The following is a 113207-nucleotide window of genomic DNA, read 5'->3' as shown; positions in this document are numbered from 1 at the left end:
CGGATGGCGGGCGATTTCCTGCTGTCTGATTTCAGCGCGGCGGATATCTGCGTGGGGCAGGCGATCTACATGGCGCAGCGCTTTGTTGGGCTCGACCCGTTCCCGCGTGTGGCCGCATGGATGGTGCGGATGACTGAACGCCCCGCGTTCCGCGCTTCGCTCCCGTTGGATGGCGAGCCGCGTCTCTATAACCAGTCGTTCTTTGAACCGATCCCGTCGGAGGGTTCATGAGCCACGTCCGCATATATGAGGTCGGCCCGCGTGATGGTTTGCAGAACGAAAAGGCCGTCATCGCGGTCGACGATAAGGTCGCGCTGATCAAAGCCTTGGTCGATGCGGGCCTAAAGGACATCGAGGTCGGGTCGTTCGTATCGCCCAAATGGGTGCCACAGATGGCAGATACCGACCGCGTGATGGCCGCTCTCGATTATGCGAACGATGTGAACTACGCGACCTTGGTCCCGAATGTTAAGGGATGGGAGGGGTTCGTTCAGGCCTCTGCCAATCTGCCACGCAACGCGGGCGAGATTGCTGTTTTCATCGCGGCCTCCGAAGGGTTCTCTAAGGCCAACCTCAACTGCACGGTCGAGGATAGCTTGTCGCGCCTCGCCCCCGTGGTAGAGGCTGCGCAAAACGCGGGCGTTCCCGTGCGGGGCTATGTGTCCTGCATGACCGACTGTCCGTTCGACGGACCGACCCCGCCAGAAGCCGTTGTTCGCGCGGTCGAAGGTTTACGCCGTCTTGCGCCGATGCCTGTTTCTTTGGGCGATACGATCGGGGCAGGGACGCCAGAGACCGTGACCCGCGTGATTAAAGCAGTGGCGGAGGTGATGCCGATTGCGGATGTCGCAGGTCACTTCCATGACACGGGCGGACGGGCTTTGGACAATGTGCAGGCGTCGCTCGAACTCGGCGTTCGGGTGTTTGATGCGGCTGTCGGTGGTTTGGGTGGCTGCCCCTATGCGCCCGGTGCGCCAGGGAATGTCGCGACCGAAGCGGTGGTCGAACGGGTTGAGGCGCTCGGTTATTCGACTGGGTTGGATCATGCGGCCTTGGCGCGGGCTGGGCTAATGGCGCGAAAATTAAGAGGCTAGGGCGATGGAAACGATCCGCATTGATATTGATGACCGTGGGGTCGCGACGCTGACCTTAGCGCGGTCTGAAAAACATAACGCTCTATCCGCACAAATGATGGATGAATTGACCGAGGCCGCGCGGACCTTGGGCGCGGATCCTGCCGTGCGAGTTGTGATCCTCGCCGCTGAGGGGGCGAGTTTCTGTGCGGGCGGTGACCTCGGTTGGATGCGGGCGCAGTTTGATACCGATGCGGCAGGGCGCGAGGTTGAGGCACGCCGCCTTGCTAATATGCTCAGGGCGTTGAACGAAATGTCAAAGCCAGTGATTGGGCGCGTTCATGGGAATGCCTTTGGTGGCGGGGTCGGCATGGCCTGTGTTTGCGATATCGCGATTGCGGCAGATACAGCATTGTTTGGTTTGACGGAAACGCGGCTCGGTCTGATCCCTGCGACCATCGGGCCTTATGTCCTCGCTCGGATGGGGGAGGCTATGGCACGCCGCGTGTTCATGTCGTCGCGTCGGTTTGGCGCGGATGAGGCTGTCACGCTCGGGATCGTTGCAAAGTCGGTTGCGGCAGATGATCTGGATGCGGCGGTTGAGGCCGAGGTCGCGCCCTATCTATCCTGCGCCCCTGGTGCGGTGGCCGAGGCCAAGGCGCTCGCCCGTCGTTTGGGACCGCCGATCAATGATCAAGTCATCGACGACACCATTGCGGCCCTCGCGCAGCGTTGGGAAAGCCCAGAGGCGGTCGAAGGCATCGGCGCCTTTTTCGATAAACGTAAACCGCAGTGGCAGAGCTAGGCCGCGATTTCTATTCGCGCACGGCCAGCCGTTTTCGCCCGATAGAGGGCGATGTCTGCGTCACGCAGTGCCTCGTCCAGTGTCATATGCGGACCAACGGTCGCCGCCCCGACTGAAACGGTGACCTGCAATGACGCACCCGTGCCTGTTTCGACCGACAGGCCCATGCTGATCCGCTGCCCGATTAGGCGTGCGGTTTCCATTGTGACATCGGGGAGGAAGATCGCGAACTCCTCGCCTCCGACGCGGCCAATCACATCATTCGACCGCAGTAGCCCTTGTAGATGATCGGCCATAACCTGCAGGCAATGATCGCCTGTTGCATGGCCATAGTTGTCGTTGATGTCCTTAAAGTGATCCGCGTCGAGCAACAGCATCACCCCCTTATGGCGTGACAGTGCTGACCGCGCCCGCTCCATAAAGGCGCGACGATTGGGGAGGCGGGTGAGCATATCGGTGGTCGCCATTTCGACCAATCGATCCTTGGTCGCAACCTGTCGAGCGCCAATGAACTGCCCGCCAAGCATGAACGGCGTCCCGACGATTGACGTCAAAAGAACGATATCCGCCAACGGAATCGCATCGGACCCAAGAACAAAGAACTGAACCACAATCGCCAACAGATTCAGCGGAACGAGTAAAACAACCAAGTTGAAAATTGCACGGCGAACAGACCGTGGGGACATAAAGAAAATGAGAAGCCTTAACACAATATACCTATAATAAAGGGCGATTGGGCGACCCTAGTTCGAAAGTGTTAAGAGTTCGTTGTCATTTGGCCCTGAATTTTGCGTGATAAAAACAGCGTCAACTATAGCGGCGCTTGGTTGACCCTCTGACGCGGCAGGGGTAAAGCCATGTCGAACGAACGGACCGTGATAGGTCCGTCCTGCAGGAAAGGACCTGTCGTGGAAGAGATGCTTCGCGAATACCTCCCCATTATCGTGTTCCTTGGCCTTGCCATCGCTATCGGCCTGATTCTGGTTCTGGCCGCTGTGGTGGTTGCCGTGCGGAACCCTGACCCAGAAAAAGTGTCGGCCTACGAATGTGGCTTTAACGCCTTTGACGATGCGCGGATGAAATTTGATGTTCGGTTCTACCTTGTGTCGATCCTCTTCATCATCTTCGACCTCGAAGTCGCGTTCCTCTTCCCATGGGCCGTCGCATTCAAGGATCTGAGCATGGTTGGCTTCTGGTCGATGATGGTATTCCTCGCCGTTCTGACGATCGGCTTTGCCTATGAGTGGAAAAAGGGAGCTCTGGAATGGGAGTGATGACTGGCGTCAACACCGCCGGCGTAGACAAAGAAGTTGTCACGCAGGAGATCAACCGCGAGCTTCAGGACAAGGGTTTCCTTGTCACGTCCACTGCTGACATCATCAACTGGGCGCGTACGGGTTCGCTGCACTGGATGACCTTTGGTCTGGCCTGTTGTGCGGTTGAAATGATGCACACCTCTATGCCGCGTTACGACCTCGAACGTTTCGGTACCGCACCGCGCGCTTCTCCGCGCCAGTCGGATCTGATGATCGTTGCGGGCACGCTGACCAACAAAATGGCGCCTGCGCTTCGTAAGGTTTACGACCAGATGCCAGAGCCGCGCTATGTGATCTCGATGGGGTCTTGTGCGAACGGCGGTGGTTACTACCACTATTCCTATTCGGTCGTTCGTGGCTGTGACCGCATTGTTCCGGTCGACGTTTACGTTCCGGGCTGCCCTCCGACAGCAGAAGCTCTGCTCTACGGTATCCTGCAGCTTCAGCGCAAAATCCGCCGCACCGGCACTATCGTTCGCTAAGAGGGGGTTGTCATGTCCGAAGCACTTAAGGAACTTGGCGCTCTTCTCGAGCTGAAGAAATCCGATGCCGTTCTCGGTTGGGATGTCACGTATGGTGAGCTGAACGTCGATGTTGCGCCGTCGCAACTGGTGGCTTTTGTCGAGTTTCTGAAAACCGACCAGTCCTGCCAGTTCTCGTCGCTCGTCGATATCACCGCCGTTGACTATCCGGGCCGCGCAAAACGGTTCGACGTCGTTTACCACTTCCTGTCGATGTATCAGAACCACCGCATTCGTCTGCGCGTGTCGATCCGCGAAGAAGAAATGGTTCCGTCGATCATCGAAGTTCACCCCTCGGCCAACTGGTTCGAGCGTGAAGTCTTTGACATGTTTGGTATCCTCTTCTCGGGTCACCCAGACCTGCGCCGCATTCTGACCGACTACGGTTTCCGTGGTTACCCGCTGCGCAAGGACTTCCCGACCACTGGTTACACTGAGGTTCGCTATGACGAAGCGCAAAAACGCGTTGTCTACGAGCCCGTGAAACTGGTTCAGGAATACCGTCAGTTCGACTTTATGTCGCCGTGGGAAGGTGCTGAATACATCCTTCCGGGTGACGACAAAGCAGCGGCGAAGTAATCGAATGACCGATCAGACCCTCCTTTACTGTGTAGGTGCGACGAAGGCAGGCACGTCCTGGCTTTATCGCATGCTGCATGGTCATCCGGAGTGTCTGGTGCGCGACGTGAAGGAAGCCCACTACTGGGATACCTTTGACGCGAAACGCTGTGCGGGCCAATTGTCGGCCTTTGCAGCTAATCATTCGAAGATGCTCGAAACCCGCGAAATGGTACGCCGCAATGGTAATAAGCACCGTGAGGCGAACCTGACCCGTCAAGTCGACGATATGGTTGGCTTGGTCGACGTGCTGGAAAGCCCGCGTGAGGATGATGCTCGGTATTGGGCATGGTTGTCGAACGGGGGCGAGGGCAAACGCGTGGTGGCAGAAATGACCCCTGCGTATGGTCTCTTGGATGAGGCGATGCTGACCCGTATGTCGGCGCTGCGTCCGATGACAAAGTTTGTCTATCTGATCCGCGACCCGCTTGACCGTCTGTGGAGCCATATTCGCATGGTGGTCTCGCGCCAGCATGGTGACGCTGACCTAGAGGCGCGCGCCAATGATGCGATGGCGAAAGTGATCGCGGGGCAAAAGCACGCGGATGTCGCTGAACGCGGTGACTATCGTTCGACCATCGAAAAACTGCGCCGCGTTGTTCCGGCATCGCGGCTACTGGTAGAATTTTCCGAACGCCTGATGACGGCGGAGGGCTGGGCGCGTGTTTGCGCGTTTCTGGGCCTGACCCACATCGCGGCGGACAAAGAACGCAAAGTCCATGAAGGCGCCAAAGCCCGCATGGACGCAGGGCTGGCAGCGGATGCTGTTCGGTTCCTCAAAGATCAATACGACTGGGTCGCCGATAACGTCGGCCCGCTGCCAATGAACTGGCAGAATAACCTTGCGAGGGCATACGCATGATGGATGGTGGCAAAGGCTTCGAGGACGCTCAGACGGGCGAACAGAAGATCCGTAACTTCAACATCAACTTTGGCCCGCAGCACCCTGCGGCTCACGGCGTGTTGCGTCTGGTTCTGGAACTGGACGGCGAGATTGTTGAACGCTGCGACCCGCATATCGGTCTGCTGCACCGTGGCACCGAAAAGCTGATGGAAAGCCGCACCTATCTGCAGAACCTTCCGTATTTCGACCGTCTCGACTACGTGGCGCCGATGAACCAAGAGCACGCTTGGTGCTTGGCCATCGAACGTCTGACGGGCACCGAAGTTCCGCGTCGTGCATCGCTGATCCGCGTTCTTTATTCCGAAATCGGCCGCGTTCTGAACCACCTTCTGAACGTCACCACTCAGGCTATGGACGTTGGTGCGCTGACACCGCCGCTCTGGGGCTTTGAAGAGCGTGAAAAGCTGATGATTTTCTACGAACGTGCCTGTGGCGCACGTTTGCACGCGGCATATTTCCGTCCCGGTGGTGTCCACCAAGACCTGCCTGATGCGCTTCTTGACGATATCGAAGAGTGGGCGAACCACTTCCCGAACGTTCTGGACGACATCGACGGTCTGCTGACCGAAAACCGTATTTTCAAACAGCGTAACGTTGATATCGGCGTCGTCACCGAAGAAGACATCCAGAAATGGGGCTTCTCGGGCGTGATGGTGCGTGGCTCTGGCCTCGCTTGGGACCTGCGTCGTGCGCAGCCCTACGAATGCTACGACGAGTTCGAGTTCCAGATCCCCGTTGGCAAAAACGGCGATTGTTTCGACCGCTACCTCGTCCGTATGGAAGAGATGCGTCAGTCGACTTCGATCATCAAACAAGCGATTGCGAAATTGCGTGTTGAAGGTGGCGACGTTCTGGCCCGTGGTAAGATCACACCGCCGAAGCGTGGCGACATGAAAACCAACATGGAATCGCTGATCCACCATTTCAAACTCTACACCGAAGGCTTCCACGTGCCTGAGGGCGAGGTTTACGCAGCGGTTGAAGCACCGAAAGGTGAATTCGGCGTCTACCTGAAGGCAGACGGTTCGAACAAACCATACCGTGCAAAACTGCGCGCACCGGGCTATCTGCACCTGCAGGCGATGGACCACATCGCGTCTGGTCACCAGCTCGCTGACGTGGCTGCCATCATCGGCACCATGGACGTTGTGTTCGGGGAGATTGACCGCTGATGAAGCGATTTGGGTTGGTTGTGTTAGCCTGTATGCCCGGTAGTGTGTTTGCCGATGTTGCGGCTGATAAAGCCGCGCTGTCCAAAGCCATTGAGGCTGCAGGCTGTGTGGTTACCGCCGAGAATGGCGACGAGATTTTTCAGGCCTCTGGTCTGACCGAAGAGCAAGTATTTGCTGCCGTGGCCGCGCTCTATGAGTCGGGGCAGGCGGTTCTTCAACCCGACGGGAGCATGTCGCTCCAGACTGAGGCGTGCAAGTGAGCCGCCGCGCAGAAATTGAAACCAAGGTTGGTGCATATCGCGCCGCCGAAAAGACCGGAGCCTGACGCCGATGCTTCGCCGTTTGCACCACGAACAGCCCTCGTCCTTTGCTTTTACCCCTGCGAACCTTGCATGGGCTGAAGGTCAAATTCAAAAGTATCCCGAAGGCCGTCAGGCATCGGCAATCATCCCGCTTCTTTGGCGCGCCCAAGAGCAAGAAGGTTGGCTGACCCGTCCAGCAATCGAAACGGTCGCTGACATGCTCGGCATGGCCTATATTCGTGCGCTCGAAGTGGCTTCGTTCTACTTTATGTTCCAGCTGCAGCCGACTGGATCGGTCGCGCACATCCAGATTTGCGGTACCTTGTCCTGCATGATCTGTGGTGCCGAAGACCTGATCGGCGTCTGCAAAGAAAAGATCAACGAAGCACCGTACACTCTGTCTGCGGATGGCAAATTCACTTGGGAAGAAGTGGAATGTCTGGGTGCTTGCACAAACGCGCCTATGGCTCAGATCGGTAAAGACTACTACGAAGACCTCACCGCTGATGGTCTGCGCAAACTGCTCGACGATCTTGCTGCTGGCAAGGTTCCGACACCGGGCCCTCAGAACGGTCGTTACGCTGCAGAGCCCCTGTCGGGTCTGACATCGCTGACGGATCACGAAAGCGGCAAACACCAGTATAACGCGTCGGCTCAGCTGGCTGTTGATATCGGTGATACCGTAAAGCGCATCGACGGCACCGAAGTCCCGCTTTTGACACCGTGGATCAAATCGGGTGCAACCGCTGCAAAAGCCCCTGCCAAGAAAGCCGCTGCGAAGCCTGCCGCAAAGAAAGCTCCGGTAGAGAAGGCTGCAGCACCAGCGAAAGCGGCAGAGGTTGCTGCGGTTGACGAAAAGCAGCCGGAAGTTCTGACCGCACCGCGCGCATCGGGCAAAGACGACCTCAAGAAGATCTCTGGCGTTGGTCCGAAGCTCGAAGCTCTGCTCAACGAGCTTGGTTTCTATCACTACGACCAGATCGCGAAATGGACTGCCCAAGAGGTTGCTTGGGTCGATGCCCGTCTCAAGTTCAAAGGTCGTATTGAGCGTGACGATTGGATGGCTCAGGCCGCGAAACTCGCCTCTGAATCGTAAGAATATCGCCTTAGGTCGCGCCTAGACTGTGTAAATATTGCACTTTAGGCGCGATCTGAGGTGGATTTGCTATCAAATTTTACAAATTTGAGTAGTCTTCCTTTAGAAGGGCACAGAAGCCTCCAGCAAATGAGAGGCTCATGGGACGTTGAAGGAGTTTAGACTATGACTAATTCGAATACTGGTTGGGGCTGCCGGCAGATTAGCTGGCTCGCGGCCGCGATTATTGGTGTTGTTGCAGCCATCATTCTTGGCGTTGCTGCACACTGGGGATGGTTCCTCGCTATTTTGGCGGGGATCGTTGTGGCCGTTATTGCGGGCCTCATTCTGACATATTTCTTCTGCGGCGAGGCGGCAGCGCCTGCCGGCAGCGCATCTACATCATCGACACCTGCGGCCGCAGAGGCTCCCGCTACGGTTGCTGCGGCACCTGCTGAAGCCGCACCGACTGCGGCACCTGCGGCTGCGACATCCGCTGCGCCAGCGGCTCCCGCTGCAGTGATCAAACCGTCCAAGGCTCTCGCCGGCGAAGAAGAACTCGCCTCGCAGAAGGGCGATTGGAAATATGAAGCGCCTGCTGCGGAACCTGCAAAGCCAGCTAAGAAAGCAGCGGCAAAACCAGCTGCCAAAGCTGCGCCGAAAGCTGAAAAAGCTGCAAAGCCTGCTGCAAAAACGACCAAGGCGAAGGCCGCTGCCACTAAGGCACCTGCACCTGCTGCCGAGGGCGGAAAACCTGCGGCGCTGAGCGCACCGCGCGGTGGCAAAGCGGACGACCTCAAGGTTATCGAAGGCATCGGCCCGAAACTGGAAGAATTGGTAAACAGCTACGGCGTGTATCACTACGACCAGATCGCGGCTTGGGGCGCGGACGAGGTTGCTTGGATGGACGGCAACATGCCGCGCTTTAAAGGGCGTGTGACCCGTGACAAATGGGTGGCACAGGCTAAAATTATTGTTGAAGAAGGCATCGAAGCGTTCCTTGAACGTGCCAAGACCAACGATTACTAACTGACGCACCATGACCCACGATCCGAAACAACCGACACCTCAAAATGGCCAACGTTCTGCGTTGTTCCTCGCTGGTGTTGGTGTGTTTTGGATCGTGGCGACATGGGCCGGAGGTCAATTTGGGCTATCCAATCGGACCCGTGCCCTTTTTGATATTATCGCCCTCGTCGGATTCGGCTGGGCTTTATGGATGACTTATGGCATCTGGCGGTCACGCCAGAAGTGATGAAAGGTGAGCCATGCTCAAGGATCAGGACCGGATTTTCACCAACCTCTACGGCATGCACGACCGCACCCTCGCTGGTGCGAAGGCGCGCGGGCATTGGGATGGTACTGCGGATATTATTAAAAAAGGCCGCGACTGGATCATTGATGAAATGAAAGCCTCCGGTCTGCGTGGCCGTGGTGGTGCGGGCTTCCCGACCGGTTTGAAGTGGTCCTTCATGCCGAAAGAATCAGATGGTCGCCCCAGCTACCTGGTGGTGAACGCTGACGAATCAGAGCCGGGCACCTGTAAAGACCGCGAAATCATGCGCCACGATCCGCACACGCTGATCGAAGGCTGCCTGATCGCGTCTTTCGCAATGAATGCACATGCCTGCTATATCTACATCCGTGGCGAATATATCCGCGAACGCGAAGCACTGCAGGCTGCGATCGACGAAGCTTATGACGCTGGCCTTCTGGGTAAGAATGCTGCTGGCTCTGGCTGGGACTTCGATCTTTACCTGCACCACGGTGCAGGCGCTTATATCTGCGGTGAAGAAACCGCGCTGCTCGAAAGCCTCGAAGGCAAAAAAGGCATGCCGCGTATGAAGCCGCCGTTCCCTGCTGGTGCGGGTCTCTACGGTTGCCCGACCACCGTGAACAACGTCGAATCGATTGCTGTTTGCCCGACCATCCTGCGTCGTGGTGCGTCGTGGTTCTCTGGCATGGGTCGCCCGAACAACGTCGGCACCAAACTGTTCGCGATCTCTGGTCACGTAAACAACCCATGTGTTGTTGAAGAAGAGATGGGCATCACGTTCGAAGAACTGATCGAAAAGCACTGCGGTGGCATCCGTGGCGGCTGGGATAACCTGCTTGCCGTGATTCCAGGTGGTTCGTCTGTTCCCTGCGTTCGCGGCGAAAAGATGAAAGACGCGATCATGGACTTCGATTACCTGCGCGGTGAACTGGGCTCTGGCCTCGGTACTGCGGCAGTGATCGTCATGGATAAGTCGGTCGACATCGTGAAAGCGATCTGGCGTCTGTCCAAGTTCTACAAGCACGAATCCTGCGGTCAGTGCACCCCGTGCCGTGAAGGCACCGGCTGGATGATGCGCGTGATGGAACGTCTGGTTCAGGGCAATGCATCGGTTGAAGAGATCGACATGCTTTGGGACGTGACCAAACAGGTTGAAGGTCACACCATCTGTGCGCTCGGCGACGCGGCGGCTTGGCCGATCCAAGGTCTGATCCGCAACTTCCGCCCAGAGATCGAAGAGCGTCTCAAGGGCCGTGCGATCGCTGCAGAATAATCGAGACTGACAGAGTTTTATGAGGCCACCCTTCGGGGTGGCCTTTTTCGTTCCGAAGAAGAGATTTCATACTTGCTGTGGGTGAAATAAAATTCGATTAAACCTCCATAGATTTAGTTGGAGAATGTTATGAGAGTTTTGATTGCGGCAGGATCGTTAACAGTTTTGATCTTGGCGGGGTGTGTAGAAACCCGTGCTCCAATTTCGACGGTCGCAGCTCCTCCACCTGTTGAAGGTGGGATTTAATCAGCGACTGAATTTCCTTCACGCTCGTGGTTAACGGCGAAAACTGACCGAAAAACCCGATAACGCGCCGTTGCTATTGAATAGCAGCGGCGTAAGTCTTTTGTATCCGACCATGATCCCGACTGATCTGCACCGGAAGACTGGATATTAGATGCGTTACCTCTTGCCGTTCACCTTTATGCTAATGGCGACCCAAGCCTCGGCTTTGCCGCCGCTCAAGGATGTGCCTGAAATCCGCGATGGGATTATCGCGGCGGGCATGGCGATTGAGATCGGGGATAAATGCGACAGCATCTCGGTTCGGTTGCTGCGCGGGGCGCTCTATCTCAACAGCCTAAAGTCGCGAGCCGAGGACCTTGGTTATTCGCGGGCCGAAATTGACGCCTATGTCGATGATAAGGTCGAGAAGGCGCGGCTTGAAGGGATCGCACGGGCGCAACTGGCGGATCTGGGTGCAGTGACAGGGCAGGGAGACACGTACTGCACCGTTGGACGGTCCGAAATGGAAGCGCAGACCGCCGTTGGTCGACTGTTGCGTTGATTCTATGTTCAAATCAGAGTGCTGCGGGGACTGCGGCGTACCCCTCTATAAAACCGACGTGGATTGCCCCGTTTGTGCGGTAAGAAGCACCGCACAGGCCCCAGCCCCCTTTTTCATAGCGGTTTTCGTTGTTTTGATCGCGATTTTTGCCGCCGTGCCGATCTTTGCCGCGATGCTGCTGATCTAAAAGAAATCGGCAAAACCTGAAATTTACCTCAGTTTTGGTGACGTTCGCGCTGGCATAGCGCGGCAAGCCGCGTTAGAACCGCCGCGACTGTATGCATCTGCGTGCGTGCCATGCGGAGCTTTGGGTCGTAGCGACAAGAACCAAAAGGCTGGCCATGTCCGATCTTAAGAAAATCATCATCGACGGGATTGAGGTAGAAGTGCCCGGTGCCATGACCCTGATTCAAGCCTGTGAAGAGGCTGGGGTTGAAGTTCCGCGTTTCTGCTATCACGAGCGTTTGTCCATCGCGGGCAACTGCCGCATGTGCCTCGTTGAGGTGGTCGGCGGCCCGCCGAAACCTGCGGCCTCCTGTGCGATGCAGGTCAAAGACTTGCGCCCTGGCCCTGAGGGTCAGCCGCCTGTTGTGAAAACCAACAGCCCAATGGTTAAAAAGGCGCGTGAAGGCGTGATGGAGTTTCTCCTGATCAACCACCCGCTGGATTGCCCGATCTGTGACCAAGGTGGCGAATGCGACCTTCAGGATCAGGCGATGGCTTACGGCGTCGACTTCTCGCGCTACCGCGAGCCGAAACGTGCGTCGGACGACCTGAACCTCGGCCCGCTCGTTGAAACCCACATGACCCGTTGTATTTCGTGCACCCGCTGTGTGCGCTTTACCACTGAGGTCGCTGGTATCACCCAGATGGGTCAAACCGGCCGTGGCGAAGATGCAGAGATTACATCGTACCTGAACCAGACACTCGATTCGAACATGCAGGGCAACATCGTTGACCTCTGCCCTGTTGGTGCTCTGGTTTCCAAACCTTATTCGTTTACCGCTCGTCCGTGGGAACTGACCAAAACCGAAACCATCGACGTGATGGATGCGCTTGGTTCGAACATTCGCGTTGATACCAAAGGCCGCAAGGTCATGCGTATTCTGCCGCGCAACCATGACGGCGTGAACGAAGAGTGGATTTCGGACAAGTCGCGTTACGTGTGGGACGGCCTGAGCCGCCAGCGTCTCGACACACCTTACATCCGTGAGAACGGCAAGTTGCGCAAAGCGGGCTGGGACGAAGCTCTGACCGCTGTTGCTGCAGCGATGAAGGGCAAGAAAGTCGCTGGTCTGATTGGTGATCTGGCGAACGTCGAATCCGCATTCAGCCTCAAAACTCTGATCGAAGGTCTGGGTGGCAAGGTTGAGGCGCGTACCGACAAGGCGCGTCTGCCTGCTGGTAACCGTTCCGCTTATGTCGGCACCGCGCTGATCGAAGACATCGATCACGCTGACAACATTTTCATGATCGGCACCAACCCACGTGTTGAAGCGCCAGTTCTGAACTCTCGTATCCGCAAAGCGTGGCTGCGTGGTGCAACTGTTGGTCTGGTCGGTGAAGCTGTCGATCTGACCTACGATTACACCCACGTTGGCACAGATCGCGCTGCGCTTGAGCAGCTGTTGGCGATGGATCACTCTGACAAACAAGGCACCAATGGTGTCATCATCGTTGGTCAGGGCGCATTGAACGAAGCTGACGGTGAGGCCGTTCTGGCTGCCGCACAATCGCTTGCTGAAAAGGGCGGTGCTAAACTTCTCGTTCTGCACACTGCAGCAGGTCGTGTTGGTGCGCTGGACGTAAACGCTGTGACCGAAGGTGGCCTTGAGGCTGCTCTTGATGGTGCTGAAGTTGTTTACAACCTTGGCGCCGACGAAGTTGAGATCGGTGACGGCGCATTCGTGATCTACCAAGGTTCGCATGGCGACCGTGGTGCACACCGCGCTGACATCATCCTGCCGGGTGCAGCTTACACCGAAGAAAACGGTCTCTTTGTGAACACCGAAGGTCGTCCTCAGCTCGCAATGCGCGCAGCGTTTGCTCCTGGTGAAGCAAAAGAGAACTGGGCGATCCTACGTGCACTGTCCGCAGAGCTGGGCGCAACCCTTCCGTGGGATTCGCTGGCTCAGCTGCGTCAGGCGCTGGTCGCTGCGGTTCCGCATCTGGCTGACATCGACGTTGTTGCTGAGAACAATTGGACTGCGCTGCCTGTAGCTAAGCTGGGCAAAGCAACCTTCCGTAACGTGGTCAAAGATTTCTACCTGACCAACCCGATTGCTCGGTCGTCTGCATTGATGGCTGAACTCTCGGCAGCGGCCAAGGCACGCGCCGAATCGACCAAGGTCGCGGCGGAGTAAAAAAACATGAGAGCCATCGTCATATCGGCGTTGGCTCTTATGGGGTGCACCGCATCCCACGACACTGGAGCAGGGCAGGGACCATCGGTCCCAACTTACAAAGGTGTCGAAACACGGCTCTTAGATGGCGACCTTGTTGGTTTTAAGGTTGCAATGACAGGGGCAAGGGGGCCAGAGGACGTAGAACGCTACGCTCGATGCGCCGCCGCACAATACACGCTGATCCGTGGATACGGGTTTGCACGACACGTTCGCACTCTAGTCGATGAAGAGGCTGGAACTTGGGTCGCGGATGCTGTTTACACCATCTCGCCGGCGCTACCGCGCGGGTTAAGAACAATAGACGCCGAAGTTACGGTGGCCGATTGCGGCGCATCGGGCATACCGACGGTGTAAGGGGACGAATATGGTTGAATTTTTCACCACGACCAACCTTGGGATCCTTCTGCTGACAGTGGGTCAGTGCCTTTTGGTACTGGTACCGCTTCTGGTGGCTTTGGCCTTCCTGATGTATGCCGACCGCAAGGTCTGGGCTGCGGTGCAGATGCGTAAGGGCCCGAACATCGTAGGTGTGTTTGGTCTGCTGCAATCCTTTGCGGACTTTATCAAATATATCGTGAAGGAAATTGTCGTGCCTGCTGGCGCTGACAAATTCGTCTTCTTCCTCGCACCACTGATCTCGTTCGTGATGGCTGTGATCGCATGGGCGGTTATCCCGTTCAACGACGGTTGGGTCCTCGCTGACATCAACGTCGCGATCCTCTACGTCTTTGCGATCTCGTCGCTCGAAGTTTACGGCGTGATCATGGGCGGTTGGGCATCGAACTCCAAATATCCGTTCCTCGGCTCGCTTCGCTCTGCCGCGCAGATGATCTCTTATGAGGTGTCGATCGGCCTGATCATCATCGGTGTGATCATCTCGACCGGTTCGATGAACTTTGGCGACATCGTTCGTGCCCAAGACGGCTACGGCATCCTGTCGTGGTACTTCATCCCGCACTTCCCGATGCTGTTCCTCTTCTTCATCTCGGCCTTGGCTGAAACCAACCGTCCTCCGTTCGACCTTCCTGAGGCTGAATCGGAACTGGTTGCGGGTTATCAGGTTGAATACTCTTCGACCCCGTTCCTTCTGTTCATGATCGGCGAATTGACCGCTGTCGTGCTGATGTGTGCGCTGGTGTCGCTGCTGTTCCTTGGCGGCTGGTTGTCGCCGGTAGAATTCCTGCCCGATGGCATCCTCTGGATGGTCGCGAAAATGGTGTTCTGCTTCTTCATCTTCGCGATGGTTAAGGCCATCACCCCTCGTTACCGTTACGACCAACTGATGCGTTTGGGTTGGAAAGTATTCCTGCCGATGTCTCTGGCTTGGGTCGTTCTGGTGTCGTTCCTCGCTAAATTCGAAGTCCTCGGTGGGTTCTGGGCCCGCTGGGTGATTGGAGGCTAATCCATGACGCAGATCGATTACGGCCGCGCGGCCAAATATTTCCTGCTCGCTGACTTCATCAAAGGCTTCCGTCTCGGGTTCAAATACTTCTTCGCGCCCAAGGCGACGTTGAACTACCCGCACGAAAAAGGCCCGCTGTCCCCGCGTTTCCGTGGTGAACACGCGCTGCGTCGTTATCCCAACGGCGAAGAGCGTTGCATCGCATGTAAACTCTGCGAAGCGATTTGCCCGGCTCAGGCGATCACCATTGATGCGGAACCCCGCGAAGATGGCTCGCGCCGCACAACGCGCTACGACATCGACATGACCAAATGCATCTACTGCGGCTTCTGCCAAGAGGCCTGCCCAGTTGACGCAATCGTCGAAGGTCCGAACTTTGAATTCTCGACTGAAACCCGCGAAGAGCTGTTCTACGACAAGGCAAAACTCCTGTCGAACGGCGACCGTTGGGAAGCCGAGATTGCGCGTAACCTCGAAATGGATGCGCCGTACCGATGACCTCTGGATCTAACCCTTTTGAAGCCATGATGAAGGCTGGGCAGGATTGGGCAAAATCGCTCAATCCCGCGCTGGAATCGTTCATGCCCAAAGGGTTTGAAACCATGTGGCCCACCATGTCCGCAGACATGATGGAAGCAACTATGGGCAAGACCTTTAATCCTGAAGGTCTGGATGCCAAAACCCGTCTGCTTTTGACCCTGACCGGATTGACGATCATGGGTGCCCAAGCCGACGCACAGATCCGCCTGACTGTCCGCCACGCGCGCGAGGCAGGGGCCACCAAACAGGAGATCGCTGAGACCATTGCACAATCCGCAATGTTCGGAGGCGTTCCCGCAATGACCAAAGCCATGACACTCGCGAATGAGGTCATGGAAGAGGACGCTAAAAAGGACCGGGACGAATGAGTGTAGCCGCTATCGCCTTTTATTGTTTTGCGCTGACCACCGTTGCGGGCGGCCTGTTCACAGTCGTGAGCCGGAACCCTGTCCATTCGGTTCTCTGGCTGATCTTGTCGTTCCTCTCTTCGGCGGGGCTCTTTGTTCTGCTGGGCGCGGAATTCATCGCGATGCTCTTGATGATCGTTTACGTCGGTGCGGTCGCGGTTCTGTTCCTCTTTGTGGTCATGATGCTCGACATCGACTTTGCCGAGTTGAAGGCTGAGATGGCGAAATACATGCCGCTCGCGCTTCTCATCGGTGTGATCATCCTCCTGCAGCTTGCGATGGCTTACGGGTCGTGGGCGTATTCGGACGGTTTCGAAACCCGTCTGGCCGCACCGCAGGGCGATATGCAAAACACTGCCGCGCTGGGTCTGTTGGTTTACGACAAATATATCATGCTTTTCCAACTGGCAGGTCTGATCCTGCTGGTCGCGATGATCGGGGCCATCGTGCTGACCCTGCGCCACCGCCAAAACATCAAACGTCAAGACGTTCTTGCCCAGCTTTACCGTGATCCGGCCAAAGCGATGGAGCTGAAAGACATCAAACCGGGGCAGGGGCTGTAATGCCAAAATTCGCGAAAAACAAAAGCGAGGGACGGAAGAAATGATCGGAATTGAACACTATCTCACAGTCGCTGCGGCACTGTTCGTCATCGGGATTTTCGGGCTGTTCTTGAACCGCAAGAACATCATCATCCTGCTGATGTCGATCGAATTGATCCTTCTGTCGGTCAATATCAACTTCGTCGCTTTCTCGTCCTTCCTGAACGATCTGGTTGGCCAGGTGTTCACCCTCTTCGTGCTGACGGTTGCTGCTGCTGAAGCGGCGATTGGCCTCGCGATCCTCGTCTGTTTCTTCCGCAACCGCGGGACCATCGACGTTGAAGACGTCAACGTGATGAAAGGCTGATCCGACATGGAAAAGTTTATCCTTCTTGCCCCATTTGTCGGGTCGCTTATCGCGGGTTTCGGCTGGCGCTATATCGGTGAAAAGGGCGCGCAGTGGCTGACCACTGGCATCCTGTTCCTCTGTGCTGCGCTGAGCTGGGTTCTGTTCCTGAATTTTGACGGCCAAGCTTACACGATCCACCTGCTGGACTGGATCAACTCTGGCACGCTGAGCACCGATTGGGCGATCCGTATCGACCGTCTGACCGTGATCATGCTGATCGTTGTGAACACGGTGTCGTCGCTCGTGCACCTCTATTCCATGGGCTACATGGCGCATGACGAAAACTGGGGTCATCACGAACACTACAAGGCACGTTTCTTTGCCTATCTGTCGTTCTTTACCTTCGCCATGCTTATGCTGGTTACCTCTGATAACCTCATACAGATGTTCTTTGGCTGGGAAGGCGTGGGCGTCGCATCCTACTTGCTGATCGGTTTCTACTACAAAAAACCGTCGGCAAACGCTGCTGCGATGAAAGCTTTCGTTGTGAACCGCGTTGGTGACTTTGGTTTCGCACTGGGTATCTTCGGTCTCTACATGCTGACCGACAGCATCCAGTTCGACGTTATCTTTGATAATGCGCCGCATCTGGCTGAAACCCAACTTCACTTCCTGTGGAGCGATTGGAACGCCGCAAACCTGCTGGCCTTCCTGCTCTTTGTTGGTGCGATGGGTAAATCGGCTCAGCTGATCCTGCACACATGGCTGCCTGACGCGATGGAAGGCCCGACACCTGTTTCGGCTCTGATCCACGCAGCAACCATGGTAACCGCAGGTGTGTTCCTCGTCTGCCGCATGTCGCCGCTGTTCGAATACGCACCGGAAACCAAATCGTTCATCATGTACTTGGGCGCTGCGACTGCATTCTTTGCGGCAACTGTCGGCCTCGTTCAGAACGACATCAAACGCGTGATCGCATACTCGACCTGTTCGCAGCTGGGCTACATGTTCGTTGCGGCTGGCGCAGGTATCTACGGCGCTGCGATGTTCCACCTGTTCACACACGCATTCTTTAAGGCGATGTTGTTCCTTGGCGCCGGTTCGGTCATCCACGCGATGCACCACGAACAGGACATGCGGAACTACGGTAACCTGCGTAAGAAAATCCCGTTCACATTCTGGGCGATGATGATTGGTACGCTGGCTATTACCGGTGTTGGTATCCCGCTGACCTACTACGGTTTCGCTGGCTTCCTGTCCAAAGATGCGATCATCGAGAGTGCTTACGCTTCGGGTAACGGTTTTGCCTTCTGGGCACTGGTTATCGCGGCTCTGTTCACCTCGTTCTACTCGTGGCGCCTCATGTTCATGACCTTCTACGGCAAAGAACGTGGCGATCATCACGCACATGAACACGCACACGAAAGCCCGCTGGTTATGCTGGTGCCGCTTGGTGTTCTTGCTATGGGCGCGATCTTTGCGGGTATGATCTGGCTGAAGCCGTTCTTCGGCGATCATGACAAAATGACCGAATTCTTCGGCATGCCGCACCACGTTGCTGCAACCGAAGAGGGCGCTGCTACCGATCACGCTGCACCCGCTGAGGAACATGCCGCGACTGACGCGGCCCACGGTGAAGTCGCTGCAGATGCGTCTCACGCTGCAATGGCGGCAGAGCATCACGGTGCAGAGCGTGGCGCGATCTACATGTCGGACGCTTCGAACGAAGTTCTCGACGCTGCGCACCACTCGCCAGTGTGGGTCAAGGTTAGCCCGTTTATCGCGATGCTGATCGGTTTCTTCACCGCTTGGGTGATGTATATCCGCAAGCCGCACCTGCCCGCACAGCTGGCAGCGAACCAGGCTCCGCTCTACAACTTCTTGCTCAACAAATGGTACTTCGACGAGCTGTATGACTTCGTCTTTGTCCAGCCTGCTAAGGCCATCGGTCGCTTCTTCTGGAAACGCGGTGACGAGCAAACAATCGACGGCGGGATCAACGGTCTGGCGATGGGTATCGTGCCCTTCCTGACCAAACTCGCAGGCCGCGCCCAGTCCGGTTACGTCTTTACTTACGCCTTCGCGATGGTTCTGGGCATCGCGGTCATTCTGACCTGGGTGACGCTCACCGGGGGATCGCACTAATGGAAAATCTTCTTTCGATCGTAACCTTCATCCCGCTCTTGGCCGCGGCCATTCTGGCCCTGTTCCTGCGTGGTGACGATGAAGGCGCCCGTAAGAACGCCAAATGGGTGGCAATGATTGCGACCGTTGCGACCTTCCTCGTGTCGCTGTTCATTCTGGCTGGTTTCGATCCGTCGAACACTGGAATGCAGTTCGTCGAAGACCGCGAGTGGCTCTTTGGTCTTCACTATAAAATGGGCGTAGACGGCATTTCGCTTCTGTTCGTGATGCTCTCGACCTTCCTCATGCCGCTGGTGATCTGGTCGGCTTGGGACGTGACGCACCGCACCAAAGAATACATGATTGCGTTCCTGATGCTGGAAACGCTGATGCTCGGCGTGTTCATGGCGCTGGATCTGGTCCTGTTCTACGTCTTCTTCGAAGCAGGCCTGATCCCGATGTTCCTCATCATCGGTATCTGGGGTGGTAAGAACCGCATCTACGCGTCGTTCAAATTCTTCCTCTACACCTTCCTCGGCTCCGTGCTGATGCTGGTGGCGATGGTTGCGATGTATGCAGACGCGGGCACGATGGATATCCCGACCCTGATGACCCACGAATTCTCGACCGCTGGCTTCTCGGTGCTCGGTATTCAGGTGGTTGGCGGTCTTCAGACCATGCTGTTCCTCGCGTTCTTTGCATCTTTCGCGGTGAAAATGCCAATGTGGCCTGTTCACACTTGGTTGCCTGACGCACACGTTCAAGCACCGACCGCTGGTTCGGTTGTTCTGGCTGCGATCCTGTTGAAGATGGGTGGCTACGGCTTCCTGCGCATCTCGCTCCCGATGTTCCCAGTTGGCTCTGCTGTGATGGGTGATCTGGTACTTTGGATGTCGGCTATTGCGATCGTTTACACCTCGCTCGTCGCACTGGTCCAAGAGGACATGAAAAAGCTGATCGCTTATTCGTCGGTTGCACACATGGGCTACGTGACCATGGGTATCTTCGCGATGAACCAGCAGGGTATTGACGGTGCGATCTTCCAGATGATCAGCCACGGCTTTATCTCTGGCGCACTGTTCCTCTGTGTTGGCGTGATCTACGACCGCATGCACACTCGTGACATCGACGCATACGGTGGCCTCGTAAATCGTATGCCGGCTTACGCGCTGTTGTTTATGTTCTTCACGATGGCGAACGTTGGTCTGCCGGGTACCTCGGGCTTTGTCGGTGAATTCCTGACGCTCATGGGTGTCTTCCAAGTGAACACTTGGGTGGCTGCTGTTGCGGCACTCGGCGTGATCTTCTCGGCAGCTTATGCGCTGTGGCTCTACCGCCGCGTCGTCATGGGCGAGTTGATCAAAGAGAGCCTCAAATCCATCACCGACATGACTGGCCGTGAAAAGATGATCTTTGCACCGCTCGTCATCATGACCTTGCTCTTGGGTATCTACCCGAGCCTCGTGACCGACCTCATCGGGCCGAGCGTTGAAGCACTGGTTCACCACGTCCACACCGCCATCGAGGCGAGCGACCTGACCGTCGCCGCTGTGGCCGAAGTCGCTGCACACTAAGGAGCCGGACAAATGATCTCGAGCGATATCCAAATCGTCCTTCCGGAAATCATCCTCGCGCTCTTTGCGATGGGTGCGCTGCTCGGTGCAGTCTACACTGGCAAAGACAAAACCGCGTCTTTCCTGACATGGCTCACCGCTGGTGTGTTCCTTGTGCTCGGCGCATGGATCGGCCTGAACGGGCAGGGCACACAAGAAGCGTTTGGTGGCATGTTCATCGACGATAGCTTCTCGCGCTTTGCCAAGGTTGTGATCCTGTTCTCGGCGGCTGCGGTTCTGATCGTCAGCATCGACTACATGGCGAAACGCGATCTTCTGCGTTTTGAATATCCGATCCTCGTTGCTCTCGCGACTGTGGGTATGATGGTCATGGTTTCGGCTGGCGACCTGATGGCTCTCTATATGGGCCTCGAACTGCAATCCCTCGCTCTCTACGTCGTGGCTTCGCTGCGTCGTGACAGCGCGAAATCGACCGAAGCTGGTCTGAAATACTTCGTTCTCGGCGCTCTGTCCTCTGGTCTGCTGCTCTACGGTGCATCGCTGACCTACGGCTTTGCTGGCACCACACTGTTCTCGGGCATCCTGACCGCTGTTGGTCACGACGTCTCCATCGGCTTGCTATTCGGCATGGTCTTCATGATGTCGGGCTTCGCGTTCAAGGTTTCGGCAGCACCGTTCCACATGTGGACCCCTGACGTTTACGAAGGTTCGCCGACCCCAGTGACCGCGTTCTTTGCGACCGCACCCAAAGTCGCTGCGATGGGCCTCTTCGCTCGTGTTGTCTATGACGCCTTCGGTGGTGTTGTTGGCGACTGGCAGCAGATCGTCATGATGCTCTCGATCCTGTCGATGTTCGTTGGCGCAATCGCCGCAATCGGTCAGACCAACATCAAACGTCTGATGGCGTATTCGTCGATCGCTCACATGGGCTTTGCCCTGATGGGTCTGGCTGCTGGCACCGCAATGGGTGTTGAAGCCATGCTGGTCTATATGTCGATCTACGTGACCATGAACATCGGTTCATTCGCCTTCATTCTGTCGATGGAAAAAGACGGTAAACCAGTCACCGAGATCAAAGCTCTGTCGATGTATTCGAAAAAAGAGCCACTCAAGGCGGTGGCACTGCTGGTCTTGATGTTCTCGCTGGCTGGCGTTCCGCCGATGCTCGGCTTCATGGGTAAGCTGGCTGTGTTCCGTGCAGCGCTTGAGGCTGACCTCGTATGGCTCGCTGTGGCCGCTGGTATCGCGTCAGTGATCGGTGCGTTCTACTACTTGCGCGTCGTTTACTACATGTACTTCGGCGAAGACTCTGATGCTCTCGATGGCACTATGTCGCCTGTCGCATGGGGCATGCTGGTGGCGTCCGCTGTGATCATGCTGGTTGGTATCGTGAACCTCTTTGGTATCGTGCCGATGGCAGCTGAGGCGGCGCAGGCGCTTGTCAACTGATCTAAACGCAGGGCCACGTTGGCCCACGGGCGTTGACCTTGTCGTCTTGGACGAGGTTGATAGCACAATGACCGAGGCTGCCTTAAGGGTGGCCTCGATCCGTGTTCCGACATGGATTATGGCCAAACGCCAAACCGCAGGGCGGGGACGGCGTGGGAAGCAATGGGTGGATCCACGCGGGAACCTCGCTGCGACGCTGGTTTATAAACCCAAAGCCACACCACAGGATGCAGCGCTTCGGTCGTTCCTCGCCGCTGTTGCTTTGTTTGAAACGCTGGCCTTCTGGGTGCCCCGCGAACGGCTCTCTTTGAAATGGCCGAACGATGTTTTGCTCGACGGGGGCAAGGTGGCGGGCATTTTGCTGGAAAGCAGTGGCACGGCGGAAAGTGTGAATTGGTTGTCGATTGGCGTAGGGGTGAACCTCGCTACGGTCCCTCAAGGGGTTGAAGGAGCAGCATTCCCACCTGTGAGCGTGTCTTCCGTGGCAGGCCATGTGATCAGGCCAAAGGATTTCCTGAGCCTTCTTGCGACGAATTTCATTACCCAAGAAAACAAACTGACTTATTTCGGGTTCGAACGTATTCGTGCGGATTGGCTCCGCAATGCGGCGCGGTTGGGGGAAACGATCACAGCCCGCACCGCCCAAGAGACTTTGACAGGTATCTTTGATACCATCGACCGCGACGGCAATTTGGTTCTGATCACAGGGCGCGGCCCTGTTACGATCAGCGCCGCCGACGTGCATTTCTAAAGGGGGCAGGCCATGCTTTTGTGCATCGACTGTGGCAACACAAACACCGTGTTTTCTGTCTGGGATGGGCAGGACTTTATCGCGACGTGGCGGACCTCAACCGAACACCAGCGCACGGCGGACCAGTATTTCGTCTGGCTCTCGACGCTGATGGCGCACCAGAAGATCAACGTTGAAATCGACGAAGTGATCATCTCGTCCACGGTGCCCCGTGTGGTATTTAACCTGCGCGTTCTGGCGGATCGTTATTTCAACTGTCGCCCGCTCGTTGTTGGCAAACCTGAGTGCGCTCTCCCGCAGCAACCGCGTGTGGATGCGGGAACGACTGTTGGCCCCGACCGTCTGGTAAACTCTGCTGGCGCTTATTCGCGGCACGGCGGCAACCTGATCGTCGTCGATTTCGGCACCGCGACCACCTTTGATGTTGTGGCAGATGATGGTGCCTATGTTGGTGGCGTGATCGCCCCCGGTGTGAACCTCAGCCTAGAGGCGCTGCACCGTGCGGCGGCTGCCCTGCCTCACGTCGATATCAGCCGTCCTCAAACGGTGATCGGCACCAATACCGTTGCTTGTATGCAATCGGGCGTGTTCTGGGGCTATGTTGGCCTCATCAAAGAAATCTGCGCGCGCATCCGCGATGAATATGATGCGCCGATGAAAATCATCGGGACAGGCGGGCTCGCTCGTCTTTTTGAACAGGTCGATAACCTCTTCGATGTGATCGAGGATGACCTGACCATGCACGGTCTGACCGTGATCAATGATTACAATAAGGAAACTACATGAGCAGTGAACGACTGATTTACCTGCCGCTCGGTGGCGCGGGCGAGATCGGCATGAACGCCTATGTCTACGGATATGGCGCACCAGATAAGGAACGTCTGATCGTTGTCGATCTCGGTGTGACCTTCCCCGATATGGATGGGAGCCCCGGTGTCGACCTGATTTTCCCTGATATCACGTGGCTCGAAGAGCGTAAGGATCAGATCGAAGGGATTTTTATCACCCACGCGCACGAGGACCACGTGGGGGCCGTTGGCCTCTTGTGGGAACGCCTCGGAGCGCCGATCTATGCGCGGACCTTCACCGCGAATATCGCGACCCGCAAGCTGTCCGAAAAACACCTGCCCGAAGGCATCGTGCGCACCGTAGGTGCCTATCCTGCGGTCACGAAATGCGGCCCGTTTACCGTTTCGGTCGTGCCGATGAGCCACTCCATCCCAGAGAGCGGCGGTCTGTTGATCGAAACGCCTAACGACCGTGTGTTCCACTCTGGCGACTTCAAGATCGACAAAACGCCTGTCGTTGGTGAACCCTTTGACGAGGATATGCTGTCTGAAATCGCAAAGGGCGGCATCAAGGCGCTTGTGTGCGATTCCACCAACGTGTTTTCCGAACACGCAGGGCGGAGCGAGGCTGAGCTCGCCAAACCGCTCCAGGCGCTGATCGAAGAGCAAAAAGGCATGGTCGTTGCGACCACCTTTGCGTCGAACATCGCGCGTTTGAAAACGCTGGCTGTTGCCGCGCAAAACGCGGGTCGGTCGATCTGTCTCTTGGGTCGTGCAATGCGTCGGATGGTCGAGGCAGGGATTGAGACAGGTATCCTGTCGGACTTCCCATCGGTCATTTCGCCCGAAGATGCGGCGAGCATCCCGCGCGAAAACGTCATGCTGCTGGTCACTGGCTCCCAAGGTGAACGCCGCGCGGCCTCTGCCCAACTGTCTCAAGGTAAATACCTCGGCCTGTCGCTCAAAGAGGGCGATACGTTCATCTTTTCGTCCAAGACCATCCCAGGCAACGAACGTGGTGTGATCCGCATCATGAACGCGCTGTCGGAAAAGGGGGTTGAGGTGATTGATGACCGTGGTGGCCTCTACCACGTATCGGGTCACGCGAACCGTCCTGATCTGAAGAAACTGCACCAGATCATGCAGCCACAAATGCTGATCCCAATGCACGGTGAACACCGCCACCTGCGCGAACATGTAAAGCTGGGCGCGGAAAGCGGGATCACAGGCGTGATTGCGGTAAACGGCACAATGGTGAACTTGTCAGGCAATCGCCCTGAGGTTTGCGGCTATGTCGAAACGGGCCGCACCTATTTGGACGGTTCGGTGCAGATTGGTGCGCTGGATGGCATCGTGCGCGACCGTATCCGCATGGCGCTGAACGGTCATGTGACCGCGACGTTGATCATCGATGAACATGATGAGCCGCTGGGCGATCCGTGGTGCGAACTGATGGGGCTTCCTGAAATGGGTCGCAACAACGCGCCGCTCGTTGATGTTCTCGAAGAGGACCTGAGCCAGTTCATTAACCGCGCCGATGACAAGACGCTCTTGGATGATGATGAATTGGAAACTCAGCTGCGCCGTATCATTCGGAATTCGTGCCAGAATGAGATTGGTAAAAAGCCGGAAGTGACGATCATCATCAGCCGATTGAACTGATCGGCGAGAGATTAAAAATCCCGCGAAGAGTGATCTTCGCGGGCTTTTTTGTTTAGGCTTTGCGGCGCTCGTCAAAACTGAGCCGGATAAAGGCGGGGGCATCGTCGCCCATCCCGATCACCTGATCGTCGCGGTCACGGCGGCGGTCACGACGTTGGCCACGATCACGATTGTTGTCGCGGTTGTTGTCGCGCTGCGGACGCTGTTCGCGCTCCATTGGCTTTTCAACGGCAGCGACTTCTTCGACGACCTCAGGGGTAGGGGCCTCAACCACCTGTTCCTGCGGTTTCGCGGCTTCGTCTTTCTTGCGCGATCCACCACGGCGGCTACGGCTGCGCTTTGGCTTGTCGTCTGACGCCTCGGGTTTGTCCTCGGTGGCTTCGATCTGGCCGAGCGGGTTTTCTAGAACAGGAATGTCCTTGCCCAACAGCTTTTGAACGGCGTCGAAGTTCTTTTCGTCGCGCGGTTCGCAGATCATGATGGCTTTACCATCGCGGCCAGCGCGACCTGTGCGGCCAATGCGGTGCACGTAGTCTTCTGGGTGGCCTGGCACGTCAAAGTTAAAGACGTGGGTCACAGAAGGCACGTCCAGACCACGGGCAGCCACATCAGAGGCCACCAAGATCTTGATCTTGCCTTCGCGGAAGGATTCGAGCGTAGAGTTCCGCTGGCTCTGGTCCAGATCGCCATGGATCGGGGCCGAGTCATAGCCGTATTTGCTCAGCGATTTGTGGCAGATATCAACGTCCGACTTGCGGTTACAAAATATCACTCCGTTCTGCAGCTTATCGCCTTCGGCATCGATCAGCGCGCGAAGAAGCTGACGCTTCTCGCTCGCTGCGCGGTCACGACGGGAGCCTTTGAAATGCACAACGTGCTGTTCAATACGCTCGGACGCGGTCGCCTGACGGGCCACCTCGACCTTGGCGGGGGTGTGCAGGAAGGTGTTTGTGATGCGCTCAATCTCGGGCGCCATAGTGGCCGAGAAGAACAGCGTCTGACGGGTGAACGGCGTCAGGTTAAAGATGCGTTCAATGTCAGGGATAAAGCCCATGTCGAGCATACGGTCAGCTTCGTCGACGACCATGATCTGCACGCCAGTGAGCAGCAGTTTACCACGCTCAAAATGGTCAAGCAGACGGCCGGGGGTGGCGATCAGAACGTCAACACCACGGTCGATTGCCGCGTCTTGGTCTTTGAACGACACGCCGCCGATCAACAGGGCCTTTGTCAGTTTTGTATGCTTTGCGTAAACGTCAAAGTTCTCAGCCACCTGAGCCGCCAATTCGCGGGTCGGGCAAAGAACGAGCGACCGCGGCATCCGTGCACGTGCGCGACCACGGCCCAAAAGGGTGATCATTGGCAGCGTAAAAGATGCGGTTTTCCCTGTGCCCGTCTGCGCAATGCCTAGAACATCGCGGCCTTCGAGGGCAGCGGGAATAGCGCCAGCCTGAATAGGGGTTGGGGTTTCGTAGCCGGCTTCGGCAATCGCCTTGAGAACCTTTGCATCAAGGTTCAGATCAGAGAATTTTGTCATTTACGTCCATAGTCGCGGCCCGTCGGGGGCCGAAGGTTATGGGACGCAACATGCCAACGCGCCCCGCGTCAATAGTTCCCGCAAGCGGGCTGTGGCCTTCTATACCGAAAACCGTCTTCAGGTCAATCGGAGCGGCATTTGCCCCTTAAACCATCATTTCCTTGGTCGCGGTCAGTTTGACATCGGGGTAATCGCGCTCCACGCGGTCGATGTCCCACTGCAAGCGGGTCAGGAACACAACATCGCCGTCGTTGTCGTGGCTGATGTGCTGTTTGTTGGCTGTGATGAATTTATCGACCGCGGCTTTATCCCCTTGAACCCAACGGGCAGAGGTGAACTGCGACGGTTCAAAGCGCACGGGCAGGCCGTATTCCAGTTCGATCCGGCTAGCGAGCACTTCGAACTGAAGTTGGCCAACGACACCGACGATAAAGCCAGAGCCGAATGCGGGTTTGAACACCTTTGCAGCGCCTTCTTCGGCGAACTGCATGAGAGCTTTCTCGAGGTGCTTGGCCTTCATCGGGTCGCCCGCGCGGCAGTTCTGCAAAAGCTCTGGCGCGAAGGATGGGATGCCCGTGACCTTGAGGTTTTCGCCTTCGGTCAGGGTGTCGCCGATGCGCAATTGCCCGTGGTTCGGAATACCGATGATATCGCCAGCCCAAGCCTCTTCGGCCAATTCGCGGTCCGAGGCGAGGAACAGAACAGGGTTCGAAATCGCCATAGGCTTTTTAGAACGAACGTGTGTCAGCTTCATGCCGCGATGGAAGTGGCCCGAGGCCAAACGGACAAAGGCCACGCGGTCACGGTGTTTCGGGTCCATGTTCGCCTGAACCTTGAACACAAAGCCAGCGACCTTGTTTTCCTCGGGCATAACCTGACGCGGGTCAGCGGATTGCGGCTGCGGTTCGGGGCCGTATTTGCCGATGCCGTCCATCAGTTCTTTGACGCCGAAAGAGTTGATCGCAGAGCCGAACCAGATCGGGGTCATGTGGCCCTCAAGGACCGCCTGATGGTTCAACTCGGGCAGCAATTCGCGCGCCATTTCGATCTCTTCGAGGAATTTCTCCAGAAGATGCGCGGGGATGTGTTCCTTCAGCGCGGGATCGGTGAGGCCTTTAATCTCGATGCTCTCTGCGACGCGGTTGCGGTCCGCACGATCCATCAGTTCAAGACGGTCGTTCAAGAGGTCGTAGCAGCCCATGAATTCTTTACCCATCCCAATGGGCCAAGACGCAGGCGTCACGTCGATCGCAAGGTTTTCCTGAATTTCGTCGATGATGTCGAACACATCACGGCTTTCGCGGTCCATCTTGTTACAGAAGGTGAGGATCGGAAGGTCACGCAGACGGCAGACTTCGAACAGCTTTTGGGTCTGGCTTTCCACACCCTTTGCGCCGTCGATCACCATCACGGCGGCATCAACAGCCGTCAGCGTGCGGTAGGTATCCTCAGAAAAGTCCGAGTGGCCGGGGGTGTCAACGAGGTTGAACCGAAAGTTCTTAAAGTCGAACGACATTGCCGATGCGGATACGGAAATCCCGCGATCCTTTTCCATCTGCATAAAGTCCGACCGTGTGCGCCGCGCTTCGCCCTTAGCGCGGACCTGACCAGCCATCTGGATCGCACCACCGAACAACAGGAACTTTTCGGTAAGAGTGGTCTTACCGGCGTCAGGGTGCGAAATGATCGCGAACGTGCGGCGACGTGCGATTTCAGCGGGCAGGGCGGGGCGATTTGAAGCGGTATCGAGCATGCTCGTGCCTATACGGTGACGGGCATGCCCTGACAAGTTAATCTGCGTCAGTTGGTGTCGAGACTTTCCATGCGGCGCAGGTAATCGTCGGCAGTGGTGCGCAATGTGTGCGCCTGTTCCGCCACGTGTTCGGACCCGATACGCGACTGATCGACGGTCGACATGATGACGTTGCCCAGAACTTCACCCTGAACGCGCAGAGCATCCTGAACCGACACCGAGGCTGTGTTCACCTGCGAGACCTGTTCAGAGATCGCGCCAACGCTTTTCACCGCGGAGTTCGTTTCGACCCGCACGGCTTCGATCAGGTTATTAATGTCTTCGGTTACTTTGGTGGTCTGAGCCGCAAGGTTCTTCACCTCGCCCGCAACTACGTTAAACCCGCGGCCAACAGCGCCAGCGCGCGCGGCTTCGATAGAGGCGTTCAAAGCCAAGAGGTTGGTCTGGTTCGCGATGTCATTGATCATCTGAACCGCCTTGGAGATGTTTTCGACCTTCTGGGATAAACGTTCCACCTGATCGGTCGCTGTCTGGGCGTATTGCGCAGCCGTGGTCGACAACATCGTTGCCTTTTCCATCTCACCACGAATGTCGCTCGCGGAATTGGACAGATCTGCTGCCGACATCGATGCTTGTTTCACATTGGCAGAGGTTTGCTCTGCTGCGCCCGCAAGTGTTTCAACAATCTTGCCCAACGAGTCCGAGAAATCGCGGCTCATCTCGTGTTTGAGAGAGGCTGAACGTTCCGCCGACGTCGTCAGGTAGCTGCTCAGTGACAAATCCATGTCAAACGTCACAGCACGGCTGATCGCATCGACCAAGGCGTTGTTGCGCTTGCGGAAAAATCCACGGTGCCCAGCGTGTTCAATCAGGCCAACCCGCATGTGTGTGTAGCCCGCAATTTGAAGTGAGGGCGCAAGATTGATGCGAGTATGAATCGCCGCGATTTGCTTTACAGATGCGAGGTATTCTTCGCCAAAATCCGCGTTCGCGATAAACGTCCAGTGTTTGATGAAGTTTGCACCAACACGTTCAAGACGCTTTTTTTCGCTGAGCATCGCGCCGAATGGCTGCAGATCATCAATGAATTTCAAGAGGCTATCCAGGGCAAGCGGAATGGCCTTTTGAATGTTGTGGCGGTTTTGACGAATGAGGCCCAAACGAGCGTCATTCAAGCCATGGTTCAAAAGCCGTTTGCGCATTTCGGCGATGTCGAGCGAGCTCGTTTCCAACGGTGACGTCCTCGGTGCAATATACATACTTGACCGTGGGAACGGCGTTTGTCCGAGAAAATGTAGGATTTCATTCAAATAAATTGAATTTTTATCAGCTACTCGACGCCTTGCGCAAAACCTCCGCCGCATTTTGAGATGGCAGCAAGGTTTCAGTCACTTCGAAATCATGGTGGTGGCGATAGGTGTGACGCTGCGCGTCGACCGTTGCCGGAATGGCGGATCGGGTGCGCGGGTCGATGAGAAGGGATTCCGCAGCGATCCCTTCGGCATAGATGATTTGGTGTTCGTCAAAGAGAACTTGGAAGTAATCTACATAACCACCGTCCTGTTGGTACACGGTGTCGCCGTTGATCAGGTGGCGAACCCGCACCAAGACCTCGGCACGGCCAGCGCCGAGATGATCCTCGCGCTGGTAGATGAAGACGCGGTGATCGGGCGACAACATCAGATCATTTTCGTTGTGCAGCGTGCCCTTGCGGATGACGACAGGTGCAAATTCGCCCACAGCGCGGAGCGTCGTTTGACCAATCCAGCGCACAGATTGCGCACCATCATCGCGGGTTAGGACGCGGTCGCCGACCCTCAGGTCTTCGATCTTGCGCTGCTCGCCAGAGGCCAGCGTAATATGGGTGCCGCGGGCGAACGACACGCAGGCCATTTCTGCAAAACGGCTCAGCGCTGCGTCTCGATCAATGCCAACGAGACGGAAATCTTTGCGAGCGGGCATGGGGGCGAGAGGGAGGATGTAGACCTCTTCGACGCCGCCATCTTCGACTTCGACCAGAACGATGACCTCGCAAGTGGTGCTGTCGGACATCATAAACGTCAGGCAGGAATCGAGGTAGATCGCATTGCCCGCCGTTCCGATTGCGGATTGCATCGCGACAGTCAGCGCGCCCGTGTCAGGGTCCATCGCCACCGACAATGGTAAACGCTGCGCTGTTTCAGTGATCTGATAGATGTCATCCATCAGCAGTTCGTCGGCAAAACTGATCGGGTCCCCTTCGGCAACGCCATTGGTCACGACAAAATCACGGCTCCGATGAACGGGCAAGGTTTGGGACGTGTGCGCGTTTTTCAAATGAGACATAAACCAACCTTAAAACTCGTGATGCTATTGAAACGGGTAACTAGTGAATAATCTATATATTCGTCAACGGATGGGAAACATAAAGCAACCCACCATGCGTATCAGGGAGATTGAAACGTGGATCTAGGGATATCTGGTAAACGAGCATTGGTCTGTGGCGCGTCCAAAGGTTTGGGGCGCGGCTGTGCAGAGGCCTTGGCCGAAGCAGGGGTGAATCTGCTGATCAACGCGCGGAACGCTGAGACGCTCGAGCAGACGGCTGCCGAAATTCGTGCGAAATATGGCGTGTCGGTAGACACAGTTGCTTGCGACGTGACCACGCCTGAGGGCCAAAAACAGGTGATTGATGCGGCGCAAGGTGTTGATATCCTTGTCACCAATGCAGGTGGCCCGCCTCCGGGGATGTGGACGGATTGGAACCGCGACGATTTCATCAAGGCGCTGGATGCGAACATGCTGACGCCCGTTGCACTGATGACCGCACTGATGCCTGCGATGATCGCAAAGGGTTGGGGCCGCGTGGTGAACATCACCTCTCAGTCGGTTAAGGCGCCGATCCCGCAATTGGGATTGTCGAACTCTGCACGAGCAGGGCTGACGGGGTTTGTGGCTGGGACATCGCGACAGGTCGCGCCTTATGGGGTGACGATTAACAATATGCTGCCTGGTTTGCATGACACGGATCGCGCGCTTTCGCTCGATACTGGGGTGTCCAATGCCGAAGGGATCAGCATTGCCGATGCACGGGCAAAACGCGAGGCCACGATACCAGCGCAGCGCTATGGCACGACGACCGAATTCGGGGCGATGTGTGCGTTCCTTTGTTCGGACAAGGCGGGCTTTATCGTGGGGCAGAATATCATGCTCGACGGCGGTGCGGCGAATATGACCATGTGATCCATGGACTTGCCCAAGGCGGGCGAGGTTGATAGGACGGGCCTATACCCGATTGAAGCTGTCGGAAATAGGAACCATCGTGCCGAACCCACCCCGCCTTGAAATCCGCAACATACGTCGTTCGTTCGACGGACTGCCGGTTGTGGATGACGTATCGCTCTCGGTGATGCCGGGGCAGGTGACGTGCCTTTTGGGGCCGTCGGGCTGCGGGAAATCGACGACGCTGCGGATCATCGCGGGCGTAGATATGCAGGACAGCGGTGAAATATATGTCGACGGCCAATTGGTTTGTGACACCGTCTACCGCGTCCCACCCGAAGGCCGTTCCATCGGTTTGATGTTTCAGGACTTCGCTCTGTTCCCTCACCTCAGCGTCGCGGGCAACGTCGCCTTTGGCCTCATTGGGGACAAACAGGACCAACGCCGTCGGGTTGAGGAACTGCTCGATAAGGTCGACATGCTTCGCCATATCGACAGCTACCCGCACGAACTTTCGGGTGGGGAACAGCAACGTGTCGCACTGGCGCGGGCCTTAGCGCCGCGGCCGCGGATCATGTTGATGGACGAACCGTTTTCGGGCCTCGATAACCGTCTGCGCGACGGCATCCGCGATCAGACGCTTGAGGTGCTCAAGGACGAAGGCGCGGCAGTTTTGCTAGTGACGCACGAGCCGGCCGAAGCCATGCGCATGGCGGATGAGATCGCGCTCATGCGCCGTGGTAAGATCGTTCAGCAGGGTGCGCCCTATAACGTTTATAACGCCCCCGTTGATAAATCTGCCGCCGCATTTTTCAGTGATATCAATGTGATCCACGGCAAAGTTCAAGGGGCGCTGGTTGAAACAGCCTTTGGTCAATTCTTTGCTCCGGGGCAGCCTGATGGCACCGATGTGGACATCGTTATTCGACCCCAGCACCTTCGGATCGACTTTGATCGGCATGGGCGCGGCCCAAACCCGACCGTCGGCGACGGCGCACCTGCGCGGGGTATCGTGACCCGTTCACGGTTCATGGGAGCGGAGAGCCTCGTTGAGTTCAAAATGGATTTCGATGGGTCCGTGCTGAAGGCGCAGGTGCCGAATGTGTTCCTGCCGAAACCCGGAACCGCGCTCTGGCTGATGATGCGGCGTGATCGCTGTTTCGTTTACCCCGTTAAGAAATAGTTCGCGCCGCCCTATAATCGTCCAGCGTTTTGCCAGCTTCGTTGACAAAGAGGGACGGGAGTTTGCGTAGCGCGGTGATCTCCTCTATCGGCAGATCATCAAAGCCACGGATCGTTTCGCACCACACCGTGCAGGTCCAAACCCGCCCCCAGTAATCGAGCCGCAGAGGCCGCACCGTGCGATCCTGACCGTTGAGCGTTACTAGTAGTTTCTGCCGCGCACGGATCGCTTGCCGAAGGGCGGGCAGGTGAACGACGCCATGCGTGCGCCCTGTGAAGGGATAAATGGCAAGCCCATCCGTTGTCGTATGATCCACGTCCTCGGGCAGGGCCGCGTCGAGTTTGTCAGCCAGTGTCTGCGCAGCCTCGGTCAGATCAGGCTCACCAGATTGGGCGACTGCCATAAGACCGAGGTGCAGCGCCTCAAGCTCTGCCATTGAGAGGTTCATGGCGGGCAGAGTGATCGGGGCGGTGATCCGATAGCCCGTTCCGCGAGACCCAACCATCGGCACGCCAGAGGCCATCAACGTCTCCATGTCGCGGTAAACCGTGCGCACTGTGACGCCCGTTTTCTCAGCAATATCAACGGCACGGTGCACATCACCGTCCCGCAAAATCCGTATCAACTGCCGCAATCGATCCGTTCGTTTCATACGTCTTTGTCGCAGCAGAATTCGCTACTGACAAGTTTTTGTCACAAACTTCGATAAACTTTTGAGAAACCTCGCGCCAAAAGCGATTTCGCGCTTTTCACCGCTTGGGAAACTGGCAACAGTCGGGATCACAGAATTTTCGGGCGGCAGAGGCCGTCCCGCACATAGGGAGACTATCATGCTCAACAATATCGGCCCGATGGGCCTCATCCTGATTGCAGTTGTTGTTCTGGTCATGTTTGGCCGCGGCAAAATCTCGGGCATCATGGGCGAAGTGGGCAAAGGCATCACCTCGTTCAAAAAGGGCATCAGCGAAGGCGAAAAAGAGCTGGAAGCTGCAAAAGCTGAAGCTGCAAAAGACGTCACCCCCGAGTCTGACAAAGACAAAGCCTAATCAACGCGAAGGAACGCCGTTATGTTTGGCATGGGCTGGAGCGAGATGGTCCTCATCGGCATCGTCGCGCTGATTGTGGTTGGACCGCAGGAATTACCGGGATTGTTCCGCAGCGTCGGGCAATACGTAGGTAAGGCCAAAGGGATGGCCCGCGAATTCAGCCGCGCGATGGATCAGGCGGCGGATCAGTCGGGCATGAAGGACATCAACAAGACCCTGAAGGCCGCGTCGAACCCGACGCAGTTCGGCAAGGATGCGATCAAATCGACCTTGGATACCTCTTCGCTCACACCTGAGCGGGCAGAGACCAAGGAAAAGATGGATGCAGCCATGGCGAAGGCCGCCGAAGAGCGCAAAGCCCGCGAGGCAGCTGCCGCAGAGGCCGCTCTCGACGAGGCCGAAGCAGACTTGGCCGCGCTGCGTGACCCAAGCCCCAAGACCGAGGCAAAAGAATGAGCAACGCAGACGAAATCGAAGATACCTCTGCCCCGTTGATCGAACACCTGACAGAACTGCGGTCGCGACTGATCAAATCGCTCGGCGCTTTCGTTGTGGCGATGGTGATCTGCTTTACCGTTTGGAACCCGATTTTCGATTTCCTGACGCAGCCGCTCTGTGATGCGTTGGCGGAAAACGGTCAGCAGGATTGTGGTCTGGTGATGATCGCCCTCCAAGAGGGCTTCTTTGTCGCGGTCTCGATCTCTATGCTCGGCGGTTTGGTCCTGTCGTTCCCCGTGATCAGCTACCAGCTGTGGCGGTTCGTGGCACCTGGTCTCTATAAATCGGAAAAGAACGCGTTCCTGCCGTTCCTTTTGGCCTCGCCGATCATGTTCATCCTCGGTGCTGCCTTTGCGTTCTACGTTATCACGCCGATGGCCTTCACGTTCTTCTTGAACTTCCAACAGGCAGGGGCGACCGCTGGGACTGAGGCAACATCGGCTGGTATCAACTACCTCGGTTCGGCGCAGTCCTATCTGTCGCTGACGATGAAGTTCATCATCGCCTTTGGCCTCTGTTTCCAGTTGCCCGTTTTGCTGACCCTTATGGGCAAGGCGGGGTTGGTCTCGGCTGACGGTCTGCGATCGGTTCGCAAATATGCGGTGGTCGGCATTCTCATCCTCGCTGCGATCGCGACACCGCCCGACGTGGTAAGCCAGATCATCCTCTTCTCGGTCGTCTATGGCCTGTATGAAGTGTCGATCCAATTGGTTGCCCGCGTTGAAAAGGCCCGTATCGAACGTCTCAAGGCCGAAGGTCTGTATTTCGAGGACGATGAGGACGAGGCCGACGACGAGGCTAAGGCATGAATGACGCGACCTTAACGCGTATTGCAGAGGCGCTAGAGCGGATCGCTCCGGCGCCTTTAGCCGCTCCGGACTTTGCCGCTGCACAAGGGTTCGTTTGGCACACCAGTCCCGACCGGCTCGAACCAGTGACCAAGGTGTCGCGGGTTGATGTCTCGCTCCTCGTCGGGGTGAACAGATCGCGTGACACGTTGATGGCCAACACCGAACAGTTTGCCCGTGGGATGCCCGCAAACAACGCCCTTTTGTGGGGTGCGCGGGGCATGGGGAAATCCAGTCTGGTTAAGGCCGTACATGGCAAGCTGGGGGAAACCTATCCCGACCTCAAACTGATCGAGATCCAGCGCGAAGACCTTCCGTCGATCACGCGGTGCCTGAACTTGCTACGTGGTCGTCCTGAGCGCTTTGTTCTGTTCTGTGATGACCTGTCGTTCAGCAATGATGACGCGCATTACAAATCGCTTAAGGCGGTGTTGGATGGCGGGATTGAGGGGCGTCCCGACAATGTGGTGCTCTATGCTACGTCGAACCGTCGCCACCTTATGCCGCGCGATATGATCGAAAACGAACGCTCTACGGCTATCAACCCTGCGGAAGCGGTCGAAGAGAAAGTATCGCTCTCGGATCGGTTTGGTCTGTGGCTCGGGTTCCATCCGTGTTCGCAGGACGACTACCTAAATATGATCCGCGGGTATTGCGCGTCTTATGGCGTTGAGATCGACGAAGAAACGCTTTGGGCCGAAGCCATCGAATGGCAAGCGACCCGAGGGAGCCGTTCTGGCCGCGTGGCGTGGCAGTATTTTACGGACCTCGCAGGGCGCAAGGGCGTGACACTTTGACGAAAACGGGCGGGGAATTCCCCGCCCGTTTTGTATTCTGATGCTGCTACCTGATTAGGGCAGGTAATCTTCGGGGTTGGCCGATTTCATCCCCGACAGGCGCACTTCAAAGTGGACGACCGCAGGGTTCGTAGCTTTTACCACACCGATTTTCTGGCCCTGACGGACGCTTGCGCCCTCAGCCACAGTCAAACCGTCGAGGTTGGTATAAACGGTCAACAGATCGGTCGCGTGACGGATCACCACAATCGCAACACCGTTAGTATCACGGGTGATGGCGGCCACGGTGCCAGCGGCAGCAGCGACCACTTCGTCGCCCGCGCTCGCTGCGATGTCGATGCCTTCATTGCTGCCAGCAGAATAGGCACGCACGATGTTACCGCGCACTGGGTAGATCAGCGGAGCATTCGGGTTCGCTGCTGGCGCCGGTGTGCCGAGGTCTGGCGCAGCCACAGGGGCCACGGTGGCCGTCGCTGCAGGTGTTGTGGTTTCGGTCGGGAGCGGCGTTGCAGCCGACGGCGGAACTGGCGTCTGGGTGCCTTCGCCTGGTGCGCTTTCTGGCTCGGTGATGAGGGTCACGCCGCTTTGTGGGATCAAGAGCGACTGACCTTCACGAACCGAGAGATCAGAGCCTAGACCGTTCCATTCCGCCAAGGTCCGCACGGGCAGGTTATAGAGACGTGCGATAGAGTAGGCGGTCTCGTTCGGGCGCACGGTGTGGCGCAGCGGTTCAATGCCGTCCATGACGGTTGCGGTTTGAGGCGCGGCAGCGACAGGCGCGGTCGAGGTGGCTTGCGGACCAGCACGGTCAATTGCGGCGGCGGCAAGAGTTGTCACATCAACCTCGGTCGGCTGGATTGGACCAGAGATGACGGCGCCAGTGGCAGCCGACGGTTCAGCCACGCGGTTCGGCAAGAGCAGCACAGCACCTTGGTTCAACGAGGTATCAACGCTGAGCGCGTTGGCGCGTGCCAGCTCTGCCGCGTTGATGTCCAGACGTTGGGCAACGGTTGTGACAGTATCGCCGCGAATTGCCACGACCACCTGATAGTTCGGGTACGAAATCACACCGCGATTATCGGGCTCTGGACGCGGCGGCAGGTTGCGTGCGGCATTCGTGGTATCGAGCGTGTTGCCGCCCAAGTCCCGCAAGTCCAAATCGAAATTCTCAAAGGTGTCTGCACAGCCTGCCAATAGCGTCAGCGCGGCACCTGTGAACAGCGCAGCGCGCAGGGAATTTGCCTTGATCATCACTCGATCCTCGTCTCTCTCGCTCTGTTGATCAGAGCTGTTTAGGTCAGTCGCCCAACCCCTCTACCAGAGGGACAAAGCGGACAGGGCGTAATTCGTCGTAGTCAAATCCGTCCTCAGTGCGGGTGACACGGATCAGGCTCTGAACCGCATCTGATTGCCCCACTGGCAATACCATAATACCGCCAACACGCAATTGCGCCAAGAGCGGACCGGGCGGGTCTTCGGCGGCTGCGGTCACGAGAATGCGATCAAACGGGGCCTGATCGGGCAAACCAAAGCTACCGTCACCTACAAAAGGGATCACATTCGTCAGGTCGAGCCGTTCAAAAATCGCCTTCGCGTCCGTCACAAGCCGACGATAACGGTCGATGGTATAGACGCGGCGGGCGAGGTGGCTGAGGATCGCGGCTTGATACCCAGAGCCTGTGCCGACCTCTAAAACCTTATCGCGGTTGGTGACATTGAGCGCCTGCGTCATGATGCCAACGACCGACGGTTGGCTGATCGTTTGACCCGACGCAATCGGCAGGGGCATGTCCTCGTAGGCGCGGTCAGCAAAGATGCCTTTGACGAACATTGCGCGGTCGACCCGTTCCATCGCCGTGAGCACACGTGCATCCGTCACGCCCTTTGATCGTAGGGCGTAGAGGAACTGCATCTTGGCTTCGGCGTCAAAGGTCACTCTAGCGCATCCCGCAGCTGGGCGAGGGTCGCGTGATCGGTGAGGTCTGCGCGCATCGGCGTCACGCTGATGTAGCCATCAAGGTTCAGGGTCACGTCCGTGTTGGGCAGGGTGCGAACCCGTTGATCGCCCCCTTTGACCCAAAGAAACTTGCGGCCCGAAGGCGATTGATGCGGCTCGACGGTAAAGGTGGTGCCACGGCGGAAGCCCTGTGCGCCAACCTTGATCCCTTGAACGTCGGCAGCGGCGACGGGAGGGAAGTTCACGTTGTAGAACAGGCGATAATCCTCATCACCCCAGAGACCGTTTTTCAGCAAGCGCCGCACAACGTCAGCACCGTGCTGGGCAGCGGCCTCGAACGGTTGGTCGAGGTCGGCATTGGCTGGGCCAAAGAACTGCGACATTGCGATGGCAGGGACACTCTGAAGCGAGGCCTCAATCGTGGCGCCGATGGTGCCCGAATACATGACGTTTTCGCCCGCGTTGTTGCCACGGTTCACACCAGAGAGCACGAGATCAGGTTTATTGACTGCCATAACGTCGTAGAGCCCCGCCAGAACACAGTCCGCAGGCGATCCTTCGGCGGCGAAACGGCGGTCACCGAGTTGGGCAATCATCGTCGGGTGCGTGTAGCTAATACAGTGACCCACGCCTGACTGTTCAAAGGCGGGCGCGACGGTCCAGACCTCACCATCGGGGCCAGCAACCTCTTGCGCGATTGCGTGGAGCACCTTTAGGCCCGGTGCGTTGATCCCATCGTCGTTGGTAATAAGAATGCGCATGCTCACCTCTTTTGCTGACCTTCCTAAGCAGTTGAAGGCAAAGCGGCAAGCATTGTCAGACCTGTTTTACGATAGGATTTCTGGCAGGAGACGTGCGGCCTCTTCGCGGATGTTGGTCAGGGGCGCGCGGTCTTCTCCAGGGAAGAAGCGTGCGCGCACGGCTGTCGGCATCGGCCGCGGGGTCAAAATCTTGACCATCGGGCCGATTTTCGCGGTTTCAGTTTGCCAGCTGCGCGCCATTGCGATCTGTGCGGCCTTGGACGCGCCATAGGCGCCAAAGAATGCCTCGCCAGCGCGTGGGTCATCAAAGAACACTGCGCGGCCCGTCGTGCCCAAAAGAGGCGCCACATAGCTGATCAAACGCTGGGTTGCTTTGACGTTTGTCAGGAATGCCTTGTCGTAGTCTTTTTCCGGCATGTCCGGAGCAGGCGACAAAGGCGGGGAGAAGATCGCGGAATGGATCCAAAGATCCAGTTTGCCCCAGCGATCATAGACCGAACGACAGAGCTGCTGCATCGCGGCCTCAACCGTGATGTCCATCGGCGCAAGCGACGCTTCACCACCTTTGGCCTGAATGCGATCATCCAGTTCCTCAAGTGCGCCCGTGGTCTTACCCACGGCGATAATGTGGTGCGTTTCGGCAAGCTGTTCGGCCAAGGCAGAGCCAAGTCCGCGCGAAGCGCCGGTGATCAGAGCGGTGGGGCGTGTATCTTGCGTCATAGGCTCCATTTCGCACCTTGTTGCGTTTGGTGCAAGTGGGCTGTGATGCGGCGATTTGGTCGAGTCAGTTCATCATCTGCAAGACAAGCTGCCCGTCCATTCCGGTGAGGATAACGGACTTTTCATCAATCGCAGTAATGCGGCCCGACAGCGTCGTGTCGCCCACCGAAACAAGGCGGACATAGCCGATCCCGTTGCGCAGGATCGCTTGGGTGCCGTCTGGTTTCACAATTGTGCCGATGAGTGCCATTTGATCGAGTGGCAGCACATCGACGACCGTTGCCGCCTGCGCGACAACGTTGTTGGTCATGCTCGTCATTTTCGGTCCATTGCCCGTGAGTGGTAGGACCGAGGTGGCATGTGGAAATCAGTAAAAAAACCCCTCCTTGCACGGAAGGATAGGAGGCATAAGCGGGGAACTGCCAGTTCCCCGATTTCGATATATGCAAAAGAAATAAGGGCCGCCACATTGGGCGACCCTAATCTTGCACGACCGTGCAAGGTGATTTCCGAACGGTGATGTCGCGTTAGGACTTCAGTTCGAATCCCTTGGCGATCATATCGGTCGGTTTGATCGGATATTCGCCCGAGAAACATGCATCGCAGAACTGCGGACAGGCGTTGTTGCGACCCTCTGCATGACCTGCTGCGCGGTAAAGACCGTCGAGCGAAATAAACCGCAGACTGTCGACACCGAGGTGGTCACGCATTTCGTCTTCGGTCATGGTCGCCGCGATCAGTTTTTCACGCTGCGGGGTGTCCACACCGTAGAAGCACGGCCAGGCGGTGGGCGGGGAAGCGATGCGGAAGTGCACCTCTGCCGCGCCAGCATCGAGGAGCATATCCTTGATCTTGCGGGTCGTGGTGCCTCGAACAACAGAGTCGTCCACAAGGATGATCCGTTTGCCAGCGATCAGCGCGCGGTTCACGTTTAGTTTGAGACGCACACCCATGTTACGGATCGCATCGGTGGGCTCAATAAAGGTGCGGCCCATGTATTGGTTGCGGATGATGCCCATGCCGTAGGGAATGCCGCTTTCGTGGCTGAAACCAATCGCGGCAGGGGTGCCCGAATCTGGCACTGGGCAAACGAGGTCGGCCTCAACAGGTGCTTCGCGAGCGAGTTCGACGCCGATCTGGCGGCGGGTCTCATAGACCGAACGACCAGAGAGGATCGAGTCAGGACGTGAGAAGTACACCTGTTCAAAGATACAGAAGCGCGGTTCTTGACGACGGAAGGGAAAGTGGCTCTGCACGCCGTCTTTGGCCGAAATCACAACCATCTCACCCGGTTCGATTTCACGGACGAATTCGGCGCCGATGATGTCGAGCGCACAGGTTTCAGACGACAGCGCCCAGCCATCGCCGATTTTGCCCAAGACCAGCGGACGCACGCCCAGCGGGTCACGAACGCCCATCAGTTTGGTGCGGGTCATTGCGACGACCGAAAACGCGCCTTCAGCTTTGCGAAGTGCTTCTTCCATGCGGTCAGGGATGTTGCGGCCCATCGAACGCGCCATCAGGTGGATGATGCATTCTGAGTCCGACGACGATTGGAAGATCGCACCGCGATCAATCAGGTCACGGCGAAGTGCTGCCGCGTTGGTCAGGTTGCCGTTGTGCGCAATCGCAGCACCGCCCATCGAGAATTCGCCAAAGAACGGCTGAACGTCTCGGATCGCGGTCTGACCTTTGTTGCCAGCGGTCGAATAGCGGACGTGACCGATACCGATGTTGCCTGGCAGCGTCTGAAGCAGTTCTGCGCTGGTAAAGTTATCGCGGACATAGCCCATACGACGTGCAGAGTTAAAACCGTGCTCTGCATCGTGCACCACGATCCCGCCAGCCTCTTGGCCGCGGTGTTGTAGGGCGTGGAGGCCAAGGGCGACAAAGTTGGCCGCATCGGCAACGCCGACAACGCCGAAAATCCCGCACTCCTCCTTTAGCTTGTCATCGTCAAAGGGGTGGGCGAGGGGCATCGTTCTGGACACGAGTGTTTGCTCCGAATCCGATATGGGAAGGGTTCGCCCCCTGATAAGCGTTCAGGGGGCCAGTGTCACGAAACTATCATACACTTTATGCGACGATAATTTATTCGCAGGTTCCGAGAAGGTCGTTGTAGTGGCTGGTCAGCCAACCCAAGGCTGCTTCGGGGTCTTGATCTTCGATCTGACCCGTCAGGTTGTTAAAGATTTTGGCCGAACGGCTGTCATCCACAATCGCCATGCCCTGCGAGGCAAGGATCGTGTTGTACAAAAAGAACGCGACAGCAATCAGGATGATCCCGCGGACCACGCCAAAGAGGAACCCGCCCGCCTGATCAAACGCGTCCAAAGCGGTGTTCCGCACCAGCGACGACAAGAGCGGCGTGAAGATCGAGAAAACCGCCAGAGCGATCGCAAAAACGGCGGCAAAACCGACGATGAGTTGCAGTTCGCAGCTGCTATCGATCAGGCCACCGATCACCGGAAGGTTGCCGACAAAGACACCAGCGGGCGAGGCAAAGTTGAAGGCGACAATCGCAGCGGCAATCCAGCCGAGGATCGACAGCGCTTCGCGGACGATGCCACGGCTATAGGCCAAAAGGGCCGAAACTACGATGACGATGGCAACAACGCCGTCGATAATGGTGAAACCGTCCATTTTGTCCCCTATACCGTCCCGTCTCGCGGGCCGAAAATGTCGTTCACGAAGCCAGCGAGGTCCTGCATCTGTTTCAGGTCCATCGCTGGTGCCGCTGCTCTTTTGGATAGGTGCGGCAGAATTGCCGACGTGAAACCAAGTTTTTGCGCTTCTTTCAACCGATTTTCGGCCTGAACCACCTGTCTGATGCTACCAGAGAGGCTAATCTCGCCAAAGATGACACAGTCAGACGGCAGTGCGGCATCTTCTCGGGCTGAAATGAGGGCCGCAGCGACGGCTAGATCGGCGGCTGGTTCCGTGATCCGCATCCCGCCCGCGACATTCAGATAGACATCGAGCCCCGCAAAAGCGATCCCGCACCGCGATTCCAAAACCGCGAGGATCATGCCCAAACGTCCCCCATCCCAGCCGACGACCGACCGACGGGGTTGCGGTGTGGGCGAGGGCGCAACGAGCGCTTGGATCTCGCAGAGCATTGGGCGCGACCCCTCAACGCCTGCGAAGACAACCGACCCAGGGGTAGGTTTGCCACGCTCGGACAGGAACAAGGCGCTGGGGTTCTTCACCTCAACCAGTCCTTTTCCCGTCATTTCAAACACGCCAATCTCGGACGCGGGACCAAACCGGTTTTTGACCGCCCGCAAAATACGGAACTGATGGCCGCGCTCGCCTTCGAAATAGAGCACTGTATCGACCATATGTTCGACAACTCGTGGACCGGCGAGAGCGCCTTCTTTTGTGACGTGACCCACGAGGATCGTCGCGATCCCGCTCTTTTTCGAGAAGGTCACAATTTCATGCGCCGAGGCCCGCACCTGACTGACCGACCCCGGTGCGCTGTCGACGGTATCGGCCCACATGGTTTGGATCGAGTCGATGATCACCAGATCGGGCTGTTCGACCTCAAGTGTGGTGAGGATGTCGCGCAGGTTTGTCTCTGACGCGAGTTTGACGGGGCTTTTCTCTAGCCCCAATCGCCGTGCGCGCATCTGGACCTGAGCGGCAGATTCCTCGCCCGAGATGTAGACGACCTTTAGGCCATTACGGGCAAAACGTGCTGCGGCTTGAAGGAGCAGAGTGGATTTGCCGATCCCCGGATCACCGCCAACCAAAATCGCCGATGCCTTAACCAAGCCACCGCCGAGCACGCGGTCTAGCTCTGCCACGCCTGCCTCAGTGCGGGGCGGTTCGGCTTCTTGAGCGGCCAGATCGGTGAGGGCAATGGTTTGACCACGACGACCAGAGAGGCTCTTGCTCCCGTGGCTGGTGGCGAGTGGTTTTTGTTCGCTGATCGTGTTCCACGCACCGCAGGCGTCACAACGGCCAGACCATTTTGTGGAACTCGCGCCGCAGTCGGAACAGATGAAATTAGGTTCTTTTGCCATGCTCGCCTTGTCCCTTATTCGACCCGCCACAGCAACGGAAAAGTCAGTCTTTGTGCGGGGCGAGCGCGATCAAAACCGATGCGATCACACAGCCCGAAAACAGATAGAGCCCCCAAGCGGTTTCCAATCGCCCGACGCCCACGCCTTTGACGATCACCACGTAAAGCGCCAGCAGAAAAACGTCGGCCATGGCCAGTTTTCCGAGCCACATCAGGACAGGTTTGACGCGGGTGTCGAGCAAACCGAAGTGCACCAACGCCATTCCAATGGTTTTTAGATATGGGGCGAAAATGGCGAGGACGGTCACTAACAGCGCCAGATAGACATCTGTTTCCCAGAGGCTTTGCAGGCCGGACACGACCGAGATTTCATGCGTTCCAAACAGCGGCAAAAGGCCTGCCCGCATCAAAGGCGCAAACCACGCCAGTGGGAAGAGAACCAACAGGCACAGGTTGGCGAATTTTATGAGATAACTGGAGCGAAAAACTGTCATATCCGATGAAGTGGCCAGAGCGCCCCAATTTGGCAAGAGTTATTCTGCTGCAGGTTTGGCCGTTATTGGGACGACATTGGTTTCTGGTTCGTCAACTTCTTCCTGCTCGAACCCATAACCGAGGGTCGGCAGCACGGCCTGAAGTTTATCGTCGAGACGGGCCAACTGGTTGGCAATCACGCTCTCTTCGGTATCGAGTTGCTGTGCCCATTTTTCGATTTCCTGACAGGTGTGCAGGGCCTCGATGATCTGGCGTTGCTGTCGTTCAACTTCTTCCTGACGCTGGCGCAGGAAGGTCCGTGCATGGGCGACTTTTTCGTCGGAATAGATATCGGCCAGACCTCTGGACCTCTCGCTCATTTGTGCGGCGACCGTCAAAATATCGCTCTCCAGATCAGAAAGGTCAGGGTGGTCGCGCATGAATTGGATACGTTCGCGCACGGCATCAAATTCTGACGACAGGGTAAATACGCCCTCACGGTCGGCGGCATGGCAGCGGTGATAGGCGCGTGCAACGTCGTCCATATTGATCCGAAAATTCCGATGAGACTTTTCCAGAGCCATGATGCGGCCATTTGCGGGGGCAAAGAACATCATCGAAAAAAAGAACATCGTGACGGCCAGCTGGATATACATGCCAGCGTTTTCGACCTGAATATCGCCGAACGCCAAGGACGCGGTGAGCCAAGGCGCAAGGTCGAAAGCGCACATCACTGTGTAGCCGACCACGAAAGCGGACATCAGAACCAAAAACAGAAATGAAAACGCATGAAATGTGCGGACAAATAAGCCCGACGCAGCCGTAAAATTCATAACTCGGCTTCCCCAAAAACCTCGTTGCTCTATACCTTAAAGGATAGGTTAATTCACCTATGTGGGCGAAGGATTTTGTCGAGAAATGGGCAAAATTGATTGGATTGCTGGATAATCACGTTATGGTTGCGTGATTGTTTCCGTTTCCCGCACAGTTTGCAGCGTCGCCGCGAAACACTGCTCAATTAAGCGAGAAGCTGTTTCCAAACAGACCGCGAAGCTAGCGTCCGATTCGATCAGCGCAGGGTTTCGATGGGACCTGTCGCGCGCCCGTGGATGAACTGATCGACATAAGGATCGTTGCTGTGATCGAGATCGGCAATCGGACCTTCCCAGCGGATTTTACCCCGATGTAGCATCGCGACCCGATCCGAGATCGCGCGAACGCTGGTCATGTCGTGGGTGATGGTGATCGCTGTCGCGCCCATCTCGACGACAATTTCGCGGATCAAATCATTGATCACGCCCGACATAATCGGATCGAGGCCAGTGGTCGGTTCGTCGAAAAAGATGATCTCTGGCGAGGCGGCAATCGCCCGCGCAAGGCTGACCCGTTTTTGCATCCCGCCCGATAGTTCCGCAGGCAAGCGATCCGCAACATCAGGGCCGAGCCCCACGCGGCGAAGTTTTTCGATAGCAATCTCGCGGGCCTCGGACTTGGGACGTTTCAACGCGCCGCGCATCAGACGAAAGGCGACGTTTTGCCAGACAGGGAGGCTGTCGAACAACGCGCCGCCCTGAAACAACATCCCAAACCGTGCGAGAAATGCATCACGCGGTTGGCGGGTGACGTCGACGCCGTCGACTTCGATCATGCCGCTGTCTGGTGTCACAAGGCCAAGAACGGATTTGATCAAGACAGACTTCCCCGTGCCCGATCCGCCGATGACGACCATCGATTGACCCTTGGGCACGTGCAGATCAACGCCACGCAGGACGTCGTTGCTGCCAAAGGATTTATGAACGTCAGTGAGCCGGATCATGCGGAAAAGAAGGCCTGTGTGAGAAGGAAGTTCGCAGCGAGGATCAAAATCGCCGCCGCAACAACAGAGGTTTTCGTGGCGCTGCCGACGCCTTGGGCGCCGCGACCAGAGTTCATGCCGTAGTAGCAGCCCATCAAAGCGGCAATGAAACCGAACACGCCACCTTTGATCAGGGATGAGAAAATATCCATAAATTCAAGGAAGTCGGCGGTGTTCTTGATATATGTCGAGGCGTTGAACCCCAGCGTTTCGGTGGCGACCAGATAGCCGCCCAGAATGCCGATGGTATCACCGATCCCCACGAGAACAGGCATGACGAGCGTTGCGGCCAAAACACGCGGCAGGGTCAGATACTTCATCGGGTTCGTCGAGAGCGTAACTAGCGCGTCGATCTGTTCGGTCACCCGCATTGTCGCGATTTCAGCGGCAACGGACGATGTGACCCGCGCGGCGATCATCAGACCGACCAACACCGGACCCAATTCGCGGACCATCCCGATAGCAACGATCTGGGGCACGACGGCTTCGGCGCTGAAACGTGCACCACCCGCGTAAATCTGGAGCGCGAGGGCGCCGCCTGTGAACAGGGCGGTCAGGCCCACAACGGGAAGCGAATAGAACCCGATCTGCATCAGGGCCGTGCCCAATTCACGCGGATAGAACGGTGGCCGTACGAGGTGGCTGATCGTTTCCCCCGCGAACAAAGCCAGCCGACCGACAAAGGCCAAGGCCCCTAGAACAGCACGACCGAGGGCGGCAATCGGATTTTTCACGGCAGATAGGTCCGTTTGTAACGGCCCCCCAGCGAGGTCAAGATTTCATACCCGATGGTGCCCGCAATATCGGCAAGGTCATCGACGGTCTGTTGCGGGCACAGAAGGCTCAGCGCCTCTGGTGCCTCATCAAGGTCAGTCACATCAACGGTGATCAGGTCCATCGACACGCGCCCGACGATGGGACACGGGATCGAACCCGCCCATAGCTTTGTGTTTTTATTCGACAGAGACCTAAGGATACCATCGGCATAACCACCTGACACGGTTGCGATTTTACTGTCACGGGCGGCTTGCCAAGAATTGCCGTAACCGACGACTTCGCCTTCGGTCAGGTCGCGGATCTGGATAACAGGCAGGTCGAGTTTGACCACGGGGGACGCATCGGTGAACGGTAGGCCACCATACATCCCGATCCCGGGGCGCGTGACGTCAAAATGATAGTCCTTGCCCAGCAGAATACCGCCCGTAGCCGAGAGCGAGCGTGGCACATTCACGCCGTCCGTCATCTTACGGAAGGTTTCTAACTGGTAGGCGTTCATCGGGTGATCAGGCTCATCGGCACAGGCCAGATGGCTCATAATCAGGGCAGGGGATTGTGCCATCACGATAGACGCGACCGCCGACCATTCCGACCACTCCATCCCCAGACGGTTCATGCCCGTGTCGAGCTGGACGCCAAAGGCCTTACCTGGGAGAGATTCAAACTGGCGCGTCAATTGATCGAGCGAGTTGATCATCGGGATCAGGTCAAGCTGAAGGATCGCGTCGGTGTCGCCCGCCATATGCCCGCCGAACACGTGGATCAGCGCATCGGGGCCAACGGCCTGACGGACCTTTGCACCTTCTTCGACAGAGGCGACAAAGAACCGATTTGCACCTGCAGCCTTGAGCGCGGCGGCAACGCGGTCGGACGAAAGCCCGTAGCCGTCTGCTTTGACAACTGCGCCCGTTTCGGCGTCAGACATCGCAGCCAAGGCACGCCAGTTCGAAACCAGCGCAATCAGATCAATATGTAGAAAACCAGTAGCCATGGGCGTCTTGTGCTGCGCCGTTGCCCGCAGGGCAAGGGAAAAATCAGTAACCGTCTTCTGCGCCTTGCTGCCAAGGTTTGACGAGGTTGCCAAAGCGGGTGAAGCGACCTTCGAACGACAGGTCAACGGTGCCAATCGGACCGTGACGCTGTTTGCCGATGATGACCTCGGCTTTGCCGTGCAGACGGTTCATCCGATCCTGCCATTCAGCAAAGTTCGGGCTATCCTCGGACGGTTTTTCACGTTCGACGTAATATTCTTCGCGGAATACGAACATAACAACGTCGGCGTCCTGCTCGATCGACCCCGATTCACGAAGGTCGGACAGCTGTGGGCGTTTATCGTCGCGGCTCTCAACGGTACGGCTGAGCTGGGACAGGGCGACCACGGGGATTTGCAGTTCTTTCGCAATCGCCTTGAGGCCCATCGAAATCTCACCGATTTCTTGAACGCGGTTGTCGCCACGACCCGTGCCGCGCAGAAGCTGAAGGTAGTCGACGATCAGAACGTCGAGGCCATGCTGGCGTTTCAGGCGACGCGCCCGCGCTGCCACCTGTGAAATCGGCAGAGCAGGGGTGTCGTCGATGAACAGCGGGCAGCTTTCCAATGCCTTGGCGGCCTCAACAAAACGACGGAATTCCTGTTCGGTCATGTCACCGCGACGGATTTGTTCGGATGGAACCTCGGACGCCTCAGACAGAATACGCGCAGCGAGCTGTTCGGCGCTCATCTCGAGACTAAAGAAGCCAACAACGCCGCCTTCAATGGCACCCTCGGACCCATCAGGCTTGCGGCCTTTTTTGTAGGCCTTTGCGATGTTGAACGCCACGTTGGTCGCGAGCGAGGTCTTACCCATCGACGGACGACCCGCGAGGATCAAAAGGTCGGATGGGTGCAGACCGCCGAGTTTTTTGTCCAGATCGATCAGACCTGTCGAAATGCCCGACAGACCACCATCACGCTGATAAGCTGCGTTCGCGGTGTTCAGGGCTTCGGTCACGGCTTTCACGAAGGAGGTAAAGCCGCCCTCGGAGTTGCCCTTTTCCGCCAAGGAATAGAGGGCCTGTTCCGCCATCACGATTTGTTCGTTGGCTTCTGTACCGACTTCAACCTTTGTGGCGCGGTCTGCGATGTCTTTGCCGACCTTGATCAATTCGCGGCGCACGGCGAGGTCATGGATCAACTGCGCATAGTCCCGTGCCGCAAAGGCCGAGATTGCAGAACCTGCAAGTTTGACGAGGTAAGCAGGGCCGCCCAGTTCCTGCAGACCAGCATCATCCTTGAGGTAGGTTTTCAGCGTAACAGGCGAGGCGAGAGCGTTCATTGAAATCCGCGCTTTTGCGGTTTCAAAAATGCGGCGGTGGACGGGATCGTAGAAGTGATCTTCGGTGATCACAGCCGCAATTTTGTCAAAGATTTCGTTGTTCGTCAGGATCGCGCCGAGAAGCTGTTGCTCAGCCTCAATCGAATGCGGGATTGGGTCTTCTGCTGCCGCTTCGACCCCTGTTGCGTTGAATGCTGTAAGTTCGTTCATTGTTATTGCACCCAAACTGCCCTGAAACCTGATCCAAGTGTGATAGCCAATTCGGCCGTGAAGGGCAAAATGTATAACCCTGTGGATGGCCTGTGGGTATCCTTGGAGGATACTCTATCTGGTTGGGGCGAAAATAGCGACACCCATATCTGGATAGAAAAAGGGCGGCAGTTTCCTGCCGCCCTCTAAATAATTAGGCGCGTGCCGCAGCCCAGCCCGCTGGATCGCGCAGATACGACTCGACCTCGGATAGGGTGTTTGCATCAAACGCGCCGCGTTCTTTCGCCACTTCGAGGACATCCCACCATGTGCAGAGGTGGATCAGTTGAACGCCGTGATCGCCGAGCGTTTTCTCAACACCTTCAAAGATGCCGTAGTAGAAAATCACGGCAGTCGCGGAACAGGTCGCACCTGTGTCACGGATCGCATCAACGAACGACAGTTTAGAGCCGCCGTCGGTGGTCAGGTCTTCAACCAAGAGAACGCGCTGGCCTTCGGTCATCGCACCTTCGATGCGGGCATTGCGGCCATACCCTTTGGGCTTTTTGCGGACGTAGGTCATCGGCAGTGCCAGACGTTCAGCCACCAGCGCTGCAAAGGGGATACCTGCGGTTTCGCCGCCCGCAATGTTGTCGAAGGCCTCAAAACCCGCTTCGCGCATGATCGAAACTGAGAGGAAATCCATCAGGGTCGAACGGATGCGTGGGAATGAGATCAGCTTGCGGCAGTCGATATAGGTCGGGGCCTTCTTGCCAGAAGCGTGGGTGAACGGCTCTTCCGCGTTAAAGTGGATTGCGCCGATTTCCAGCAGCATTCCAGCGGTGAGTTTCGCCATTTCGGCTTTGGTCGGATAGGAAGAGGGGATCATCGCACGTCCTTATTGGTTTTCTTAAGTTTTACCGGAGGTCCGGTTTTTAGGCCTCAACACGCCAGTGTAGCGGGAAGCCGGCATCAAATACGGTGACTGGACCGGCGCCTGTCTCAATGCGGTCCGGATAGCTGACCGGTTCCCCTTTGACGAGGGTAATGGTCTCTTGGTTCACAGGGAGGCCATAGAATTTCGGTCCGTTTTTGGACGCGAAGGCCTCTAGGTTTTTCAGCTTGCCCGCGGCCTCGAACACTTCTGCCAGGCAAGACATGGTGTTCGGTGCGGTAAAGCAACCAGCGCAACCACAGGCCTGTAGTTTTGCGGGGTCCGTGTGTGGTGCCGAATCCGTCCCGAGGAAGAACCGTTCATCGCCAGAGGTCGCAGCCTCAACCAGTGCAATGCGGTGTTGTTCACGCTTTGCCACGGGAAGGCAGTAGTAATGCGGTTTGATCCCGCCCGCGAGGATGTGGTTGCGGTTGATAATCAGGTGGTGCGTGGTGATCGTCGCGCCGAGGTTCTTATGGTGGTCCCGGACATAGTCCACCGCGTCTTGGGTGGTGACGTGTTCCATCACGACGCGCAGATCGGGCACTTTCTTGCGGATCGGGTGCAGAACGCGATCAATGAACACAGCTTCGCGGTCGAAAATGTCGATGTCGCTGTCGGTGACTTCGCCATGAACGCAGAGCGGCATACCGATCTCTGCCATCTTTTCGAGAACGGGACGGACCTTATCGAAGTCGCGCACACCCGAGGCGGAGTTGGTCGTCGCACCCGCAGGGTAGAGTTTGACAGAGGTCGCGATACCAGCGGCATGTGCTGCTGCAACATCCTCTGGGTCGGTTTCTTCGGTGAGGTAGAGAACCATCAGAGGCTGGAACGACATGCCCTCGGGTAATGCTGCCATGATCCGTTCGCGGTAGGCTGCGGCCTGCGCACCAGTCACAACAGGAGGCACGAGGTTCGGCATCACAATCGCGCGGCCAAAATGCGCAGCGGTATGCGGGAGAACGCCCTCAAGCATCGCACCATCACGCAGGTGAAGGTGCCAGTCGTCGGGGCGGCGGATGGTCAGGCGGGTGAGGGCTGTATCGGTCATGGGCTGTCTTTACACCTTTGTCCCGCACCGCGCCATAGGGGGATAAAGGCTTTTCGGGCCGAAAAATGCCTCTGCGACCAAGGCATGACTTGACGCCTCGTGTCAGCGGTGCAGCATACCCCAAACGGAGGAAACTATGCAGATCGACAGTATCGACGACGTCCAGACGATTCTGGCCGGTCAGGACTACGTATGCGGCCGCGCCTTAGCGACGGTGGTGTTCTTATCCCTGAAACTCGGCCGTCCGCTCTTTCTCGAAGGTGAGGCAGGCACGGGTAAAACCGAAATCGCCAAGGCGATTGCTGCGTCTCTTGGCCGTAAATTGATCCGTCTTCAATGCTACGAAGGTCTGGATGCGGCCTCTGCGGTCTATGAATGGAACTTTGCCGAACAGATGATCGCGATCCGCACGGCAGAAGCGACAGGCGGGGCTGATCGGTCGGAACTGAAATCTGAACTCTTTACTGAGGACTACCTGATTGAACGCCCGCTCTTGCAAGCGATGCGTCCCCAAGAGGGCGGTGCGCCTGTTCTCTTGATCGACGAAATCGACCGCACAGATGAACCGTTCGAGGCGTTCCTGCTAGAGGCGCTTTCTGATTTTCAGGTGACGGTGCCCGAACTCGGCACGATCAAAGCGCCAGAGCCGCCCATTGTGATCCTGACCTCGAACCGTACGCGCGAGGTTCACGACGCATTGAAGCGGCGCTGCCTCTATCACTGGGTCGATTATCCGACCTTTGATCGAGAGTTGGAAATCCTCAATGCCCGCGCGCCAGAGGCCCAAGATGCCTTGAGCCGTGAGGTCGTCGCCTTTGTTCAAAAGCTCCGCACCGAAGATTTGTTCAAAAAACCCGGCGTGGCAGAGACCATAGATTGGGCGAAATGTCTGCTCGCTTTGGATGTGATCGATCTGTCGCCTGAGGTGATTGCCGATACGCTGGGCGCTATTCTGAAGTATCAGGACGACATTGCTCGCATCGAAGGGTCAGAGGCGCAGCGTATCCTCAAAGACGCACGTGCCGAACTCGCTCCGGCGTGATGGTCGTTCATGGCTGAATATATCCCGCTCTCTATTCCCGAAGATGGGAAGCTCGCGCATAATATAACGCACTTTGCCCGTGCACTGCGTAAGGCGGGGCTGCCTGTCGGCCCTGGGCGGGTGATTGACGCCATTCGGGCGGTCGAGGCCGCGGGCTTTACGGAAAAGAATGATTTCTATTGGACTTTAGAGGCGTGTTTTTGTTCACGCCCTGAACATCGCGTGGTCTTTGGTCAGGTGTTCCGCCTCTACTGGCGTGATCCGCGCTACCTCGAACACATGATGTCGATGATGCTGCCCTCTGTGCGTGGCGTTCAAGAAGAGCGCAAAGCCAAAGCAGGGGAAAAGCGCGCGGCGGAGGCATTACTGGATGATCAGAACATCCCCATGCCGAAGGAAGAGGACGAAGAGCCGAACGAAGAAGCCTTGATCGACGTTGATGCTTCGAAAACCATTTCGACCGAGGAAAAGCTGCGGAGCCTCGATTTTGAGCAGATGAGCACAGAGGAAATGGCAGAGGCGAAGCGCATCCTTGCCCGCATGACATTGCCTGTGCGTCCGATTAAATCACGCAGGACCGTCGCGGGCTATGGCGATATCGCCGATTGGCGGGCCACGATGCGGCGGGCCATGCGGCAAGGCGGGGAAATCACCTCGTTTGAGACACGCAAGAAACGTGAGCGTTATCCGAACCTTGTGGTGATCTGCGATATTTCGGGGTCTATGTCGCAATATTCGCGGGCCGTTCTGCATTTCCTGCACGCTGTGTCCAACGCCAAAGGCCAAGGCTGGGCCAAGGTGCACGCGTTCACCTTTGGCACGCGCCTCACCAACATCACGCGCCATCTGAAACATCGCGATGTGGATGCAGCATTGGCGGCGGCGGGGTCCGAAGCGCAGGACTGGGAAGGCGGCACGCGGATCGGTGAGTGTATTGACCGTTTCAACCGCGACTGGTCGCGCCGTGTTCTAGGGCAGGGCGCTGTGGTGCTTTTGATCACCGATGGGCTAGACCGCGACCCTGAGGGCGGCTTGGGCAAGGCGATGGAACGGCTGCACCTCTCATCGCGGCAGCTCATTTGGCTCAATCCCTTGCTCCGCTGGGAGGGGTTCGCCCCCAAAGCCCGTGGAATTATGGAAATGTTGCCCCATGTTACCAGTTTCCGTGCTGGGCATAACATCGCCTCGCTTCAGGGGCTGGCGGATGCCATAGCGCGCGGTGATGATACTGGGGAAAAGGATCGCCTCATGGCGATGATGGGGAGGTAGCGGTGACCGATAAGACAGACATTCCCGCCTTGGCACTCGACTGGCATCGGTCTGGCCGTGGCGCTGTTTTGGCAACTGTGGTTGAAACTTGGGGCTCCGCACCGCGTCCAATCGGGTCGCAACTGGTCGTTGACCGTGACGGCGCGATGGAAGGCTCTGTCTCGGGTGGTTGCGTCGAAGGTGCGGTGATCACCGAGAGCTTTGACGCGATCGAGGACGGCAAGGCCCGATTGCTGGATTTTGGCGTCAGCGATGACACGGCCTTTGCCGTGGGACTGGCCTGTGGCGGACGCATCCGTGTGCTGGTCGAACCTGTCGGGGGCGAAACGTTACACGAGGACCTCTTGGCCGATCTCGTTGCCCGCCGCGCACGGCGCGAGGCTGTCGCCTATGTCGCGGATCTGGAAACGGGGGCGCGGCGGCTGGACGGCTTTGCCCAACATGAAGATCGATTCCGTGGCGATAAGTCGGGCGTTGAAGAGGACGGCCAGACCTTTGTCGCCATCCACAATCCGCCGCTTCGAATGATTGTGGTCGGTGCTGTTCATATCGCCCAACCCCTTGTGCAAATGGCCCGCGCCTGTGGCTATGACCCGATCTTGATCGATCCGCGTCCTGTTTTCGGGTCTGAGGATCGCTTTCCGAATGAGGTGATTTCGGATGATTGGCCAGATGAGGCGATGGAGAAGATCGGGCTCGACCCGAGGACGGCGGTTGTCACACTGACCCATGATCCGAAGCTGGATGATCCTGCGATCCGTGCAGCGCTGGGCTCTGACGTGTTCTACCTCGGCTGTTTGGGGTCCACACGTACCCATGCGAAACGGGTTGAGCGGCTAAAGACGGACGGATTTACAGACGACCAGATTGCCCGCATTCATGCGCCGGTTGGTCTGAATATCGGGGCCAAATCGCCTGCAGAGATTGCGGTCAGCATTATGGCCCAAATCACCGAAAGGCTGCGTAAAGGATGAAATTCGGGCCTGTTCCTTTAGCTGACGCCCTTGGCACGATCCTCGCCCATTCCATCGCTTTGCCCAAAGGCAAGTTGGCTAAGGGGCGATGGTTAACTGAGGATGACATTGCGCAGCTTGCGGCGCTGGGCATGGACGAAGTTATCGTCGCGCGGCTCGAGGCAGACGATATTCACGAGGACGAGGCAGCAACACGGCTCGCGCAGGCTTTGGTGCCTAACCCAGAGGCGCAAGGACTGCGCCTGTCTAAGGCAACGACGGGTCGTGTGAACCTCATTGCCACGGGCGCGGGTATTGCTCAGATCAATGTGGATGCCGTGAATGCACTTAACGCGGTTCACCCCATGATCACCCTCGCCACGGTCCCTGCGTGGCATCGATGCGACCCCGATACGATGGTCGGGACGGTTAAGATCATTTCTTATGGCGTGCCAGAGGATGCATTGAACACGGCGGTCGAGGCGGCCCGTTCCGCCATTCACATCCGCCCGCCACAGTATAAGACGGCGACCTTGATCGAGACCCGCACGACCGACGAAATCCCGTCGGATAAGGGGCGGCGTGCGACTAACGGTCGTCTGTTTCGACTGAATATGTCTCTGACTGAACGGGTTGTGGTGCCTCATCGGACGGACGATATTGCGGCAGCGATTGCCACGGCTTCGGGCGGTGTTGTGCTGATCCTGACAGCCTCTGCGACCTCTGATCCGATGGACGTTGCGCCCTCGGCGGTGCGGTTGGCAGGTGGCAAGGTAACTCGTTTTGGGATGCCAGTGGATCCCGGAAACCTGCTGTTCCTTGGTGAAGTCGGCAATCGTCCTGTCATTGGGCTTCCTGGGTGTGCGCGGTCCCCTGCGCTGAATGGGGCGGACTGGGTGCTCGAACGCGTGATATGTGGCGTGCCTATCGGAGATGCCGAAATCTCGGCCATGGGGGTAGGGGGATTGCTCAAGGAAATCCCGACGCGTCCCCGTCCACGCGAAGGCTGAAACAAAAAAGCCGCCCGAAAAGGCGGCTTTCTTATTCGATTGTCCGAAATTTACTTCGGAAGCGGCCCGATCATCATGACCATCTGGCGGCCTTCCATTTTCGGCATGTTCTCGATCTTGCCGAATTCGGTGATGTCTGCAGCGATCTGTTCCAGCAGTTGGCGGCCCAAATCTTGGTGCGCCATTTCGCGGCCACGGAATCGCAGGGTCACTTTTACCTTGTCGCCATTGCCAAGGAACTTGAGCACGGAGCGCATTTTAACGTCATAGTCGTGCTTGTCTGTACCAGGGCGGAACTTGACCTCTTTGATCTCGATGATCTTCTGCTTCTTGCGCGCTTCAGCCTCTTTCTTCTGCTGTTCATATTTGAACTTGCCGAAGTCCATGATCTTACACACGGGCGGCGTCGCGTTAGGCGAGATTTCAACGAGGTCTAAACCAGCCTCTTCCGCCATTTGGAGCGCTTGCGCTGGCGTTACAACGCCGACGTTCTCTCCTTCGGCGCCGATGAGGCGGATTTCGGGGCACCGAATGCGTTCATTGATACGGGGTCCAGTGTCACGCACCGGCGGTGCGTTATGAGGTCTGCGGGCTATGGCCTTAGTCCTTTCGGCGGTTGTAATTTGGCACGCAACCTAGTCTTGGCTGCGATTTTCCGCAACCCGCAAATGCGTTTGCCACAAGGTCGTAGTAATTCAGCGCCACATGTGACTTTAAAGTTGCGTGATGTCGTGCCATTACACGTATGGGGGCCTGAGTTGGGGCCGATCTGTAGTTTGGAAGGACAATATTATGAGAGCGTTTGTTATTATTGTGGTTGCCGCGATTCTCGGCTTTTTCGGTTATGAATTTGCCGCCAATGGTCGGACACCTGTTGAAGCCGTAAAAGGTCTGGTCGGAATTGCTGCCGAAGTTGCTGATGATGCCGCTGGTGCTGCAACGGATGCAGCCGACGCCGCCGCTGCTGCCGCCACTGATGCAGTAGACACCGCAACTGAGGCTGCAGAAGCTGCGACCGACGCCGCAACTGAAGCCGCGAATGCAGCTACTGAAGCCGCTGAGGCAGCAGCAGAGGCCGCTGCTGCCGCTGTTGAAGAAGCTGCAACCGCCGCGACTGAGGCTGCTGACGCTGCGACGACCGCTGCGACTGAAGCTGTTGATGCCGCTGCGTCTGCTGCAACGGATGCGGTAGAAGGCGCGACCGAGGCTGCAACGGCTGCGGCTGATATGGCAACCACCGCCGCAACTGAGGCTGCTGACACCGCAACGACCGCTGCAACTGAGGCTGCGGACGCTGCAAGTGACACCGTTGATGCAGCGACTGAGACTGCCGTTCAGGCTGCTACTGATGTGACCACGAGCGCCGGTAGCTTGATGGAAACCGCGACAGGCGCACTTGGCGCGCTGGACCCGTCTGCCATTCTCTCGGTCGAGAACTTTGATCCAGCCAAAGTAACCGCCCTGATCGAAGGGTCGTCGCTGTCTGATGGCATTAAGACCCAACTCGTTACTGCGGTTGAGGCTGCTGGTAATAACCCTGAGATGGTTCAAGGCGTGATTGACCAGATCAAGTCGGCGATGGGTCTGTAATTTTTGGCTCATTCAGCTTTGGCTGAATTTCGATAACTTCTTGGAAACGGGGCAGTTTTTCTGCCCCGTTTTCGTTTTTTGGGTGGTCTGCGCGAAGAGTTTCATTTTTTTGTCATAGGGCGCTTGACGCGCCCCGACGCACCGCTTAGAAGCCCCACACGTTCGGTGAGATACCGAAAAGAAGATACGCGGTTGTAGCTCAGTTGGTTAGAGTACCGGCCTGTCACGCCGGGGGTCGCGGGTTCGAGCCCCGTCAACCGCGCCACTTCTTTTCAAGACTTCACAGACGCAAGTGCGCGGTTGTAGCTCAGTTGGTTAGAGTACCGGCCTGTCACGCCGGGGGTCGCGGGTTCGAGCCCCGTCAACCGCGCCACTTTCCTCTCTTTTCAGTTTTGAAAACGCAAAATGCCCTTGGCAATTTGTCGTGCTTTAATATATCACGTTTTTAAAATATATTGGAGGACGCGATGGCGTTTCTAGATACCCTGCCTTGGAACCTTGTGATTTTGGCCTGCCTGACGCTGGGCCTCGCGCCGTTTTTCCCTGAACCGCATATCTGGGAAAAGCTAAAGATGTTAGCTGCGGGCGAGTTGGTGAAGCCGATTGATATCTTTGACTTGGTTATGCACGGCGCTCCGTTTGTGGTGCTCGTTGCAAAGGGGCTTCGCACGGTGATGGCGGGCTCATGAAAAAGGGGGCCGAGGCCCCCTTTGTTGTGTCGTATCAGTTGGCGCGTAACTCTTCGACGATCGACGCCATTTGATCGAGAGGCACATACCCTCGCACCAATTGGTCATCAAAGACGAACGTCGGTGTGCCGCTGATCTGCAAACGCTGCGCCAGCTCCATGTTTGCCTGCAGCACACGTGCAACCTCTGGCGATGCCATCCGCTCAAAGATTGGCGCCGCATCGAAACCAACGGTCGATGCAAGTTGCGACAGGCTGTCTTGGGTGATGTCACCACGCATGTTCATCAGAGTATCGTGGACAAATTTATAAGCGTCATCGCCATGAAGCTGCTGCACGGCAATCGCGAATTGTGACGCGAGGGTCGATTGTTCGCCAAGGATCGGCAGTTCCTTCACGATAAAACGGATATTGCCATCGGTTTCCAAAAGCGTCTCAACCTCGGGGAAGGCGCGTTTGCAGTAGCCGCAGCGGTAATCCATGAACTCTACCACAGTAATGTCACCGTCAGGATTGCCGCCAACCCACGAAAACCCATCGTTCTGGATCGCGTCCATATTGGTCTGGGCCATCTGTTGATCGGCCAAGGTCTCTGCCTGAGCCTGACGTTGTTCGAGAACGCCGATGGCTTCCATCAGAACTTCGGGGTTGTCGAGCAGATAGGCGCGGACTTCAGCCCGAAACGCGCTGCGTTCGGCGTCGCTCATGGCCTCCAGATCGGTGGCGGCGGCTTGGGTGGCGAGACCCAAGGTCAGGGCGAGGGCGAGGCGTTTCATAGAGTTCTCCGATTTATAGTCCGGCAGAGTTGTGCATATCTGGGCGGTGGTGCCAAGGGTCCGATTGACGCGCGGCCCCTGCAAAGGCAAACAGGGGGAGAGCAGATAGACCATAAGAGGCATGACATGCGTGTTTCAAGGCGCGGGGCCGTTGATCCCTTTATCGTGATGGACGTGATGGAATCCGCCCGTAAGGCCGAAGCCTCAGGGCGTCACATCATCCATATGGAGGTTGGGCAACCGGGAACGGGGGCGCCCAAAGCGGCACTGGATCGTTTGGCGCGCGACATGGCCGAGGGTCCGCTGGGGTATACGGTGGCCTTGGGGATGCCAGAACTGCGTGCGCGTATCGCGCAGCATTACGGCGATTGGTATGACCTCGACATGAACCCAGAGCGGATCGTTGTGACCGCTGGGGCGTCTGGCGCGTTTCTGCTGGCCTTTACCGCGCTCTTTGACACGGGCGACCGCGTTGGCCTCGGCGCGCCGTGCTATCCGTCCTATCGTCAGATTCTTCGGTCGTTTGACCTGAACGCGGTTGATATTCCAACGACGCTTGAGGCGCGATTCCAACCTGTTGCGGCAGACGTGGCAAACTACGACCTCCAAGGTTTGATCGTGGCCTCACCTGCGAACCCGACAGGCACCATGTTGGGGCAGGGCGAATTGACCGATCTCGCTGCGGCCTGCGCGGATCGCAACGCGGCGTTCATCTCGGACGAGATTTATCACGGATTGGACTACGGCATTAAACCCGTGACCGCTGCGTCGGTGACCGATGAGGTCTATGTCATCAACTCCTTCAGCAAATATTTCAGCATGACAGGCTGGCGCGTGGGCTGGATGGTTGTGCCCGAAGACCACGTTCGTGTTGTGGAGCGCATCGCGCAGAACCAGTTCATTTGCCCGAGCCATGCGGCGCAACGGCTCGCGCTTTATGCGATGGATTGCAAAGAGGAACTGGACGGCAATGTTGCCAGGTACGCCCGCAATCGCGAGTTGATGATTGAGGGTCTACCCAAAGCAGGCTTTACCAAGATCGCCCCGCCTGATGGTGCATTCTATGTCTATGCTGATGTGTCCGATTACACCGATGACAGTCTGAGCTTTGCAGCAGAAGTACTTGATAAAGCTGGTGTTGCGGTGACGCCCGGTCTGGATTTTGACACGGTAAATGGCAAGCACTGGCTTCGGTTCTCCTATGCTCGCTCAACCCCCGATATCGAAGAAGGGCTTCGTAGGCTCACCAAATTCATGGAGGACCGTCAGTCATGATCCGCATCGTGGGGGCAGCGGTTCTGGCATGTTTGGGCGCGGCATCGCAGGCACAGGATTTTACAGGTCTGGCGCGGCTGGATGTGACTCATTCGGTGATCGAAGATTCGTGGGGCAAAACGACAGTCGACTTGTTCCTGTCGCAGCCGGTGCCGTGGCGGGTGTTTACGCTCGATGATCCGCGCCGACTGATTTTGGACTTTCGCGAGATTGATTGGCGAGGCGCGGACAAGGCGACCTTGGATCAATCGGACCGCGTGAGCGACCTGCGGTTTGGGGCGCTGCGGCCAGGGTGGTCGCGGATGGTGGTTGATCTGTCCGACGCCATGATCGTGAGCCAAGCAGGGATGACGGTGAACACGGTCGACGGAACGGCGCGTCTGACGGTGAACCTGTCGCCAAGTTCGGACGCGGACTATGCCGCCGCCGCAGGTGCGCCCAGCGATCCGGGTTGGGATATGCTGAACACCGTTGATCCGACTGCGCCGCCAATCACTGCGGTCTATGATGGTATCCTGACGGTCGTGATTGACCCCGGTCATGGTGGCATTGACCCCGGCGCCGAGCGGGACGGTCTACGTGAGGCGGACCTCATGCTGCAACTCGCTGTTGAAGTAGCGCAGACGATGAACCGAATGGAAGGGATGCGCGCTGTGCTGACCCGCCAGACGGACGTGTTTGTGCCGCTCGAGGAACGGATTTCGATTGCCCGCAGGTCTGGCGCCGATGTGCTATTGTCGCTTCATGCGGATGCTCTGGACGGGGATGAGATCACCTCGGGTGCGTCGGTCTACACCCTCAGCGATCAGGCCCAAGAGGACGCGTCCTTGCGTATGGCGGAACGGCATGACCGTGGGGACCTCTTGGCTGGGTTGGATTTGACGGGCCAAGACGACACGGTCGCGACGGTTCTGATGGACCTCGCTCGGACGGAAACCGCGCCGCAGAGCGATACCTTAGCGGACGCGTTGGTGCAGGCGCTGATGGATACGAATGCGCGGGTGAACAACACACCTCGACGCGAGGCGCTCTTGGCCGTTTTGAACGCGGCGGATTTCCCGTCAGCCTTGGTTGAGGTCGGGTTCCTATCGAACCCACAAGACCGTGACGCACTCCGTTCTGCCGAAGGGCGGGCACGGGTTGTTGCGGGGATTGTCCTCGCCGTTCAACGCTGGGCCAATTCCGAAGCTGCGAAAGACGCGCTTAGGCGCCAGTAAACCGAGCGAGCCAGACCGTGCGATCGCCGCAGTCGGGGTCTTCGGCCTTGTGCGCAACAACGGTAAAGCCTGCCGCCTCGAGTTCGTGGCGATAACCCGCCTCGGACAGAGAGGCGTGATAGATCGGGGTGCCTTCGACCGACCCGATGGACACGCCCTCATCAGGGCCGCTGGTGAACATCAGCGCAGCGTTGTCGGCGGCATGGGCCGCAAAGACCGCGAACATAGCGCGCTGATCTGCGGGTGAGAGGTGGAAGAAACTATCCCACGCGAGGATCGCATCGAATTTCTCACCCAGATCAAGGCCACGCATATCGGCGCGAATAGAACGGGCGTTGGGCAAGTTGGTTTGGAACAGGGCAATCATGCTCTCTGCCCCGTCAACGCCCGTCACCGCGATGCCACGATCAATGAGGTATTCCGCGATCGGGCGACCCGATCCGCATCCCAAGTCCAATAAACGGCGTTTCCCGCGATCATGGGGCGCAACCGCAATCATGCGGTCCAACCAGCGGCGTTCTGTCAAACGGCGGTCTCGGGACGTGGCCCAAGCAGGGCCGACTCGGTCGTAGGTGGCAAGGATGCTTTCTGGCGTGCTCATGGCGCTGATTTGGTCCGTGGATGGCCAAGGGGCAATCCCTACCGTTCAAACCTATGCGAAAGCGGCGTTTTCATGCCGAAAGTGGTGCTTGCGGTTTTGACCTGACCCGCGACCCGCCCTATAAGCGGCGCACCAACCAAAGGGGTCAAACGCGTGCTGCGATTTATCATGTCGTTCTTCGGGGCTATCTTTACGATGGTCACGCTTGGTCTTGTGATGTTCGCGCTGATGCTCGGCGCGATTTTCACATTCTATGGCCGCGATTTGCCGTCTTATGAAACACTGTCGCAATACACGCCGAAAACGATCAGCCGTGTCTATTCTGGCGAAGGTCAGATCATCGACGAATTCGCTGTAGAACGCCGTCTGTTTACCCCCTTTGATGAGATCCCGCCGCTGGTTCAATACGCCTTTGTTTCGGCAGAAGATCAGAACTTCTTCACTCACCCTGGTTATGACATCCGCGGTATCGCGGCCGCTGCCGTTGAGGCGATCAAATCCCGGGGTGGTGAGGTGCGTGGCGCGTCGACAATCACCCAGCAGGTGATGAAGAACTTCCTCTTGTCCTCCGACCGCACGGCAGAGCGTAAAATCCGCGAACTGATCCTCGCCACGCGGATTGAGCGGGTGATGGACAAAAGCCGCATTCTCGAACTCTATCTGAACGAAATCTTCCTTGGTCAGAACTCGTATGGGGTCGCGGCTGCAGCACAGACCTATTTCAATAAACCGCTGGCCGACCTGTCACCGGGTGAGGCGGCGTATCTTGCGGCTCTGGCGCAGCGTCCGGGCAACTTGCACCCCGTGCGCCAATATGATGATGCGGTTGCACGTCGGAACTATGTTCTGCGCCGCTTGGCCGAGGATGGGTATATTACTCAGACCGTTGCAGAGGCCGAACAGGCGCTGCCTCTGCGCACAGTGCAGTCGGGCGATTACGAAAGCTTCCGTTCGCAACTCCCGCCGCGCAACTACTTTACCGATGAAATTCGTCGTCAGCTGAGCCGCAACTTCGGTGAGGACGAGTTCTTTTCGGGTGGTCTATCAATCCGCGCGACCGTTGATCCCGACCTCCAGTCCGTTGCTGAGCAATCGCTCCAGCGTGCCTTGGAAGAATACGACCGCAATCTAGGTATCTGGAATGGCACAGGGAAAACTGTGCCCACCGATGCACTGGGGAGCGAAGACAGTTGGCGTGCTGCATTAGCCGATGTCACCGTCCCGCGCGATATCGAACTGGTGAGCCATTGGTATCCCGCTGTGGTTCTGGGCATTGAGGACCAACAATTGCGCATCGGGATCGAAGGCGTTCCGGCGTCCGACGCCGAACCGCAGGTGGTTCCGCGTTCTGACATCGATTGGATTCGCGGCAACTTCTTTGACAATTTCGAAGTTGGTGACGTGGTGCATGTCCGCCGTATGACTGCTGACGCTGATGGATCGTTCATCCGCTGGACGCTTCGTCAGGTGCCCAAAGTTCAGGGTGCGTTCATGGCGATGGACGTGAACACGGGCCGCGTTTTGTCGATGCAGGGCGGGTTCAGCTATCAATCGACCGAGTTGAACCGCGCGACCCAAGCCCGTCGCCAACCTGGTTCGGCCTTTAAACCCTTCGTCTATGCGGCAGCGCTCGACAGTGGCTATACGCCTGCAACCATCGTCGTCGACGCCCCGATTGAAATCAACACACCCCAAGGCCTCTGGCGTCCGCAGAACTCGTCCAACCAATTCTATGGTCCAACGCCGCTGCGCACAGGGATCGAACAATCGCGTAACCTTATGACCATTCGTCTGGCCCAAGAGGTCGGGATGGATGTTGTTGCGGAATATGCCGAACGTTTCGGCGTGTATGAGAACATGAACCAGTATCTCTCGGCCTCTCTCGGGTCCGAAGAAACGACGCTGTTCAAACTCGTCGCGGCCTATTCGATGTTTGCGAACGGTGGGGAGCGGGTTGAGCCGACGCTCGTCGACCGCGTTCAGGACCGTTTTGGTAACACCGTCTACCGTCACGATGCGCGCACCTGCCTCGATTGCGGTGAGGCGTCATTGCCGTCAGGGCAGGGGCCGACGATCTTGTCGAACCGTGATCGCATCATGAACGCGGTGACCGCGTATCAGCTGACCTCTATGATGGAAGGCGTGGTAAAGCGCGGCACTGCTTCGAGCGTTATTAACCTGCCTGTGCCGATCGCCGGTAAAACAGGGACGACCAACGACGCCAAAGACGTTTGGTTCGTCGGCTTCTCCTCCAATATCGCGGCGGGCTGCTATATTGGTTACGATAACCCAACCCCGCTGGGCAGTGGCGCATATGGTGGTTCGATCTGTGGTCCTGTGTTCCAGCGCTTTATGGAACAAGCGATCCAAGAGTTCGGTGGTGGTCGGTTTAAGGTGCCCGAGGACTGTCAGTTCATCAACATCGACCGCTTTACGGGCGCCCGTTTGCCCGAAGGTTCCGAAGGCCCGAACGTCATCGCAGAGTGTTTCCGTGTTGGCGAAGAGCCGATCTTTGGTGTGATGTTCGACGGTGGCTTTGCAATGTCGGCTGATCTCCCTCTCTTTGAAGAGGTGCAGCAACAGACCCGTAACGTCACGACATCGGACGGCAATACCGCGACCGTTGGCCCGAATGCGTCCTTTGGGACCTTGTCGTCGGGCGGACTTTACTGACACCGACTTGCCCGTGCCGCTGGCAGGGGCTATGACGCGACCTAATCCGTCGGGGCCTGTCGCCCTGACCCTAAGACAGACGAGTTGACCCATGCGCGCCGAAACGCAGAACATTGTGAACGCCATCGAGAAATCGATCGACCTTCTTGCTCAGCGGATGGACTGGGAAACTGCGGAATACCGTTTGGAAGAATTCAACGCCCGCGTTGAAGACCCGACCCTTTGGGACGATCCAGAAGGTGCGCAGAAACTGATGCGTGAACGTCAGATGTTGGTGGATCAGATCGCTGGTCTGCGCGCGATCAAACAGGATCTTTCGGATAACCTCGAACTCATCGAGCTTGGCGAAATGGAAGATGACGCCGATGTGGTGAAAGAGGCCGAAGAAGCGCTGAAAGACTTGAAAGTGCGCGCCGCTGAGAAAGAGCTCGAAGCGCTCTTGGACGGTGAGGCGGACGGCAACGATACCTTCCTCGAAATCAACTCTGGCGCAGGCGGCACGGAATCCTGTGACTGGGCATCGATCCTTGCGCGGATGTATGTCCGTTGGGCGGAAAAGAAGGGCTATAAGGTCGAACTTCAATCCGAAAGCCCGGGCGAAGAAGCTGGTATTAAATCGGCGGCCTACAAAATCAGCGGCCCGAATGCTTATGGCTGGCTGAAATCGGAATCGGGCGTGCACCGTCTGGTTCGCATTTCGCCCTACGATTCCGCTGCGCGTCGTCACACCTCGTTCTCATCCGTTTGGGTTTACCCTGTTGTAGACGACAACATCGAAATCGAAGTCAAACCGAACGACATCCGTATCGACACTTACCGTTCGTCAGGTGCGGGTGGTCAGCACGTGAACACGACCGACTCTGCGGTGCGTATCACCCACTTGCCCACGGGCATCGTGACAACCTCGTCGGAAAAATCGCAGCACCAGAACCGTGATATCGCGATGAAAGCGCTGAAATCCCGTCTGTATCAGATGGAACTGGATCGCCGTAACGCCGACATCAACGCCGCTCATGAAGCCAAAGGTGACGCGGGATGGGGTAACCAAATCCGGTCATACGTTCTGCAGCCGTATCAGATGGTCAAAGACCTTCGCACTGGCTATGAGACCTCGGATACCCAAGGCGTGCTCGATGGTGCGCTGGATGGACTGATGGCGGCAACGCTGGCGCATGGTGCATCGGGCAAATCTCGTGCAGAGGCCAATGCCGACGACTAAGGGTTATACCCTTAATTCCATATCATAAATACTACTTTGCGACTTGCGTCTCACCCCTTAGCCTTTGACATAAGGTCAAGGGGAGAGGACCATTAATGACGCAAACTGTAGACACACCGCCTCCATCACAGATCCCGTTGATCGGGACCTTGGGCATGGCTGACATTTTCGCGGCACTCAAAGCGGGGATCTACGATTTCCGCCGCGCACCGCAGTTTGGCCTGTTTTTTTCGGCGGTCTATGTGGTGATCGGGTTCGGCCTGATTACACTGGGGGCAGGGCACGTGAGCTGGGTTCTGGCGACCTCGCTTGGCTTTCCTCTGGCAGCACCTTTTGCTGCGGTCGGCCTGTATGAAGTCTCGCGGCGTCTAGAAAACGGGCAGCCGTTGGTTTGGAAAGACGTGCTTGGCGTGGTCTGGCAGGAACGCACCCGTCAAATCCCGTGGATGGGCGCGATCATCGTGATCTACTTCCTGTTCTGGACCTTCCTCGCCCATATGCTCTTTGCGCTGACGATGGGGCTGTCGGCGATGCGCAACGTGATGACGAGCTTTGATGTGTTTCTGACGGCTGACGGTCTGCGGATGATCGGGCTCGAACTGGTGGTCGGTGCGGTTCTCGCGTTTTTGCTCTTTGCGATGACCGTCGTTAGCCTGCCGCTCCTCCTCGAAAAAGAGATCGATTTCATCACGGCGATGCTGTTGTCGATTCGGACCGTTGCATCGAACCTCTTTGTGATGCTGGTCTGGGCCGCGATGATCGCGATCCTTAGTCTGATCGCGCTCGCCCCCGCGTTTCTGGGGCTTATGGTGGTTCTACCCGTGTTGGGGCACGCTACATGGCATCTCTATCGGCGGGTCCTGTATGATCCCATCTAACGCAAAAGGGCGCCCGAGAGCGCCCTTTGTCATTCCATATTACGACTGATTATTCAGCGTCTTTGGTAGCCGGAGCAGCCGGCATTTTCGGCTTAGCAGCACCGCTGGTCGACAGTGGGTCGTCTTGACGCTGAACCGAGCCTTCGAAATGCGCGCCAGACTCGATTGCGATCGTCTTGTGAATGATGTCGCCTTCGACGCGTGCCGACGATGTCAGGCGCACTTTGAGGCCACGAACACGACCGATCACGCGGCCATTGATAACTACGTCGTCAGCAACAACTTCACCACGGATGGTTGCGGTTTCGCCAACGGTCAGAAGGTGCGCACGGATATCGCCGTCAACCTGACCTTCGACTTGGATGTCGCCAGTGGTTTTCAGGTTGCCCTTAACATGCAGGTCAGACGACAGAATCGAAGCCGGTGCTTTGGGCTTGGAAACAGGCATGTCCATCTTTGGCGCAGAAGCCGGCGCAGGCACCGAAGTTTGTGCTGCGGTTTCGGTCGCTTTCGGACCCGGTTCGTTGATTTTGCTCTTAGAAAACATCTTGTCCAGCTCTTATGTAGATCATCGGATTGATTGCTTCGCCGCCGACACGAACCTCGTAGTGCAGGTGAGGTCCGGTTGAACGTCCGGAGTTCCCCATATCACCAATACGGTCCCCGCGCGAGACTCTTTGACCTTCTTGGACGCGGATCGCGTTCAAGTGACCGTAACGTGTTTCGATTCCGAACTCGTGTTGGATTTTAACTAGGCGCCCATAACCCGACGACCAACCCGCGTGAGTGATCACACCGTCAGCGGTTGCGTAGATCGGAGTGCCCACAGGACCAGCAAAGTCGGTGCCATAGTGCATACGGCCCCAGCGCATCCCGTAGCCCGAGGTAAAGCGGAAGTTATCCCGCACAGGCATAGAGAACGGCGCACGCTCTGCGGCAATACGATAGAGGTTGATGCGGTCCATCGACGACAGCAGTTCGTTTGCACGCGCCGTGTCAGGGTCGGCTTCACCGCCATTGGTCGAGAATTGCAACGGGGTGAGCGGGCCACCTGTGCCTGAATACCCGCGACGCACTTGATCAAGCAGCGTATCGGTGTTCAGGCCAGCGGCACGGAACATATTGTCCAGTGGCTCAACAGACACCAGCATCGCTTCTTCAAGTTGGCGGAAAATCTCGTCGTTGCGCTCTTCCATGAGGCGCAGGTCCAGTTCCAACTCAGCGGCGCGGTCGATCGCGCTCTGTGCGTCCGCTTCAATCTGGTCACGCTCAGCCGCGGTGTCAGCCAATGCTGATGCCAGAAGGTCGAGCGCTTCGTTCGAGACGCCACCCGTTGCGCCGGCGACCGAAGTACCGTTTTGAACAGCCGCTTCCAGTGCGGCGATACGCTGCGACAGGTCCTGTCGCTGGTTCATGGTACGGCGCAGGGTGGATTGGATCACCTCAATGCCTGTTTCCAGTTCGCGGCGGCGGTCCTCAGAGCTCAACAGCTCTGTCTGCATCACCGAAATCTGCGCGAGCGCAGAGCTAAACCGTGCTTGCGCTGCAGCGGCCTCTTCGGCGCGGCGGTCGCGTTCGGTCACAAGAGCCTGAAGGCGGGTTTCGTATTCGATTTGATCGCGACGGGCCTGATCGCGGAAGTTCCCCGCGCCAATGCTGTCCATCATTACGATTGCAGTAGCGATAATCGTCCAAGCGAGCACCATTGCGCCAGCGGTCCAAACGAAAAGCTGCATCTCTGAGCGAAGGCGGATGAACCGCGTTTCGGTGTCAGAGCGTAAAAACAGCCGCCGTTCTGGAAAACGCTTTTCAAGCGCTGCGTGCAATCTGGCCATCATTCGAGAGCGCAAGATCGTCGTCCTTGTTCTGTCCCAACCCATACAGACAGGGTCCCAACCTATCCATGCGGACGGTGTTAGCGGGCAGGGGATAGTGGCGCAACGCTTTTACGCAATTTTGCACAAATTGACGCGGTTACATGGGGTTGTGCGCGGTTTTTTGCCTAATTTCCCGATGCGCGAGCGGTGCGATCGGGTGTTTCTTCTGCAAGTGGCCAATAGAAGTCTGGCGGCAGTCCAGCTTCGGCTCGTTTTTCTTCGTTGAACGGTGGCTTCAGGGCACCGTGAAAATATCGCTGAACCAATGCGTGGAATGCAACCTTTGGGTCGAGGTCGTGACGACCGCAAAGGAAGTGAAACCACTTTGATCCATAGGCCACGTGATGGACTTCTTCGGCGTAGATAACGTTTAACGCCTCAACGGTCGCGTGATCTTTGGCCTGTTTGAACAGACCGATCATGCCGGGGGTCACATCCAGCCCTCTGGCCTCAAGCACCATTGGAACGACCGCCAACCGCCCCATCAGGTCGTCGGCCGTTTCTTCGGCGGATTGCCACATGCCAGCGTGCGCAGGACAGGCACCGTAGTGGCTACCTTCTGCGTGAAGGCGATCGCAGATCAGATTGAAATGTTTGGATTCTTCGTCCGCGGACTTTACCCAGTCGTCATAGAAACCAATGGGCATTTTGGTATAGCTGAACCGCGCGATGATGTCCCAATGAAGGTCAACGGCGTTGAGTTCGATATGGGCCACCGCATGAAGCATCGCGATGCGACCTTCGGGCGAACCAGGTTTGCGACGCGGTACATCGCGCGGATCCAACAGGTCGGGCTTTTCGGGGCGAGCGGGCCGCAGGGGCGGAGAGGCCGTGCCAATCTCGGGCGTTAAACCCTTTGCGCGGGCCTCAAACCACTCCGCAGCATAGCGGCGCGACAGTGCCGTTTTTTCATGACCATCTGCTGTGGTCAGAACCTCGCAAGCCATCTGCGCAAGTGGTTTCATCGGTCACCCCGTCTATCGATTATGGGGCAGAGGTGCCTTCCTCTGCCCAAGAGGTCAAGGACAGAGGCCGCTCTGTCAGAGCGCCTTAACAGCCTCGAGGACTTCCTCGACGTGGCCCGCAACTTTGACCTTGTTCCAGACGCGTGCAATTTTGCCATCCGCACCGATTAGGAACGTTGCGCGTTCGATGCCCATGTAGGTCTTGCCATACATGTTCTTTTCAACCCAGACGCCGTAGCGTTCGCACACATCGCCTTCTGCATCGGACAGGAGCGCGATTTTCAGTCCATGTTTGGCGCTGAACTTTTCATGTTTTGCGACAGTGTCTTTGGAGACGCCAAGGATAACTGCGCCAGCAGCGTCAAAGGCATCGACCATCTCGGTAAAGCCGATGGCTTCTTTTGTGCAACCGGGCGTGTCATCCTTTGGGTAGAAATAGAGGACAACAGGTTTTCCGTGAAAGTCTGACAGGCTGACGCTATTGCCGCCATCGCGGGGCAAGGTTACGTCAGGGGCAATATCACCGATGTCGGGGCGCGATTGGCTCATTTTATCCTCCGATTGGTTTTGAAAAGCGCTGCAGCGCGTGGCAATCTGTGTTCTAGAGCAGAACACCACAAATAAAAGGGGCCATCGGCCAAGGATGTCTGAGGCAGGGGAAAACACGTCCACCAAACCAAAGGTGAAGCCGGTTTGGCGCTCTGTCGTGCGCGGGCTTGCGATCCTTTTGGCGGTGCCAGTGGTCTTTGCCATCGTGGCTGGCGTCCTGCTGATTGACCGTGATGTTCGTGCGCCTTTGTGGTTGCAGACGCGGCTAGAGGCCAGCGCGACGCAGATGCTCAACGGTGGGTCGTTGGAGTTCGGGGAAATTCGTTTGAACATTGGGCGCGACCTGCACCTGCGGGCGCGGCTGTCCAATGCGGTATTGCGGGATGCGGACGATGTGACGCTCGCACGTTTGCCCGCAGTTGACGCGCTGATTTCCCCGCGAGGTTTGCTGTTTCGCCGTGAAGTTCTCGTCCAAGAAGTGATTGTCTCAGGCGCACAGGTCGGGTTCCTGCGGGCTGCAGATGGTTCCGTCGCCCTATCGTTCGAGACGAATGGCGCGGCCGTCGGACAGGCGGACAACTTTGTCGAATTGCTGGATGACATTGACGCTGTGCTTGCGGGGCCTGCTCTCGAAGCGCTGGAACTGGTGCGGGCAGAGGGATTGATCGTCAACTATTCAGATGCCCGCGCAAACCAAAGCTGGACGGTCGATGGCGGCGTTGTGACCTTGGATCTAACCAGTGGCGTGACCTCGTTGCGCGGTGCGTTCTCGCTCTTGTCGGGGCGTCCTTTTGTAACGGATGTTTCGCTATTCTTTGACAGTCCGAACAATCGCCGTGCGGCCAGCATGGGGTTTACGGTCCGGAATGGGATCGCCCGCGACCTTGCCGTGCAGACGCCAGCCTTGGGGTGGCTGTCTGTGCTTGATGCACCTGTGAACGCCTCTCTTCGGGCGAGCATTGATGATGAAGGTGGGTTGGGGCCAGTCTACGCCTCGCTCGAACTCACAGACGGTTTGATCCAGCCAACACCCGAAGCCCGTCCGATCCCGTTGCGCTATGCGCGGGCTTATTTGTCGTATTTGCCGCTACAGGGTAGGGTGTCGTTTGATCGTGCGGAACTGGATACAGAGTGGGGCACCATGTCCGCCTCTGGCCAAGCGTTTTTGCGCAATTGGAACGAAGGGGGATGGCCAGAGTCGTTCGAAGGTCAGTTTAGCCTGCGCGATATCGCCCTGAATCCCGATGGCATGTTTGATGAGCCGCAAAAGATTGACGCGGCCTCTGCGGTGATGAGGATGACGCTTTCGCCATTTGCCATCGATATCGGGTCTGTCGACCTGCGCCTGTCGGATCAAGACATCCATGCTAACGGCCGTATTACAGCCGACTCCAAAGGTTGGGGCGTGGCGGTTGATGCTTCGGCGGCGGCGCTTAATATCCCTGATTTCATGCCGCTTTGGCCTGAGCAAGTTAAACCAGACACCCGTCGTTGGTTCGCGGAGAACCTCACGGATGGCTGGATTCGTGATGCGACTGTTGGTTTGCGGGTAGAGGCCGACCAGCCGCCTGTCGTCGCAACGACGGCGAGCTTTGACAACGCCCGTTTCAGGCCGACACCGAAACTCCCCTATATTGACGATGCTGCGGGCTTTGTCTCGATCGCGGATAATCGTTTGGCGATCATGCTCGATCAAGGGACCACGACACCGCCGCAAGGGGGATCGATAGATCTGTCGGGCACGGTGATGCAAATCGATGACGTGCGGATCAAAGGTAACGACGGCCACTTCACGATCCGTACTGATAGCACGCTGACGGCAGCGCTGTCGTTCTTGGACCAGCCGCCGTTTGAATTTTTGACCAAAGCGGGTCAGCCCGTGACTTTGGCCGATGCGCGCGCGGTTGGTGTGACAGAGCTTGTCGTGCCGCTGATCAATCCAATGCCACCGAACAGCCTACGGTTTCAGTCCGACTACACATTGCAGAACCTGCGCTCGGATACGCTGGTCCCGGGGCAGCGGCTCACGGCGGCTCAGGCCAATGTCGATGTGAACAACACCGGCATCACAGTGTCGGCCAACGCGCAGGTCGGACAGGTGCCTCTGACCGTAGAATGGAGCCAGGCGCTAGGACGTGACGCGCCAAAGGTCAGCACGGTGATCGGACAGGTCGAAGTTTCGCCGACATTCTTGTCTCAGTTCAACATCAACCTCCCCGCAAATACGGTGCGCGGTTCTACAATGGCCGATCTTCGGATCGACTTGGAACGGGATACTCCGCCTGCGTTTTCGCTATCCTCGCAGATGGTCGGGGCGGAAGTATCATTGCCCTCTGTCGGTTGGGTGAAGCCTGCAGGTCAATCGGGCGAGTTTTCAATATCGGGCCGACTGTCCAATCCGCCGCAGATCGACGCGCTTCGCATTCGTGGGAATGGGTTTAGTGCGGATGGTGCACTGACGCTGAATGCAGATGGCACGATGGAACGGGCCGATTTCGGCGAGGTCACAATCGGGAACTGGTTCGAAGGTGCAGTTGAGCTTATCGGGCGCGGTGCGGGTCGGGCCCCAGATACCCAAGTCACAAATGGTCGTTTTGATTTACGAGGTGCGAAGACCTCTGGTGGGGCAAACGCGGGGGCGCTTATGGCTCAACTGGATCGTTTGACGATCAGCGATGGCATTTACCTGAGCAACTTCCGTGGTGAATTCTCGGACGAGGGTGGGTTCCATGGGAATTTTACGGGCACCCTGAATGACATCGCGCCTGTGCGGGGACGGTTAGAGACGACGGCGAATGGCCCTGCTGTGCGGATTTTGGCGGACAATGGCGGCGTCGTTGCTCAGGCCATGGGGTTGCTCGACAATGCCAACGGCGACGCGCTCGAGATGATCCTGACCCCAACAGGCGCAGAGGGCACCTATGACGGTGTTCTAACGATTAAGAACCTTCAGGTGCGTCAGGCGCCGACGCTCGCCGCTTTGCTCGATGCGATCAGTGTTGTTGGTCTGTTGCAGCAGATGAACGGGCAGGGGCTAACCTTTGCCGATGTGGATGCGACGTTCAGACTGACGCCTGATCAGATTATCGTCACGGAATCGAGCGCGGTTGGCCCAGGTTTGGGAATTTCGCTCGATGGCACGTATTACATTGCTCGTACCGAGATGGATTTTCAGGGTGTGATTTCCCCTGTTTACCTTCTCAACGGCATAGGCTCGGTGCTGACCCGACCGGGTGAGGGTCTCTTTGGCTTCAATTATACGCTGCGGGGGACTAAAGGGGCGCAACGGATTTCGGTGAATCCACTGTCAGCCCTAACACCGGGGATGTTCCGCAATATATTCCGTCGACCACCGCCCCAAGTGAGCCAATAGGACCTACGCACTGTGAAGCTAAGCGATTTTGATTTTGACCTGCCCGAAAGCCTGATTGCCACGCGCCCTGCAAAGCCTCGGTCGTCTGCACGGCTGTTGGTGGCTAAGGGACGCGAGATCAGCGATCTACGTGTGACCGACCTCGTCGACGTTTTAAAGGCAGGCGACCGTTTGGTGCTAAACGATACCCGCGTGATCCCTGCGCGGCTCTCTGGCCTGCGGCACCGCGACAGTGCCCAAGGCCCAGTGTCTGCACAGGTCGAAGTGACCCTGCTCGAGCCAAAGGCTGACGGAACATGGGGCGCGTTAATCAAACCGCTGAAAAAGGTTAAAGATGGCGAAGAGATTGTGTTCTCTGACCGCCTGACGGCCACAGTTGTCGATCGCGAGGATGGACAAGCACGTGTTCGGTTCAACCTCACGGGCGACGATTTTGACGATGCCTTGGCCAATGCAGGTGCGATGCCATTGCCGCCCTATATCGCGGCGCTTCGCGCCCCTGACGATCAGGACAAAGAAGACTACCAAACCGTCTGGGCGCGGAATACTGGCGCGGTTGCTGCCCCAACGGCGTCGTTGCATTTTGACGACGGGCTTTTGGAGCAGCTGAGCGCCAAAGGGGTCGAGTTTACCTATGTGACCCTACACGTCGGGGCAGGGACCTTCCTCCCCGTCAAAGTCGATGACATTCGCGACCACAAGATGCATGCAGAGCGCGGGATCGTGACGGCGCAAGCAGCCGAAGAGATCAACGCGACCAAAGCTGCGGGCGGACGGGTTATTCCCGTGGGCACCACCGCGCTTCGACTGATTGAGAGCGCCGCGACGGACGATGGTATTGCGGCGTGGGATGGGGCGACGGATATCTTTATCACCCCCGGATTCAAATTCCGCATCGCTGACGGGCTGATGACAAATTTCCATTTGCCGAAATCGACGCTGATGATGCTGGTCTCTGCGCTAATCGGTGTCGATGAAATCCGTGCGATCTATGATCACGCGATTTCGAACGGGTATCGGTTCTTTAGCTATGGCGATGCTTCGCTTTTGATCCCCGACGCATAAAGTCACCCATCGTAACAGTTCTTTCATCGGTCTTTCATAGACGCGACATGTACAATCGGTATGCTGTCCTGAAATTCGACGTGAATGAGGGAAAGCGATGATTCAGGTACTTAGCAGATCATGGGCGCTCCTTCTTGGTGTGTTCATGTTGATGATCGGCAACGGCCTTCAGGGGACGTTGCTGGGTCTGCGCGGTGAAATGGAAGGGTTCTCGACGTTCGAGATGTCCGTCGTGATGTCGGCCTACTTCCTCGGGTTCCTCTTTGCGTCGCGTGCCGTGCCAGAGATGATCCGCCGTGTGGGTCATATTCGCGTGTTCGCCGCGCTGGGCTCTACGATCTCTGCTATTTTGATCCTCTATCCCGCTCTCACTGAGCCGTGGGCGTGGGTGCTCGGCCGCCTGCTGATCGGCTTCTGTTTCTGTGGCGTTTACGTGACGGCAGAAAGCTGGCTGAACGACGGAACCGATAACGAAAATCGTGGCAAGGCGCTGTCGCTTTACATGATCGTGCAGATGGGCGGCATCGTTTTGGCGCAGTATATCGTTCTTTTGGGCGACATCGGCGGCTTTGTCCTGTTCATCATTCCGTCGGTGCTCGTGTCTATGTCCTTTGCGCCGATCCTTTTGTCAGTGCGCCCGACACCCGCGTTTGAAACCACGAAACCCCTGTCCATTCGACGCCTGATCGAAGTGTCACCCTTGGCCTGTATGGGGATGTTCCTCTTGGGCGGCGTGTTCGCAGCGCAGTTCGGTATGGCGGCGGTGTTCGGGACGCGTGCTGGGCTGACCGTGCCGCAAATCTCTTTGATGATTTCGTCGGTCTATGTCGCGGCTCTGTTCCTGCAATATCCCATCGGCTGGATTTCCGACCGTATGGATCGCCGCGTTCTGATCGCGGTTCTATCCCTGATAGGCGGGATTGGAGCCTTCTTGTCTGTCGTGAACGGTAGCTTTGTGATGCTCTTGATCAGCTCGACATTGGTCGGTGGCACAGCGAACCCGCTCTATGCGCTCTTGTTGGCTTATGCGAACGACTTCCTAGATCGGTCTGACATGGCGGGGGCCTCTGGAGGGTTCTTGTTCATCAACGGCCTTGGCGCGATCTCTGGCCCGCTGATCGTGGGCTGGGCGATGGATACTGTTGGGGCGCAAGGTTACTGGAGCTACATGGGCCTTCTGATGATGGGCCTTGCGATCTATGCCTTCTGGCGGATGACACGGCGGTCGTCGACGATTTCGGTCGAAGACACCAACCAATATGCACCGATCATGCCATCGGCCACGCCTGTGGCGCTTGAAGTGGCCCAAGAGGTCTATCACGACGCCGACCAAAACGCAGAGGAGGCGCAGTCATGAGCCAAATAGCCTCGCTGATCGAATTTTGGCGAAACGAGATTGGTCCCAAAGGCTGGTATGCAGGATCCTCTGACATCGATGATGCGATCACGGCTCGGTATCGGTCTCTCTGGGATGAGGCAGCCGACGGTGGGTTGGGCCATTGGCTCACCGATGCCGAAGGGGCCTATGCCTATCTCCTCCTAACTGACCAGTTCCCACGGAATATGTTCCGCAACGATGCGCGTTCGTTTTTGCTCGACCCCAATGCACGGGCGGCGGCCAAACTGGCGATGGATCAGGGCTGGGACATGCAGATCGACGAACCCGAACGGCAGTTCTTTTATCTACCGCTGATGCATTCGGAGAACCTCGTTGATCAGGACCGCTGCATGGCCTGTTTCAAAGACCGGATGCCAAAGATGGGGGCGGACAACCTGCGGCACGCTGCGGCGCACCGCTGGATCATCAAACGATATGGTCGTTTCCCCTATAGGAACGAGGCGTTGGGGCGCGAAACAACCAGCGAAGAAGCCGAATTTATGCGCCGTGGTGGCTATGCTACTGTATTGGATGCGGCATAGTCTGCTGAAAATGCGGCGAAATTCCCGCTTTGCGCAGAGGCGATATCAGCCATGTCACAGGGTGGCTAGATCGGCGGGAAAAATTAGTTTAATGTCAAACTAATTTGAAAGCGGAGGAGAAACGAATGGCCGCCAAGAACTTTGACATGATCGTTATCGGCGCAGGTCCGGGTGGCTATGTCGCTGCAATCCGCGGCGCGCAGCTCGGTCTGAACGTGGCTTGCGTTGAACGCGAGCATCTGGGCGGCATTTGCCTCAACTGGGGCTGTATCCCGACCAAGGCTATGTTGCGCTCGGCTGAGGTGTTCCACTTGATGCACCGCGCCAAAGAATTTGGTCTGTCGGTTGAAAAGCCTGACTTCGACCTCGAAGCTGTTGTGAAGCGCTCGCGTGGCGTTTCCAAACAGATGGAAGGCGGCATTAAGACCCTGTTCAAAAAGAACAAAGTTACCTCGATCATGGGTACCGCGAAACTGGCTGGTAATGGCAAGGTTTCGGTCACTACGGACGCTGGCGTCGAAGAACTTACCGCAAAACACATCGTTGTGGCAACTGGCGCGCGTGCGCGTGAGCTTCCTGGCCTTGAGGCAGATGGTGATCTGGTTTGGACCTACAAAACCGCGCTGACACCGCCGCGTATGCCGAAGAAACTGCTCGTCATTGGCTCTGGTGCGATCGGCATCGAATTCGCGAGCTTCTATAACACGCTCGGTGCTGACACGACTGTGGTCGAAGTTATGGACCGCGTGTTGCCTGTCGAAGACGCTGAAATCAGCGCATTCGCGAAAAAGCAGTTCGTTAAACAGGGCATGAAGATCATGGAAAAAGCCATGGTCAAACAGCTCGATCGTTCGAAGGGCAAAGTCGTCGCGCACATCGAAGTGGGCGGTAAGGTTGAACAGCAGGAGTTTGACACTGTCATCTCTGCTGTTGGTATCGTTGGCAACGTCGAAGGCCTCGGCCTTGAGGAAATCGGTGTGAAAATCGACCGTACCCACGTTGTGACCGATGAATACTGCCGCACAGGCGTTGATGGCGTTTATGCGATTGGCGATATCGCTGGCGCGCCGTGGCTCGCTCACAAGGCATCGCACGAGGGCGTCATGGTGGCTGAACTGGCTGCTGGCCTCAAAGCGCACCCGATTAAGCCGAACACCATTGCAGGCTGCACCTACTGCCATCCGCAGGTCGCAAGCGTTGGCCTGACCGAAGCCAAAGCCAAAGAAGCGGGCTACGACGTGAAAGTCGGCAAATTCCCCTTTATCGGTAACGGTAAGGCGATTGCACTTGGTGAACCCGAAGGCTTTGTCAAAACGGTGTTCGACGCGAAAACGGGTGAACTGCTGGGCGCCCACATGGTTGGCGCTGAAGTGACCGAGATGATCCAAGGTTACGTCATCGGTCGCCAGCTTGAGACGACTGAACAAGACCTGATGGAAACCGTGTTCCCGCACCCGACGTTGTCGGAAATGATGCACGAAAGCGTTCTGTCCGCCTTTGGTCGTGCGATCCACATCTGATCATTGTGACATAGACATAGAAAAGGCGCGGATCTCTCCGCGCCTTTTTTGTTTTCAGAAGGGAGGGAAATTACTTTGCGACGGGGCCGCCTGCTTGAACCCAGTGACCAAAGCCACCGATGTTGTGCACATCTTGATAGCCGAGGTTTTCGAGCACCTGCTTTGCCATCGACGACCGTGCGCCAGACGCGCAGTAAACGCCGATACATTTGTCGGTAGCGAGGCCTTCGACACATTCTGGGCTGCGCGGATCAACGCGCATTTGGAACGCGGCCAGAGGGATGTTCATTGCACCATCAGCCATACCCGACATGCGAACTTCCATTGGGTCACGGACGTCGATGATGATCATGTCGCCTGCAGCTGCCTTTTCAACGGCTTCGCGGGGGGACAGGCCGGCTGCAGCACCGGCGTTGCGGAAAAGAGAAAACATGTTGCACCTTTGTGGCGAGAGGAACTTTGAATACATAAATACATCTCAATACTGAAATGTAAAGGGGGTTTGTGTAGGATTTACGCAATCCTTCATATGTTCTATAAATGTTCCGTAAAATCTGTTGGAGACTCGGTCCCAACCGCCTATGTGTAAAGCGCAGTATCCGCTGGGGGGCAGAATGCCTGAATTAAAGCATATCGAAGTACGTGGCGCACGCGAACATAACCTGAAAAACATCGACGTGGATATTCCTCGCGATGAACTGGTCGTGATCACTGGCCTGTCAGGGTCGGGCAAATCTTCGCTCGCGTTCGACACGATCTATGCCGAAGGGCAGCGGCGCTATGTGGAATCGCTGTCGGCCTATGCGCGGCAGTTCCTCGATATGATGGAAAAGCCGGATGTAGATCACATCTCTGGCCTATCGCCTGCCATCTCGATTGAACAGAAAACCACGTCGAAAAACCCCCGTTCGACCGTCGGCACTGTTACTGAAATTTACGACTACATGCGTCTTTTGTTTGCGCGTGTCGGCACACCCTATAGCCCCGCGACAGGTCAGCCGATTGAGGCACAGCAGGTCCAAGATATGGTTGATCGGATCATGGCGATGGAGGAGGGGACGCGTGGTTACCTTCTCGCGCCCATCGTGAGGGACCGCAAAGGTGAATACCGCAAGGAAATGCTGGAATTGCGCAAGCAAGGTTTCCAGCGGGTGAAGGTCGATGGCCAGTTCTACGAACTCGATGAGCCGCCGACGCTAGATAAGAAATTCCGCCATGACATTGACGTCGTCGTTGACCGTATCGTCGTGCGTGATGGTCTAGAGACCCGCTTGGCTGACAGCCTTCGCACCGCTCTCGACCTCGCGGATGGAATTGCGATCCTCGAAACTGCGCCGAGCGAGGGGGAGCCCGAACGCCACACCTTTAGCGAAAAATTCGCCTGTCCTGTGTCTGGCTTCACTATTCCAGAGATCGAACCGCGCCTGTTTTCCTTCAACGCACCGTTCGGGGCCTGCCCATCCTGTGATGGCCTTGGTGTGGAGTTGTTCTTTGACGAACGTTTGGTTGTCCCTGATGTAACCCTGCGTGTGGCTGACGGTGCGATTGCGCCGTGGCGCAAAGGGAAATCGCCATATTTCCTCCAGACGATTGAGGCGATCGCGAAACACTATGGGTTCGACAAAAACGCCCGCTGGAAGGATATTCCTGAAAAGGCGCAGAACGTGTTCCTCTACGGTTCGGGCAAAGAGGAAATCAAATTCCGCTACGATGAAGGCGGCCGTGTCTATCAGGTCGAACGCGCCTTTGAAGGCGTGATCCCGAATATGGAACGCCGCTACCGCGAAACCGATAGCTCTTGGGTGCGGGAAGAGTTCGAGCAATTCCAGAACAACCGTAGCTGCGGGTCCTGCGGCGGCTACCGCCTGCGCGAAGAAGCCCGCGCTGTGAAAATCGCGGGACTGCACATAGGGCAGGTGGTCGAAAAGTCGATCAAAGAGGCCTATGCGTGGATCGGCGGTGTCATGGACACGCTGGGCAAACAGAAACAGGAAATCGCCCGCGCAATTGTTAAAGAGATCAGCGAACGTCTGGGGTTCCTCAACAACGTTGGCCTCGATTATCTCACGATGAGCCGAAACGCGGGCACGCTGTCGGGTGGGGAAAGCCAACGTATCCGCCTAGCCTCGCAAATCGGGTCTGGTCTGACGGGCGTTCTTTACGTACTCGACGAGCCGTCGATTGGTCTGCACCAGCGGGACAACGACCGCCTTATCGGGACGCTGAAAAACCTTCGGGATCAGGGCAACACGGTGATCGTCGTTGAACACGACGAGGATATGATCCGCGAGGCCGACTATGTGTTCGATATTGGTCCAGGGGCAGGGGTCCACGGCGGTCAGGTCGTGTCGCACGGGACGCCGAGCCAAGTGGAAGCCGACGAGGGGTCGATCACGGGCATGTATCTTTCTGGCAAACGCCGGATTGAGGTGCCGAGTGAACGTCGCAAGGGGAACGGCAAGACCCTTACCGTGGTGAAGGCCACAGGCAATAACCTCAAAGACGTGACTGCCGATTTCCCACTGGGCAAATTCGTTTGCGTCACGGGCGTGTCGGGTGGCGGTAAATCCACGCTCACCATCGAAACGCTCTACAAAAACGCCGCGATGAAGCTGAACGGGGCGCGTGAAACACCAGCACCCTGCGAAACGATCAAAGGGTTCGAACACCTTGATAAGGTGATCGATATCGACCAGCGTCCTATCGGGCGCACCCCACGGTCCAACCCCGCGACCTATACGGGCGCCTTCACGCCGATCCGCGATTGGTTCGCTGGCTTGCCTGAATCAAAGGCGCGTGGCTACAAACCCGGTCGGTTCTCGTTCAACGTTAAAGGTGGCCGTTGCGAGGCCTGTCAGGGCGACGGCGTAATCAAGATCGAGATGCACTTCCTCCCCGATGTGTATGTGGAGTGTGAGACCTGCAAAGGGAAACGCTACAACCGCGAAACGTTGGAAGTTCAGTTTAAAGGTAAATCAATAGCCGATGTGCTTGATATGACGGTGGAAGAGGCCCAAGAGTTCTTCCGCGCGGTCCCATCTATTCGTGAAAAAATGGACGCGCTCGTGCGCGTGGGTCTGTCCTACATCAAGGTCGGCCAGCAAGCGACGACCCTTTCGGGTGGTGAAGCGCAGCGTGTGAAGCTGTCCAAGGAACTGTCGAAACGATCGACGGGACGGACGCTCTATATCCTCGATGAACCGACCACGGGTTTGCACTTTGAAGATGTTCGTAAGCTATTGGAAGTGCTGCACGAATTGGTCGATCAGGGGAATTCGGTCGTGGTGATCGAACATAACCTCGACGTGATCAAAACGGCGGATTGGTTGATAGATATCGGGCCAGAAGGTGGCGATGGCGGTGGGCGGATCGTCGCGACGGGCACGCCAGAGGATGTGGCCGCGGTAAAGGAATCCCACACTGGGCATTACCTCGCACCAATGCTCACGCCACGAGTGGCAGCGGAATGAAAAAGGGGCCTCGCGGCCCCTTTTCTTATTTCTTCATTGGGCAGGTGTTGAGGCCCAGAATGGTATAGATCGGGCAAGAGCCGATAAGGCCAGTTACCAGCGGGATGATACCAAGCAAGTAGAGCCAGCTATACGCACCGCCCCCGTTCATGAAATACCCAGCGATCAGTGCAAGGCCGAGGATCACACGCAGGGCGCGGTCAATGGTGCCTTCGTTACGTTTAAACATGGTCAGACTCCCAATCTGATGAATTACATGAAGATATTGTAATGCAATCTATTGGGGTCGTCACCAATAATCGTATCAGGCCTGATCACGTCCACGTTTTTCAAACCGAGGCAGCATCGCAGAGAAGTCCATGCCTTTGCCGTCCTCAGCTTCGACGAACTGTTTGTAAAGCTCCATCGCGCGCTGACCCATAGGGGTATCCGCGTCCGCAACTTCTGCCGCCATCTGCGCGAGCGTCAGGTCTTTGAGCATCAGTTCGGATGCAAAGCCCGGTTTGTAGTCGTTGTCCGCAGGGGACTGCGGGCCAACGCCGGGGGCAGGGCAGTAGGCGTTCATGGTCCATGAGTAGCCAGAAGAGGTGCTCACCACGTCGAACATGGCTTGGCGATCAAGGCCGAGCTTGTCAGCGAGGGCAAAGGCTTCGCATGTGGCGATCATAGTGACGCCGAGGATCATGTTGTTACAGATTTTTGCCGCCTGACCATTGCCCGATGCACCGCAGTGCACGGCTTTTTGGCCCATGATTTCGAACAGCGGTTTCGCTGTGGCAAAGGCATCGTCAGGGCCGCCTACCATAAAGGTCAGCGTGCCGTTCGTCGCGCCGCCAACACCGCCCGAGACAGGGGCATCCAGAGCCGTTAGGCCATGGTCGGCAGCGGATTGTGCCACCTTGCGTGCGCTTTCCACATCTACGGTCGAACAATCGAGATGCACCGCGCCTTTTTCCATCGCGGGATGGATTTCGGCGGCGACCGCCTGAAGGATCGCGCCGTTCGGCAGCATGGTGATGACAACATCTGCGCCACGCACGGCGTCAGAATTGGTGGCCGCAACGGGCATAAAGTCAGGCTTTGCGATGGGGTCACAGCCGACGACGTCATGGCCTGCGTTGACAAGGTTGGCCGCCATTGGCGCGCCCATGTTTCCCAGACCTATAAAGGCTATTTTCATCCTGTTTCTCTCTCTCAAAAGGTCACATCAGGGCCGTCGACGGGGGCCAGCAACTGGGCCACCAGATCGGCGGGAACCTCGGACACGTCGGTGTGCATCCACTGCGGATTGCGGTCTTTGTCGATGATCGCGGCGCGCACGCCTTCGATCAGGTCAGCCAATTCTAGTGAACGACTGGTAAACCGATATTCGAGCTGTAAGGCGTTGCGAATGTCAGGGTTCTTGCGACATTCACGAACCAGCCAAAGCGTCGACGTCATCGCCAGTGGTGAATTCTTTGCAAATGCGGCTTGTGCTTTGAGGGCTGCATCGGTGCTGGCATGGGACAAACGCTCTGCGATGTCTTCCATGCTGTCGCCACTGAATACCGCATCAATCGCATCCTGCCATTCGCGCAGGGTGCTTTCGGGTACGGGCTGCGCGGTGTGGGCAATGGCCTCAATATCGCCAGTTTCGATCAGCATCGCCTTCAGGCCATCCCAATCTTTCTCTGCGATGTAGGTATCGGCAAAGCCCGCATAGATCGCGTCACCAGCCCCCATGCGATCGCCCGTCAGTCCGAGGAATTCGCCTAGGTGCCGTGGCGCCAGTGCCAGAAGGCGTGTGCCGCCAACGTCGGGGATCAGGCCGATGCCGCATTCTGGCATGGCAATTTTCGTGGTGTCACCAACGATGCGATGGGACACATGCCCGCCAACGCCAACACCGCCGCCCATGACAAAGCCCTGCATAAAGCTCACGACGGGTTTGGGATACTCCGCCAGTTTTGCGTTCATACGGTATTCATCGCGCCAGAACTTGCGGGGATAGTCGAACTCCTCGCGTTTTCCAGCGGCGTAAATGTCGGCGATGTCGCCACCCGCACAGAAGGCTTTTTCGCCCTCTGCATCGATAATGACGAGCTTCACAGCGTCGTTGTCGCGCCAGTCATCAATCGCAGCCTCAATCGCCATGCACATGTCATAGGTGAGGGCGTTCAGGGCCTTGGGACGGTTCAGTGTGATCCGCCCAGCATGGCCTTCGATCCGAGTGAGAACGTCGCTCATCGACCCACCAGATCCCGTGCCACGATCATGCGCATGATCTCGTTTGTGCCTTCGAGGATTTGGTGAACGCGGAGGTCACGCACGATTTTTTCGATGCCGTAGTCCGCAAGGTAGCCGTAACCGCCGTGCAATTGCAGACATTGGTCCGCCACGCGGCTGCCTGCCTCTGTGACGAACTTCTTGGCCATCGCGCAGAATTTGGTCGCATCAGGCGCGCCTGTGTCGAGCTTCCATGCCGCCTGACGCAGGAACGTACGAGCTGCTTGGAGTTCGATTTCCATCTCGGCCAAGCGGAATTGAAGCGCTTGGAACTGGTCGATGGATTTTCCGAAAGCCTTGCGTTCAGACATGTAGACCAGCGTCGAATTGAGCGCCGTTTGCGCCGCGCCCAAAGAACAGGCCGAAATATTCAGGCGACCACCGTCGAGGCCTGCCATCGCGTAGCTAAACCCTTTGCCTTCTTCGCCCAAGAGGTTGTTGGCAGGGATTTTGACATCGTCCATTTGAACCTGACGGGTCGGCTGCGATTTCCAGCCCATCTTTTGTTCGAGTCCGCCGAATGACAGTCCTTCTGCGCCGTCCTCAATCACCAGCGACGAAATCCCTTTGGGCCCATCTTCGCCCGTGCGGGCCATAACGACATAGGCATCGGAATACCCGCCGCCAGAAATGAACGCTTTGGTCCCTGTGACCGTGTAGCCGTCATTGGTGCGAGTTGCGCGGGTTTTCAGGGCCGCTGCGTCTGAACCCGACCCAGGTTCAGTTAGGCAGTAGGAAAACACGGTTTCCATGGTCAGGGCCTTGGGCATGTAGCGTGCCTTAAGGTCATCCGAACCATAAGTGTCCAACATTTTGAGACACATGTTGTGGATCGACAGGAAAGCCGCGACAGAGGCGCAGGACATCGAAAGGGCTTCGAACACCAGCGTGGCGTCTAGTCGTGTCAGCCCCGAACCGCCAGACTCTTCGCTGACATACAATCCACCGAATCCGAGCTCTGCAATCTTAGTCCAGAGCTCTTTGGGGATCGTTCCCTCAGCTTCCCATTTTTGGGCATAGGGCGCGATGTGTTCTTCGCCAAATGCCTTTGCCATATCGAAAATAGCGGTTTGTTCTTCGGACAATGCAAAGTCCATAGCGCCTCCTCCCAAAGTCACTAATTGAACGACTGTTTAATTAAACGACGAACCGTCAGGAATAGCAAGGGCGGCCAATGGCCGCCCCGCAATGTTTTCGCTATCAGTCCATCGCTTTGAAGTTCAGCGCGACACCGTCTTTGATGCCCGAGAACCAGCGTGCGGTCACGGTCTTGGTTTTGGTGTAGAACTTGAACGCATCTGGGCCGTATTGGTTCAGGTCGCCAAATGCAGACTTCTTCCAGCCGCCGAACGAGAAGTAGGACAGCGGAACTGGGATCGGGAAGTTGATGCCAACCATGCCAACGTTCACACGGGTCGCGAAGTCACGTGCGGTGTCACCATCAGCGGTGTAGATCGCGGTGCCGTTGCCGTAGTTGTTCTTCATGATCAGATCGAGAGCTTCTTCGTAGCTCTCCGCACGGACGGTGGACAGAACAGGGCCAAAGATCTCCTCTTTGTAGATGTCCATGTCTGGCGTCACGTTGTCAAAGAGCGACGCGCCTACAAAGAAGCCGTTCTCGTAGCCTTGCATTTTGAAGTCACGACCGTCGACAACAAGGTTCGCACCTTGCTCAACACCAGAGTTCACCAGACCGTTGATGCGGTTCTTCGATGCTTCGGTGATAACGGGGCCAAAGTCCACGTCTTCGCCAGCGGTGTAGGGGCCGACTTTCAGAGCTTCGATTTTCGGTACCAGCTTTTCGATCAGGCGGTCAGCGGTTTCTTTACCAACTGGCACAGCAACAGAAATAGCCATGCAGCGTTCGCCAGCCGCGCCATAGCCTGCGCCAACCAGTGCGTCTGCTGCTTTGTCGAGGTCAGCGTCGGGCATGATGATCATGTGGTTCTTGGCACCACCGAAGCACTGTGCGCGTTTGCCGTTGGTTGCAGCGCGACCGTAGATGTATTGTGCGATCGGGGTCGAACCAACAAAGCCAACGGCCTGAATGGTTTCGTGATCGAGGATTGCGTCAACCGCACCTTTGTCACCGTTCACAACCTGCAGAACGCCAGCTGGAAGGCCAGCTTCCATGATCAGTTCAGCAAGGCGCAGAGCGGTCGAAGGAACGCGCTCGGACGGTTTGAGGATCATAGCGTTGCCCGAAACGATCGCAGGTGCCATTTTCCACAGCGGGATCATTGCAGGGAAGTTGAACGGGGTGATGCCCGCAACAACGCCGAGAGGCTGGCGCATTGCATAAAGGTCGATTCCTGGGCCACCGTCGTTCATGTATTCGCCTTTGAGCATCGCAGGCGCGCCCATGCATACTTCGACAACTTCGAGGCCACGCTGAACGTCGCCGCGTGCGTCGGGGATGGTTTTGCCGTGCTCACGCGCAACCAGTTCTGCCAGCTCTTCCATGTGTTCGTTGATCAGCTGACCAAACTTCATCATGACACGAGCGCGACGCTGCGGGTTTACTTTCGCCCATTCGACCTGTGCTTTCTCAGCTGCTTTGATCGCAGCATCCATTTCTGCGTCAGATGCGAGCGGCACCTTGGCGATGATTTCGCCAGTTGCTGGGTTGTAAACATCGCTAAAGCGGCCCGAGGTGCCTTTGACGTGTTCACCGTTAATGAAGTGAGTCAGTTCTTGCATGGTATCCTCCCTAAGGGGTCTGATCTGAATTGGCGCTAGAATAGTCTTGCGTTTTGATCGGTAAAAGAGAAGGTTTGTCAAAATCGTTTTGCAAAAATGCAAAGGTGTGGTCGATGAACTGGGATGACATGCGGGTGTTTTTGGCCGTGGCGCGGGCGGAGAGCCTATCTGCGGCTGCACCGCTTTTGAAAATGGACCCTGCGACCGTTGGCCGTCGGATCACGCGGCTCGAGGAAACCGTCGGCGCACCGCTTTTTGTGAAGTCACCCCAAGGCTACGCATTGACTGAACAGGGATTGCGGATGCGCGATCATGCGGCGCAGGCAGAAACGGCTTTGTCGCTCGCGATGGATGAAGGGCAGGCGGTCGATAAAGGTCTGTCTGGACAAGTGCGCATCGGTGCGCCTGACGGCTGCGCAAACTTTCTGCTGCCCCAAGTCTGCGCGGCTATTCAGGCCGAAAATCCGGGGCTAGAGGTGCAAATCCTCGCCCTGCCGCGTGTTGTGAACCTCTCCAAACGCGAAGCTGATATGGCCATCACCGTGTCGCCCCCCGATGCAGGGCGCCTGACGGTTCAAAAGATCAGCGATTACAGACTCCACCTTGCGATGCGGCAGGACAGCGGGATGCCCACAACGATGGCTGATCTGCATGGTGTGCCCGTCGTTGGCTATATCCCCGACATGATCTTTGACAAGGAGTTGGATTACTTGGGCACATTGTCGCGGGATGGCGTGCAGATGGCATCGAACTCTGTTGCTGTGCAGTTACAGATGCTCCGTCATGGTGGGGTAGGGATCGTGCATGATTTCGCGCTCCCTTGTGCGCCTGAATTGACCCGTGTTTTGATGAATGAACTGTCGTTGCTGCGCAGTTTCTATTTGGTGCGCCACTTGTCTGACCGCAAATCCGATCGCTTGAACCGATTTGCCGAAGCCCTTTTGGCAGGCATGCGGGCTGAAATTGCACGTTTGGAAGCTCAGGCCGCTTGACAGGTGGGGGGTATTGCGATGACGCTGTAAGTATCGGCAGTTGAGGAGGACCAGCCATGCTCGTACAGAACATTCTGAATTCCAAAGAAAAAACTGGCATTTATTGGCTAGCCCCAAGCGAACCTGTGTCCAAAGCCGTGCAGATCATGTCTGACAATCGGATTGGTACGATTGTGGTGTCGCACGACGGCGAAGTCCCAACTGGCATCCTGTCCGAACGTGATATCGTTCGTGAAATGGGCAAGCAGGGCGTAGAAATCCTGTCGGGGTCGATTGACGCTCTGATGACGAAAAAACTGATCACAACGACCATCGATGTGACTGCGGATCAGGTGCTTCAGATCATGACAGATGGCCGTTTCCGCCACCTTCCTGTGATGTCTGATGGCAAACTCATCGGCCTGATTTCGATTGGCGACGTGGTCAAAGCGCGCCTATCAGAACTCGCGATGGAAAAAGATGCGCTCGAAGGCATGGTGATGGGACGATAAGTACCCTTGCATTCCCGTGCGCAATATTGTTGCGTGCGGGCAATGAACCAAAGAGGGGCACCAGATGCGTATTGGCCTTTATCCCGGCACGTTTGATCCAATCACAAACGGCCACATCGACATCATACGCCGTGCCTGTTCACTGGTAGATCGTCTGGTCATTGGCGTTGCGATCAACCGCGATAAGGGACCACTGTTCAACCTAGAAGAACGCGTTGCGATGATCCGCTCTGAAGTTGCGTCTATTGCGGCTTCGACGGGCACTGAAATTGTTGCGCATCCGTTTGAGAATCTGTTGATCGATTGTGCCCGCGATGTTGGCGCAAATGTCATCATCCGCGGACTGCGCGCGGTAGCTGATTTTGAATACGAATTCCAAATGGTCGGGATGAACCGCTCGCTCGATAACAGCATTGAGACCGTATTCCTGATGGCCGACGCGAAAAACCAAGCCATCGCCTCGAAGCTGGTCAAAGAGATTTGCCGTTTGAATGGTGATGTATCGAAATTCGTGCCGACTTCGGTGAAATCGGCATTGGAATCGCGTTTGCGGGGCTAACACGCTGGGGGCTCTGCCCCCAGACCCCCGGGATATTTACAGCACAAAGGCAGGCGAGCCCTTGCGTGTTTTGATGGGGCAGATTAGCTGCACCACATGGCACGCGCACCTTTACTTCAGTTATCCGACATTTCCCTAACCTTTGGTGGGGACCCCGTATTTTCAGACCTCTCTGCTGTTGTGCAGGGCGGCGATCGCGTTGCGCTGGTTGGGCGCAATGGGTCGGGTAAATCGACGCTGATGAAAGTGATGGCTGGGTTGGTGGAAGCCGACCATGGAATGCGCGTTGTGCCGCCGGGTGTCACGGTCGGCTATATGGAGCAGGACCCCACAATGGAGGGGTATGCGACCTTGGGCGATTATGCCGCCAGCGGCCTCGATCCGAGCGAAGCCTACCGCGTTGCGATGGTTGCGGATGGTCTCAAGTTTGATCCGTCCCGCGATGTTGCGACCGCATCAGGTGGTGAACGCCGCCGCGCGGCCTTGGCCAAGTTGATGGCTGAAGCGCCTGAATTGATGCTCTTGGACGAACCGACCAACCACCTCGATATTGAGGCGGTGCAATGGTTGGAGAATGAACTGAAGTCGACCAAGGCCGCCTATGTTCTGATTTCCCACGACCGCGCGTTCTTGCGGGCTCTAACGCGAGCGACCCTATGGATCGATCGCGGCGAAGTGCGTCGTCAGGAGACGGGCTTTGACGGGTTCGAGGCATGGCGCGACAAGGTTTGGGACGAAGAAGAAACCGCCAAGCACAAGATGGATCGCAAGATCAAAGCCGAAGCGCGTTGGGCGGTCGAAGGTATTTCTGCGCGCCGCAAGCGGAACCAAGGGCGTGTGCGCGCCTTGCAGGATCTGCGTGCAGAGCGGGCCTCGATGATCAAGCGGCAGGGGACGGCGGCCCTCACGCTCGAGAGTGGGCCGACCTCTGGTAAAAAGGTGATCGAGGTTGAAGATCTGACCAAGTCCTTTGGCGATAAGCAAATCGTGAAAGGCCTGACGATCACCATTCAACGCGGCGATCGTGTTGCCTTTGTCGGGCCCAACGGGGTCGGAAAAACCAGCGTGATCAAGATGATGCTGGGACAAGTCGATCCTGATTTCGGCCGTGTGAAGCTGGGCACCAACCTTGAGGTTGCCGTGTTTGACCAGACGCGTGCGCAACTCGATCCAGAGATGTCGCTCTGGGATAGCCTCACGGGTGATCCCGAAATGCGTGTCGGTGGGCGTGCGGATCAGGTCATGGTGCGCGGCGTGCCCAAACATGTTGTCGCCTATCTCAAAGATTTCCTCTTTAACGAAGCGCAGGCCCGTGCGCCTGTAAAATCCCTATCGGGCGGTGAAAAGGCGCGTTTGTTGCTAGCCAAACTTATGGCGAAGCCGTCGAACCTTTTGGTCCTCGACGAACCGACGAACGATTTGGACATTGAGACGCTCGATCTCTTGCAGGAAATCCTCGACGATTACGATGGCACCGTCATCCTCGTCAGCCACGACCGCGATTTCCTCGACCGTGTTGCGACGACGACGATTGCGATGGAAGGCAACGGGAACGCCACCGTCTATGCAGGCGGTTGGACCGACTACTTGAACCAACGCGGCACCGTTGCTCAAGAGTCAGCAAAACCCACTGAAACCGCAAAGCCGGCAGAAAAACCGAAATCGGATACCCGGAAAAACGGTCTGTCGTTTACCGAAAAACACCGCCTCGAAGAACTGCCTGCTGTGATCGACAGGATCACTGCAGAGATCGCGAAACTCGAAGAATTGATGGCAGATCCCGAACTGTTCACCAAACAGCCAGTGAAGTTCCAAAAGGCGACTGAGGCCCTCGTGCAGCGACAAGATGCGCTTGCCGCTGCCGAAGAAGAGTGGATGCTTTTGATGGAAAAATCAGAAGCTTAGGACTTGCCGAGGGAAATCCAGATCAAAATAACGTAGACTGTGGGGACCAGTGCGAGCACGGGAACCATCAGTCCTGCGATACCAAAAATCTTGATCGAGATGGCAAGCAACACCAGCAAAACCACAAGGCCAAGCAGTGGTTTTACGATAGTGCCAAAGTTTTCGGGGTTGTGTGCATGTTCAGTCATAATCTGCATGTGACATATACATTATAATTTTGACATGCGACAGGCTGTCACGACCTCAAAAGCATAGGCGTCGCCGCCCATGCCTTTGTGCCTGAAATATCCCGGGGGTGTGGGGGCAGAGCCCCCATGATTTACCCGTCGAAGTTCACTTCTTCCATGATCCGCAGTGCGGTTGCGCGGTGGCCTGCAACCTCGGTCAGGTCGATTTTGTCGTGCTCAAACGTCCCCCAGCTCGCCACCAGATCTGACAATGCCGCGCCGTCGAGCACTGGGTATTCGTTGTTCGCCTCGGCGTAGATGGCCTGTGCCTCAGGGGAGACGAGGAATTCCATCAGTTGCAGGGCTTCGTCGTGGTTCGGCGCGGCTTTGGTCATCGCGACGCCCGAGACGTTGATGTGAGTGCCTTCGCCCTCAAATGTCGGGAACACGATGCGGACAGAGTTCGCCCATTCGGTTTGTTCCGGATCGGCAAGCATTTGGCCCATGTAATAGGTGTTGCCGAGCGAGATGTCGCATTCGCCAGCCCAGATCGCGCGAACCTGTGCGCGGTCATTGCCTTCGGGTTTGCGGGCGAGGTTTGCTTTGACACCTTCGGCCCAAGTGCGCGCGTATTCTTCGCCGTGGTGGGCGATGACAGCCGACAGGAGGGCGAGGTTGTAGTCGTGTACGCCCGAACGGGTGCAGATACGGCCTGCCCATTTCGGATCGGCGAGGTCTTCGTAGGTGGTCACTTCACCATCTGCCACACGCTCTTGGCTCGCATAGACGATACGGGCGCGGGTGGTGAGCGAGAACCAGAGGTTATCAGGGCTGCGCAGTTCGGCAGGGACCGACGCGGTCAGAATGTCGCTTTCAACAGGTTGGATCACATCTGCGTCCACGATCTGCTGGAGGTTCGCAATGTCGACGGTCATCACGAGGTCGGCGGGCGAACGAGCGCCCTCTGCCTTGAGCCGTTCAACCAGACCACTGTCCACAAACGCGAGGTTCACATTGATGCCTGTTTCAGCGGTGAAGGCATCCATCACAGGCTGGATCAGTTCAGGTTGGCGCGTGGTGTAGATGTTGACGTCCGCAACGGCGGGCAGGGCGGCGACGCCTGCGACAGAAGCGAGGAGGAGGGAACGAAAAGTCATGATAAACTCCGGCGTTTGAATTGCCGTCGTTAAACCTGACTAAAACGCTCGGGTCAATACCTGAATTTTATAGTCGGGTTTTTTCCGCCTCGCGGTCCGCTAGCTTCGCAGCGTCCCAAAGTGCGTCCATTTCTTCGAGATTGCTCTGTTCTGGACTACTGCCTTTGGCGATTAATGCGTCTTCTACAGCGTTGAAACGGCGTATGAATTTCGCGTTGGTGCGGCGCAGGGCGGCTTCGGGGTCGACGTTCAGGTGGCGGGCAAGGTTTGCCACGACGAACAGTAGATCGCCCATTTCCTCTTCGACTTCGTCTTGTGTCAGGGTGTCGCGGGCCTCGACCAATTCGCGCGATTCTTCGATGATTTTGTCGATCACCTGATCGGTAGAGGGCCAATCAAACCCAACCCGTGCGGCGCGTTTTTGCAACTTTACTGCACGCAACAGCGCAGGCAATCCCACAGCAACGCCATCCAAAACGCGGGTTTCGGATTTGGCAGCGCGCTCTGCGGCTTTGACTTCTTCCCAGCGGTCGACTTGGGTATCGGCGCTGAAATCATTGCCTTCGGTCCCAAAGACATGGGGATGGCGCGAGACCATCTTGTCACTGATCGCTTTGGCAACATCTTCAAATTTGAAGTGACCCGCTTCTTCGGCGATTTGCGCGTGAAACACCGATTGGAACAGCAGATCGCCCAACTCGCTGCGCAACTCGTCCCAAGCGCCCCGTTCGATCGCATCGGCCACTTCATAGGCTTCTTCGATGGTGTAGGGCGCGATGGTCGCGAAATCCTGTTCGATGTCCCACGGGCAGCCTTTTTCGGGGTGCCGCAGACGGCGCATGATCTCTAACAGCCGCTCCATTGTTCCGTCGGGGGAATGCACGATGGCGTCAGAAGCGGAGAGGTCCATTGCAGGCGTCCTTGAATTAGGGTTCTGTGGCCAAGGTATCCACCCAAGCGCGAGAGTCCACCCATGCCCGTCCTAAACCGCATTGCCGAATTCGAAACCGATATGACCGCGTGGCGTCGGCACCTGCATATGCATCCAGAGATCGGGTTCGATTGCCATAATACGGCGGCCTTTGTCGTTGAACGGCTGCGGGAATTCGGTGTGGATGAGGTGCATACAGGCATCGCGACCTCTGGCGTGATTGCGATCATCAACGGGCAGGGCGAGGGGCCGACTATTGGTTTGCGGGCGGATATGGACGCGCTGCCGATGCAAGAGCATTCGGGCGCTGAGTATGCCTCGACCATCGATGGGCGGATGCATGCGTGTGGGCATGATGGGCATACGACGATGCTCTTGGGCGCGGCACGGTATTTGGCCGAGACACGTAATTTCAAAGGCCGCGTGGCATTGGTGTTTCAACCCGCCGAAGAAGCAGGCGGAGGCGCGGGTGTGATGGTCAAAGAGGGCGTGCTCGACCGTTTTGACATCAGTCAGATTTACGCGATCCATACGCTCCCTGGGCTGCCTCTGGGCGAATTTTACACGACCTCTGGTCCGATTATGGCCGCGGTCGATGCTTTTGACGTGGAAATCACAGGGAAGGGCGGTCACGTCGCTTATCACCAAGAGGCCCGCGATCCGATCGTCGCGGCCTGTGGCATTACCCAAGCGATCCAAACCATCGTAAGCCGTAGTCGTTCGCCCTTTGATGATCTGGTCGTGTCGGTGTCGCAAATCCACACGGGCACAGCCGACAACATCATTCCAGATCAGGCCTACATTAACGGCACCGTTCGGACGTTCTCGCGCGATGTTCAGGCGATGGTCAAACAACGGCTCCAAGAGATCGTGCAAGGGCAGGCGATAGCTTACGGCGTTGAGGCAAAGCTGATCTACATGGACGACTACCCGCCCACCATCAACGATCCAGAGGCGACCCAATTCGCCATCGCGACCGCCTCTGAAATTGTGGGCGCAGATAAGGTGGACGGAAACGGTGGCAAGGAAATGGGCGCAGAGGATTTTGCGTTCTTCCTTGAAAACCGTCCGGGGGCCTATCTGTTCCTCGGCAATGGTGACACGGCAAGTGTTCACCATCCCGCATATGATTTCGATGACCGTTCCGCACCGATTGGTGCCAGCTATTTGGCCCGTCTTGTGGAACGCGCTCAGCCGCGCGATTGATCGCTAGGCTTGACGGTTGACCCGACTTCGCGCATGGACCCCCTATGGCCCGTATTGATGAACTCCCCCCACTGCGCGAGGTGATCGCGACGCACCAGCTTTCGGCAAAGAAATCGCTGGGGCAGAACTTTTTGCTCGACCTGAATCTGACTGCGAAAATCGCGCGTCAGGCGGGTGATCTGAGTGGGGCGGATGTTCTGGAAATCGGACCGGGGCCGGGGGGATTGACCCGCGGTCTGTTGGCCGAAGGCGCACGCCGCGTGCTCGCCATCGAAAAAGACGAACGTTGCTTGCCTGCCTTGCAAGAAATCTCGGACGCTTATGACGGGCGTTTGCAGGTGATCAACGGCGATGCGCTGGAAATTGATCCGCTGCAATACCTCACCCCGCCGATCAAAATCGCAGCGAACCTGCCCTATAATGTTGGGACAGAACTCTTGGTGCGGTGGCTGACGTCGAAAGAATGGCCGCCGTTTTGGCAGTCGCTGACGCTGATGTTCCAAAAGGAAGTCGCCGAACGCATCGTCGCCCAACCCGGGGGCAAGGCTTATGGCCGTTTGGCCATCCTCGCCCAGTGGCGGGCAGACGCGAAAATCGTGCTCGATCTGCCGCCGCAAGCCTTTACGCCGCCGCCCAAAGTGTCGTCGGCTGTGGTTCATCTGACCGCATTGCCCGAACCGCGTTTCCCTGCGGATGCCGCGACCCTATCGCGTGTCGTGGCGGCTGGGTTCAATCAGCGTCGCAAAATGTTGCGTGCCTCGCTCAAGGGCGTTGCCCCGAATATCGAAGATCACCTAATCGCCGCAGGAATTCAGCCGACAGAGCGCGCAGAGCAGGTCAGTCTGGAACAATTCTGCGCGCTGGCTCGGTCGATTAAGGACGCGTAAATCCCGCGATTGCCGCGGCTGAGATCGCACGATGGTGGCAGCCCTCAACATGGTCGTTCACCATGCCTGTGGCCTGCATAAACGCATAGGCCGTGGTGGGGCCGACGAATTTCCAGCCGAGCTTTTTCATCGCTTTCGACATCGCCTCTGCAGCGGGTGAGGTACCGCGCTGCACAGTGCCAGAGCCGAGGTCGTTCGGATCGGCAAACGACCATAGGAACGTGGAGAGCGATCCGTGGGTGGCGATGGCCTCTAGCGCACGATTGGCGTTGTTGATTGTCGCTGTGATCTTACCACGATGACGAACGATGCCAGTGTCATTCAACAAACGCTCAATATCTGCCTCGCCAAATTGCGCGATAGTGGCAATGTCGAAGTTGGCAAAGCCACGGCGGAACCCATCGCGTTTTTCCAAAATCGTCCGCCAGCTCAGTCCTGACTGAAACGATTCGAGTGTGATCTTTTCAAAGAGGGTGCGGTCATCGGCGGTCGGAACGCCCCAATCGTCATCGTGATAGGCGATGTATTGCTCTGTCGCAGTGCACCACCAGCAGCGGTTCAAACCGTCCGAAGTCTGTTCAATTTTCATAATAGACCAAATAAAAAACCCGACCGTTTCGGGTCGGGTTTCAGTTTACTCTGCCGCAGCGGGGCTGTCATCGCTTGGCGTGTCAGCTTTTGCCTTGGGTTTGCGCGGCGCACGCGGTTTACGAGGCGCTTTTTTCGGCTCTTCCGCCTCTGGCGCTTTGCTTTCTGGTGTCTCAACCAGACCGTTGTCGTCTTCGTCCTCGGACGGAGTTTCGATCACATCCTCGCGGCGCGGACGGCGAGCCTCGCGGTGCGGGCGGTCTTCGCGCTGTGGACGTTCAGGACGATCCTCAGACACGTCAGGCTGTTCGCCTGCGCCAGCTGCTTGCTCTTCCTGAGCCTTCAGGCGATCCGCGCGTTCGCGGTCACGTTCCGCCTGACGCTGACGGTTTTGTTCTTCTTGCTCTTCGCGGGCCTTATCGACCTCACGCTGAGCTTCAGCCAAAATCCGAAGGTAGTGTTCGGCGTGCTGGGCAAAGTTCTCTGCCGCGACGCGGTCGCCGGACAACTGCGCATCGCGGTGCAGCTGGTTGTATTTCTCGATGATTTGTTGCGGTGTCCCGCGCACTTTTCCATCAGGACCCGAGCTATCAAACACTCGGTTAATGATGTTACCGCCAGACGGACGGTTGTTGTTGCGGTTCTTACCGCGGGACCGTGATTTCGAAGATCTCATGAACGTGCTTTCGGGCAGCGGAAAATGCGTTGCGTTTGGCTTTCCCATCTACGGGACAAAATGCCAAAGATGTTCAGGCGAATATCAGAGAGAGGCCGAAGCCTTCTGTCTTCTGATGTCCTGTGACTACCCTTCAAACTGGATACGTTACAAGTCTAAAATGCATTGAATCCGACGAAAGGCGTGCTTTTCTGCACAGAACAGGCGGATTAACCGCGATATTCGCCCGAAACGACCCGATCCCGTCCATCAAGGTCCTGAATCACCCGAACCTTTTCAAACCCGTTGTCTGCAAACATTTGCGCTACGGCGACGGCTTGGGTCGGTCCGATTTCGACGATTAGGCGACCGCCAACGCGCAATAGACCCGCCGCCTGTTGGCTGATCTCGCGGTAGGCGGATAGGCCATCACCGCCGTCCGTCAGCGCCATATGTGGTTCGTGATCGTGGACTTCGGGCGATAGACCGTCCATTTCGTCCAGCCCGATATAGGGTGGGTTCGATACGACCAGATTGACCTGACCTTCGATGCCATCCGCCCAAGAGGTGCGCAGGATCGCGGCCCGTTCACCAAGGTCCAGCGCGTGCATGTTATCCTCTGCCACACGGCAGGCGTCCTCTGACAGATCGGTGCCTACGCCCCGCGCTTCGGGCATTTCGGCGAGAAGCGTCAGAAGGATACAGCCCGATCCCGTGCCAAGGTCGATGACGCTGGCAAAGGCATCTTGGAGTGCGACTTCAATCAGGATTTCGGTTTCAGGCCGCGGGTCGAGAACGTTCCGCGTCACTTTAAATCGACGCCCGTAAAACTCACGATAGCCCAAGAGATGCGACACTGGTTCGCGACCGGCCCGCCGTTGCAAGAGAGCGGCAAAGCGCGCTTCTGCCTCTTGGGTGACAGGTTCGGGCAAGATCAACGTCAGTCGACCAGCCTCAATCCCAACCGCATGAGCCAGCAGGCGCCGCGCATCGCGGGGCGCATCAGGCACACCAGCATCGGTCAATTGTCGCACGCCCTTGGCCAGCAGAACCGATCCCGTGGGTTGGTTCATCCTTCCATCTCCGCGAGGAGGGTGGCTTGAGCATCGGCAATCAGTGCATCAATTGTTTCATCCAGATCGCCCTGCATGATCTTATCGAGCGAATAGAGCGTCAGGTTGATGCGGTGATCCGTCATCCGCCCCTGCGGGAAGTTATAGGTGCGAATGCGTTCCGAACGATCCCCAGACCCCACCTGCGATTTGCGGCTGGCAGAGCGTTCATCGTGGAGCTTTTGACGCTCCATATCAAAGAGTCGAGTTTTCAGAACCTGCATCGCGATCTCGCGGTTGCGGTGCTGCGATTTCTCGGAACTGGTGACAACGATGCCAGAGGGGATGTGGGTGATCCGAACGGCAGAGTCGGTGGTGTTCACGTGCTGACCGCCTGCACCCGACGACCGCATCGTATCAATGCGAATGTCATTGGCGTTGATCTGAATATCTACGTCTTCGGCTTCGGGTAGAACGGCGACCGTCGCGGCAGAGGTGTGGATACGTCCGCCGCTCTCTGTCTCGGGCACACGTTGCACGCGGTGCACGCCGGATTCGTATTTCATGCGTGCAAAGACGCCATCGCCGGCGATCCGCGCGATCACCTCTTTAATGCCGCCCAATTCGGTTTCTTGGTGTTCGAGGATTTCCAGCTTCCAGCCTTTGTCCTCGCAATAGCGCTGATACATCCGCAACAGATCACCCGCGAAAAGAGAGGCTTCATCGCCACCAGTCCCTGGACGGATTTCGAGGATCGCAGGCCGCGCATCCGCTGCATCCTTGGGCAGCAGCGCAAGGCGCACGTCCTGTTCGGCCGTCTCTAGCTGTTCGCGCAGGGTGGGGAGCTCATCCTCGGCCAGTTCGCGCATATCGGGGTCTTTGAGCATCAGCTCTGCCTCGGCGATATCGGCAACGATTTGGCGGTAGCCCAAAACGGTTTTCACAACCGGCTCAAGCTCCGAATACTCTTTTGAGAGGGCCGCGATCTGAGACGGCTCAACGCCGCCGTTCAGTTTGGCCTCTAGGAACTGAAAGCGAGAGATAATTTGGTCGAGTTTGTCACTGGGTATCATGTGCTTTGCAATGGCTGACAGGCCGCGCGGCGTCAAGGCTGGTTGATGCTTGCGGCCATGAGCCAACCGTCGATCCGTTTTGCATTCACGCCCAAATCAGAGCGCCCAAACCGCAACCGCCCGTGGATTTGGAGGTGCCATTCCGGCGTCTCTGTAGACCGTTTGATCACGCGAACCGTGGTATAATCGGGAAAACCCCAGAGCGCGGTGCGGGTCACGAAAGTGATCATTGCCTCGTCACGAGAGCCTGCGATTTGAACCGTGCGGGGCGTGTCTGTGATCGCGGCAAAGAGCGCGTCGATGCGGGATGGGTCGCTGAGGACCGTGGCGACAGTCAGCCCGCCCGCCTCTGGGTAGCGGCCCGCAGGTAGTTGCGGGGCCGCCATCCGATGCCAACGTTGTGCATCCAATGGCGCGAGGCGCACATAAGCCGCAAAGCCCAAAACAAGGGCGACAATAACACCGACCAGCAGCTTCATTTTCTTTTGTTCCAGAGGTTTAGGCAGCAAAGCTCCATCGCGACATGGGCGCCCGCAACGGCGGTGATATTGCCGTGGTCAAAGGGCGGAGAGACCTCAACCACGTCGCCGCCAACCATGTTGATCCCCGCCAAATCCCGCAGGAGTGCCGCAGTTTGCCACGACGCAAGACCGCCCCAAACAGGCGTGCCTGTCCCCGGTGCAAAGGCAGGGTCCAGCGCGTCGATGTCAAAGGTTACATAGGTCGGGTTGTCACCGACGATGGACTTGGTCCGCTCAACGACCCACGGCAGGCCCATCTCGTGGACGGACCGCGCGTCGATGTAGTGCATACCCAGATAGTCATCACAGACCGTTCGAATTCCGATTTGGACAGAGCGGCTCGGGTCCACGTAGCCGAGCTTGACCGCTTTATACATGAAGGTGCCATGATCGATGCGGTCGAAATCATCATCCGCCCAGAGATCAGAGTGGGCGTCGAACTGGATCACAGACATCGGGCCGTATTTTTCGGCATAGGCCTTGAGGATCGGGAGGGTGATCGAATGATCGCCGCCCAAGGTCACGCTTGCTGCATTTGCGTTGAGGATCGTGCGAATATGGTCGGTCAATAGCGCGGGGAAGCTGGGCGTATGGGCGTAGTCAAACGCCAGATCGCCGTAGTCGATGATCGAAAACTCTCCCAGCGGGTCAAAGCCCCAACCGATTGGCGGGTCATAGGGCTGCAGGGTGGAGGCCTCGCGGATCGCACGAGGGCCAAAGCGCGTGCCGGTGCGGTGCGTCACAGCCTGATCAAACGGAACCCCTGTCACGGCGATATCGACACCCGTGAGGTCCTTGGAATACTGACGGCGCAGGAACGAGAGCGCGCCACCAAAAGCGTTTTCAAAGGCCAAACCGCGACGATCCTCGCGCGTAAAAGCGAGGTCGATTTGTTTCTTTGCATCCTCAAGTGCCATGGGTCGTTCCTTTTGATCAAATTATGGCTACAGAGCCAGAGCGCAGAGTTTTGGTCAAGAGGGGAAAGGGGCGAGGGGGCTCTGCCCCCGCCGCGCTGCGGCCCCCCAGGATATTTTCAGGCACAAAGGCAGATCAGCGGCGTGATTTCGCCATTTTGTCTGCCATCCGTAGGGCCGCGATCATCGACGACGGGTTGGCGATCCCTTTGCCCGCGATGTCAAAAGCGGTGCCGTGATCGGGCGAAGTACGAATGAAAGGCAGGCCCAAGGTCACGTTCACGCCATTGTCGAAATCGATCGTCTTGATCGGGATGAGGGCCTGATCATGATAGGCGCAGATCGCCGCGTCATAGGTGGCGCGGGCGCGGGCGTGGAACATGGTGTCAGGGGGCATCGGGCCGCGCAGATCGATGCCTTCGGCACGGAGCGCCGCGATGGTGTCGTTCATCCACTCAAGCTCTTCGGTTCCCATCTTGCCGCCTTCGCCCGCATGGGGGTTGAGGCCAGCGACGACGAGGCGCGGGCGATCAATGCCGAAGTCGCGCCGCAGGGCCGCGTGGGTGATGAGGACCGTATCGGTCAGAAGGCGAGCGGTGAAGGCTTTGGGCACATCGGCGAGTGCGATATGGATCGTTGTCGGCACCACGCGAAGCTGCTCACAGGCGAGCATCATGACAACCTGATCGACCTTGCCCAGAGCGGCGAGGAATTCGGTATGGCCAGGGTAGGCAAAGCCAGCACCGTCCGCGAGCGCCTTTTTGTGGATAGGCGCGGTGGTCATGGCAGAGCATTGGCCAGAGGTGACCAGATCAACGGCCGTTTCAATGGCAGAAATCACACCAGCGGCATGGGTGGGATTGGCAATGCCTGGGGTAAGCGTCGGCCCGAAATCGCGAGCCAGAACGGGCAGGGCGGTTTGGCTGATAGATGCGGCTGCGCTCGCGTCAGAGATTACCTGATGCGGGGTGCCAGCGGGGAGGTGGTTCGGGTCACCAACCCAGAGCATCGGCATGTCATTGCGAAGCTCGGCCCAAGCCTTGGCGGCGACCTCGGGGCCGACGCCTGCGGGTTCGCCACAGCTGATCGCGATGGTCATTGGTTGCTGATCACGGCTGTATCGCGCAACTGTGCCAATAGAGCATCCGCGTAGCCAGCGAGTTTTTCACTGCGCAGGCGGCTTGCGACTTGTTCACGATCAACGGTTTCGGCCACTTGGGGAATGCGATTGCACATCATCACATAAAGTAGGGTCTGGCCGTCGTTGCGTGTCAGGATGGCGGAGCTTTCGCCAGCGTCGAGCTTTGAAAGTTCCAAGGCGATATCTGTATCGATCTCGGACGGTGTAGCGGTCGTGCGGGTCAGACGTTCCTCGGGGAGGCCGCGGGCAATGCCATAGAGGTCATCGCAGCTGTCTGTCTCTGCGTCGATACGGGCCGCTTCGGCCTTGGCGGTCTCGGTCAGGCCACCGGGGATGGTGAAGACCGCATAGTCAAACTGCGATGTAGCGACCGTTGCGTTCGGCACCTCACGCAGGTCGCGCAACTGCAACAGCGCCACAGCGTTTTCGAGTTGCAGCGGAGGGGTGACTTGACCCGGTTCGAGGTTGGTCAAAAGCCCGTGCAAACCCGCGGGCAGTTCGGTCAAGCTCTGCCACGGAAGGCGACCGCCGTCGTCGCGGGACTGGGTCGCCGAATATGCGCGGGCCGCTGCGGAAAATTCCGTGACCGAAGTCATCTGGCTGATGTCTTCGGCGAGTTTTGCGACTTCTTCCGCCTTTTCAGGCGGAGCGGGGATAATGATTTCAGAGATCAGAACCTGCAGCGAAGCAGGGTTGGTGCTGGTGCTCGCCAGAGCCGCGTCAATCTCTGCCTCGGTGACCGTAACCTGACGGTTAAACTTTGATCGGATCAGTTCGCGCCACAGGGTGTTCACAGCAACAAAATCGCGCACGGTTTGTTCTGCGACGCCTGCTGCAGTGATGTTGTCGAGGAATTCCTCGTAAGTACGACCGCCGCGGGTTGCGAATTCGGTCATAGCGTTTTTCAAGCCGTCGTCCGAAAGGTTCAGACCTTCGCGCTGCATATATGACATGCGCAGACGTTCATCGATCAACTGTTCGCGGGCTAGATCTTCGAGGTTACCTGCCGTGCGGAAAAGAACGAGGAGTTTCACGCGCTGGTCAATTTCATAGCGTGTGATCGCGCTGTCATTGACGCTGATCGCAGGAGAAAACAACCCTTGAGCTGATGCAGAGATTGGCGCCAAAAGAGCGGCGGCGCAGATCAGGTTTTTCAGCAAACGCATAGGTGCCTCATTCAGTTCGTGCAGACCCGACGGGGAGCGACACCCGATGTCGAGGTGCCAAAGCCTGCGATCCCCACGGTCAATCCGTAGTCTGTTGTTGGTTCAAGAGTAGAGGAAACAGTATAGCTGCGCGAGGCCGAAAACTCGACTTTCACGCATTCGTTCTGCCATCCCAAGAGAATTTCCGCGTCAACAGGGCTATCTGCGTCGATGTCGTAGCGCCCGTTGAACCCGATATTCCAGTTGTCATTAACGATGTAGCCCGCATCCAAGGCCCACTCAGACGTCACCTCTGTGCGGCTTTCGCCAAGGTCGGCGGGGAGCCACAGGTATTCAGCCGTGAGGTCGATCCGATTATTTGCCCATCCGACGCCCAACTCGGATTTGCCAGCACCCCAGTCTGCGTCGATCAGCGTGCGGCCATGAACGTGAAGCCCATTTGCGAGGGACAATTGCCCCCCGAGAAGGAAGTCGGACCCCAAGCCTGAAAGCCCCGACGATGCCGAGAAATCGGCGGGTTCGTCGCGCACGACCTGTCCCATCAAAAGCCGTGCGTTCCAGCCCTGCGGCGCAATGTGAAGCCATGATATGCCATAGGCAGCTTGCGCGCCTGTTTGCACGCGGTCGTCACCAGGGAAGCGCGACAGGCTAAACAGGTTCGCTTCGTCGAAATCGGCGGTGCCGCTGTCTTCGTTCGGGACGGTATCGCCAATGATATCGGACCAACCCAGCATCAATAACGGTTCTAGCAAGTTCACAGAACCATCGCGCTCGGTGCGTGCCATTGGGTAACGCAGGGTTACAGAAGCCGAGGGGACCAATCGGAACGCCGTATCATTCGCTGGATCGTTGTTGAACCCGTAGGCATCTGCCGCAATCCCCAGATCACTTTCGAACACGAGGCCAGAAGGACGAACCCAGTTTCGGTTCCAATCTGCATAAGCGCCGATCCGAAATACATCGCGATCTGCGCCTGTGTTGTCGTGACCGTATCGCAGTTGAAGGTCCGCATCGATGCCTGTGGTCAAGACACCCGAGACGTAGTTGAGCTGCTTTTCAGTGCTTACGCTGATGACAACGGGAATAATATCGGCGTCTGTCTCACCGTCTTTGACTGTGTGATAGATAGCAACTTCGCCCATCACAAAGGACTGCGGTTCGATCCGCGCGACCGTTAGTGCGTTTTTCAGATAATCCGCAGAGGAATAACCATATTGAGCGAGGTATTCGTCGTGGCTTGTGACGATGCCATTGAAGCTCAGCGTGTAATCGCGCGGCAGTGCGAAATTGCCCGCGTATTCGACGTAACCCCGTGTCGCTCCATCATCGACGGTATCGCGGCTCACGGCGGCGTTGATTTCGATGTTACCGTTTAAATAGGCCTGACGATAGCGCGCTTCGAGGGTGCGGGTTTCCGCGCTCAAGAAAGGGGTCAGGGTTAGGTCGCGGTGATCACCGATCTTGATAAAATAAGGCGTGCGGACACCAAGGCCTAACAGGTTGTTCGACTGGTAACTCGGTGCCAGAAACCCTGTCGCACGATCAAGCGTAGGATCAGGGAGCCGCATCGTAGGCAGCCAAAACACAGGCACGCCTCGAACACGTAATACAGCGTTGTCGAGGTATAGTTCCTTGGCATCTTGATCATGGACGATGCGAGACGCGCGAATGTCCCACAATGGTGGGCGCCCGTCACAGACATTACACGATGTCGCGGCAACCTTGGTCAATTGGGTGAGGCGACCGTCAACCCGATCGATACGGTTCGCAGCCAGTTGAAGCTGTTCGTTCAGGACCATACGGGCGCTCAGCAAAAGACCGTTTTGCAGCTTGGGGTCTAGGTCCGCGCTTTCGGCTGTGAGGATTGTGCCATCGGCGGCCTTGATGAAAATCGGGCCGTCAATGATCAGACGATCCGTTGCCTCATCATAAGTGATACGGGCCGCAGAGAGCGTTGTGCCGTCAAAGAATGCCTCAACATTGCCCGATGCAATCAGTCGATTGTCGGCGGTGATCGATACGCTGTCCGCCATAAGGGTTGCCGCGTCTTGGGCGGCAACTGCTTCTGCATAGGGAAGGGCGGCAAGGATAAGCGGGGCGAGGCGACGCATTACCCGTCCTCCAGATGCAGTAGTAGACCAAAGGCAAAACCCACGGCGACAAAGGGTGGAGCCCAAGCAGCCAGGGCAATCGGGATTTGCCCGTTTTCGCCCAAAATAGACGCAAAATTCCGAACGAAATAAAGCCCGAAACTGATCAGAATAGCCCAAAGAACCATTTGCCCCGTTTTACCGCCGCGTTGCGGGCGCATGGTAAAGGCCGCGCCAATCAAAACCATTGCGACCAAGAAGAGAGGCATCGCCAGTTCAGACTGCAGCCAAACCGCATGACGACGTGCACTAAATCCTGCTGTCCGAAGTTTTTCGATAAAGGCGGGCAGTTCCCAGATCGGAACAGAGGTCGGACTGCCGAAACTATCGCGGATTTGATCAACGGTCAGGGACGACGGGATTTGGAACGTCTCGTGGTATTCCGCGACGGCTTCGGGGTTTTCGGCGTCAGCCAGAGGCCAGACTTTTGCATTTGTGATGTCCCATTGGCCCGGTGTCAGACGGGCTGACGTAGCCTCGATCCGACGCACTGGACCACCGTCAAGGGTGAAGGTGATGAACGTGACCCCAGACAGTTCCGTACCGTCGAGGTTCGTCGCGTCTGCGCGGATCACCGTTTGCCCGTTCGTTGACCCTTGGCGGAGCCACAAGCCATCCGAGGAGACGGTAAAACTGCTGCCTTCGCCAGTGAGGGTGCTCAGTCGTGCATCGAATTCGCGCGAGGTGCTTGCGACGATGGGATTGAAAATTCCTATGGTCACGAGGCCGAATGTGAAGGCGACGAGACATGGTGCGATAAGCGCCCTAAGTGCCGAACGGCCTGCAGCACGGGTCACGACTAGCTCAGACGATCGCGCAAGACCAAGAAACAGCCAGATCGTCGCGATGATCACCAAAAGAGGGATAATCCGATAGAGCGAGTCAGGCAGGTTCAGGAGCGCCAATTGCACCACCTGCCCAAAGGATACATCGACATTGCGCAGGGTTCTTAGACGTTCGACCAATTCGACGAACGCCATCAAGAGGCCGAACACACCGATCACGCCCCCGAGGACAAAAATAAAGCGCTGAGCGAAATATCGGTGAAGGATCATGCTGCGATCCTTCCTTTGGGAAAACGGAACCGCGCGGGGTAGGTCGCGATGGTCAGCAAAACTATAGTGATCACTATGCCCACAAAGATCGGCAGATAGGGCACCACCCATGCTTCGGGCATCGTGCGCATCATGTTCTCAGCGGTCGATTCCGCGAATTTGACAACGATGATCAGGGCAATGGCCAGCATCACCTGTTTCCAAACCCCAAAGCGACTGAACCCACCGACGAGCAAAGACGCAGCGCCAATCGCAGCCCCAACAAGGCCCAAGAGAGCACGCGCATTGCGGCGGTTGGCTTCCATGATCAATTCGCCAGCGGTCTTGCCTGTCTCAGTCTGCAACTCAGGCGTTGCCATCAGTAGTTCGAGAGAGGTCACTTCACCGCTCGACCTTGTTAAGCGAGGTGTGAAGTCGACCAGATCTCCGAGGTCGTAGGTGAAATCTGCGAACCGAGTGAGGCTCAGGCGCTGGGTGCGGGTATTTAGCGCCTGCGCCATACCGTCGATCATCACCAGCTGCGGGCCATTGTCGGTTTTCACGAGGTACGCGCGTGAAGCGGTGTAGGTCATCGTCTCTGAATCATCGCGGGTATCCGAGAGGAACAGGTCCAGCAATTCTCCACTACGGCTGATGTCGCGGATGTAGATCGTCAAACCAGAGGTGGGCGACTGGAACCGCCCTTCGACCAGCATCCGCGCGGCGAGGTTCTGGCTGATCTCCGCTTGGCGTTGATTGGTGATGAGCGCAGCGGTTGGCACCAGAAAATGCGAGGCGACCATGGTCAGAACCGTCACGATCACGCCAAAGATCACCGCAGGACGGATCAGGCGCACGGGCGAAAATCCTGTGCCCTGCATAACCACCAATTCACTGTCAGAGGTCATGCGGTTCATCACGTAGATGCTCGCCACGACTGCGGCCAATGGCAAAACGATCTGCACCACGCCCGGAAGGGTGAGCATGGTGAGTTCCAAAACCACTTTTGCTGTTTGTCCGTCAGAGATCAGTTCGTCGAACAATTCGACCGCCGCTCTGATCCAGTAGATAAAGACCAATACGAGCGAGAAAAAGCCGAAGAGAGTCAGCAATTGCGACAGTAGGTATCTGTCGAATCGAGCCAATGCGTCCCCCCGGATGCCAGTTATTCATTATCGCCAAGACGCTAACCGATTTGTTGGGGGGATTGAACCGTATTCTGGTCATTCACCACAAGGCAAGCTACCTATTGCCGAAAGACAGCTTTCAGGAGTTCACCAAATGACTAGCCCGATCCAGATTACCTTTGCCCCTTTGACCACTGATGCGCTCGCGACGACAGAAGGTCGTATTGCGATTTTCGTGACCGAAGACGGTAAAATGGACATCGGCGCGCGTAAGGTGAACACCCTTTGCCGCAAAGCGGTGGAGCGTTTGGTGGCCTCTGATCGGTTTGCTAAACTGGGCACTGGTGATCTGGCTGAGGTGACATGGCCTGTGGGCCTCGCGGCTGAGGCGCTCTTGGTCGTGAAACTGCCGCGCCGTGCTTCGGCAGAAGAACATCGCAAGGCGGGTGCAAGCATTGCCAAGGCGATGGGCAAGGGCGATCTGACGGTTCTGGCCGCAGCGGTGAACAAGCCCGAAGAACTCGCCTTTGGCATCGCGATGCGTGCCTATGTGTTTGAGGATCACAAGACGGGTGACAAAACCACCTACGGCGCTGTTACCGTCATGGTCAAAGATGCTGACGAAACTTCTACTGCCTACGCACCTCTTGCGGCTGTTGCCGAAGGCACATTGTTTACCCGCGATCTGGTGAATGCGCCTGCAAACATCCTGACCACCACCACCTTTGCCGAAAAGCTGAACGATCTGAGCGCTTTGGGTGTGACCGTCGAAGTTCTCGAAGAGGCTGATCTGGAAAAGCTGGGCATGGGGTCTCTCCTCTGCGTTGGGCAAGGATCGGACAGCCCGTCCAAGGTCGTCGTGATGCAGTGGAATGGTGGCGGTGACGAGGCACCCTTTGCCTTTGTCGGTAAGGGCGTCGTGTTCGATACGGGCGGTATCAGCATCAAACCGGCCGCTGGCATGGAAGATATGACCATGGACATGGGTGGCGCGGGCGTTGTGGCTGGCGTCATGAAAACGCTCGCCCTGCGCAAGGCCAAGGCGAATGTGGTCGGCCTCGTTGGTCTGGTTGAGAACATGCCGTCGGGCAATGCGGTGCGTCCGGGCGATATCGTGACCTCGATGAAGGGTGACACGATTGAGGTGATCAACACAGACGCCGAGGGCCGTTTGGTTCTGGCCGATGTGCTCTGGTATGCGCAGGAACGGTTCAAACCGACGGGCGTCATCAACCTCGCCACGCTAACGGGTGCGATCATCATCGCGCTGGGCCATGAAAATGCGGGTGTGTTCTCGAACAGTGACGAGCTGTCGAACAAACTGCTGAAGGCCGCAGCGAACGAGGGCGAGGGCGCGTGGCGGATGCCGATGGGTCCAGCCTATGACGCGATGTTGAAATCGGCTAAGGCGGATATGAAGAACGTCGGTGGTCGCGATGCTGGGTCGATCACTGCGGCACAATTCCTGCGCCGCTTTATCCAAGACGACATGCCGTGGTGCCACATCGATATTGCGGGCACAGCGCAGACCAAGTCGGACACGGCTCTCGCCCCGAAGGGTGCGACTGGCTGGGGCGTAATGGCGCTGAACCGTCTTATCGCTGACAACTACGAGGCCTAAGTCCGTGGGTGCCGCTTATTTCTACCACCTCACCGAAAGCTCACTCGAGCAAGCCTTGCCCCTGTTGTTGAGCAAGGCAAGAGAGCAGGGCTGGCGGGTCGAAGTGCGCGGCACCAATGCGGATCGCATGGTGGCATTGGATGCAGCCCTCTGGGACTGTGGCGATACGGCCTTCTTAGCACATGGTTTGGTGGGTGGTCCGCATGACGCCCATCAACCGATCTTGCTAACAAGCGATGGTCGTCCAGCACTAAATGAACCGAATTGTATCGTTTGCGTCGACGGGGCGACAATCTCCGCCGAAGATGTTATTAAGGTTGAACGGACCATGATTATATTCTCGGGATTCGATGACGGTCTGGTTCAACGGGCGCGAGAGGCTTGGAAAGGCCTAACCTCGCAAAACGTCTCGGCCCAATATTGGGCCCAAGAAGATGGCCGTTGGACAAAGAAAGCCGAAAGTCAGCCCGACTAGAGACGACAAATGCTAGCGGAGGCAAAAATGTCCAATCTTCACGCTGGTGGGTGTCAGTGCGGTGCAGTCCGGTTCCGCGTGACATCAGTTATGAATAACGCACACGTGTGCTATTGCCGGATGTGTCAGAAAGCGACGGGGAGCCTGCTTGGGGCTTGGATCGGTGTTCCTGTGAATGCTGTGACCTGGACCCGTCGTGTCCCATCGGTTTTCAAAAGCTCTGAGGGTGTTTCGCGGGGCTTTTGTTCAGAGTGCGGGACCACTTTGAATTACAAACGCGATAATCGGCAGTCGTTTTGGATGGCGATTTCGGTTTTTGATCACTCCGATGAGGTGAAACTGAAGTTCGCGTGGGGCGCTGAGTCTAAATCACCCTTGCTCAGCCAATTGCCGAGCCTCACGGAGCACACCTGCGACGAGGATTATATCAACGCCGACAGCGTGAAAAAGACCAACAATCAGCATCCTGATTACGATACCTAACGGGTGAGGATCAGTCGGCCGCGGCTAATTTCGATTTTGCTGAAACGGTTGAGGTAGCTCATTCCCAACAGCGAGCCCTCCATCGGGCCGCCATTCACGACCGCACGAATGTTGCGGTCAGTGACATCGCCGATGGTTAGTGTCTCAATCCGAATTGGTGCTGTGCGAACGACGCCGTTGGCTGTGTTGGCCGAGCCGATGTAGGTCACGTCATTGAGGTCGATGCCAATGCGTTTTGCGTCCGCTTGGTTCAGGACCACATGCGTAGCACCCGTATCGACGACAAATTCAATCGGGACACCATTTACCAGCGCGGTCATGTAGTAGTGACCATCTGGTTGGATTGCTAATTCGATCCGTCCATCGGACAGCGTCGATTGCGTGCGAAACGGCATAAAGCCGGCGCCTTGGTAGCTGGATAAGGCGAGGATCACGCCGCCAAAAATCAACGTCCAAATCCCAAGCTGCTGAGCAATTTTGCCGAGCCTATGACGCGAACGGATCATCACCCCGCCAAAAATGACGGTGACGAGGATGCCGAGATACAAGAGGCGAAGCTGGTCGTTTGTGTCCATAGACCAATAGATAGGTCTTAGGGGGCCAATCCGAAAGAGCGCAATCCATCAAGAATGAACTGAATGGCCAATGCGGCCAACAGCATCCCGAGGATGCGAGTCACGACGTTCACTCCGACGCGCCCCAGAATCTGCTCTAACATGTTGGAAACAAGGAATAAGATGAAAACGATCAGCAGGACTGAAAGCATCACGCCCATCACTGCCGCAAATTCACCGATGCCCTCTGCTTGATCCGTCAAAAGGATCATTGTCGCGATGGCACCGGGGCCCGCGATCAGGGGGATGGCAATCGGAAAGACGGAGGGGTCATCGATATGATCCTCTGCCGCATCGTCGGTGTGGCCCTGACGGCGGGTCTGACGTTTCTGGAACAACATCTCGAGCGCGGTCAGGAACAAAAGAACCCCGCCCGCGATGCGGAAGGCAGGCATGGAGATCCCGACAAAGCCCAAGAGCGCCTCACCGAAGATACCAAAGCAAAACAGGATCACCGCTGCCGTAATGCAGGCCCTAAGCGCGATTTTGCGGCGCAATTGGGCCGATGCCCCGTGGGTGAGCGCCACGAAAAGCGGCGTCAAGCCGATGGGGTCAATAATCACGAAAAGCGTGGTGAAGGCGGCGATATAATCAGTCATAGAGCTGTTCTAACGGGTTTGATCAAATGGACAAAGAGAAAAGCCTCAAGGGCAGGGGGCGCTGCCCCCTGCACCCCCGAGATATTTTAGGCACAAAGGCAGGATGTCAGGCTGGATTTTCAGCCTTGTCCAAGGCTTCTAGCGCGTCCATCCACATGGCCTCTGCGCGGTCGATGGCAGCATTGGCTTCGGCGTACTTGCGGTTGAGGCCAGCGAGTTTCACGGCGTTTACGTCTTCGTAAATCGACCGATCCGCGAGTTCTGAGGCAACGCGATCCCGAATTTCGTTGATCTTGTTCACGCGCTCTTCGCATTTACGCACTTCAGCCTTGAGGGCGAGGATAGTGTTGCGGTCAGCTTTTTCTGCCTTGGGTTTTTCGGCGACGGGCTTTTCGGCCTTTGGCTTGTCGCTGGACAAAAGCAGTTTGCGATAGGCGTCGAGGTCGTCCTCATAAGGAGTCACTCGCCCGTCTTTGACCAGCCAGAGGCGGTCCGCCACGAGGCTTAGGAGGTGCATGTCGTGGCTGACGAGGATCACCGCGCCTGTATAGGCGGTGAGTGCTTCGACCAGAGCCTCGCGGCTTTCGATGTCGAGGTGGTTGGTCGGCTCATCAAGGATCAAGAGATGCGGCGCGTCGAGGGTCGCTAGAAGGAGCGAAAGGCGCGCCTTCTGTCCACCAGAGAGACGGCCAACTTCGGTTTCGGCTTGGGCTGCCATGAGGCCAAAACCTGCAAGGCGGGCACGCAGTTTCGGTTGCTGAACGTCAGGCATCGCCCGCGCGATATGCTGGAGCGGCGTTTCTTCAACGCGCAACTCATCAACTTGATGCTGGGCAAAGAAACCAATGCGGAGTTTGGAGGACGAGTGTTTATCCCCCTCCATCAAGGGCAAACGATCCGAGAGCAATTTCGACAGGGTCGATTTGCCTTCGCCGTTGCGGCCCAAAAGCGCGATACGGTCGTCTTGATCGATGCGCAGGTTCAGACGGGTCAAAATCGCGGTGCCGTCATAGCCCACAGCGCCGTTCTCAACACGGATAATCGGGGGTGAGAGCGGTTCCGGCGTTGGGAAGGTAAAGACCGTGCGAGCGGCATCCTCTGGCACGCGAATGCTCTCCATCTTTTCGAGCATTTTAACGCGGGATTGCGCCTGCTTTGCCTTGCTTGCCTTCGCCTTAAAGCGGTCCACAAAGGATTGAAGGTGGGCACGCTTGGCGTCTTGCTTCTTGGCGGCTTGCATCAACACAGCGCGCTGTTCAGCGCGTTGGCGGGCAAAGCTGTCGTAGGTGCCTGTGTAATAGGTCAGGTTCTGGCTATCGAGGTGTAGAATGCCTGTGACCGAGCGGTTCAAAAGCTCTCGGTCGTGGCTGACGATCAGAACCGTATGCGGATAGCGGGTCAGATAGTTCTCGAGCCACAGCGCACCTTCGAGGTCCAGGTAGTTGGTCGGTTCATCGAGCAAGAGCAGATCCGGTTCCGAGAAAAGAACCGCCGCCAGTGCCACGCGCATACGCCACCCGCCCGAGAAGGCAGAGCAGGGCATTTTCTGTTCGTCGTCGGTAAAGCCCAGACCCTTGAGGATGGACGAGGCGCGGGCGTCCGCGCTCCATGCGTCGATATCGGTGAGGCGGGTCTGAATGTCGGCGATACGGGCTGGATCAGTTGCAGTCTCTGATTCCAACAAAAGTGCTGATCGTTCGATATCGGCGGCAAGCACCGTATCGATCAAAGAGACCTCATTTCCAGGAACCTCTTGGCTCACGCCGCCGATCTTCCAGCCTTTGGGCAGTTCGATGGTGCCTGTGTCGAGGTGCAATTCACCCCGTATCAGTTTGAAAAGAGTGGTTTTCCCCGTCCCATTGCGGCCCACAACGCCGACCTTGTGGCCTGTGGGAATGACGGCGGTGGCGTGGTCAATGAGGACCCGCCCTTCGATCGAATAACTGATGTCATCTAAACGTAGCATAGATGCGTCATTGCCTGACCTGAGGGGCGCGGTCAATCACGGCTTTTCTTGTGCGCTAACACATGTTAGGGCAGCGCCAATTCTTAACCCGCCCCTGATGGGGCCGACGCAAGTGAGGCTATCATGGCTGTAGAACGCACCCTTTCGATCATCAAACCGGACGCAACCGAGCGTAACCTGACCGGCAAAATCGTTGCTAAATTCGAAGACGCTGGTCTGCGCGTTGTCGCATCCAAGCGCATCCACCTGACACCTGCTCAGGCTGGCAAATTCTACGCTGTACACGCAGAGCGTCCGTTCTACGGCGAACTGTGCGAATTCATGGCATCCGCACCGGTTGTTGTTCAGGTTCTCGAGGGCGAAGGCGCTATCCTGAAAAACCGCGAAGTCATGGGCGCAACCAACCCAGCTGACGCTGCTGCTGGCACCGTTCGCGCAGAGTTCGCGAAATCGGTCGGTGAGAACTCGGTACACGGTTCGGATTCGCCTGAAGCTGCTGCAGAAGAAATCGCGTTCTTCTTCTCGGGTCTCGAACTGGTCGGCTAATCGTCACTGTTCAGATTTGATTTACGGCAAGGCCCGCACGGTTGTGCGGGCTTTGTTCGTTCATGGGGGCGCTGCCCCCAAACCCCCGGGATATTTGCGGCACAAAGGCAGGATCAGGCGAGGCCCATATCTGACAAAAAGCGGGCGAGGTCGTTTGATGGGCCGTCTGGGGTATCAGAGGCGAGGAGTGCGTCAAAGCGGGTCCGCAGGGCGTCTTTTTCGGCACCTTTGCAGTCGTTCCATGGGCGACCTTGGAGGGCCATGTGAAGTGCATAGTAGCCAATGAAGTGGGGGCGGGTGCCTTTGGCGATCATCCGTGCATAGGCATCATGTGCACCGAGCGCCCTTAGGGTTTCGGCATCAGGTATGCCTGCGCGGATCATGTCCGTTTCAGTCGCGGGGCCAATGCCCGAAATCGTACGAAGGGATGTCATGCCTGCAGGTTACTCTGCCACAGGTGACTCGTCATCCTGTTCTGCGCTTTGTTTGCGGAGGAACCGCATCAGTGCTGTATCGTCGAGCGGTTTGGTCATGACGGTCGACGCGCCTGCCTTTTCGAACTGGCGCATGTCATCGCCAACGACCGCAGCGGTGAGGCCGATGATCGGTTTGGTAAAGCCATTGGCGCGCAGGGTGCGTGTCAGTTCATCGCCCGACATTTCAGGCATAAAGAGGTCTGTGACGACCACATCAGGCGGATCTTGGGCGATGAGGTCGAGCGCCTCGCGGCCAGAGCCGACCACTTCGACGCGGCCCATGAATTTGCGAAGGCGGGCGCTGGTGACTTCGGCGACCAGAGCGTTGTCTTCGGCCAAGAGAACATACATCGAGCCAAAGTCGACCGTGTCGTCGTCCATGTGGGCCACCTGACGTAGATCCTCTGCTGAGGCGAGTGGTTCCGCGATCCGAACGTGATAGCCCGCGCCGCCTTCGGGTGCGGGGAAGTAAGTCACGCTGCCACCCAAGAGCTGCGCGGTTGTCCGCACGATGTAGAGGCCAAGGCCCGAGCCATCGGCACGGTTGCGGGCATCTTCGCCGCCACGTTGGAACGGTTGGAAGAGGCGTTCGACTTCTTCGGCTGCGATCCCGATGCCGTTATCGGTGATTGACCAAACCCCTGTGCGGTCGTTCAAATTGTCACCGATCGACGACCGATAGGTCACAGTGATTGCAGAGCAGCGCGAGTGAATGATCGCGTTGCGAATAAGGTTGCCGAGGATTTGTTTGATCCGAACGCTATCGGCCAAGACC

The 113207-nt window shown here is 57.2% G+C and carries 114 protein-coding genes and 2 tRNA genes (1 of these 116 only partly in view); 62 read left to right on the top strand and 54 right to left on the bottom strand.

The window, feature by feature from the left end:
* The 3 genes in view from AC07ED_RS08450 to AC07ED_RS08440 are tightly spaced (at most 4 nt apart) and all read left to right on the top strand, a layout consistent with a single transcriptional unit that may run on beyond the window.
* Positions 1-231 carry the end of a glutathione S-transferase family protein gene (locus AC07ED_RS08450; RefSeq protein WP_105235394.1) on the top strand. The gene continues 429 nt to the left of window position 1, outside the view, so only the last 231 of its 660 coding nucleotides appear in the window; its start codon lies beyond the left edge, outside the window; its stop codon occupies positions 229-231.
* On the top strand, positions 228-1094 hold the full coding sequence (locus tag AC07ED_RS08445) for a hydroxymethylglutaryl-CoA lyase (RefSeq protein ID WP_105235393.1): 867 nt from the start codon (positions 228-230) through the stop codon (positions 1092-1094). The genes AC07ED_RS08450 and AC07ED_RS08445 overlap by 4 nt, the downstream gene beginning before the upstream one ends.
* Positions 1095-1098: 4 nt before the next feature.
* A complete protein-coding gene (locus AC07ED_RS08440; RefSeq protein ID WP_105235392.1) occupies positions 1099-1878 on the top strand; it encodes a crotonase/enoyl-CoA hydratase family protein in 780 nt (259 codons plus the stop codon).
* Here AC07ED_RS08440 and AC07ED_RS08435 read toward each other — a convergent pair.
* The gene (locus AC07ED_RS08435; protein WP_105235391.1) at positions 1875-2564 is read right to left on the bottom strand and encodes a GGDEF domain-containing protein; all 690 of its coding nucleotides are present in this window, start codon (positions 2562-2564) and stop codon (positions 1875-1877) included. The two genes, AC07ED_RS08440 and AC07ED_RS08435, sit on opposite strands and share 4 nt — an antisense overlap.
* 222 nt (positions 2565-2786) lie before the next feature.
* Here AC07ED_RS08435 and AC07ED_RS08430 point away from each other — a divergent pair, with 222 nt between their 5' ends.
* The 24 genes from AC07ED_RS08430 (at position 2787) to AC07ED_RS08315 (ending at position 25115) form a co-directional block, all read left to right on the top strand.
* Positions 2787-3152 carry an NADH-quinone oxidoreductase subunit A gene (locus AC07ED_RS08430; RefSeq protein ID WP_067549241.1) on the top strand — a complete coding sequence of 122 codons (366 nt, stop codon included), beginning with the start codon at positions 2787-2789 and terminating at the stop codon, positions 3150-3152.
* Positions 3143-3676 carry a NuoB/complex I 20 kDa subunit family protein gene (locus tag AC07ED_RS08425; RefSeq protein WP_197498147.1) on the top strand — a complete coding sequence of 178 codons (534 nt, stop codon included), beginning with the start codon at positions 3143-3145 and terminating at the stop codon, positions 3674-3676. Before AC07ED_RS08430 ends, AC07ED_RS08425 begins: the two co-directional genes overlap by 10 nt.
* A 12-nt stretch (positions 3677-3688) precedes the next feature.
* The gene (locus AC07ED_RS08420; protein ID WP_067549238.1) at positions 3689-4294 is read left to right on the top strand and encodes an NADH-quinone oxidoreductase subunit C; all 606 of its coding nucleotides are present in this window, start codon (positions 3689-3691) and stop codon (positions 4292-4294) included.
* Positions 4295-4298: 4 nt separating this feature from the next.
* Positions 4299-5195 (top strand): sulfotransferase, encoded by an 897-nt coding sequence (locus tag AC07ED_RS08415; protein WP_105235390.1) that lies wholly within the window; start codon positions 4299-4301, stop codon positions 5193-5195.
* Positions 5195-6409, top strand: coding sequence for an NADH-quinone oxidoreductase subunit D (locus tag AC07ED_RS08410; protein WP_197498156.1), 1215 nt, complete (start codon positions 5195-5197; stop codon positions 6407-6409). The genes AC07ED_RS08415 and AC07ED_RS08410 overlap by 1 nt, the downstream gene beginning before the upstream one ends.
* 32 nt (positions 6410-6441) lie before the next feature.
* On the top strand, positions 6442-6669 hold the full coding sequence (locus tag AC07ED_RS08405) for a hypothetical protein (RefSeq protein ID WP_245918057.1): 228 nt from the start codon (positions 6442-6444) through the stop codon (positions 6667-6669).
* Between the two features lie 70 nt (positions 6670-6739).
* Positions 6740-7807, top strand: coding sequence for an NADH-quinone oxidoreductase subunit NuoE (gene nuoE, locus AC07ED_RS08400; protein ID WP_105235388.1), 1068 nt, complete (start codon positions 6740-6742; stop codon positions 7805-7807).
* Between the two features lie 165 nt (positions 7808-7972).
* Positions 7973-8815: an NADH:quinone oxidoreductase gene (locus AC07ED_RS08395; protein ID WP_105235387.1), complete on the top strand. Its 843-nt coding sequence runs from the start codon at positions 7973-7975 to the stop codon at positions 8813-8815.
* A 10-nt stretch (positions 8816-8825) separates the two neighbouring features.
* Positions 8826-9041: a DUF5337 domain-containing protein gene (locus tag AC07ED_RS08390; RefSeq protein WP_067549222.1), complete on the top strand. Its 216-nt coding sequence runs from the start codon at positions 8826-8828 to the stop codon at positions 9039-9041.
* Positions 9042-9054: 13 nt separating this feature from the next.
* Positions 9055-10335: an NADH-quinone oxidoreductase subunit NuoF gene (gene nuoF, locus AC07ED_RS08385; protein ID WP_067549219.1), complete on the top strand. Its 1281-nt coding sequence runs from the start codon at positions 9055-9057 to the stop codon at positions 10333-10335.
* 397 nt (positions 10336-10732) lie between these two features.
* Positions 10733-11122, top strand: coding sequence for a DUF5333 domain-containing protein (locus AC07ED_RS08380; protein WP_105235386.1), 390 nt, complete (start codon positions 10733-10735; stop codon positions 11120-11122).
* Positions 11123-11463: 341 nt separating this feature from the next.
* Entirely contained in the window at positions 11464-13485 is a 2022-nt protein-coding gene (gene nuoG, locus AC07ED_RS08375) for an NADH-quinone oxidoreductase subunit NuoG (protein WP_105235385.1), read from the top strand.
* A 39-nt stretch (positions 13486-13524) separates the two neighbouring features.
* On the top strand, positions 13525-13881 hold the full coding sequence (locus AC07ED_RS08370) for a hypothetical protein (RefSeq protein ID WP_231924775.1): 357 nt from the start codon (positions 13525-13527) through the stop codon (positions 13879-13881).
* A gap of 10 nt (positions 13882-13891) precedes the next feature.
* Positions 13892-14929 (top strand): NADH-quinone oxidoreductase subunit NuoH, encoded by a 1038-nt coding sequence (gene nuoH, locus AC07ED_RS08365; RefSeq protein WP_105235384.1) that lies wholly within the window; start codon positions 13892-13894, stop codon positions 14927-14929.
* A gap of 3 nt (positions 14930-14932) precedes the next feature.
* On the top strand, positions 14933-15427 hold the full coding sequence (gene nuoI / locus AC07ED_RS08360; protein WP_067549194.1) for an NADH-quinone oxidoreductase subunit NuoI: 495 nt from the start codon (positions 14933-14935) through the stop codon (positions 15425-15427).
* Positions 15424-15837: a carboxymuconolactone decarboxylase family protein gene (locus tag AC07ED_RS08355; protein WP_067549191.1), complete on the top strand. Its 414-nt coding sequence runs from the start codon at positions 15424-15426 to the stop codon at positions 15835-15837. Before nuoI ends, AC07ED_RS08355 begins: the two co-directional genes overlap by 4 nt.
* Positions 15834-16439, top strand: a complete 606-nt coding sequence (locus AC07ED_RS08350; RefSeq protein ID WP_067549188.1) for an NADH-quinone oxidoreductase subunit J — start codon at positions 15834-15836, stop codon at positions 16437-16439. Before AC07ED_RS08355 ends, AC07ED_RS08350 begins: the two co-directional genes overlap by 4 nt.
* A gap of 40 nt (positions 16440-16479) precedes the next feature.
* Entirely contained in the window at positions 16480-16785 is a 306-nt protein-coding gene (gene nuoK / locus AC07ED_RS08345; protein WP_067549185.1) for an NADH-quinone oxidoreductase subunit NuoK, read from the top strand.
* Positions 16786-16791: 6 nt separating this feature from the next.
* Complete coding sequence (nuoL, locus tag AC07ED_RS08340) at positions 16792-18912, top strand: NADH-quinone oxidoreductase subunit L (protein WP_105235383.1); 2121 nt, start codon at positions 16792-16794, stop codon at positions 18910-18912.
* Positions 18912-20465, top strand: a complete 1554-nt coding sequence (locus AC07ED_RS08335; RefSeq protein ID WP_105235382.1) for an NADH-quinone oxidoreductase subunit M — start codon at positions 18912-18914, stop codon at positions 20463-20465. The genes nuoL and AC07ED_RS08335 overlap by 1 nt, the downstream gene beginning before the upstream one ends.
* Before the next feature lie 12 nt (positions 20466-20477).
* A complete protein-coding gene (nuoN, locus tag AC07ED_RS08330) occupies positions 20478-21914 on the top strand; it encodes an NADH-quinone oxidoreductase subunit NuoN (RefSeq protein ID WP_105235381.1) in 1437 nt (478 codons plus the stop codon).
* Entirely contained in the window at positions 21904-22665 is a 762-nt protein-coding gene (locus tag AC07ED_RS08325) for a biotin--[acetyl-CoA-carboxylase] ligase (protein WP_478242077.1), read from the top strand. The genes nuoN and AC07ED_RS08325 overlap by 11 nt, the downstream gene beginning before the upstream one ends.
* Positions 22666-22677: 12 nt before the next feature.
* Entirely contained in the window at positions 22678-23451 is a 774-nt protein-coding gene (locus AC07ED_RS08320; protein WP_105235379.1) for a type III pantothenate kinase, read from the top strand.
* A complete protein-coding gene (locus AC07ED_RS08315; protein WP_105235378.1) occupies positions 23448-25115 on the top strand; it encodes a ribonuclease J in 1668 nt (555 codons plus the stop codon). Before AC07ED_RS08320 ends, AC07ED_RS08315 begins: the two co-directional genes overlap by 4 nt.
* A gap of 52 nt (positions 25116-25167) precedes the next feature.
* On the opposite strand, the gene AC07ED_RS08310 is transcribed toward AC07ED_RS08315, so the two are convergent.
* The 4 genes from AC07ED_RS08310 to AC07ED_RS08295 all read right to left on the bottom strand — a co-directional run bounded on the left by AC07ED_RS08310 (position 25168) and on the right by AC07ED_RS08295 (position 30730).
* Positions 25168-26652, bottom strand: a complete 1485-nt coding sequence (locus tag AC07ED_RS08310; RefSeq protein WP_105235377.1) for a DEAD/DEAH box helicase — start codon at positions 26650-26652, stop codon at positions 25168-25170.
* 145 nt (positions 26653-26797) lie between these two features.
* Entirely contained in the window at positions 26798-28405 is a 1608-nt protein-coding gene (locus AC07ED_RS08305; protein ID WP_105235376.1) for a peptide chain release factor 3, read from the bottom strand.
* Positions 28406-28452: 47 nt separating this feature from the next.
* Positions 28453-29637: a globin-coupled sensor protein gene (locus AC07ED_RS08300; protein ID WP_158664528.1), complete on the bottom strand. Its 1185-nt coding sequence runs from the start codon at positions 29635-29637 to the stop codon at positions 28453-28455.
* Between the two features lie 94 nt (positions 29638-29731).
* Positions 29732-30730, bottom strand: coding sequence for a Hint domain-containing protein (locus tag AC07ED_RS08295; protein WP_105235374.1), 999 nt, complete (start codon positions 30728-30730; stop codon positions 29732-29734).
* Positions 30731-30847: 117 nt separating this feature from the next.
* Between AC07ED_RS08295 and AC07ED_RS08290 the strand changes: the two genes are divergently transcribed.
* A complete protein-coding gene (locus AC07ED_RS08290; RefSeq protein ID WP_105235373.1) occupies positions 30848-31627 on the top strand; it encodes an SDR family oxidoreductase in 780 nt (259 codons plus the stop codon).
* Positions 31628-31706: 79 nt separating this feature from the next.
* Positions 31707-32789, top strand: coding sequence for an ABC transporter ATP-binding protein (locus AC07ED_RS08285; RefSeq protein WP_105235372.1), 1083 nt, complete (start codon positions 31707-31709; stop codon positions 32787-32789).
* On the opposite strand, the gene AC07ED_RS08280 is transcribed toward AC07ED_RS08285, so the two are convergent.
* Entirely contained in the window at positions 32779-33441 is a 663-nt protein-coding gene (locus AC07ED_RS08280) for a helix-turn-helix transcriptional regulator (RefSeq protein WP_105235371.1), read from the bottom strand. The two genes, AC07ED_RS08285 and AC07ED_RS08280, sit on opposite strands and share 11 nt — an antisense overlap.
* A 178-nt stretch (positions 33442-33619) precedes the next feature.
* On the opposite strand from AC07ED_RS08280, the gene AC07ED_RS08275 reads away from it, so the two are divergent.
* Genes AC07ED_RS08275 through AC07ED_RS08260 form a run of 4 tightly spaced genes read left to right on the top strand, consistent with a single transcriptional unit; the run spans position 33620 to position 35978 of the window.
* The gene (locus AC07ED_RS08275) at positions 33620-33835 is read left to right on the top strand and encodes a twin-arginine translocase TatA/TatE family subunit (protein ID WP_105235370.1); all 216 of its coding nucleotides are present in this window, start codon (positions 33620-33622) and stop codon (positions 33833-33835) included.
* Between the two features lie 21 nt (positions 33836-33856).
* Complete coding sequence (gene tatB / locus AC07ED_RS08270; protein WP_105235369.1) at positions 33857-34291, top strand: Sec-independent protein translocase protein TatB; 435 nt, start codon at positions 33857-33859, stop codon at positions 34289-34291.
* The gene (gene tatC, locus AC07ED_RS08265) at positions 34288-35142 is read left to right on the top strand and encodes a twin-arginine translocase subunit TatC (protein ID WP_105235368.1); all 855 of its coding nucleotides are present in this window, start codon (positions 34288-34290) and stop codon (positions 35140-35142) included. The genes tatB and tatC overlap by 4 nt, the downstream gene beginning before the upstream one ends.
* Positions 35139-35978, top strand: a complete 840-nt coding sequence (locus AC07ED_RS08260; RefSeq protein WP_067549141.1) for an ATP-binding protein — start codon at positions 35139-35141, stop codon at positions 35976-35978. Before tatC ends, AC07ED_RS08260 begins: the two co-directional genes overlap by 4 nt.
* 54 nt (positions 35979-36032) lie before the next feature.
* Here AC07ED_RS08260 and AC07ED_RS08255 read toward each other — a convergent pair whose 3' ends face one another.
* The 16 genes from AC07ED_RS08255 to pyrC all read right to left on the bottom strand — a co-directional run bounded on the left by AC07ED_RS08255 (position 36033) and on the right by pyrC (position 51041).
* The gene (locus AC07ED_RS08255) at positions 36033-37229 is read right to left on the bottom strand and encodes a peptidoglycan DD-metalloendopeptidase family protein (RefSeq protein ID WP_105235367.1); all 1197 of its coding nucleotides are present in this window, start codon (positions 37227-37229) and stop codon (positions 36033-36035) included.
* Positions 37230-37275: 46 nt separating this feature from the next.
* Positions 37276-37914, bottom strand: coding sequence for a protein-L-isoaspartate(D-aspartate) O-methyltransferase (locus AC07ED_RS08250; protein WP_197498145.1), 639 nt, complete (start codon positions 37912-37914; stop codon positions 37276-37278).
* The gene (gene surE / locus AC07ED_RS08245) at positions 37911-38696 is read right to left on the bottom strand and encodes a 5'/3'-nucleotidase SurE (protein WP_105235366.1); all 786 of its coding nucleotides are present in this window, start codon (positions 38694-38696) and stop codon (positions 37911-37913) included. The genes AC07ED_RS08250 and surE overlap by 4 nt, the downstream gene beginning before the upstream one ends.
* A 66-nt stretch (positions 38697-38762) precedes the next feature.
* Complete coding sequence (locus AC07ED_RS08240) at positions 38763-39416, bottom strand: SDR family NAD(P)-dependent oxidoreductase (protein WP_105235365.1); 654 nt, start codon at positions 39414-39416, stop codon at positions 38763-38765.
* A gap of 64 nt (positions 39417-39480) precedes the next feature.
* A complete protein-coding gene (locus AC07ED_RS08235) occupies positions 39481-39726 on the bottom strand; it encodes a hypothetical protein (RefSeq protein WP_105235364.1) in 246 nt (81 codons plus the stop codon).
* Positions 39727-39943: 217 nt separating this feature from the next.
* Entirely contained in the window at positions 39944-41395 is a 1452-nt protein-coding gene (gene purF, locus AC07ED_RS08230) for an amidophosphoribosyltransferase (RefSeq protein ID WP_105235363.1), read from the bottom strand.
* A 112-nt stretch (positions 41396-41507) separates the two neighbouring features.
* A complete protein-coding gene (locus AC07ED_RS08225) occupies positions 41508-42059 on the bottom strand; it encodes a CvpA family protein (protein WP_105235362.1) in 552 nt (183 codons plus the stop codon).
* A gap of 8 nt (positions 42060-42067) precedes the next feature.
* Positions 42068-43444 carry a DNA repair protein RadA gene (gene radA, locus AC07ED_RS08220; RefSeq protein ID WP_105235361.1) on the bottom strand — a complete coding sequence of 459 codons (1377 nt, stop codon included), beginning with the start codon at positions 43442-43444 and terminating at the stop codon, positions 42068-42070.
* 43 nt (positions 43445-43487) lie between these two features.
* Positions 43488-43937, bottom strand: coding sequence for a paraquat-inducible protein A (locus tag AC07ED_RS08215; protein ID WP_105235360.1), 450 nt, complete (start codon positions 43935-43937; stop codon positions 43488-43490).
* Positions 43938-43976: 39 nt separating this feature from the next.
* Complete coding sequence (locus AC07ED_RS08210; protein ID WP_245918056.1) at positions 43977-44678, bottom strand: DNA repair protein; 702 nt, start codon at positions 44676-44678, stop codon at positions 43977-43979.
* Between the two features lie 308 nt (positions 44679-44986).
* A complete protein-coding gene (locus tag AC07ED_RS08205; protein ID WP_105235358.1) occupies positions 44987-45733 on the bottom strand; it encodes an ABC transporter ATP-binding protein in 747 nt (248 codons plus the stop codon).
* Positions 45730-46506 (bottom strand): MlaE family ABC transporter permease, encoded by a 777-nt coding sequence (locus tag AC07ED_RS08200; RefSeq protein ID WP_105235357.1) that lies wholly within the window; start codon positions 46504-46506, stop codon positions 45730-45732. Before AC07ED_RS08200 ends, AC07ED_RS08205 begins: the two co-directional genes overlap by 4 nt.
* The gene (alr, locus tag AC07ED_RS08195; RefSeq protein ID WP_105235356.1) at positions 46503-47540 is read right to left on the bottom strand and encodes an alanine racemase; all 1038 of its coding nucleotides are present in this window, start codon (positions 47538-47540) and stop codon (positions 46503-46505) included. Before alr ends, AC07ED_RS08200 begins: the two co-directional genes overlap by 4 nt.
* Positions 47541-47583: 43 nt before the next feature.
* On the bottom strand, positions 47584-49074 hold the full coding sequence (locus AC07ED_RS08190; protein WP_105235355.1) for a replicative DNA helicase: 1491 nt from the start codon (positions 49072-49074) through the stop codon (positions 47584-47586).
* 193 nt (positions 49075-49267) lie between these two features.
* Positions 49268-49942 (bottom strand): orotate phosphoribosyltransferase, encoded by a 675-nt coding sequence (locus AC07ED_RS08185; RefSeq protein ID WP_067549102.1) that lies wholly within the window; start codon positions 49940-49942, stop codon positions 49268-49270.
* Positions 49943-49988: 46 nt separating this feature from the next.
* Positions 49989-51041: a dihydroorotase gene (gene pyrC, locus AC07ED_RS08180; protein ID WP_105235354.1), complete on the bottom strand. Its 1053-nt coding sequence runs from the start codon at positions 51039-51041 to the stop codon at positions 49989-49991.
* 136 nt (positions 51042-51177) lie between these two features.
* On the opposite strand from pyrC, the gene AC07ED_RS08175 reads away from it, so the two are divergent.
* The 4 genes from AC07ED_RS08175 to AC07ED_RS08160 are packed head-to-tail and all read left to right on the top strand — an operon-like array spanning position 51178 to position 55315.
* Entirely contained in the window at positions 51178-52083 is a 906-nt protein-coding gene (locus AC07ED_RS08175; RefSeq protein ID WP_105235353.1) for an AAA family ATPase, read from the top strand.
* Positions 52084-52092: 9 nt separating this feature from the next.
* Positions 52093-53352, top strand: a complete 1260-nt coding sequence (locus AC07ED_RS08170; RefSeq protein WP_105235352.1) for a vWA domain-containing protein — start codon at positions 52093-52095, stop codon at positions 53350-53352.
* Between the two features lie 2 nt (positions 53353-53354).
* Positions 53355-54326, top strand: a complete 972-nt coding sequence (locus AC07ED_RS08165; protein WP_105235351.1) for an XdhC family protein — start codon at positions 53355-53357, stop codon at positions 54324-54326.
* Entirely contained in the window at positions 54323-55315 is a 993-nt protein-coding gene (locus AC07ED_RS08160) for a molybdopterin-binding protein (RefSeq protein WP_105235350.1), read from the top strand. The genes AC07ED_RS08165 and AC07ED_RS08160 overlap by 4 nt, the downstream gene beginning before the upstream one ends.
* A gap of 50 nt (positions 55316-55365) precedes the next feature.
* Here AC07ED_RS08160 and infC read toward each other — a convergent pair whose 3' ends face one another.
* Positions 55366-55881 (bottom strand): translation initiation factor IF-3, encoded by a 516-nt coding sequence (gene infC / locus AC07ED_RS08155; protein WP_245918055.1) that lies wholly within the window; start codon positions 55879-55881, stop codon positions 55366-55368.
* Between the two features lie 226 nt (positions 55882-56107).
* Here infC and AC07ED_RS08150 point away from each other — a divergent pair, with 226 nt between their 5' ends.
* The 4 genes from AC07ED_RS08150 to AC07ED_RS08135 all read left to right on the top strand — a co-directional run bounded on the left by AC07ED_RS08150 (position 56108) and on the right by AC07ED_RS08135 (position 57594).
* Complete coding sequence (locus tag AC07ED_RS08150) at positions 56108-56905, top strand: translation initiation factor 3 (protein ID WP_105235348.1); 798 nt, start codon at positions 56108-56110, stop codon at positions 56903-56905.
* Between the two features lie 188 nt (positions 56906-57093).
* Positions 57094-57170 (top strand) — tRNA-Asp (locus AC07ED_RS08145).
* A gap of 31 nt (positions 57171-57201) precedes the next feature.
* Positions 57202-57278, top strand: a tRNA-Asp gene (locus AC07ED_RS08140).
* A gap of 94 nt (positions 57279-57372) precedes the next feature.
* The gene (locus AC07ED_RS08135; protein ID WP_105235347.1) at positions 57373-57594 is read left to right on the top strand and encodes an RND transporter; all 222 of its coding nucleotides are present in this window, start codon (positions 57373-57375) and stop codon (positions 57592-57594) included.
* 34 nt (positions 57595-57628) lie between these two features.
* Here AC07ED_RS08135 and AC07ED_RS08130 read toward each other — a convergent pair whose 3' ends face one another.
* The gene (locus tag AC07ED_RS08130; RefSeq protein ID WP_105235346.1) at positions 57629-58369 is read right to left on the bottom strand and encodes a DsbA family protein; all 741 of its coding nucleotides are present in this window, start codon (positions 58367-58369) and stop codon (positions 57629-57631) included.
* A gap of 126 nt (positions 58370-58495) precedes the next feature.
* Between AC07ED_RS08130 and AC07ED_RS08125 the strand changes: the two genes are divergently transcribed.
* Together AC07ED_RS08125 and AC07ED_RS08120 are read left to right on the top strand one after the other, a co-directional pair.
* A complete protein-coding gene (locus AC07ED_RS08125; protein WP_105235345.1) occupies positions 58496-59644 on the top strand; it encodes a pyridoxal phosphate-dependent aminotransferase in 1149 nt (382 codons plus the stop codon).
* Positions 59641-60861 carry an N-acetylmuramoyl-L-alanine amidase gene (locus tag AC07ED_RS08120; RefSeq protein ID WP_105235344.1) on the top strand — a complete coding sequence of 407 codons (1221 nt, stop codon included), beginning with the start codon at positions 59641-59643 and terminating at the stop codon, positions 60859-60861. Before AC07ED_RS08125 ends, AC07ED_RS08120 begins: the two co-directional genes overlap by 4 nt.
* Here the strand turns inward: AC07ED_RS08120 and AC07ED_RS08115 are convergent.
* The gene (locus AC07ED_RS08115) at positions 60848-61462 is read right to left on the bottom strand and encodes a class I SAM-dependent methyltransferase (protein ID WP_105235343.1); all 615 of its coding nucleotides are present in this window, start codon (positions 61460-61462) and stop codon (positions 60848-60850) included. The genes AC07ED_RS08120 and AC07ED_RS08115 overlap by 14 nt on opposite strands.
* 153 nt (positions 61463-61615) lie before the next feature.
* Here AC07ED_RS08115 and AC07ED_RS08110 point away from each other — a divergent pair, with 153 nt between their 5' ends.
* From AC07ED_RS08110 to AC07ED_RS08100, 3 genes are all read left to right on the top strand, one after another.
* Complete coding sequence (locus tag AC07ED_RS08110; protein WP_105235342.1) at positions 61616-64135, top strand: penicillin-binding protein 1A; 2520 nt, start codon at positions 61616-61618, stop codon at positions 64133-64135.
* 91 nt (positions 64136-64226) lie between these two features.
* The gene (gene prfB, locus AC07ED_RS08105; RefSeq protein ID WP_105235341.1) at positions 64227-65354 is read left to right on the top strand and encodes a peptide chain release factor 2; all 1128 of its coding nucleotides are present in this window, start codon (positions 64227-64229) and stop codon (positions 65352-65354) included.
* 95 nt (positions 65355-65449) lie between these two features.
* The gene (locus AC07ED_RS08100; RefSeq protein ID WP_105235340.1) at positions 65450-66232 is read left to right on the top strand and encodes a DUF2189 domain-containing protein; all 783 of its coding nucleotides are present in this window, start codon (positions 65450-65452) and stop codon (positions 66230-66232) included.
* A gap of 49 nt (positions 66233-66281) precedes the next feature.
* Here AC07ED_RS08100 and AC07ED_RS08095 read toward each other — a convergent pair whose 3' ends face one another.
* The 4 genes from AC07ED_RS08095 to bcp all read right to left on the bottom strand — a co-directional run bounded on the left by AC07ED_RS08095 (position 66282) and on the right by bcp (position 69623).
* Positions 66282-66779, bottom strand: coding sequence for a bactofilin family protein (locus tag AC07ED_RS08095; protein ID WP_105235339.1), 498 nt, complete (start codon positions 66777-66779; stop codon positions 66282-66284).
* On the bottom strand, positions 66769-68067 hold the full coding sequence (locus tag AC07ED_RS08090; RefSeq protein WP_105236366.1) for a M23 family metallopeptidase: 1299 nt from the start codon (positions 68065-68067) through the stop codon (positions 66769-66771). The genes AC07ED_RS08095 and AC07ED_RS08090 overlap by 11 nt, the downstream gene beginning before the upstream one ends.
* 167 nt (positions 68068-68234) lie before the next feature.
* Positions 68235-69074, bottom strand: a complete 840-nt coding sequence (locus AC07ED_RS08085; protein WP_105235338.1) for a ferritin-like domain-containing protein — start codon at positions 69072-69074, stop codon at positions 68235-68237.
* 75 nt (positions 69075-69149) lie between these two features.
* Positions 69150-69623: a thioredoxin-dependent thiol peroxidase gene (bcp, locus tag AC07ED_RS08080; protein WP_105235337.1), complete on the bottom strand. Its 474-nt coding sequence runs from the start codon at positions 69621-69623 to the stop codon at positions 69150-69152.
* Positions 69624-69717: 94 nt separating this feature from the next.
* Here bcp and AC07ED_RS08075 point away from each other — a divergent pair, with 94 nt between their 5' ends.
* From AC07ED_RS08075 to lpdA, 5 genes are all read left to right on the top strand, one after another.
* Complete coding sequence (locus AC07ED_RS08075; RefSeq protein ID WP_105235336.1) at positions 69718-72996, top strand: YhdP family protein; 3279 nt, start codon at positions 69718-69720, stop codon at positions 72994-72996.
* Between the two features lie 12 nt (positions 72997-73008).
* Complete coding sequence (queA, locus tag AC07ED_RS08070) at positions 73009-74061, top strand: tRNA preQ1(34) S-adenosylmethionine ribosyltransferase-isomerase QueA (RefSeq protein WP_105235335.1); 1053 nt, start codon at positions 73009-73011, stop codon at positions 74059-74061.
* Positions 74062-74158: 97 nt separating this feature from the next.
* Entirely contained in the window at positions 74159-75418 is a 1260-nt protein-coding gene (locus AC07ED_RS08065) for an MFS transporter (protein WP_105235334.1), read from the top strand.
* Entirely contained in the window at positions 75415-75981 is a 567-nt protein-coding gene (locus AC07ED_RS08060) for a DUF924 family protein (RefSeq protein WP_105235333.1), read from the top strand. The genes AC07ED_RS08065 and AC07ED_RS08060 overlap by 4 nt, the downstream gene beginning before the upstream one ends.
* Before the next feature lie 125 nt (positions 75982-76106).
* Positions 76107-77501, top strand: a complete 1395-nt coding sequence (gene lpdA, locus AC07ED_RS08055; RefSeq protein ID WP_105235332.1) for a dihydrolipoyl dehydrogenase — start codon at positions 76107-76109, stop codon at positions 77499-77501.
* Between the two features lie 70 nt (positions 77502-77571).
* Here the strand turns inward: lpdA and AC07ED_RS08050 are convergent, their stop codons facing one another.
* Positions 77572-77934 (bottom strand): rhodanese-like domain-containing protein, encoded by a 363-nt coding sequence (locus AC07ED_RS08050; protein ID WP_067549032.1) that lies wholly within the window; start codon positions 77932-77934, stop codon positions 77572-77574.
* 181 nt (positions 77935-78115) lie between these two features.
* Between AC07ED_RS08050 and uvrA the strand changes: the two genes are divergently transcribed.
* A complete protein-coding gene (gene uvrA, locus AC07ED_RS08045; protein WP_105235331.1) occupies positions 78116-80971 on the top strand; it encodes an excinuclease ABC subunit UvrA in 2856 nt (951 codons plus the stop codon).
* Positions 80972-80996: 25 nt separating this feature from the next.
* On the opposite strand, the gene AC07ED_RS08040 is transcribed toward uvrA, so the two are convergent.
* The 5 genes from AC07ED_RS08040 to AC07ED_RS08020 form a co-directional block, all read right to left on the bottom strand.
* A complete protein-coding gene (locus AC07ED_RS08040) occupies positions 80997-81200 on the bottom strand; it encodes a YgaP family membrane protein (RefSeq protein ID WP_105235330.1) in 204 nt (67 codons plus the stop codon).
* 75 nt (positions 81201-81275) lie between these two features.
* A complete protein-coding gene (gene mmsB, locus AC07ED_RS08035; RefSeq protein ID WP_105235329.1) occupies positions 81276-82151 on the bottom strand; it encodes a 3-hydroxyisobutyrate dehydrogenase in 876 nt (291 codons plus the stop codon).
* A 14-nt stretch (positions 82152-82165) separates the two neighbouring features.
* The gene (locus AC07ED_RS08030; RefSeq protein ID WP_105235328.1) at positions 82166-83197 is read right to left on the bottom strand and encodes an enoyl-CoA hydratase/isomerase family protein; all 1032 of its coding nucleotides are present in this window, start codon (positions 83195-83197) and stop codon (positions 82166-82168) included.
* Positions 83194-84333, bottom strand: a complete 1140-nt coding sequence (locus tag AC07ED_RS08025; RefSeq protein WP_105235327.1) for an acyl-CoA dehydrogenase family protein — start codon at positions 84331-84333, stop codon at positions 83194-83196. The genes AC07ED_RS08030 and AC07ED_RS08025 overlap by 4 nt, the downstream gene beginning before the upstream one ends.
* Before the next feature lie 103 nt (positions 84334-84436).
* Positions 84437-85936: a CoA-acylating methylmalonate-semialdehyde dehydrogenase gene (locus tag AC07ED_RS08020; RefSeq protein WP_105235326.1), complete on the bottom strand. Its 1500-nt coding sequence runs from the start codon at positions 85934-85936 to the stop codon at positions 84437-84439.
* Positions 85937-86049: 113 nt separating this feature from the next.
* Here AC07ED_RS08020 and AC07ED_RS08015 point away from each other — a divergent pair, with 113 nt between their 5' ends.
* The 4 genes from AC07ED_RS08015 (at position 86050) to AC07ED_RS08000 (ending at position 89883) form a co-directional block, all read left to right on the top strand.
* Positions 86050-86928: a LysR family transcriptional regulator gene (locus tag AC07ED_RS08015; protein WP_105235325.1), complete on the top strand. Its 879-nt coding sequence runs from the start codon at positions 86050-86052 to the stop codon at positions 86926-86928.
* Between the two features lie 56 nt (positions 86929-86984).
* Positions 86985-87419, top strand: a complete 435-nt coding sequence (locus AC07ED_RS08010; RefSeq protein WP_105235324.1) for a CBS domain-containing protein — start codon at positions 86985-86987, stop codon at positions 87417-87419.
* Between the two features lie 64 nt (positions 87420-87483).
* The gene (coaD, locus tag AC07ED_RS08005; protein WP_067549002.1) at positions 87484-87978 is read left to right on the top strand and encodes a pantetheine-phosphate adenylyltransferase; all 495 of its coding nucleotides are present in this window, start codon (positions 87484-87486) and stop codon (positions 87976-87978) included.
* 96 nt (positions 87979-88074) lie between these two features.
* Positions 88075-89883, top strand: a complete 1809-nt coding sequence (locus AC07ED_RS08000; protein ID WP_105235323.1) for an ABC-F family ATP-binding cassette domain-containing protein — start codon at positions 88075-88077, stop codon at positions 89881-89883.
* Here AC07ED_RS08000 and AC07ED_RS07995 read toward each other — a convergent pair.
* From AC07ED_RS07995 to mazG, 3 genes are all read right to left on the bottom strand, one after another.
* The gene (locus AC07ED_RS07995) at positions 89880-90071 is read right to left on the bottom strand and encodes a hypothetical protein (RefSeq protein WP_158664526.1); all 192 of its coding nucleotides are present in this window, start codon (positions 90069-90071) and stop codon (positions 89880-89882) included. The two genes, AC07ED_RS08000 and AC07ED_RS07995, sit on opposite strands and share 4 nt — an antisense overlap.
* A 131-nt stretch (positions 90072-90202) precedes the next feature.
* Positions 90203-91207, bottom strand: coding sequence for a Fe(3+) ABC transporter substrate-binding protein (locus AC07ED_RS07990; protein ID WP_105235321.1), 1005 nt, complete (start codon positions 91205-91207; stop codon positions 90203-90205).
* Positions 91208-91274: 67 nt separating this feature from the next.
* The gene (gene mazG / locus AC07ED_RS07985) at positions 91275-92117 is read right to left on the bottom strand and encodes a nucleoside triphosphate pyrophosphohydrolase (protein WP_105235320.1); all 843 of its coding nucleotides are present in this window, start codon (positions 92115-92117) and stop codon (positions 91275-91277) included.
* Positions 92118-92180: 63 nt separating this feature from the next.
* Here mazG and AC07ED_RS07980 point away from each other — a divergent pair, with 63 nt between their 5' ends.
* Both AC07ED_RS07980 and rsmA read left to right on the top strand, forming a co-directional pair.
* Positions 92181-93344, top strand: coding sequence for a M20 aminoacylase family protein (locus AC07ED_RS07980; RefSeq protein ID WP_105235319.1), 1164 nt, complete (start codon positions 92181-92183; stop codon positions 93342-93344).
* Between the two features lie 44 nt (positions 93345-93388).
* Positions 93389-94231 (top strand): 16S rRNA (adenine(1518)-N(6)/adenine(1519)-N(6))-dimethyltransferase RsmA, encoded by an 843-nt coding sequence (gene rsmA / locus AC07ED_RS07975; protein WP_105235318.1) that lies wholly within the window; start codon positions 93389-93391, stop codon positions 94229-94231.
* On the opposite strand, the gene AC07ED_RS07970 is transcribed toward rsmA, so the two are convergent.
* From AC07ED_RS07970 to lptF, 11 genes are all read right to left on the bottom strand, one after another.
* A complete protein-coding gene (locus AC07ED_RS07970) occupies positions 94218-94820 on the bottom strand; it encodes a DNA-3-methyladenine glycosylase I (RefSeq protein ID WP_105235317.1) in 603 nt (200 codons plus the stop codon). The genes rsmA and AC07ED_RS07970 overlap by 14 nt on opposite strands.
* 45 nt (positions 94821-94865) lie before the next feature.
* Positions 94866-95495, bottom strand: a complete 630-nt coding sequence (locus AC07ED_RS07965; RefSeq protein WP_105235316.1) for a DUF4167 domain-containing protein — start codon at positions 95493-95495, stop codon at positions 94866-94868.
* Positions 95496-95704: 209 nt separating this feature from the next.
* Positions 95705-96547, bottom strand: coding sequence for a peptide chain release factor N(5)-glutamine methyltransferase (prmC, locus tag AC07ED_RS07960; RefSeq protein ID WP_105235315.1), 843 nt, complete (start codon positions 96545-96547; stop codon positions 95705-95707).
* Positions 96544-97599: a peptide chain release factor 1 gene (prfA, locus tag AC07ED_RS07955; protein WP_105236365.1), complete on the bottom strand. Its 1056-nt coding sequence runs from the start codon at positions 97597-97599 to the stop codon at positions 96544-96546. The genes prmC and prfA overlap by 4 nt, the downstream gene beginning before the upstream one ends.
* 32 nt (positions 97600-97631) lie before the next feature.
* A complete protein-coding gene (locus AC07ED_RS07950) occupies positions 97632-98078 on the bottom strand; it encodes a DUF1499 domain-containing protein (RefSeq protein ID WP_105235314.1) in 447 nt (148 codons plus the stop codon).
* Positions 98075-99037 carry an agmatinase gene (gene speB / locus AC07ED_RS07945; protein ID WP_105235313.1) on the bottom strand — a complete coding sequence of 321 codons (963 nt, stop codon included), beginning with the start codon at positions 99035-99037 and terminating at the stop codon, positions 98075-98077. Before speB ends, AC07ED_RS07950 begins: the two co-directional genes overlap by 4 nt.
* Positions 99038-99170: 133 nt before the next feature.
* Complete coding sequence (gene pdxA, locus AC07ED_RS07940; protein ID WP_105235312.1) at positions 99171-100133, bottom strand: 4-hydroxythreonine-4-phosphate dehydrogenase PdxA; 963 nt, start codon at positions 100131-100133, stop codon at positions 99171-99173.
* Positions 100130-101341: a peptidylprolyl isomerase gene (locus AC07ED_RS07935; RefSeq protein WP_105235311.1), complete on the bottom strand. Its 1212-nt coding sequence runs from the start codon at positions 101339-101341 to the stop codon at positions 100130-100132. Before AC07ED_RS07935 ends, pdxA begins: the two co-directional genes overlap by 4 nt.
* A gap of 11 nt (positions 101342-101352) precedes the next feature.
* Positions 101353-103452 carry an LPS-assembly protein LptD gene (locus AC07ED_RS07930; protein WP_105235310.1) on the bottom strand — a complete coding sequence of 700 codons (2100 nt, stop codon included), beginning with the start codon at positions 103450-103452 and terminating at the stop codon, positions 101353-101355.
* On the bottom strand, positions 103452-104546 hold the full coding sequence (lptG, locus tag AC07ED_RS07925) for an LPS export ABC transporter permease LptG (RefSeq protein WP_105235309.1): 1095 nt from the start codon (positions 104544-104546) through the stop codon (positions 103452-103454). Before lptG ends, AC07ED_RS07930 begins: the two co-directional genes overlap by 1 nt.
* On the bottom strand, positions 104543-105670 hold the full coding sequence (gene lptF, locus AC07ED_RS07920) for an LPS export ABC transporter permease LptF (protein WP_105235308.1): 1128 nt from the start codon (positions 105668-105670) through the stop codon (positions 104543-104545). Before lptF ends, lptG begins: the two co-directional genes overlap by 4 nt.
* A gap of 136 nt (positions 105671-105806) precedes the next feature.
* On the opposite strand from lptF, the gene AC07ED_RS07915 reads away from it, so the two are divergent.
* From AC07ED_RS07915 to AC07ED_RS07905, 3 genes are read left to right on the top strand one after another with little or no spacing between them, the layout of a single operon-like run.
* On the top strand, positions 105807-107273 hold the full coding sequence (locus AC07ED_RS07915; RefSeq protein ID WP_105235307.1) for a leucyl aminopeptidase: 1467 nt from the start codon (positions 105807-105809) through the stop codon (positions 107271-107273).
* A 4-nt stretch (positions 107274-107277) separates the two neighbouring features.
* Positions 107278-107748 carry a DNA polymerase III subunit chi gene (locus AC07ED_RS07910; protein WP_105235306.1) on the top strand — a complete coding sequence of 157 codons (471 nt, stop codon included), beginning with the start codon at positions 107278-107280 and terminating at the stop codon, positions 107746-107748.
* 9 nt (positions 107749-107757) lie between these two features.
* A complete protein-coding gene (locus AC07ED_RS07905; RefSeq protein ID WP_105235305.1) occupies positions 107758-108231 on the top strand; it encodes a GFA family protein in 474 nt (157 codons plus the stop codon).
* Here AC07ED_RS07905 and AC07ED_RS07900 read toward each other — a convergent pair.
* From AC07ED_RS07900 to AC07ED_RS07890, 3 genes are all read right to left on the bottom strand, one after another.
* A complete protein-coding gene (locus tag AC07ED_RS07900) occupies positions 108228-108806 on the bottom strand; it encodes a retropepsin-like aspartic protease family protein (protein WP_105235304.1) in 579 nt (192 codons plus the stop codon). The two genes, AC07ED_RS07905 and AC07ED_RS07900, sit on opposite strands and share 4 nt — an antisense overlap.
* A 17-nt stretch (positions 108807-108823) precedes the next feature.
* Positions 108824-109444 (bottom strand): MarC family protein, encoded by a 621-nt coding sequence (locus tag AC07ED_RS07895; RefSeq protein ID WP_105235303.1) that lies wholly within the window; start codon positions 109442-109444, stop codon positions 108824-108826.
* A gap of 106 nt (positions 109445-109550) precedes the next feature.
* Positions 109551-111410: an ABC-F family ATP-binding cassette domain-containing protein gene (locus AC07ED_RS07890; protein ID WP_105235302.1), complete on the bottom strand. Its 1860-nt coding sequence runs from the start codon at positions 111408-111410 to the stop codon at positions 109551-109553.
* Between the two features lie 123 nt (positions 111411-111533).
* Here AC07ED_RS07890 and ndk point away from each other — a divergent pair, with 123 nt between their 5' ends.
* Positions 111534-111956: a nucleoside-diphosphate kinase gene (gene ndk / locus AC07ED_RS07885; protein ID WP_067548927.1), complete on the top strand. Its 423-nt coding sequence runs from the start codon at positions 111534-111536 to the stop codon at positions 111954-111956.
* 113 nt (positions 111957-112069) lie between these two features.
* On the opposite strand, the gene AC07ED_RS07880 is transcribed toward ndk, so the two are convergent.
* Together AC07ED_RS07880 and AC07ED_RS07875 are read right to left on the bottom strand one after the other, a co-directional pair.
* Complete coding sequence (locus AC07ED_RS07880) at positions 112070-112390, bottom strand: TfoX/Sxy family protein (RefSeq protein ID WP_105235301.1); 321 nt, start codon at positions 112388-112390, stop codon at positions 112070-112072.
* Between the two features lie 9 nt (positions 112391-112399).
* Positions 112400-113207: ATP-binding protein (locus AC07ED_RS07875; RefSeq protein WP_478242059.1), on the bottom strand; the 808-nt coding region annotated here is incomplete at its 5' end.

Source organism: Aestuarium zhoushanense (assembly GCF_056431045.1).
The sequence above is the reverse complement of the archived record's forward strand: the minus strand, read 5'-3'. Positions and strand labels throughout refer to the sequence as shown.

Excerpts from the sequence above, each read along its gene's own strand:
- AC07ED_RS08445 (WP_105235393.1), top strand. The coding sequence starts at position 228 with ATGAGCCACGTCCGCATATATGAGGTCGGCCCGCGTGATGGTTTGCAG.
- AC07ED_RS08440 (WP_105235392.1), top strand. The coding sequence starts at position 1,099 with ATGGAAACGATCCGCATTGATATTGATGACCGTGGGGTCGCGACGCTG.
- AC07ED_RS08435 (WP_105235391.1), bottom strand. The coding sequence starts at position 2,564 with ATGTCCCCACGGTCTGTTCGCCGTGCAATTTTCAACTTGGTTGTTTTA.
- AC07ED_RS08425 (WP_197498147.1), top strand. The coding sequence starts at position 3,143 with ATGGGAGTGATGACTGGCGTCAACACCGCCGGCGTAGACAAAGAAGTT.
- AC07ED_RS08420 (WP_067549238.1), top strand. The coding sequence starts at position 3,689 with ATGTCCGAAGCACTTAAGGAACTTGGCGCTCTTCTCGAGCTGAAGAAA.
- AC07ED_RS08415 (WP_105235390.1), top strand. The coding sequence starts at position 4,299 with ATGACCGATCAGACCCTCCTTTACTGTGTAGGTGCGACGAAGGCAGGC.
- AC07ED_RS08410 (WP_197498156.1), top strand. The coding sequence starts at position 5,195 with ATGGATGGTGGCAAAGGCTTCGAGGACGCTCAGACGGGCGAACAGAAG.
- AC07ED_RS08405 (WP_245918057.1), top strand. The coding sequence starts at position 6,442 with ATGCCCGGTAGTGTGTTTGCCGATGTTGCGGCTGATAAAGCCGCGCTG.
- nuoE (WP_105235388.1), top strand. The coding sequence starts at position 6,740 with ATGCTTCGCCGTTTGCACCACGAACAGCCCTCGTCCTTTGCTTTTACC.
- AC07ED_RS08395 (WP_105235387.1), top strand. The coding sequence starts at position 7,973 with ATGACTAATTCGAATACTGGTTGGGGCTGCCGGCAGATTAGCTGGCTC.
- AC07ED_RS08390 (WP_067549222.1), top strand. The coding sequence starts at position 8,826 with ATGACCCACGATCCGAAACAACCGACACCTCAAAATGGCCAACGTTCT.
- nuoF (WP_067549219.1), top strand. The coding sequence starts at position 9,055 with ATGCTCAAGGATCAGGACCGGATTTTCACCAACCTCTACGGCATGCAC.
- AC07ED_RS08380 (WP_105235386.1), top strand. The coding sequence starts at position 10,733 with ATGCGTTACCTCTTGCCGTTCACCTTTATGCTAATGGCGACCCAAGCC.
- nuoG (WP_105235385.1), top strand. The coding sequence starts at position 11,464 with ATGTCCGATCTTAAGAAAATCATCATCGACGGGATTGAGGTAGAAGTG.
- AC07ED_RS08370 (WP_231924775.1), top strand. The coding sequence starts at position 13,525 with ATGGGGTGCACCGCATCCCACGACACTGGAGCAGGGCAGGGACCATCG.
- nuoH (WP_105235384.1), top strand. The coding sequence starts at position 13,892 with ATGGTTGAATTTTTCACCACGACCAACCTTGGGATCCTTCTGCTGACA.
- nuoI (WP_067549194.1), top strand. The coding sequence starts at position 14,933 with ATGACGCAGATCGATTACGGCCGCGCGGCCAAATATTTCCTGCTCGCT.
- AC07ED_RS08355 (WP_067549191.1), top strand. The coding sequence starts at position 15,424 with ATGACCTCTGGATCTAACCCTTTTGAAGCCATGATGAAGGCTGGGCAG.
- AC07ED_RS08350 (WP_067549188.1), top strand. The coding sequence starts at position 15,834 with ATGAGTGTAGCCGCTATCGCCTTTTATTGTTTTGCGCTGACCACCGTT.
- nuoK (WP_067549185.1), top strand. The coding sequence starts at position 16,480 with ATGATCGGAATTGAACACTATCTCACAGTCGCTGCGGCACTGTTCGTC.
- nuoL (WP_105235383.1), top strand. The coding sequence starts at position 16,792 with ATGGAAAAGTTTATCCTTCTTGCCCCATTTGTCGGGTCGCTTATCGCG.
- AC07ED_RS08335 (WP_105235382.1), top strand. The coding sequence starts at position 18,912 with ATGGAAAATCTTCTTTCGATCGTAACCTTCATCCCGCTCTTGGCCGCG.
- nuoN (WP_105235381.1), top strand. The coding sequence starts at position 20,478 with ATGATCTCGAGCGATATCCAAATCGTCCTTCCGGAAATCATCCTCGCG.
- AC07ED_RS08320 (WP_105235379.1), top strand. The coding sequence starts at position 22,678 with ATGCTTTTGTGCATCGACTGTGGCAACACAAACACCGTGTTTTCTGTC.
- AC07ED_RS08315 (WP_105235378.1), top strand. The coding sequence starts at position 23,448 with ATGAGCAGTGAACGACTGATTTACCTGCCGCTCGGTGGCGCGGGCGAG.
- AC07ED_RS08310 (WP_105235377.1), bottom strand. The coding sequence starts at position 26,652 with ATGACAAAATTCTCTGATCTGAACCTTGATGCAAAGGTTCTCAAGGCG.
- AC07ED_RS08305 (WP_105235376.1), bottom strand. The coding sequence starts at position 28,405 with ATGCTCGATACCGCTTCAAATCGCCCCGCCCTGCCCGCTGAAATCGCA.
- AC07ED_RS08295 (WP_105235374.1), bottom strand. The coding sequence starts at position 30,730 with ATGTCTCATTTGAAAAACGCGCACACGTCCCAAACCTTGCCCGTTCAT.
- AC07ED_RS08280 (WP_105235371.1), bottom strand. The coding sequence starts at position 33,441 with ATGAAACGAACGGATCGATTGCGGCAGTTGATACGGATTTTGCGGGAC.
- AC07ED_RS08275 (WP_105235370.1), top strand. The coding sequence starts at position 33,620 with ATGCTCAACAATATCGGCCCGATGGGCCTCATCCTGATTGCAGTTGTT.
- tatB (WP_105235369.1), top strand. The coding sequence starts at position 33,857 with ATGTTTGGCATGGGCTGGAGCGAGATGGTCCTCATCGGCATCGTCGCG.
- tatC (WP_105235368.1), top strand. The coding sequence starts at position 34,288 with ATGAGCAACGCAGACGAAATCGAAGATACCTCTGCCCCGTTGATCGAA.
- AC07ED_RS08260 (WP_067549141.1), top strand. The coding sequence starts at position 35,139 with ATGAATGACGCGACCTTAACGCGTATTGCAGAGGCGCTAGAGCGGATC.
- AC07ED_RS08255 (WP_105235367.1), bottom strand. The coding sequence starts at position 37,229 with ATGATCAAGGCAAATTCCCTGCGCGCTGCGCTGTTCACAGGTGCCGCG.
- surE (WP_105235366.1), bottom strand. The coding sequence starts at position 38,696 with ATGCGCATTCTTATTACCAACGACGATGGGATCAACGCACCGGGCCTA.
- AC07ED_RS08240 (WP_105235365.1), bottom strand. The coding sequence starts at position 39,416 with ATGACGCAAGATACACGCCCCACCGCTCTGATCACCGGCGCTTCGCGC.
- AC07ED_RS08235 (WP_105235364.1), bottom strand. The coding sequence starts at position 39,726 with ATGACCAACAACGTTGTCGCGCAGGCGGCAACGGTCGTCGATGTGCTG.
- purF (WP_105235363.1), bottom strand. The coding sequence starts at position 41,395 with ATGCCCCTCGCCCACCCCTTTGACGATGACAAGCTAAAGGAGGAGTGC.
- AC07ED_RS08225 (WP_105235362.1), bottom strand. The coding sequence starts at position 42,059 with ATGGACGGTTTCACCATTATCGACGGCGTTGTTGCCATCGTCATCGTA.
- radA (WP_105235361.1), bottom strand. The coding sequence starts at position 43,444 with ATGGCAAAAGAACCTAATTTCATCTGTTCCGACTGCGGCGCGAGTTCC.
- AC07ED_RS08215 (WP_105235360.1), bottom strand. The coding sequence starts at position 43,937 with ATGACAGTTTTTCGCTCCAGTTATCTCATAAAATTCGCCAACCTGTGC.
- AC07ED_RS08210 (WP_245918056.1), bottom strand. The coding sequence starts at position 44,678 with ATGTCCGCTTTCGTGGTCGGCTACACAGTGATGTGCGCTTTCGACCTT.
- AC07ED_RS08205 (WP_105235358.1), bottom strand. The coding sequence starts at position 45,733 with ATGATCCGGCTCACTGACGTTCATAAATCCTTTGGCAGCAACGACGTC.
- alr (WP_105235356.1), bottom strand. The coding sequence starts at position 47,540 with ATGGCTACTGGTTTTCTACATATTGATCTGATTGCGCTGGTTTCGAAC.
- AC07ED_RS08190 (WP_105235355.1), bottom strand. The coding sequence starts at position 49,074 with ATGAACGAACTTACAGCATTCAACGCAACAGGGGTCGAAGCGGCAGCA.
- AC07ED_RS08185 (WP_067549102.1), bottom strand. The coding sequence starts at position 49,942 with ATGATCCCCTCTTCCTATCCGACCAAAGCCGAAATGGCGAAACTCACC.
- pyrC (WP_105235354.1), bottom strand. The coding sequence starts at position 51,041 with ATGACCGATACAGCCCTCACCCGCCTGACCATCCGCCGCCCCGACGAC.
- AC07ED_RS08175 (WP_105235353.1), top strand. The coding sequence starts at position 51,178 with ATGCAGATCGACAGTATCGACGACGTCCAGACGATTCTGGCCGGTCAG.
- AC07ED_RS08170 (WP_105235352.1), top strand. The coding sequence starts at position 52,093 with ATGGCTGAATATATCCCGCTCTCTATTCCCGAAGATGGGAAGCTCGCG.
- AC07ED_RS08160 (WP_105235350.1), top strand. The coding sequence starts at position 54,323 with ATGAAATTCGGGCCTGTTCCTTTAGCTGACGCCCTTGGCACGATCCTC.
- AC07ED_RS08150 (WP_105235348.1), top strand. The coding sequence starts at position 56,108 with ATGAGAGCGTTTGTTATTATTGTGGTTGCCGCGATTCTCGGCTTTTTC.
- AC07ED_RS08135 (WP_105235347.1), top strand. The coding sequence starts at position 57,373 with ATGGCGTTTCTAGATACCCTGCCTTGGAACCTTGTGATTTTGGCCTGC.
- AC07ED_RS08130 (WP_105235346.1), bottom strand. The coding sequence starts at position 58,369 with ATGAAACGCCTCGCCCTCGCCCTGACCTTGGGTCTCGCCACCCAAGCC.
- AC07ED_RS08125 (WP_105235345.1), top strand. The coding sequence starts at position 58,496 with ATGCGTGTTTCAAGGCGCGGGGCCGTTGATCCCTTTATCGTGATGGAC.
- AC07ED_RS08120 (WP_105235344.1), top strand. The coding sequence starts at position 59,641 with ATGATCCGCATCGTGGGGGCAGCGGTTCTGGCATGTTTGGGCGCGGCA.
- AC07ED_RS08115 (WP_105235343.1), bottom strand. The coding sequence starts at position 61,462 with ATGAGCACGCCAGAAAGCATCCTTGCCACCTACGACCGAGTCGGCCCT.
- prfB (WP_105235341.1), top strand. The coding sequence starts at position 64,227 with ATGCGCGCCGAAACGCAGAACATTGTGAACGCCATCGAGAAATCGATC.
- AC07ED_RS08100 (WP_105235340.1), top strand. The coding sequence starts at position 65,450 with ATGACGCAAACTGTAGACACACCGCCTCCATCACAGATCCCGTTGATC.
- AC07ED_RS08095 (WP_105235339.1), bottom strand. The coding sequence starts at position 66,779 with ATGTTTTCTAAGAGCAAAATCAACGAACCGGGTCCGAAAGCGACCGAA.
- AC07ED_RS08090 (WP_105236366.1), bottom strand. The coding sequence starts at position 68,067 with ATGGCCAGATTGCACGCAGCGCTTGAAAAGCGTTTTCCAGAACGGCGG.
- AC07ED_RS08085 (WP_105235338.1), bottom strand. The coding sequence starts at position 69,074 with ATGAAACCACTTGCGCAGATGGCTTGCGAGGTTCTGACCACAGCAGAT.
- bcp (WP_105235337.1), bottom strand. The coding sequence starts at position 69,623 with ATGAGCCAATCGCGCCCCGACATCGGTGATATTGCCCCTGACGTAACC.
- AC07ED_RS08075 (WP_105235336.1), top strand. The coding sequence starts at position 69,718 with ATGTCTGAGGCAGGGGAAAACACGTCCACCAAACCAAAGGTGAAGCCG.
- AC07ED_RS08065 (WP_105235334.1), top strand. The coding sequence starts at position 74,159 with ATGATTCAGGTACTTAGCAGATCATGGGCGCTCCTTCTTGGTGTGTTC.
- AC07ED_RS08060 (WP_105235333.1), top strand. The coding sequence starts at position 75,415 with ATGAGCCAAATAGCCTCGCTGATCGAATTTTGGCGAAACGAGATTGGT.
- lpdA (WP_105235332.1), top strand. The coding sequence starts at position 76,107 with ATGGCCGCCAAGAACTTTGACATGATCGTTATCGGCGCAGGTCCGGGT.
- AC07ED_RS08050 (WP_067549032.1), bottom strand. The coding sequence starts at position 77,934 with ATGTTTTCTCTTTTCCGCAACGCCGGTGCTGCAGCCGGCCTGTCCCCC.
- uvrA (WP_105235331.1), top strand. The coding sequence starts at position 78,116 with ATGCCTGAATTAAAGCATATCGAAGTACGTGGCGCACGCGAACATAAC.
- AC07ED_RS08040 (WP_105235330.1), bottom strand. The coding sequence starts at position 81,200 with ATGTTTAAACGTAACGAAGGCACCATTGACCGCGCCCTGCGTGTGATC.
- mmsB (WP_105235329.1), bottom strand. The coding sequence starts at position 82,151 with ATGAAAATAGCCTTTATAGGTCTGGGAAACATGGGCGCGCCAATGGCG.
- AC07ED_RS08030 (WP_105235328.1), bottom strand. The coding sequence starts at position 83,197 with ATGAGCGACGTTCTCACTCGGATCGAAGGCCATGCTGGGCGGATCACA.
- AC07ED_RS08025 (WP_105235327.1), bottom strand. The coding sequence starts at position 84,333 with ATGGACTTTGCATTGTCCGAAGAACAAACCGCTATTTTCGATATGGCA.
- AC07ED_RS08020 (WP_105235326.1), bottom strand. The coding sequence starts at position 85,936 with ATGCAAGAACTGACTCACTTCATTAACGGTGAACACGTCAAAGGCACC.
- AC07ED_RS08015 (WP_105235325.1), top strand. The coding sequence starts at position 86,050 with ATGAACTGGGATGACATGCGGGTGTTTTTGGCCGTGGCGCGGGCGGAG.
- AC07ED_RS08010 (WP_105235324.1), top strand. The coding sequence starts at position 86,985 with ATGCTCGTACAGAACATTCTGAATTCCAAAGAAAAAACTGGCATTTAT.
- coaD (WP_067549002.1), top strand. The coding sequence starts at position 87,484 with ATGCGTATTGGCCTTTATCCCGGCACGTTTGATCCAATCACAAACGGC.
- AC07ED_RS08000 (WP_105235323.1), top strand. The coding sequence starts at position 88,075 with ATGGCACGCGCACCTTTACTTCAGTTATCCGACATTTCCCTAACCTTT.
- AC07ED_RS07995 (WP_158664526.1), bottom strand. The coding sequence starts at position 90,071 with ATGACTGAACATGCACACAACCCCGAAAACTTTGGCACTATCGTAAAA.
- AC07ED_RS07990 (WP_105235321.1), bottom strand. The coding sequence starts at position 91,207 with ATGACTTTTCGTTCCCTCCTCCTCGCTTCTGTCGCAGGCGTCGCCGCC.
- mazG (WP_105235320.1), bottom strand. The coding sequence starts at position 92,117 with ATGGACCTCTCCGCTTCTGACGCCATCGTGCATTCCCCCGACGGAACA.
- AC07ED_RS07980 (WP_105235319.1), top strand. The coding sequence starts at position 92,181 with ATGCCCGTCCTAAACCGCATTGCCGAATTCGAAACCGATATGACCGCG.
- rsmA (WP_105235318.1), top strand. The coding sequence starts at position 93,389 with ATGGCCCGTATTGATGAACTCCCCCCACTGCGCGAGGTGATCGCGACG.
- AC07ED_RS07970 (WP_105235317.1), bottom strand. The coding sequence starts at position 94,820 with ATGAAAATTGAACAGACTTCGGACGGTTTGAACCGCTGCTGGTGGTGC.
- AC07ED_RS07965 (WP_105235316.1), bottom strand. The coding sequence starts at position 95,495 with ATGAGATCTTCGAAATCACGGTCCCGCGGTAAGAACCGCAACAACAAC.
- prmC (WP_105235315.1), bottom strand. The coding sequence starts at position 96,547 with ATGAACCAACCCACGGGATCGGTTCTGCTGGCCAAGGGCGTGCGACAA.
- prfA (WP_105236365.1), bottom strand. The coding sequence starts at position 97,599 with ATGATACCCAGTGACAAACTCGACCAAATTATCTCTCGCTTTCAGTTC.
- AC07ED_RS07950 (WP_105235314.1), bottom strand. The coding sequence starts at position 98,078 with ATGAAGCTGCTGGTCGGTGTTATTGTCGCCCTTGTTTTGGGCTTTGCG.
- speB (WP_105235313.1), bottom strand. The coding sequence starts at position 99,037 with ATGGCACTTGAGGATGCAAAGAAACAAATCGACCTCGCTTTTACGCGC.
- pdxA (WP_105235312.1), bottom strand. The coding sequence starts at position 100,133 with ATGACCATCGCGATCAGCTGTGGCGAACCCGCAGGCGTCGGCCCCGAG.
- AC07ED_RS07935 (WP_105235311.1), bottom strand. The coding sequence starts at position 101,341 with ATGCGTTTGCTGAAAAACCTGATCTGCGCCGCCGCTCTTTTGGCGCCA.
- AC07ED_RS07930 (WP_105235310.1), bottom strand. The coding sequence starts at position 103,452 with ATGCGTCGCCTCGCCCCGCTTATCCTTGCCGCCCTTCCCTATGCAGAA.
- lptG (WP_105235309.1), bottom strand. The coding sequence starts at position 104,546 with ATGATCCTTCACCGATATTTCGCTCAGCGCTTTATTTTTGTCCTCGGG.
- AC07ED_RS07915 (WP_105235307.1), top strand. The coding sequence starts at position 105,807 with ATGACTAGCCCGATCCAGATTACCTTTGCCCCTTTGACCACTGATGCG.
- AC07ED_RS07905 (WP_105235305.1), top strand. The coding sequence starts at position 107,758 with ATGCTAGCGGAGGCAAAAATGTCCAATCTTCACGCTGGTGGGTGTCAG.
- AC07ED_RS07900 (WP_105235304.1), bottom strand. The coding sequence starts at position 108,806 with ATGGACACAAACGACCAGCTTCGCCTCTTGTATCTCGGCATCCTCGTC.
- AC07ED_RS07895 (WP_105235303.1), bottom strand. The coding sequence starts at position 109,444 with ATGACTGATTATATCGCCGCCTTCACCACGCTTTTCGTGATTATTGAC.
- AC07ED_RS07890 (WP_105235302.1), bottom strand. The coding sequence starts at position 111,410 with ATGCTACGTTTAGATGACATCAGTTATTCGATCGAAGGGCGGGTCCTC.
- ndk (WP_067548927.1), top strand. The coding sequence starts at position 111,534 with ATGGCTGTAGAACGCACCCTTTCGATCATCAAACCGGACGCAACCGAG.
- AC07ED_RS07880 (WP_105235301.1), bottom strand. The coding sequence starts at position 112,390 with ATGACATCCCTTCGTACGATTTCGGGCATTGGCCCCGCGACTGAAACG.